Below are 115,343 nucleotides of genomic sequence, written 5' to 3'. Positions count from 1 at the left end.
GAACAAATTATTTACGCTTGCGAAAACCCCAATATATTTTCCTTTCTTCAGCCAAGATTTTCCTCCTACCAAATTCAATAAATAAAAATTATCCAACGGCTTTTGCGCTAGTAAATTATTGACGTTTTCAACCGTAGCATCAGGAAAATTTTCACCTGTTTCTGGATCGACATAAAAACTCGCCGTCCTCGTTATTGTTGAAATATTAGCGTAATTTTTAGCCAGGTAATTCGTTGTTAACGCAATCCACCAATATTTAGGGTCTCTATATTCCATGCCAAGCGCAAAGGCCTGTTGCGGCCCTTGCGCCAACTTATAGTCTTTTATTGCCGCAAATCCTAAGTTCTTGGAACCACTAACGTCAATAAGTTCTTCTTGCGCTGAAGCCGTGTCAAAATTAATCGTAACCAAAGGATCACTAGCATATACATATTTGCCAATTGAGGCAACGGCGGATAGCTTTACCGAAGCTGATAATTGATACTCCAGTCCAAGTTCAGTGCCAAGATGTAACTTATCCAAATCGGTTAAAACTTCTTGAACAAAATCAGAGCCTACACCAGAGTCCACGAAGAAAAAATTAATATCCGTCGTATTTTGAAACCTGGTATAAAAACCCCCGAAACGGCCAGTCAGTTTTGGCATGCGAATAAAGTAATTCATATCGATTGAACTTATACGCTCATCCTGCAGATTTGGGACTATTTCGTTAGATTCCCTTGGGTTGACAAACACATTTTGTAGTAATGGGGCATTGTTCAGCAGCGCACCGTTTACCGCAAGCCAATGCCTCCCCGTAATTTTATAGGTCGCTCCTCCTTTTACGCCAAAATTTGAGAAACTGATAGTACTGCTCTTTCCGAAAGAGTTCTCTAAAAATCGTTCGTTTTCATATAAACCGTTCCGTTCATAACTGTGATTTGCGTAATTGCCAGCAATAAAAGTCTTCAATTTTCCGAAATCGCCCTTTACCTGCGCATACATATTTAAACGATTTACGGCAAACTCATAATTATACCCAAATTTATCGCCCTCCTCCTTTTTTACGTCTTGGAGTATATTATTTCGGGTATCGGAAAAGGTATCGATATCTTCATGAAAAGAGGCGCCCAACAAATCAATGATTTTAGCATAGTTCTTAGACCTCAAATCTGTATTAGTAATACCAAAATCTAGCTTAATTTTATCCGTCAGCTTTAGATTAGCATTTAAACTACTTGTAAATTGTGTATCCGCTACGGTGTCATCATAGAATACGTAAGCGGCTTTTCCATCTAGAGACGTGTTTTCGTTAGCATCGTAAAGCCTTTCCCAATTCAATTGCGGATTTCTTAAGAAACTATTTCTTGCTATTTCTGCGCCTATAAAATTAGCGCCTATAGCACTATTGATATAAAGGCTCGGCAGATATCTATAGTAGGTAGGGTCGGGATTTGGAGCATTAAAATAACCTAATCTACTTCTGGCGTTTATACCGGTTTGATAGGCAAAACCAACGTTTAAATTCAAATTATTGGATTTATGTAGGTAATTAACTAAGACCATGGGTTCAGAAACCTTTCGTTCCCTAGAATTTCTAATATTCCCCTTTTGATTGCCCCAATATGGGTTGTACCTGTTTCCCACTAAATTAAAGACCTCCTCGGTAATGGCTGAAGAGCGTCCTCTTCTATTTACAGCTGAAAACGCTGTCAATGACAGACTGTTCTTTTTGTTTATCTGGTACTCCAGCGCTCCATAAAATGAATACGCATCGTATAAGGTTCCGTCTATATAACCTTCTTTTGCCCATCTCCTAGAGGCGCTGAACATATAGGCCAGCCCATTGCTTTGCATCCCTGAATTATAGGTCGCCATTAACCGACCGGTGTAGGTTCTATTTGAAGCGGAAGATGAAATCCTAAAACCTGGTCTAAGTCCAGAAGGGCGTAAATCAATATTGGTATTACCCAAAATACCTCCAAAAGTAAAATCTGAAGGATTCAAGCCATTAGAGAATTGCTGATTTCTTACCACATCATTTAAACCGCCCCAGTTATTCCACTGTGGTCTACCATTAAAAAGTTTATTCATGCGTATTCCGTTCAAAAGCACCTCACCATGCTCCGCATCGTATCCCCTTACCCTAAAGAAGGCCTGTCCAAAATCAAATGCCGCTCTTGTTAAAAAGACATCTCGTGTTGCCTGAAGCAAACCTAGAGCGTTACCGCTAGATTCATTATCTAGAAGCTCGGAATCTGTTATCGTAATAAGATTATCTTTCTTCTCAAAGGTGATGTCCTTATCCAAGTAAATAGACCCTAGGTCAAGGTTTTTCCCTTCTAAAAATATTGGGATGCGTTTTGTTGTATAACCAGCAAGAGCTATGTTGAGGATAAACTCCCCCTTTTCTGTAATAGTTAAGCTGAAAGCTCCTGTTTGATTAGATCGTACAGTAGTATTGTCTCCTTCAATTGAGACTAGAGCATTAGGCATTGGGGACTTTTCAATAACGTCAAGAACGATACCGACAATTGAAAAATCTTTTTGAGCCATAACCAAGGTATGGTACAGAAAAAGTAGTATAAATAGATAAAATCTATGCATACTTTTGGTTAGCGTTTAGTGTTAATGGTTTTGCAATATATTTATATAAAAGAATAGTAATGAGAAAATTCGTTATTATTTGTGTTATTTTCGTTATAGAATGAAGTTAATTAGACCGTTAGTATTGTATCTAGCCATATTTGCTACAAATTTTGGGTTCTGCCAGGCCGAAAAGAAATACGAACTAAGGACGATTGCCTTTTATAATCTTGAAAACCTTTTTGACACCAAAAATGACACTTTGATCTTTGATGACGACAGGACTCCTAATGGGAAAGACAAGTGGACAGCCCAGCGTTACGAACAAAAATTAGAGCATCTGTCCAAGGTTATTTCTGAGATTGGGTTCAAAATCAATCAAAGTACTCCAGATATAATTGGCGTATGTGAAGTAGAGAACAAACATGTTTTATCGGACTTGATCAATCAACCTTTGCTCAGGAACAGTAACTATGGTATCGTGCATTTTGATTCTCCCGATGAAAGAGGTATAGACGTGGCACTGCTATACAAAAAAGACGTTTTTCTTCCTATAAACACCAACAGCCACAGGTTACTTTTATTCAATGATCTTGAGGAAAGGGATTACACCCGGGACCAACTAGTGGTAGAAGGTCTTTTAGGCGAAGAAAAAATACACCTTATTGTTAATCATTGGCCTTCTAGAAGTGGTGGAGAACTTCGTAGTAGACCTTACCGATTGGCCGCAGCGCAACTAAACAAGAGAATTATTGATTCTCTGAGACGACAGACAGTTAATCCAAAAATTATTGGAATGGGCGATTTTAACGATGACCCTGTAGACCCAAGTTTTAAAAAAATACTCAAGGTAAAAGGAAAAAAGAAAAAACTGGATTCCCTTGATCTTTACGGCCCTATGGAAAAGATGTTCAGAAAAGGAATGGGCTCTCTGGCGTATAGGGATAATTGGAACATCTTTGATCAAATTTATATGACAGCCAATTTGACCACTACCACCAAGACTGGCTATAGTTTTTGGAAAGCAGCTATTTTTACTCCTTCCTATTTAATTGATGATAAAGGAAAATATAAGGGCTATCCTTTGCGCACCTACGCGGGAGGAAACTATATTGGCGGGTATAGTGACCATTTTCCGGTTTATATGCATCTCATTAAGGAAGTAGACTGAATTTGAGCCAAAAAAAGCTATCGCATGTAAAATCCTGTGGATTATAATTTTGAAGGCAGCATTAAGAAATAATGGGGTTTTTAAAAACGAATTATTCTAATTCCGTCAACCTAATATTGCGCCACTTTACCTTTATCCCGCCCCCATCATGTATCTGTAATGCAACCGATCCCTCTCCTGCACCTATTATTTCATCCGTTAGGGTAATCATTTCAGTTCCATTTAGCCAAGACGTTATGGTGTCTCCATCCATCTTTATTTTCATCTTGTTCCATGCTCCCATTTTCAAGACCTTATCCTTTTGCGGGTCAGGTTTTATAAGCCAATTTCTGCCGTATGATTCATAAACACCTCCGGTATCATGGCCTGGAGGGGCAACTTCTACTTGCCATCCACTGACCTTGGTGCCATCTACTGTAGATCTAATAAAAACGCCACTATTGCCGTCTGCTTCTTGCTTAAATTCTAGCTCAAGTATAAAATTCTTATAGTGTTCATTGGTGGCAAAATAGCCGTATTGCTTATCAGGACCACTCTCACAGACCAAAAGACCGTCTTCTACGTACCATAGTTCCGTACCGTAGACCGTCCATCCGTCTAAATTCTCACCATTGAACAGCGCTTTGGTCTGTGCATTCAAGCCAGACGCTAGAAAGAACAGAAGTAAAATATAACAACTCTTATTCACAGTTTATTTATTAAAACCATTGATTCCATGGTATTCTACTAAGGATGAGCAAAAGTCCTATTCCATAAAAAATAGCAATACTTTTAAACTTTTTATCTCCCTCTACAAACTTCTTGTGCCTAGACCAGCCTATCGTAATGGCCACAATGGCCAAAATATTTACTGTTGGATGTTCTACAGCTAAAAGCCGAGCTGCTGAGGTCAATCCTCCCATACCAAACTCCTGAATTGCACTAAAACCGTTTGGAGAAATAATGTATAGTATAAGCCCTATTAATAACTGAATATGACAAAGAATAAGAGCGAAAAGACTAAGTCTCAAATCTTTATTCATATTAAAAATTCTTTTCCCTACTAGGCCGGTAATAGCATTAGCCACTGCAAAAAGTAAAACGGCCAGTGCTATATAGGCCAAATAGGAATGGAGTATTTGAATGGTTTCGTACATCTTGTAATTATTTTGATTCTAAATGTACTGAATTTTGGGCATAAAAAAAGACCCTACATTGCTGTAAGGTCTCCCTTTTTATTTTATTAGTTCTAGTTAAAAATATATCTAAGACCTAATTGTGCTTGCCATCTTGAAGATTGAATACCTTCATCGTCGAATTCTATAAAATCAGGATTACCATTCTCATCCATAACTCCTTGGTTAATGCTAAAAACTGGAACATCACCACTAGAATTAATAGTAGTTAAAGGACTTACTTCACTACGAGCAAATTTCAACCTACCCCAGTCTTTATTTAAAAGATTAGTGAAATTGAAAACATCTGCAGTTAACTGAAGGGTATGTTTTTTACTTCCGACATTAAAGGAAATATCTTGAAGGAATTTCAAATCTACAATATGACTCCATGGTCCTCTTTCGGCATTACGCTCTGCATAACCTCCTCTATTTTCTCTTAAGTAATCAATGCTGTTAATAAAATTATCCAACTGGGCCCATTGTGCAGCTTGTTCAGCATCATCACCGGAAAATTGTATCTGATCAGCCGTTGCAGGAATAAAAATCAAAGCGTTATCCCTAGAGTCATCGTTCAATATGTCACGGCCTTCTCTATAACTAAAACTATAGGGGCTTCCTTGAAAACCTTGGTAGAGTAATGCAATCGTTGTTTTCACATTATCATTCCAAGAAATTTGATATGACGCATCTGCAACTATACGATTACCTAATGCAAAGTCAGAACGAGTAACTGGAAGATTAGGTGAGTTTTTACCGTTAACAGTTAAGATATTTCTCCATTGAGAACTGTTCTGAGATGAAGTACCATCAAATATTTTGTTTGATTCTCCATAGGTATAAGAAACAGATCCTGCAAATCCATTTTCAAACGGCTTTCTCAATGTAAAAGTAGCATTCGTAGCGTTACCACCACCTGTATTGGAAGCAAGGATTATTCTACCATACGTATCATCTATTTCATCACCTCTATCATAAAAAGGTCTGGAGTCAGCTCCTTGATAATTGCCTACTGGTCCTCTTAAGTTCAAATTCTCATAATAGATATCTGTAATTACATCAGTATACAAGAAATCAGCAGAGGCAATTAAATTCCAAAAAGGTAATTTTTGGTCAATAGCAACATTATACTTTATTACTTGTGGTAATTTAAAATCTTCCGCTATAAGATCAATGTTACCTCCTAAGCCGCCTGATCCAGGAGCAACATTTTTGAATTGATTGTTAACATCCGCAACAAAAGGCTGTCCGGCTCCAGGACCAAAGAATGTAGCATCAAAAGCAAATCCACCCGTGACACCATTATTGTTATAAGTTCCACCAGGCCATACCAAAGGTAATCTTGAAGTAAATACTCCTATACCACCTCTTACCTGAGTTGTTCCTTTACCTTCTACATCCCAGTTAAATCCTAATCTAGGTGCAAACATCGCCGTACCTACACCTTGACCAACTCTCGCGCCTTGTAAATTCTTGCCGGCTGCTTCCAATAACGGGATTGTATTCTCATTAAAAGACTCATTAGCTGTTCCATCTTCCCAGCTTGGAATATCAATACGAGCACCTATACTCATCTTAAAATCATCCGTCATCTGAATATCGTCCTGTACATAAAACCCTGCTTGGAAAGTATTAAAGTCAGCAGAACCGTTAGATTCATCTCCTACAGTGCCGTCTCCAACCAAGGAATAACCATGTTGGTATTCGTTTGCAATTTGATTAGTTAAAAACTGATTTAAACCACTGGAGATTAAGTCCCCATTATCATTGAATTGATCTTCAAAAAGATATGAGCCAAAGTTAAAAGCAAAAAATAAGTTTTTAACAGCGGCAAATTCTAGGTTAGCACCCAGAGTTACAGTGTGTTTTCCTGCATAAATTTCGAAGTTATTCGTAATCGTCGTATAATCTGTATTCAATAAGTTTGCTGTTGAAAATGGCTCAGAACCAAAATCAATGGTACCGTCACCATCCTGTATCTCTACAGTAGGAAATGGAGTACCCGAAGGATCACGATCATCCCTTACAGAAGTATGCCCAATAATTAAGTTGTTGCTAAATTTATTTCCAAAACGAGAACTTAGTTCTAAAGCTGTAGAATTAGTATTGGAAACAAAGAATTCGGAACCATTTATAAAGCCTATAGCACGATTTCCTGAACCTCTAGCTTCAAGATTTTCTGCACCTACGTAGCTATGCCTTAAGGATAGATTGTGGTTTTCATTAATATTCCAATCTAATTTAGCAACAAAGGTGTTACTTTCTAGAGTACGTGTATTATTATCAAAAATTCCTGGATTGTAATCAAAATTATTTTGCAAGAAGGAACTTAAACCTGCGAGATCAGCTTCCGAAGAACGACCGGTATAATTACTAAAAATAAAAGGTTGAGGGATTTCGGTTTCATTACGCTCATAATTCATAAAGAAAAACAGTTTATCCTTAATTAATGGACCACCTACTCTTACTCCATACGTGTTGGCCGAAAAGTCGCTTACTTTTTCTGCTTCGTCTCCTTCGTTCAATAATGCTGTTGGTGTTTTTCCAACTAAACCTTCATTTCTCGTAAAAAAATAAGCGGAACCCTCTAAATTATTAGAACCAGAACGAGTAATAGCATTTATTGATCCTCCAGAAAAACCAGATTGTCTTACATCAAACGGAGCTATATTTATTTGAAAAGTTTCAATAGCATCCACAGATAGTGGATTGGCACCTGTCTGTCCCCCATTGGTTCCAGAACCGGCTAAACCAAAAACATCATTGTTCACGGCACCATCAATATAAATTGCGTTATACCTATTATTCTGACCAGCCAGTGATATGGAAAAACCATCATCTCCTTCTGTTAATTGCGCTTGAGGTGTTAGTCTAACAAAATCCGCAATAGACCTAGATGCTGCGGGCGTCGTAGCCACTTGACGCTGAGATATATTAGTGTTTGTTCCTGTTTTGTTCGAACCAAATACACCGTTAGAGACTCCGGTAACCACTACTTCGTCTAAGGCAGTTGCAGATTCCGTGAGGCTTGCACTTATCCTTTCCGTTTGACCCAAATTTAGATAAACATTGTCGCGAACAAAATCGTTAAATCCTACATAGGATATAGTAACTTTATAAGGCCCACCTACACGCATGTTGGCAATCCTATAGTAACCATCAAAATCAGAAATTGCGCCATAAGTAGTTCCTGAGGGAACGTGAACGGCAACTACATTTGCTCCTAATAGTGGTTCTTCGGAAGCGTCTGTAATCTTACCACCCATTGATGATGTGGTAACTCCTTGTGAGAATGCAGATGCCGCAATCAACAGCGCAACAAATGCCAAATACATTTTTTTCATTTCTAGTGTGTGTTAGTTTTTAACTTGCTGCAAAAGTCCTGTATTTTTGAACTTCTAACGTTAAGGGAACGTTAAATCAGCCTCCTTAAATTTAAGTTAAAAATGTTACAACGAATACTGTAAATGAATAAGTTATGAAGTGTTATTAAAAAAATAACGAACAGGCAGTTTAACTCTTAAAATATTGAAGAAGTCGTAACGTAGAGCTATCGTGTTTTGATATTTGCGAACCTTCTATATCTTTAAGTATCGTTCCTGCCAACTGCTTGCCCAGTTCTACTCCCCATTGATCATAACTAAATATATTCCATAGTACCCCTTGTACGAAAATCTTATGTTCGTACAGGGCAATTAAACTACCTAGACTCTTTGGGGTAAGTTTATCTATTAATAGGGTATTGGTGGGATTGTTACCCTTGAATACTTTAAAGGGCGCTAGTTTTTCTATCTCCGTTGCGGACATGTTCTTCTCCTCTAACTCCTGCACTACCTCCTCTTTTGTCTTACCGTTCATGAGTGCTTCTGTCTGGGCAAAAAAATTGGCCATGAGCTTATTGTGATGATCCTCGTTTCCGTGAAGTGAATGCTTATACCCGATAAAATCCGTTGGGATTAATTTGGTCCCTTGATGGATAAGCTGAAAAAATGCGTGTTGTGAATTGGTCCCAGGCTCACCCCATATAATCGTACCCGTCTCATAGGATACCGATTCCCCGTTTCTGTCCACACTCTTACCGTTACTCTCCATAATGCCCTGCTGTAAATAAGCAGAAAATCTGCTCAAGTACTGGGTATAAGGGATGATAGCTTCAGTCTCCGCGCTATAGAAATTGTTATACCATATACTTATTAGCGCCATGACCAAGGGTATATTTTCAGAAAACTCGGCTTCCTTAAAGTGTGTATCCATTTCATTGGCTCCCTGTAACATTTTATCAAACGATTCGAATCCTACAGCTAGTGAAATAGAAAGCCCCACGGCGCTCCATAGCGAAAATCTACCTCCGACCCAATCCCACATAGGGAAGACGTTCTCGCTAGAAATTCCAAAATCGGCTATTTTCTCCGTGTTCGTTGATACCGCCGCGAAATGCTTGGCAATATCTTTTTGTTCGGCATATTGCAAAAACCACTTTTTAATCGTCGTGGCGTTACTCAGGGTTTCTTGGGTGGTAAAAGTCTTGGAAACAACAACGAATAAAGTAGTCTCCGGATTCAGTTTCTTTAAAACTTCTTGCGCGTGATCACCATCAACATTGCTTACAAAATGAAGGTCTAAATGGTTTTTATAGAATTTTAAAGCTTCTACGACCATCGCCGGCCCTAAGTCAGAACCACCGATACCAATGTTCACTACATCGGTAAAGGCTTTTCCGGTATATCCTTTTTGCTCGCCATTGATAATTGCATCACTAAAAGTCTTCATTTGCTCTTTTACCGCATAGACCTCTTGTACTACATTTTTCCCATCCAATATAACCTCATCATTTGCTCTTGCCCTTAATGCGGTATGTAGCACGGCCCTACCTTCGGTCTCATTAATTGTATCTCCCGAGAAGTACTTCTGAATGGACTCTTTCAAATCTATTTCTTTGGCCAATTCCAAGAGCAGTTTTAAGGTCTGCTGATCAATTCTATTCTTTGAAAAGTCCAGCAAAAAATCATTCCATTTGATGCTCAAGTTATCCGCTCTGCCATCTTCTAAAGCAAAGAGTTCTTTTAGATGTGTGTTTTTTATAGCGGAATGATGTTCTTTTAATTTTTTCCAGCTATTGGTCGTGGTAGGGTTTATGCTATTTAGTGACATTTTCTTCGTTAAGTGTTAGTAAATCTTCCTCTTCAGGTTCAGGTTCTGGATATACAATACAATCCAACTGATCCTTAATTGGCGCTATATAAGCAAAGTAATCAGGTCTCAAAGGTTCGGCCAAGGGTTCGGCCAAGGGTAATTTTTCTCTTAGGGGATCTACTTGTCTCCCATTTTTCCAAAAACGATAACATACATGGGGACCACCAGTATTACCGGTCATTCCGATCCACCCTATGACATCTCCCTGACGTACAAACTCTCCTTTTTTTACTTTTTGAGCCTTCATATGCAAGTATTGTGTGGAGTAGGTGCCGTTATGCCTAATTTTGACATACTTCCCGTTTCCACCCCTGCGGGTAGACTCTGTAACCGTGCCATCTGCAGTGGCCAAAATAGGGGTTCCTATAGGTGCGGCATAGTCGGTACCCTTATGTGGACGCAATTTATACCCATAATACCGTATTCGCCTTTTTAGGTTATACCTAGATGATATTCTGCTGAATTTAACCGGAGCCCTTAAAAATGTTCTTCTTAAATTGTTAGCCTCCTCATCAAAATAATCTACAATACTTTTTAAGGAATCATTCTCATAGGCAAAGGCATAAATTGGTCGGCCGTTATGTTCAAAATAGGCAGACTCTATTGGTTCCACTCCTGCGTAAATGGAATCATTAATATATTTCTCCTTGTAAATGACCTTAAACTTATCTCCCTTCTGTAGCCTGAAGAAATCAATGGTCCAAGCATATATTTCCGATAAATTATTGGTTACGTTGTAATCTATACCTTGGTCCAATATAGCTTCGGATAAAGAGGTCTCTATGATTCCGGAAGCTTCACGTTCTACATATTTTACCTTCTTCTTATTTCTATAGGCCAGCACACTGTCCCTTAAGTCAACAACGGTATAGTTTATGGGATCGTTCTCATAGATAAAGACTTGAGCTTTTTCCACGGTATCCTTGGATTTCAGAATTAGATAGGGTTTCCCCACTCTAATTTTACGCACGTCAAAAGTATCCCTGTACTCTTCGGTTATCTTTACAATTTTAGGATAGTCCACCTTGTTTTTAAGCATTAACTCTCCAAAACTATCGCCATACTTAATAGTGTCTTGCTGAACGGTAAAGTCTTCTAAATTAAACCCAAAATGGGTTATTACAGGGTCTTCTACAGGACTGATTTTTAAGGCCTCATAATCAACTTTCACCTCTTTATCTTCCTTACACGAAAACACCACTGTTAATGCCAATATTATGCCCCAATATTTTTGCATTCCTAATTACTTATTTTATCAGGGTTAAAAATATGGTCTACCCATTGCTTACCCCATTCATTCAACTCTTGTTCTGTATAAATCTTCGGAAAAAAAACTATTTTCTGAAAACTAGGGGGAAGATAATTTTTCCAGTTAGTACCCCCCGTAGCATCTAGATTTCCCGATTCTTTCCCTAAATACCGATGTGCAGAACCCATATGCATCAAAGGCCAGTTCACATTTGCATTTACATCCAGACTCTTTAAAGCTTCTACCAATTCCGTATTTTCCCGATGCTCTTTTGAAAGCGACAGGTATTTGTGGTAAATGGTGCTATCCTTAACTTGTTTGGAAATTCGGATAAGACGTGGCGTGTATCTATATTCAAACTGTTTTAACGTAAGCGTCTTTTCACCCGTTGCAATATCTGTAGCTCCCTTTTTCCAATAGATATTCTCATAAAGTTCCTCAATAGAATTTTTAGACGAGAAATCTCCTCTTTTTGTATGATGGACCAAATTCTCCAAAGGCGTTGCATAGAGCTCTATCATCCTATACTGAGCGGATTGGAAACCACTGGCCGGGAGCAAAGCCATTCTGTATTGTAGAAATTGTTCGCGCTCCATTCCCTTTATCATAATACCAAAGGAGGAGATCAAAGCGGTATAATAGCTGTTTATCCGTCTTACCTTTTCAAGAAAAAAATCTATCCGCTGGGATTTATCGTCAACAAGTTGTTTTTGCTCGTGTAAGATGAGCTTAAAGTAAAGCTCCGTAATCTGATGGTACATGATGAAGATTTCCTCATCGGGAAAGTGCGTTCTGGGAACCTGGAGACTAAGTAGCGTATCTAAGTGAATATAGTCCCAATACGTAAGATAGCGTTGGTATAATAAGCCGTCTAGATAGGAGCTGAGATCTTGGCCTGAATCTTTATATTTTTCTTCAAGTTTTAAGATTTGAGATTGAATCTTCTCCTTTTCCTCCATTATTAAACTAATCCATTACTATCTTAAATTGATGTTTTAGACCATTATATCCATCTAAATCGGCTTTTATGGCTCCAACGGCCAAATCTGCCTTTATCCTAATTGGTATCCTATTGTCATCATTGGAAACCCAAAGCGATAAACTTTCCTGTTCCTTAAAGACTCTCCCGGATTGCACTAATGGTCTAAACTTAAGACATTCTACTTTACCATACTTGGTGCGGACAATTTCTTTTCCTAAATACTTTAGCTTAAAATTGAAAATACCGTCATCATCGTAGAGCATTTTTAAATCTATGGTTTCCCCTTTGGTCAAATCCTTAGGAGAATAATTGTTCCTAAGAAAATAGAAAGCAGAAATTAAATCTTGAATGCTGTCCTGTAAAGCAAAATTAAACTTTTTCTTGTTCTTCTTATCATTTAGAACAGCTTTGTCCTTCTCATGGTCAAAATTTATCTCTACATCTTTAGTATAACCCCCTTCATTAATTTTTCTGATGAATCTGTAGGGTTTACCATCGTGCTTATCAAAATAGCTTTCGTAGGTATCGTCTACCTTAAAAAACCAGCTGGCAACGCCGGTAGTTTCGCCATGACCCACAACATGATACACCGGTATGGAATCTATTTTGGCGTTCTTCACCTGTAATGTTGCGTAACTAGCATTCAAGAATCCATAATGCATTCTAAATTTTAGCCATTCACCGGAATCAAAAGCCGACTGCGTGTTCTGAGCGCTTAAACCATAAAAAGCTACCAAACAAATTATTAGAAAAGTTCTTTTCATAACAAGGGGTTTACAGGTTAAAATTACAAATTGAAATAGTACCTATACTATACTTAACAGTATCTTAAACAAATTTTATTCCAAAGTATTGTACAAAAAAAGCCCAGTTTTAAAACTGGGCTTTTCCTAAATAACCAACCAAACTTTAAATTATGAAAAACCAATACTTAAAGTTGTAAGGGAACCACCCCTTACAAGAGTAAAAATAATACAACAAACCGGTAGCCACGTAGGTTTTAACGTACTTTAACGCTCACCTTAACAGTAATTCACACTTGGCAGCTTTTATTGGGAAATTGTTAAGATGTTTTTGAGGGCATCTGCAGCTCTTAACCCTAGAACCAATATCCAAGACTGAAGAAGATATTGGAATTATCTCCTTCTGGCGACCAAGAATAAATCACCTGAACCGGGCCTAGGAAAGATTCCCAACCATAACCAACACCATAGCCCGAAAAGTCCGGGCTAGTAAACCATTCACCTGTTCTGAATATATCATCTTCTACGTTCGCAAAATTTGCAGCGAACAAAAAATGATTTTTCTTGGCAAATTCATAGTCTAACCTTGCATACGCCTTTACAAAACTATTTCCTGGCAAACTTAAAAAGTCGTACCCATAAAAAGGAATAAAATTGTTAATTAAATTAGTGCCAAAACCACCAAGGACAAAGTCGAACGAAGTAACACTAGAAGTCCCCAGCTTAAAGCCGCCTTCTGACTCTACATTAAGGGACAGGTTTTTAGCCAAGGGAAAAGCCATTCCCATTCTTGCCTTTGAAACAGAAAAATCTTTAAAATTTTCATTAAAATCCGACGATAACAGATAATAATGAAAGTCACCGTCAAAAAACAATCCTTTAGTAGGGAAGTATTTATCGTCATAGGTGTCTAATCTCAAATTACCGTAGGTGCTGAAATAGTTGCTTTTTTCAAACATGGCCCGCTCTGAAGAACCTAGAGTAAGTGCGTTCTCTGCAGGTGCGTTAGAGAAGTCCGCTAAAGTTCTAGAACTGTATTTTAAAAATTTATGCTCAACCCCCAATTCGAAAGCAAACTCTTCTTTTAGCACAGTTTGCACATATATCTGATTGGTAAAATCCGTGACATCCAGATTTATAGTGTTAACATTGGTACCTATGGGAACATCAAAATTATTCCTTATGATATTGAAGTCTATTTCTTCTTCAAAATCATTGAATCTAGAATTTATCCCAAAACTCCAATAGCTCCCTTTGTCTATATAATATTCAAAATTATACCTCACATTGTCCCCCAAAATTAAATCAAATGAGACCACATCATTTTTAAAGGCCAAATCTTTCTTGGTAAAATTAAGAATGGCAGCACTTTTGTATAAATCGTCATAATGCGCGCCGATTCTCAGAAAAGTTTTGTTAGGAGATTCTTCAAGTCTTAAAATTAAATCTTCCCCAAGACCATTTGAAACCAATTTGTATCGGTTAGTGCTAAAATTACCTGTGGCGGAAAGATTGCTTATTCCTTGCTGTAATTTCTTAAATGTAACCTTCTCACCTAATTTAAACCTAAGTTTTCCCTTAACATATCCTCTGGTATGATTATCATCTCCGGTAATCATCAATCTATTTATCATGATAGAATCATTTAATCCTATAGCAGTGAACGGTTCTTTATCCTTTATCGAGTTTGAAGCGATTTTCTGCAATTGACTAAACTTTTGAACCGCAGCTGCCTCTCCGCTCTTTATTATTTCATTCGCCTTATTGAACTCTATGACCGAATAATTTTCAATTTGAGGTTTGATGTAAATATCCGTTTTGGCCTTTTTCTCGACCATATCCTCCACAGTTCTGTAATTATTGATCTGTAATAGGATTTCCGTGGCCGAAAGTAGCTCCTCTCTATTGGACAGTCCGTGCTGAACGTCAACACCGATAATTACATCAGCGCCCATTTCTTTTACTTTGTCTATAGGATAGTTATTGACAACACCGCCATCTATTAGAACCTTATCATCTATCGTGGAAGGCTCAAAAAGAGAAGGTAGTGTTCCGCTAGCCATAATTGCCTCTGGCAAATAACCCGAATTCAGCACCACTTCTTTGCCGGTTTCAATATCAGTTGCCACACACACAAACGGAATAGGCAACTGCGAAAAATCATCTGTATCCTTTACATGGTACAGAAGACGTATAAGCTCGTTATAAATATTTTGACCACCAGAATAAGCGGGAGGTACTGCAACTTTAAAACCATCAAAAGGCAATGTTAATGCGTAACGTTCGGAGTCTTCCTTCTCATAGAACGTTTTCGCATTTCTAGGTAGGTTATCCTGTATAAGACCATAGAAATCGGTATTTCTAAATAAGGAATCTAGTTCTGATGCAGAATATCCCGAGGCATATAAAGCCCCTACTATGGCACCCATGCTAGTACCTCCTATATAATCTATCTGCACGCCAGCTTCTTCAATTACCTTTAAAGCACCAATATGCGCTAGTCCCTTGGCCCCGCCTCCACTTAAAACTAAACCAACCTTAATATCTTTTGAGTCATTGGATACCTGGGCGCTTAATGTTGAACCTAAGCAGAACATGGCCAACAGATAGACCATCCTTATCTCTAAGATGCCAGTGACTATTTCCTTAATGAAAGGTCTCATAAACAATTTTGGCTTTGGCCGCTCCAATGACTTCCGTTATACTTGGCAATGATGCTTCTTTTATCCTTTTTACGGACTTAAAATTCTTCAGTAACTCTTTTGCCGTTTTTTCTCCTATTCCCTTAATGCCCTCAAGTTCGGAATTTATTGCGGCTTTACTTCTTTTATTTCTGTGAAAAGTAATCCCGAATCTGTGTGCCTCGTTACGCAATTGTTGAATTATTTTTAGGCTTTCAGATTTCTTATCCAAATAAAGCGGTATTGGGTCTTCGGGAAAGTAAATTTCTTCAAGCCTTTTGGCTATTCCAATGATCGCGATTTTACCCCTTAACCCTAAAATATCCAAGCTTTTCAAAGCCGAGGACAACTGCCCCTTTCCACCATCGATAACAATGAGCTGTGGCAAAGGCACTTCTTCCTCTAACAATCTTTTATACCTTCTGTAAACCACCTCTTCCATTGAAGCAAAATCATCCGGTCCTGTTACGGTTTTTATATTATAATGTCTATATTCTTTTTTAGATGGTTTCCCGTTTCTAAATACCACGCAGGCCGCTACAGGATTACTCCCCTGTATATTACTATTATCAAAACATTCTATATGCCTAGGTTCCGAAGATAACCTTAAGTCTTTCTGCATTTGAGCCATAATTCTATTGGCATGCCGGTCCGGGTCTATAATCTTTATTTGATTAAATCGCTCTTGCCTAAAAAACTTCGCGTTTCGCTCGGAAAGCTCCAATATCCTTTTCTTATCACCCAACTTTGGAAGCGTAATTTTCAAATCCGTATCTAGTGTTACCTTAAAAGGAAGGTAAAGCTCCTTGGACTTGGAATTAAAACGCTGTCTAATCTCAACAATGGCCAATTGTAAAAGTTCTTCGTCTTTCTCGTCCAATTTTTTCTTTATTTCCATCGTATGTGATCGGACGATGGATCCGTGCGAGAGTTGAAGGAAATTCACATAGGCAAACGCATTGTCCGAAATAATGGAGAATACATCCACATTACTGATCTTAGGATTTACAATGGTAGATTTTACTTGATAATTTTCTAAGATATCTATCTTTTCCTTTATCTGCTGGGCCTCCTCAAAACGCATTTCCGCAGCCAAAGTTTTCATTTGACCCTTGAAGTATTGTAAGGAAGATTTAAAGTTCCCCTTTACAATCTCCCTGATATCAGAAATTTGCCTGTTGTACTCCTCCTCTGTCTGGAGGTCTTCGCACGGGCCCTTACAATTTCCTAAATGGTATTCTAGACAGACTTTGTACTTCCCCGCCTCTATTTTTTCTCGGGAAAGATCATACTTACAGGTTCGTAACGGATAGACACTCTTTATAAGATCTAACAGTGTGCGAACGGTTTTCATGCTTGTATATGGGCCAAAATATTCAGAACCGTCCTTTATCAATTTCCGGGTTGGAAACAGCCTCGGAAATCTTTCGTTCTTTAAACAGATCCAGGGATAGGACTTGTCATCCTTAAGCAGTACATTATAGCGTGGTCTATACTTCTTTATAAAATTATTTTCCAGTAATAATGCATCCGATTCTGTAGGAACTACGATATGCTTAATGGTCTCTATTTTCTTGACCAATACCCTAGTCTTCCCATATTCATGATTTTTGGTAAAATAGGACGATACTCTTTTTTTTAAATTCTTAGCCTTGCCTACATACAATATGGTACCCTCCAAATCATAAAATTGGTATACTCCCGGACTTGTAGGGAGCGAAGTTAATTGAACATCAATAGGGATTTTAGACATAAATAAAGAGGTAGAATCTTGCTATTATAAAATATAGTTCAAATTACTCTGTTTTGGCAAACTGGAAACAAATTTTCTGGCTTTTAACGAAATACATCGATAATTTTCAACCTGACTTTGTAAAAAAAGGTGCCAGCCCTACATTTTAAAAGATTTTTATTTTGTCTGTCTTTGTAACCAAAAATTGTATTACGCCTTAGCAATAATTACACTTATTATAAATTATTGAAAATCAATATATTATGTTTTAACTTATTTCCGCTCATTGATAGTAAAGTTAATTTTTTCAAAAAAAACTGCTTTTAATCGATAAAAACGAACACTTCAAGGAAGATTGACAATTATTTTACCTACATTTAACACAGAACAAAACCCCGGTTATATGGAAAGTTATATTATCACTTTAGGAACTTATTTGATTTTAATGTTGTTCTTCAAAGTATTTTTTGCTGTTGCAGGAAAAGAATAAATAAATAGAGCATGAACATAATCGTTTTTCAACCATGTTGAAGAAAGATTTACGCATAAAATATTCTGAGCTCAGAAAATCGCTTACCCCTGCGCAATTAGCTTCACAAAGCTTAAGCATTTCCAATAACGCACTTCAACTTCCTATTTGGTCATTTGACTACTACCATATCTTTCTCCCCATACAAGAGAAAATGGAAATTGATACAGTGAACATTATATCCATCTTACAAGGCAAGGACAAGAACATCGTCGTACCTAAAATTAAAGCTAAAACTTCCTTAGAACATTATTTATTAACCGACAGTACGCTCTTTGTAACGAATAGTTGGGGAGTGCCCGAACCAGTGGACGGTATCCTTATAGAGCCAAAAAAAATAGATGTCGTCTTCTTACCATTACTTGCTTTTGACAAAATGGGCAACAGATTAGGTTACGGCAAGGGGTTTTACGATCAGTTTTTAAAGGAATGCAGGCCCGACGTGCTTAAAATTGGGCTTTCCGTTTTTGAGGCAGAAATTGGTATTGACGATGTGAATAATGATGACGTTCCTTTAGATTTTTGTATTACACCAGAAAAGAATTATACTTTTAAAGCATCCTGATCATCACTTGTTTCGGAAGACTCCAAAACAGTCTCATTTTCTTCATCTTCTTTCTTAAAAGCCCTCTTATTAAAAACGAGCAGTATTCCAACTCCCGTACTTATGGCCGTATCCGCTATATTAAAAACGGGCTCAAAGAATCTAAAATTCTCTCCCCCAAAGAACGGCACCCATTGAGGCCAAGTAGCATCGACCATTGGGAAATATAACATATCTACCACCTTGCCATAAAAGAGTTGTCCATAGGGTTCACTAGAAAATAAACTGGCCACCTCATTGTAACTATCATTAAAAACAACACCGTAGAAAACCGAATCCAGAATGTTGCCCAAAGCACCGGCAAAAATCAAGGAAACCGCCACAATCAAAGTTCTAGAAGACTCCTTTTTAATAACATCGTAAAGCCAATAACCTATTCCGAAAATAGCGAACAGCCTAAAAATAGTGAGAATCAATTTTCCTATACTATCCGATATGGGAAGTATATCACTCAACTTAGCGCCCCATGCGGCACCTTCATTTTCAATAAAGAGTATCTTGAACCAATTAAATACATCTACCGATTCCCCTAGAACAAAATGTGTCTTGATATAGATTTTACTCCATTGGTCTATGATAAGAATCAATATTATGAGTAAAACCGATTTTTTAATGTTCATGGCGCATTTTTCAAAGGGCAAAAATAGAAATATTATTCGGTTTTATATAGTTTGATATTTCCCGTAACCGTATTCAACTCATATTGGTGTGGACCAAAAGGAATAGGGTTATCGCTCACCTTACCATATTTGCTTTCCGCCTTTATCCTTGCCGCTCTTTCATGGATTACAATATTACCACTTTGTGTTTTAACCTTAGTATGCTCGCCAATATTCCTAAGTTCACAAGATCCGTCTGAAAGTGTTATGACCAACTCTTTATAATTTCCATCAGCGATTACTCTTGCATGGGTTCCAAAAAGCCTTACGTTCTTAAATTCAGGTATAGAAATATTCAAGGATATTGAGACTACTTTATGAGCACTAAGTTTATCGTTGGGATTCTTAAAGCCTGGTGGGAAACCGGCATTTACTGTTAAGGTATTGCCCTTCTCCACGAGTGTTAATTCTAAATCCTTGCTATACTCCCCATCCATTTGGGCTTCAACACTAATTTTCTCAGAGGCTACGGTGCTTAGGCTAACTTTAAAACAAGCGTTAGCCGCTATCTGTATATGAGAAATAGTAGGATCTAGTATACTCTTTTCCACGCGCTTTTGAGCAAAACCTGAAAAACAATATGTAACTAAAAAAAATAATTGGAGAACTTTCAAAAGGAACTAAATTAAAAACGCCCTTTAAAAAGGGCGCTCCGTTTATTTTTGCATGTTCTTGGCTTCGATGCTCAGCGTAGCATGCGGAACCAATTTTAGGCGTTCTTTATTTATTAGTTTTCCGGTTACCCTACATATGCCGTAAGTCTTATTCTCTATGCGCAGGATTGCATTCTTTAAATCCCTTATAAACTTCTCCTGTCTTATCGCTAATTGGGTATTTGCCTCCTTACTCATCGTCTCGGAGCCCTCTTCAAAAGCTTTAAATGTAGGCGATGTATCGTCCGTGCCATTATTACCATCGTTCATATAGGCGCTTTTTAGGAGCTCTAAATGACTTTTCGCTTTCTCTATCTTTTCTTCAATAAGCGATTTGAATTCCGCTAAATCCTTATCGGAGTATCTTACTTTTAAATCTTGTGCCATTTTTTAATGTTTTTCTATAAACAATTTAGTGTTCACCTCATCAAAGGCAATATCAGTGCCCACCTCTAATTTTTCTTCTAAATCGAGTTCTGCCGTCAGCGTTTCTGTCTTAATGTATTCCATATTGCTGGAAACCGCCTGTTCTACAAAACCGTCCTTTAAAATCTTCACCGCTATTTTATCGGTAACTTCAAAACCAGATTCCTTCCTCAAGTTTTGAATTCTGTTCACTAATTCCCTAGCGATGCCTTCTTTTCTAAGATTATCGGTAATGGTAATGTCCAGGGCAACTGTAATCTTGCCTGAATTTGCCACTAACCAACCTTCAATATCCTGAGAGCTAATCTCTACATCCTGTAACTGTAAAATACTATTTTTATTTTCTAGTTGAATGGTTAATTCGCCCTGCTGTTCAATTTTTTGGATATCCTCCTGTGTAAAGTTGCTTACCAACTGGGCAACTTGCTTCATATCCTTCCCGTATTTTGGACCTAAGGTCTTAAAATTAGGTTTTATGCGCTTGACCAAAATCCCCGAAGCATCGTCTAAAAGTTCTATTTCCTTCACGTTTACTTCTGATTTTATCAAATCTGAAACGGCAAGAATATCTTTTTTATCGTTTTCATCAAGGACGGGAATCATTATTTTTTGTAGCGGCTGTCTTACCTTTATCTTTTCCTTTTGACGTATAGATAGTACAAGGGACGAAATAGTCTGGGCCTTGCTCATCTTGGTTTCCAATCCTTTATCGATTAAACGGCTATCCGCCACCGGAAAATCTGCCAAATGAACGCTCTCCGAATTTTCAGAATTGGTTGCGCCCACTAAATCCCTATACAATTGGTCCATAAAAAATGGAGCCACAGGGGCAGATAGCTTAGAAATTGTCACCAAACAGGTATAGAGCGTCTGGTAAGCGGCAATTTTGTCTTTCTGGTAGTCTCCTTTCCAAAAACGTCTTCTACAGAGGCGAACATACCAATTACTTAGATGCTCTTGAACGAAATCCGATATGGCCCTTGTTGCCTTGGTAGGCTCATAATCGGCATAAGAGGCATCCACTAACTGTATCAACGAGTTCAGTTCCGATAAAATCCAACGATCTATTTCAGGTCTTTCCGAAACCGGTATGTGCTCCTCGGCATAAGAAAATGCGTCTATATTCGCGTACAATGCAAAGAAGGAATACGTATTGTATAAAGTTCCAAAGAACTTACGCTTTACCTCAACGATACCATCCGAATCGAATTTTAAATTATCCCATGGGTTGGCATTACTGATCATATACCAACGGGTAGCGTCCGCACCATGCTCGTCCATAGTCTCAAAAGGGTCTACGGCATTACCTAGACGCTTAGACATCTTTTTGCCCTCTTTATCCAATACCAAACCATTGGAAACTACATTTTTATAGGCTACCGAATCAAAAACCATGGTCCCGATAGCGTGAAGCGTATAAAACCAGCCACGAGTTTGGTCTACTCCTTCTGCAATGAAATCTGCCGGAAAGGTTTCACCTTTATCAATCAAATCCTTATTCTCAAAAGGGTAGTGCCATTGCGCATAGGGCATGGAGCCACTATCGAACCACACATCTATCAAATCACTCTCTCGTCGCATAGGTTTTCCCGTGGCCGAGACCAATGTAATCTGATCTACAATATTCTTATGTAAATCTATTTTCTCATAGTTGTCCTCGGACATATCACCAATGACAAAATCCTCAAAAATATCTTTTTCCAATACTCCTGCAGAAATGGCTTTCTCCATTTCTGCCTTTAACTCTGCCACAGAGCCTATCATTAATTGCTCAGAACCATCTTCCGTACGCCATATCGGTAAAGGAATTCCCCAATAACGGGAGCGCGACAGGTTCCAGTCATTTGCATTGGCCAGCCAGTTTCCAAATCTGCCCTCTCCAGTGGCTTTTGGCTTCCAATTTATAGTCTGATTAAGAGTGAACATACGGTCTTTTATATCCGTCACCTTAATAAACCAAGAATCTAAAGGATAGTATAGAATCGGTTTATCGGTTCTCCAACAATTGGGATAACTATGCACGTATTTCTCTACCTTAAAAGCCTTGTTCTCTTCCTTAAGCTTAATCGCTATTTCAACATCAATAGAACGTTCCGGGGCCTTACCATCTTCGTAGTATTCGTTCTTGACATATTTTCCGCCAAATTCTTTTAATTCGGGTCTAAATTTACCTTGCAAATCCACTAATGGCACGGTGTTCCCATTCTCATCCAATACCAATAATGGCGGAATTTCCGGAACGGCCTGTTTAGCGACCAAAGCATCATCGGCTCCAAATGTGGGTGCTGTATGCACTATACCCGTACCATCTTCAGTGGTCACGAAATCCCCAGCAATGACACGAAAAGCGTTTTCGGCATTTTCATAAGGCAAGACATAGTCGATAAGCTGTTCATATCTGATTTCCAGTAAATCTTTTCCTGTAAATTCCTTGACTATATAAAACGGAATTTTTTTGTCTCCTGACTTGTATTCCAAGAGTTGCGGCTTTTCTTTAACCTCGTAGAACTTACCCGAAAACTGCTTGTTCACCAAATTTTTGGCCAGTATCACATTTATAGGCTCAAAAGTATACTGATTGTACGTTTCAACTAAAACGTAATCAATTTTTGCACCTACGGTCAAAGCCGTATTAGAGGGAAGCGTCCACGGTGTGGTCGTCCATGCTAAGAAATAAATATCCCCTTCGTTCTGTAAAAAATCCGGTAGCGTCTCCTCAACGGCTTTGAACTGGGCTGTTACCGTAGTATCGGTTACATCTTGATAGGTGCCTGGCTGATTAAGCTCATGAGAACTAAGCCCGGTACCAGCCTTTGGTGAATAGGGTTGTATGGTGTACCCTTTATATATTAGACCTTTATCGTAAATCTGTTTTAACAACCACCATACCGATTCCATGTATTTGGACTTGTAGGTAATATAGGGGTCTTCCATATCAACCCAATAGCCTACTTTTTCGGTCATGCTATTCCAAACATCGGTATAGCGCATCACGGCTTTTTTACAGGCAGCATTGTATTCTTCTACGGATATTTTAGTGCCTATATCTTCTTTGGTAATGCCCAATTCCTTTTCAACACCCAACTCAATGGGCAATCCATGGGTATCCCAACCAGCCTTTCGCTTTACCTGAAATCCTTTCATGGTCTTATATCTAGGAAAGATATCCTTGATCGTACGTGCCATAACGTGGTGTATTCCGGGCATTCCGTTGGCAGAAGGTGGTCCTTCAAAAAAAACATAGCGTTCTTTTCCTTCTCTAGAGGAAATACTTTTTTCAAAAATATCCTTCTCTTTCCAGTAGCTTAGAACTTCTTCTGCAACCTTTGGTAAATTTAATCCCTTATATTCTTCGAACTTCATACGAAATACTTATGGTACTGGGTTTTAAGGCTGCAAAATTATAAAATTTTGATTTAATGAGACCCCTATTATCCCAATGAAATCGGCCACATCATGACGATAGCGGAAATAAAAAACATTAAAACGTCCAGAAAGCGATTTTAACCGTATATGTTTGCATAAATAAACACTAAAAATTAACACAATGAAAAAAGCAATTTTAGGTTCAGTATTAATGTTGGCTTTAAGTATCTCTTTCGTTTCTTGTAGAGAAACTGCGGATAAAGCCAAAGAGGCTGCCGAGCAGGCAGGTGAAGCTGTTGAAGAAGCAGGTGAAGATTTAAAAGAGGTCGGTGAAGATGCTATGGATGCTGCTGGTGAAGCAGTAGATAATGCAGTTGATGCAACTGGCGAAGCTTTAGATGGCGCTACAGAAGCTGCTGGTGACGCTATGGACTCTGCAAAAGAGGCAGGTTCAGAAGCAATGGACAAGGCTAAGGAAGTTGGCAATGACGCCATGGACAAAGCCAAAGAAGTTGGAACAGACGTTGAGAACGCCGCCAAAGATGCTGCGGATAAAACTGCTGCAAAGGCTAAAGAAGTTAAAGACGCGGTTAAAAACTAACTAGCGTTTTAAATAATCAAAAAAAGGCCCGATAGTATCGGGCCTTTTTTCGTTTAGAAATGATACCCTATCCCAAGAATTAAGTTAGTTCCGGGTGCTGCAATCCCCGAAGAGTAGGTTCTATACCTTTGGTTCGTAATATTTTCCAAGTTCAGTGACGCTTTAAATCGACCGCTAAAGTCATATTGCGACCTAAAATTTAAAGTGTACCATGATGGGGAATACGGGTCACCATCTTCATCAAGCTTGTAAATAAACTCCTTGGAACGTTCGGACACCGCTAAATCGTCAAAGGGAATTTCCCCGTTATAGTTCAGGAAAAAATCGGCCTTCAACTTTTGATTTTTCCAGATGACATGAAAATCTCCAAATGTGGGTGCTGCATGTCTCGCCGGACTATCCGTGCCGTCCGCTTCTTCTTCAATGCCTTCTGTGATGGTAAGATTGGAAGACAAAGACCATTGTTCCGTTAAGAAGGCATCTAACCCAAACTCAAATCCATATACATACGCTTTAGCCGCATTCTGTATGGCCTGTACATTGCTCAGTTCTCCCGCATATTGTATTTCCGATAGCCCGTTAAAACTAAAATCCCTCCGGACTAAAGCATCTACCAGATAGGTGTAAAAGGTAGCCCCTTTGAAAACAATCTTATCCTTAAAGTTCTTTCGGATTCCTAGCTCCACATTATAGGCATATTCCGGTTCCAATTCTGGATTGGGGACCACCACGGAACCTGGCTCGGAGTCAAAAATTTTACCTACATCATCTATATTAGGAGCCCTAAAACCCGTAGACCCATTAAATGTCACCTGCAAATCCGCCTTTGGAAACCAGCTAAACCCTAAGCTTCCCGTTAAGGCACCTGTGCTTAGATTTGCGTCCTCAAAAGGAAATTGATAAAAGGTCTGGTCAAAAGCTGCATTTATCCATACGTGACTATATCGCAATCCGGATAGTAAGGTGAAATTGGGCTTTGTTTTATACTCTCCATTCGCGTAGCCCGCCAAACTTTTCCAAGTAGCACCATTTGGATATCTTGAGGGTGCGTTACTGGTTGCATTGGTTTCTATATTTACATCCGTACCGTTGGAATAGACTTTATTGAAAATGAATTCGCTGCCATAATACAGACGAAAATTTCCCATTTTTCGATTTTCAAAATCAATGTTCATGTTAAGGGCATCTACTTTTTCCCTAGTCTTGTTTAAAATGATATCTTGAAAATTTCTGTTGTTCCGGCTTTCTTCAAAATGTTGGTAAGCTGTAGTTATTTTAAGTCCGTCGTAAAACTTACCGTTCCCCTTTCTATTGATTTGAAGATTACCCATAAACCATTTTTGAGGACCGTAGAACCACTCCGCCGAGCGCAACCCATCTCCATCACTAGAAGGACGTATTAAGCGATCATACCTGGAATAGCTCGAAGTTTCAGAAAAATACGCCCCTAAATTCAAATCCCAATTCGCATTGGGCTTAAACAAAATCTTCTGCATCAGATTTATTTGATCGTACCCTGTAGAGACTTGTTTTCTAGGATTTGGATTATCTACCAAAGTATCTTCCCCGTTTACCGTTCTTACAAATTGATTTCTTAGATAAGAATCCGGACCGTGGGCCCCCATGACCAAATCCTGAAAGTTGTTATAGGTAATACTCGTAAGGGCTGCCCATTTTTTCTTTCCCAAGCTCACATCGGCATGCATCGTATTTTCATTACTCGCCGATGCAAATCGATAATTAACGTTCCCAGTAACGAGCAAACTATCCTTTTGGTGCAACAAGGGCTTTTTGGTATAAAAATTCATAACCCCTCCTATGGCATCACTACCATAAATTACAGAGCCAGGCCCAAAAATAATCTCCGTATTTTTCACGGAAAAAGGATCTATGGATATGACGTTCTGCAGATTTCCTCCCCTAAAGATGGCATTGTTCATCCGAACGCCATCTACAGAAAGTACAAGTCTATTGGTAGAAAAACCTCTGATCATTGGGCTGCCTCCACCCAACTGACTCTTTTGAACAAATACTTTTCCGCTATTTTGCAGGAGATCGGCAGCCGTTTGCGGAGCCCCAAAAGCAATAGACCTAGCGTCTATGGAAACAATTTTATTGGGGATATCCTTTTTTTGTTGTTCCCATTTGGATACGGAAAGTACAACTTCATCTAGCTGCTCCGGTTTCATGATAAGAAAAACCTTGTTTCCCTGGTTTTTTATTAGGGATTTTGAAGTTTTACGGAGTTCATAGCTCATATGTTTTAAGCTAATACGGTCTCTTACAGAAAACAATGAAAGGTCAAAATAACCATCAAAACCGGTCAAAGCTATTTTAGATTTATCAGAGTTAAAGACCGCTACGTTAGAAATTGGTTCCTTGGTATCCGCATCTAAAACAATAACCTGTTGGGCCCGTAATGAACATACAAAAAGCAGCAGACCAACGAGAACTATTCTATGCATACTAATTGAAGACTTCATTTAATATCGCAAGAGATTTAGGCTTTCTAAAACCTTGCAAATGTAATTCAAAATAGAGGACAAGGGATTTTAGCAATTCTTGCCGATTTGCCTTTCTCATCTTAACCGAATGTATTGCATCAAAATTTATGCCTAAGAACTCCTTGAAGTAGATTAAATTTTCCCCTTGAATTATTGGATTCAAAGACGGACTGACTATAAACTCCCCTTCTAGTAAATCAAAATAGGATGCCTCTATATTATTCGTGTCGGGGTAGAATCCTAAATACTTCGTTAATACGATTAAAAAGTACAGATGAAAGTTGGCGATTTCTTCATGTATATCCAACCATTGTAGCGATGCCTCTAAAAAATGGAAAAGCGGGGCGTTTTGTTCTTCCTCATGTATGCTGTTACTCAACATTTCGGCCAGAAATAAGGTCAATGCATTTTTAGCGATATGGGTATGTAGTGTCTGGTAATGGTAGCTTACCTTGGCTTCCCGTATACTTTCCAAAGTGCCCTTGTTGCGGTGGTTAGCTACTAATTCCAATTGCGTCAATGGCTGAAATAGCGCTGCCCGCATTTTTCCTTTTTTAGCTGATAGAATTCCCTTTAGCAGATATGTCTTTAAACCATCGGAAAGGGTAAAGGCCTTTATGATAAGGCTTGTATCCCCATATTTCAAGGAAGTAAGTATTACGGCCTTGGTGGTCACTTGCATCTGCGCTGGTTGGTTTATACAAAGATAACCTGAAAAACTGCGAAATACGAGTCTATCAATGACCAGTTTACCCATAAAAAAACTGTAAGTACCATGTGGCACTTACAGTTCTTTATGCTTCTAATTATAAGTCTTTTATATCACTCCCTGCGCCAACATGGCATCCGCCACTTTAACAAAACCGGCAATGTTAGCTCCTTTTACGTAATTACAGTAGCCATCATCGTCTTTTCCATATTTTACACAAGAATCGTGAATATCTTCCATAATATCCTTCAACCTTTGGTCTACTTCCTCTCTAGACCAACTGATACGAAGTGAGTTTTGCGACATTTCTAAACCCGAAGTGGCCACACCACCAGCATTGGAAGCCTTACCTGGTGCAAATAGAATTTTACCTTCATGAAATTCGTGAATAGCCTCAGGAGTAGAAGGCATATTCGCACCTTCCGCTACACAAACACAGCCATTCTTCACCAATGCTTTCGCGTCTTCGCCATCCAATTCATTTTGGGTGGCACATGGTAAAGCAATATCGCATTTTACGGTCCAAGGGGTCTCTCCCTTATAAAATGTCGCAGAGCTATACTTGTCCGCATATTCAGAGATACGTCCTCTTTTGTTGTTCTTTAAATCCATCACATAGGCCAACTTCTCCTCATCTATACCGTCCGTATCATGAATATACCCTTGGGAATCTGATAGGGTCAATATCTTCGCTCCTAAATGCAATGCTTTTTCCGCAGCATACTGTGCTACGTTACCTGAACCGGAAATCACAACATCCTTTCCTTTAAAGTCCATTCCGTTGGTCTGCATCATACTCTGTGCAAAATAGACCGTTCCGTAACCGGTTGCTTCCGGGCGTATTAAGGAACCACCCCATGAGCGACCTTTACCGGTAAGTACACCGGTAAATTCATTGCGTATTTTCTTATACATTCCAAAAAGGAACCCTATTTCCCTTGCACCCACTCCTATGTCACCCGCAGGAACATCGGTGTTAGGTCCTATATGCCTGTTGAGCTCTAACATAAAGGCATGGCAAAAACGCATCACCTCATCATCGGATTTTCCTTTTGGGTCAAAATCAGAGCCCCCCTTGCCACCTCCCATGGGAAGCGTGGTTAAACTATTCTTGAAAACCTGTTCAAAAGCCAAAAACTTCAGTATACTGGCATTTACCGTTGGATGAAAGCGAAGACCTCCTTTATAAGGGCCTATAGCGGAGTTCATCTGAATACGGTATCCTCGGTTTACGTGAATGTCACCATCATCGTCTACCCAGGCTACCCTGAAAGAAATTAACCTTTCTGGCTCTACCATCCGCAGTAAGATATTCTTACCGTTGTATATTTTGTGTTTTGCGATGTAAGGAATTACCGTTTCCGCTACTTCCTGTACCGCCTGGATAAACTCGGGCTCATGACCATTTCTGGTCTTTACCTCATCCATAAAGGCTTTTATTTTTGCTTCCATAGAATTAAATGATATCAGTTTATATTAGTGAATTCTAAATATATCGACAAAATTATGCTATTATTATAATTTGAAGTCCTAATTTTTTACAATTCACTAAAAATTATTGTTTTAATGGCATTAATTTAATTTCTCTGCATAAAAGCTAAACTTTCCATAGGATTGGTGCGGAAAGTGCTTTATTATCCTATTGCCTGTTCTAAATCTGCAATTAGATCATCTACGTCCTCAATCCCTACACTTAAACGTATCAAAGCATCTACGACGCCACTCTTTTCTCGCTCCTCCTTCGGTATACTGGCATGAGTCATACTCGCAGGGTGACCTGCCAAACTTTCCACACCGCCCAAGGATTCCGCCAATGTAAATACTTTAAGACTCTCTACAATTTTTACGGCGTCTTCGTAACTACTCCCCTTGGGTACAAAAGAAATCATACCCCCAAAATCGGTCATTTGGCTTTTTGCCACATCATGGTTGGGATGGTCCTCAAATCCGGGCCAATATACTTTTTCAATCTTAGGATTATTGGTCAAGTATTCCGCAATAGCTTTCCCGTTTTCGCAATGCCTTTGCATGCGAACATGCAATGTCTTTATACCACGTAATACTAAAAAGCTATCCATAGGGCCGCATACGGCACCACTCGCATTCTGTATGAAATAGAGTTTGTCTGCGAGGTTCTTGTCTTTTACGACCAAAGCTCCTACCACCACGTCACTGTGTCCTCCTAGGTATTTGGTAGCGGAATGCATCACAATATCCGCACCCAAATCCAACGGGGTCTGTAAGTAGGGTGTGGCAAAGGTATTGTCAACCGCCAAAAGAAGGTCGTACTTTTTTGCCAACTGCGCTGCGGCCTTAATATCTATAACGTTCATCATGGGATTCGTAGGTGTTTCTACCCATATCAACCTCGTTTTATCGTTAATAGAATCCTCAATTTTCTCGGCGTTTTGCATCCCAATGAAATGGAACTTAATGCCGAATTTTTCAAAAATCTTTTTAAACAATCGGTAACTACCCCCATATATATCATTAGTGGACACCACCTCGTCTCCGGGACTCAATAGTTTGATAACGGCATCAATGGCCGCTAGACCGCTTCCGAACGCTAGGCCATAATTTCCATTTTCTATACTGGCCAAGGAATTCTCTAATGCCGTACGTGTTGGGTTGGCACTTCTAGAATACGCATAGCCCCTATGACCTCCCGGAGTGGATTGGGCGTAGGTGGAAGTTTGATAGATAGGCGGCATAACCGACCCATAGGCTTTATCGGGCTGTTGCCCACCATGAATGGTTTTACTGTTGAATTTTAATCTTTTTTCACCCATCGTCCTATATTATCCTTACAAATGTATCGTTATCTTTTGGAGAATACAATGAAGCTGTACTTTTGTCCTAAATGAGCTATGCCCCATGAAAACCCGAATCATTTGCCTTTCTGTACTATTACTTTCCTTTGGTTGTAAAAAAGACCACAGACTTACCTTAGAACCTACTTCCATTACGGGGAACGAATGCTCGGATTGTCCCGTAATCCAGGTTTCCATTCCTACAGCTTTGGGCAAAACCAAAATTGATAATAGTGTTAATACCGCTTTGCGGGAAGAAGTGATCGCTATCTTAAATTTTGACGAGGAGACAGCGGCCTCAACCATAGAAAATGCAATAAGCTCCTTTAGTGCGGCTTATTATGACTTGAAAGAAAAATATACCGACGAATCTACCACTTGGGAGGCCAAAATAGAAGGAAACCTTACCTATGAGGACGAAAATATCCTGACCATTAAGTTAGATTCCTATTTATTTACGGGTGGCGCCCATGGCTATAGCACCAGTCGCTTTTTGAATTTTGATAAGAAGAAAGGTCAAGAATTGGAGCGATCCGAACTCTTCAAAGACATGGATGCATTTCAAGATTTCGCCGAAGAAAAATTCAGATTACGGGAACAAATTCCGGAAACAGACCCCATAAACAGCACTGGATTCATGTTTGAAGGGGATTCCTTTTATTTACCTCAGAACATCGGGTATACCCAAAACGGATTACAACTCTTTTATGAACAGTATGAGGTGGCCTCCTATGCGGACGGACCCATAACCCTTACCATTCCCTACCTCGAAATAGAAAAATTTATGCAGGTACCGGTAAAACAAGTGCGTTAAGCTTAGAGCATTTTTCTGAGTGCGAAAATAGAACCAAGGTGAATACCTTCATGGAATAAATTAAAGTCGGCCGCATCCTGCACATTGCGTAAGGTTACTTTTGCACTGGTAGTGTATTCATTGAAATTTTTGAAAAGTCCCGCTTCGTAATCTTCTTTGGTCCAGGTTATCGTTGAAAGTAAGAAATCTGCCACCATCTTCATTTCGGCATCGGTTGCGGTACCATCTGGCACAGTACCTTTTTTAAATTTGTCTACCAATGCTTCTGGTACCCGCATCTGCAGTCCGCTTAACTTATACACTAAAATTTGCTGGGTCACCACCACGTGGGCTATGTTCCACCAGATATTATTACGAAATCCCTGGGGTATTTTCAGAAGGTCTTCCTTAGGGGTCTGTTCTAAAATAGCATGTAAATTTTTACGGTTTTGCAGGGTGATTTCCAATTGATTCTTCAAAGGGTTTGTTTTTTTAATGAGCCCTAAAAGTAGCACAAATCCTATTATTTGAGTTTCTTTGCAAGGTGAATTTTAAGCATCTCCCATGAAAAAAATATACCACTTAAGTTCTTGCAACACCTGCCAGCGCATTATAAAAGAGCTACAACCCCTGGACGGATTTACGCTTCAGGATATTAAAGCAGAACCTATAACAACGGCACAGCTTGAGGAAATGCGTGCATTAACGGATAGCTACGAATCTCTTTTTAGCAGACGGGCAGTGCTCTATAGGGAAAGAGGTCTGGGCAATAAAAATTTAAGTGAAGACGATTACAAAAATCTCATTTTGGAACAGTACACCTTTTTAAAGAGACCCGTACTAGTCAATGGTGAGGAAATTTTTATAGGAAATAGTAAAAAAGTCGTCTCTGCGGCCAAAGAAGCCATTTTCTCTTGAGTAAAAGGACACTAGCTTTTTTAGCAGCTATAGGAGCTACTACCATCTACGGCATTAACCACACTTTGGCCAAAGGCGTAATGCCCAATTATGTGACGCCTTTTGGTTTTATCTTTTTACGAGTAGTTGGCGCAGCGGTACTATTTTGGGGCATCTCCTTTTTTGCTCCTAAGGAAAAAATAGACAAAAAAGACTGGGGCAGAATATTGCTTGCGACCGTACTTGGGATGGCCATAAATATGTTATCCTTTTTTAAGGGCCTACAACTCTCCACCCCTATAAATAGTGCTGTTTTAGTTACCATTAGTCCTATCGCCGTAGTGGTGCTATCCGCATTTTTACTCAAAGAACGCATTACCATAAACAAAGGTTTGGGTATTTTCCTAGGCTTTATAGGAGCCGTTTCCCTAATTCTTTTTGGAGCAGAAATACGGCAAGATGCACCCAATATACCGCTGGGCAATATGCTGTTCATCTTAAATGCCGTGGCGTACGGCGCGTATCTGGTGGTTGCCAAAAAATTGGTCGCCAAATACCACCCCTTTACACTCATGAAATGGCTGTTCACGATTGCGGTTATCATTAATTTTCCCATCACTTTTGCTGATTTCTTAAAAATAGATTGGGTTACCATGCCCCTTTGGGCCTACGGTGTGGTCGCCTTTGTTATCATCGGTACAACATTTTGCACTTATCTATTCAACATCTTTGCAATGACGGAGCTTAAAGCCAGTACCATCGGAGCTTTTATTTATGTGCAACCTATTGTGGGTATCATCTTTGCCTTGGTTACCGGAAAAGACTCGCTCACCCTTATCAAAGTTGGGGCTGCCGCCTTGGTCCTAATAGGGGTCTATTTGGCCAGCAAAAGAGTGAAATCCTAGTGCATTTCCCAAAAATCCTTTTTCTTTAGATTACCGTTCATCGTGTTTACACACTAAATCGGCTGTATTCTCCGTTTACCATTCAAAGAAATATTTTATCGGTGCAATAGTCTGATGAAGTTTCTAAAATTAGCCCACTCTAATTTAACCTACGCCCTGATGTTATATTACTTTAGGATTACACTCCTAGTTGCCATTTCCCTATTTACGCTTACCAATGCAGCCGCCCAAAATCAAGATCCTATTTTAGTGAACAACGACGTATCGTCCTTGTTATCCTCGTTAAAGAATGTGGCTACGTCCAAGAACTTAGAAGACGCACCCGTCTTTAAACTATCGGATAAGAAAACATTTGTCTTAAATCTCAATGTGGAGAAGGTGGTTCAAAAGGAGCGTATTTTTATCGGTGCCATAGGAACAACAAAAAACTCCTCCTTTACCCTATCTTTTGACGGTAAGGTCTTAAAAGGTCATATCCTGGAGAAGGCCGCCAATCGTGCTTATAACGTTTTCTCACTACCCAATAAGAAAGTCTATCTAGAGGAAACGAACATCAACACGATTCTATGTGTGGACTATGTTAAGAGTACCACTACAACGCAAAAATCACCAAGTAGCCTAGTTGCTAAAATGGCGCCAACAACCTTAGAAAGTAGACCTGGCGCCACTGCCGTCGTCTATTTAGATTTTGATGGGGAAACGGTTTCCGGTACGAGTTGGAGAAACGGGAACACGATCAATGCCGAACCTGCCGGTTTTTCAGATGCGGAAATTATTAGGACCTGGGAAATAATGGCAGAAGATTTTAGTCCATTTAACATTAACATTACCACCAATAGAACGGTCTACGAACAAGCGCCCAACAACCAGAAAATGTTGTGCATTTTTACTCCTACGGATACTGCTGCGCCTGGTTCCGGTGGTGTAGCCTTTATAAATTCTTTCTCCAGTAATGCCAATAATCCTTGTTGGGTCTATAACATAAGAAACGCCAAAGAGGCTGGTGATACAGGCTCCCATGAGGTGGGGCATACCCTTGGCCTAAACCATGACGGCAAAGGAACCACGGAATACTATCGAGGCCATAACGACTGGGCCCCGATTATGGGTTTTAGCCCGGGAAAACCTATTGCACAGTGGAGTTTTGGAGAATACAGCAATGCATCGAATACAGAAGACGATATTGCCATCATTACCAACTCCCGCAATAATTTTGGCTTTATCCCGGATGATCACGGCGATGACATTGATAATGCCACGGAGTTGATCGCCAATGGTGCAGGGATTGTGGACGAAACGGAGAATCGCGGCATCTTGCACAATAGGCAGGATACCGATGTTTACAGCTTTCTGGCTCAATCCGGAGATGTATCCTTTCAAATTTCACCGGCCGAGAACGATCCTAATTTGGATATCAGCGCAAGAATTCTAGATGCTTCGGGTGCAGAGGTCGCTGTGAGCAATCCAAATAATACTTTAGTGGCAAGTTTTAGTACAGCACTGCCGGCCGGTCTTTACTACTTGGAAATTGATGGTGTAGGCAATAGAACCGTAGAAGACGGTTACTCCGATTATGCCTCTATAGGGCAATATGTTATCTCTGGCCAATATACCGTTCAATCTCCGGAAATTGACCTTCGAATTATAGCTGTTAGCCCTGATGGGGACGATTTTATATGTGGTGATGTTAGCCCTGTTGTAACCGTTAGAAACAGCGGCTCCAATACCATTAGCGGTTTTGATGTCAACTATGCGCTTAATGGCGATACCCCAAACACTTTTAGCACAAATACCGTACTTGCACAGGATGAAGAAGTAACACTTACCCTACCCGTGCTGCTCCTAGAAAATGCCGGTAATACCGAATTGAACATCAATGTTATCATTGAAAATGATGATATTCCCTCCAATAACGCTGCGAGCACTGAATTCTTTGGTAACAAGGCCGCTGTGGCAGCCCAGGCAAATACTTTTGAAAATGACAGTGATGCACTCATCGCTTTTAGTACGGATGGTAATGATCCCGTGTGGGAAAGAGGTGTTGCTTCCGGCAGTGTTTTAAACCAAACCGCAACCAACAATACGTCTTACATTACTAATTTGAATGGGGACTATCCCGATGGTAGAACGGCTTATCTCATTACCAATTGCTACGATTTGTCTACTATTGAAACTCCTATTTTAAAATTCGATATGGCGTTCGACCTAGAATCAAATTTCGATATTCTCTACGTAGACTATTCTATAGATGGAGGCACTACTTGGAACATTTTGGGTACTAGCGATAGTCGACCCGCATGGTATAATAGCAATAGGACCAATGCCTCTTCTGGAAATGATAATGATTGCCAAAACTGCCCTGGAGCACAGTGGACCGGCACCAACGTACCCTTAGCAAATTACGGTTATGATTTTACCGCAAATGCCGCCCTAGGAGAAACGGATCTTACACAGGAAAGCAATGTTCTTTTTCGGTTTGTATTTCAATCGGATAATTTTATTACCAACGAAGGTGTGCTTATCGATAATCTTATTATGGAAGGTTCGGAGCGCGACGATGACGATGATGATAACGATGGTATTTTAGATGTAGACGACAACTGCCCCTTGACTCCCAACCCCAATCAACTGGATAGTGACGGAGATGGTATTGGTGATCTATGTGACGATGATGACGATAATGATGGTATTCCTGATGTAGATGACAATTGTATATTGACCGCTAATGCTGATCAAGAAGATACGGATGGCGATGGTATAGGTAATGTTTGTGAGGACTTCAACGACGACGATGGTGATGGTGTAGCGAACGATGTAGATAACTGCCCGTCGGTGCCTAATGCGAATCAGGCCGATGGTGATAACGATGGTATTGGGGATAGTTGTGATCCTGACTTGGATAACGACTCCATCCCTAATGAGGACGATAATTGTCCGCTAATCTCCAATCCCGACCAATTAGATTCGGACGGAGATGGTATCGGGGATATCTGTGACCGTGACAATGACAATGATGGTATAGATGATGAGAACGATAACTGCCCGTTTATTGCGAACCCTAATCAGGAGGATTCGGATAATGATGGTATCGGTGATGTTTGTGACAATGCCAACGATGATGAAGACGGCGATGGCATCAATAACGATGTAGATAATTGCCCCTTGACCGCCAACCCGGACCAATTAGATTCCGATGGGGACGGCACAGGCGATGTTTGCGATAATGATGACGACAACGATACGGTATTGGATGTTGTAGACAACTGTCCCCTTACCGCAAATGCGGACCAGGCAGATTATGACAATGATGGTATTGGCGATGTATGTGATGCCGATTTGGATAATGATATGGTCCAAAATACCACGGATCTCTGTAACCGAACACCGTTGGGCGCTAGGGTAGATGCCTCGGGCTGCCAAGTATTCTTTATTGCAAGGGAAAATTATAGCGTTACTAGTACAGGTGAGCGTTGTAGAGACCTCAATGATGGTACTATTTCCATAGCCACCAGCGAATCTTATACCTACACGGCGGTAATTACCGACGGTACTACTTCACAAACACAAGATTTTACAACAAATGCACTGTTTGAAGGCTTAGAGACGGGCAACTATAGTGTCTGTATCACCGTAGCTGAGGATGCCAATTACCAAGAATGTTTTGAACTTACTATTGACGAGCCGGAAGTCTTTGAAGTAGTTCCTGTAATAAACCCAGTGGAGAATACCCTATCCTTGGAAATTTCTGGAGGTGGAAGCTATACCGTTGTTTACGGTGAGGAGACCATCACGGACAATGTAGGCTTTTTAAGTTTCCCCATTACCGATAGCAGAACGCAGCTCACGGTAACATCCGAGAGGGATTGCGAGGCGGTCTTTGAAGAATTGATTCTCCTACAAACGGATTATCTCGTATACCCCAACCCAGTAGCCAACGGCGAACTATTTATAACAAGTTCAGGTGTTTTAGAACCTAATATTTCGCTTCGTTTGTATAACATGGGTGGTGTACTTCTAAGGCAAGCATTTATTGAAGACGCTACCAACGATCCGTTACGATTGGATGTCCTTGGTCTAGCTAGTGGTAATTACATTCTTAACATAGAAACAGCCTCTGAAAACAAGGCCTACAAGGTCATCATTAGGTAACGCTTAGTACGCTTTATTTGTCAAAATATGTTGCGGCTAAAATACTTGTAACCCCCTACCCGCAGTAAAAGGCGTCCTTTGATCGCTCAATATGTGCTGCCATAAGCTGTGCCGCTTTCTTCGCATCTCTTTGGTGAACGGCAGAAACAATGTTAAGGTGGTCTTGAATCACTTCTTGCTGGGGAATATCTATTAGCCCTATAAGTTCCATGGAGGACAAGAAGTTACCTTGCTGATAGAGCTCGTAAAGTTTTTGGTTACCACAGTTTTTCATGATCAAATAATGAAAGTACACATCTATCTTATGGAAAACCGTATGACTGCGTATCCCTTTTTCAAAGGGCACCAACAGATTTCTTAAATCATCTATTCGTGCCTGTGGGGCCAAATGGGTAAATAACTCCGTGGCTTTTGTTTCCAGTACAATCCTGCAATCAAAAGTTTCCAGGATTTCTTGGGTACTTAATTCTCTGACCCGCATACGTCCAAAGGGAGAATGAACCAGAATGGACTCCGTAGCCAATTGCTCTAAGGCCTTGTTCAGAGGGTCTAAACGTATCCCTAACATTTCAGACAAGCGTTCTTGAAAAATAGTTTCCCCAGGAGACAATTTCTTGGTCACTATCATTTTCTTAACCTGTGTGTAGGCCACCTCTGCGTGTTCTTCGCTAAATTGATGCATGTAAGAATAAAATTACAAGCCTAATATACAATGACACGACCTTTATATCCAAATACAGGGCTAATTATCCGTTTAAATCCTTCGGAGTTTTGGCAAATTTACGGGTATCCTCCTTCGTGAGCACCCGGAATCCGTCCGCTTTTTCGGCGGCACTGAAACGTTTTAGAAAATCATTGGTAAGCCCTGTCAGTTTTCTGGTCTTTAAATCCATCCAAGCCCCCATCATTTCACAATGGGCAAAATTTTCACCCTTATGATTGTAGAAATTATGGTGAAATTCAAAAAATTGGGCATCCTCGCTCATTCCCATGATTTCCATGGAAACCTTTACAGGCCTTCCGGGGAAGGCTTCCTTAAAATAGTACATGTGCTCATAGAACACCACGGGACCTATTTCATGCTGCGCCAAAGTTTTTTGGTCAAACCCCAGTTCCATTAAATAGGCCATACGGGTATGGCTCATATAGTTTAAATAAGCGGAGTTGGCCAGATGCCTATTAGCGTCCACATCGCTCCATCTAATTTCAAATTCCTTTAGGTACATTGTTATATTTTTTGCTATGCGTGCATAATACCTGATAAAAATACCATAGTTTTGGAAGACAACGGAAAAATCCGTGTGATTTTTTTATTTAATTTTCTATCATTAATACGCTAAACGATGTCTACAAAACCCGCTTTTATCAAAGAACTTTCGCTACCGGCCATTGCCGCCCCAATGTTTTTGATCTCTGGTCCAAAACTGGTCATAGAATGTTGCAAGAACGGAATCGTAGGCACCTTCCCAGCGCTGAACCAGCGCACAAGTGAAGGCTTTGAAGAATGGTTGATAGAGATAAAAACGGCGCTTCAGGAGTTTGAAGAGGAAACCGGCAAGAAGGCAGCACCATTTGGTGTAAACCTTATTGTGCACCCAACGAACCCTCGTTTGGAGGCAGATGTAAAACTTTGTGTAAAACATCAAGTTCCTGTCATTATAACCTCGCTTGGTGCGGTTTCTATGGTCGTGGATGCCATACACAGTTATGGCGGGGTAGTTTTTCATGATATCATTAAAAAGAGACATGCCGAAAAGGCTGCCGAAGCGGGAGTGGATGGTTTAATCCTTGTTGCCGCTGGCGCAGGGGGCCATGCAGGTACCATTAACCCAATGACCCTGGTTGCGGAAATCAAAAAATTCTTTCATAAAACGATTATCCTCTCAGGTTGTATCAGTACTGGTAGGGACATTGCTTCGGCCCTTCAGATGGGAGCGGATTTGGCCTACATGGGCACGCGTTTCATCAATACCACAGAAAGTAAAGCTACGCCAGAATACCGTAAGATGATTATTGATGCTGGTGCAAGTGATGTGGTATACACCGCAGCGATTTCAGGCGTACACGCCAACTTCTTGGGCGCTAGTTTAAAAGCTGCAGGCATTACCGAGGAAGACCTTAAAAAGGATGTGAAAATAGATTTTGGCAAGGAACTGGATACCGAGGCCAAAGCTTGGAAAACCATTTGGTCCGCCGGTCAAGGTTCTGCACTCATCGAGGACAATCCTTCCGTATCCGAACTTGTGGAGCACCTAAAAACCGAATTCACGGAGGCTATTCAGGAACAACTTAAGGTGCTGGAAACCTACCCGAAGTAATCATACCGTGTTTTAACTACTCTTCGCATTCAGCTCACCCAAGAACTGGTGTACTTGACTAATGGCCATAGAACCTTCTCCCACGGCCGAAGCAACTCTTTTTACGGAACCTTTTCGTACATCGCCCACGGCAAAGAACCCAGGAATGCTTGTTTCTAGGGACTGCGGTTTTCGATTCCCATAAATCTCACAGGTATAAAGGTCTTCCTCCGCTATTCCCGGCCCGGTACAAATAAATCCTTTTTCATCGGTGGCCACCAAATCCTCTAACCATTCCGTACAGGGTTTCGCCCCTATGAACGTAAAGAGATTGGTTATCGCCTTTTCTGACTTGCCTTCACCCCTTTTAGTTAGGATGACCGATTCCAAATGGTGGTCTCCCCTAAGTTCAGTGACCTCGGTATATAATTGCACGTAAACATTCTCCGATGCTTCAATACGCTGCACCAGATAATCGCTCATTTTGGCACCCAGATCACCTCCGCGCAGAATAACGTGTACCTCCTTGGCATGGGCCGCCAGAAACAGTGCAGCTTGCCCGGCCGAGTTTCCACCACCTACCACACCAACTATCTCATCTTTACAGGAACTGGCGTTCATTCCCGTTGCGGAATAGTAAACACCACTGCCTTCGTACTGCTCAATATCCGTTAAGGGTAACTGGGAATAATTGGCCCCTGTCGCAGCCATTAAGGCTTTTGATTTTATGACCTTACCATTGGTGGCACATAGCATAAAATGGTCCCCGGTGTGCTGAATCTTTTCCGCCTTATGGGGAATGGAAATATTACAGCCAAACTTCTGTGCCTGTACATAGGCCCTATTGGCAAGGTCGTTACCTGATATTCCCGTAGGGAAACCTAGGTAATTCTCAATTTTAGAACTCTTCCCCGCTTGTCCGCCCGGGGCATTGCTATCTATGGTCACCACACTAAGTCCTTCTGAAGCAGCATACACACTCGCCGCCAACCCGGACGGACCCGCACCTATGATCAGCAGATCAAATACCTTATCCTCAAAATCCATCAGTACGCCCGTATACCGTGCTAGTTGTTCTAAAGTGGGCTGCTTACAGACACTGGCCTCACCATTCATTAAAATGGGCAGTGCCTCCTCTTTTAGACTAAAATGGGCCAGCAGTTCTTTTGCTTCTTGGGAAGTATCAATATCCAAAAAGGTATACCAGATGTGGTTTTTATCCATAAAATCCCTTATAGTATAGGTAGCTTTGGAATTTCCTGAGCCGACCAGTTTTATACCGCCGGTGTAATTGGAAAGCACGGCCTCCTGTCTCAGTAAAAAGGCATTTAATAAGACATCACTGATATCGCTATGTTTGGTGATGGCCTCCTTTAGGCGTGCCGGAGAAATACGTAACAATGTCGTTCCCGCTTTCGCTTTGGCTACAAATTGCGAGGCCCTATGACTTAACATACTGCTGTCACCGGAAAATTGATTCTTATGGTGTTTCACGATCACATCATCGGAATTTGCTCCCGCAATGGTCAAGGTTCCTCTCAGTACTACGAAAAAATCGTACTGGGTATCCCCTAGGGCGATGGTAACGGTTTCCGTATCAAAGGATTCCGTACTTCCGTATGCTTTTAAGGTATTTATTTGTCTTTGGGTAAGCTCTGGAAAACGAGGGTCTTTCATATTTATAAGTGGTATTTGGCAAGGATTTCATGTTCGTAACACCAGGCCCATCTTTCCTTAGGCTCGGCAGAAATAATAATAGGATGACTACTTTGAGCAGCGTGTTTGCTAGCATGTTTATTGGGCGAGCTATCGCAGCAAAGCGTTACTCCACAAGACTGGCAAGTACGCAAATGTACCCACGAAGCTCCTATTTTAATACATTCCTCACAGGTATAGGATTCCGGTTTTCTTAGTTCCGTAATCGCTTCGAGATGTTCACAAACCTTTCCCCTGAATTTCATATTTAAAGTTACGACAAAGTTTATATTTTTTTGTTCGATGATGAAATGGTTTCTTCTTTTGGCTGTTCTATAAAGCCCCGCTCATCTAAAAAAAAGTGGAGCTTACAAATAATCAGTATATTTAGAAAGATCGAATACCCCTAAAACCGACCTGCAATGCCCCTTGTCAGCTCTAACTATGACCCGCCTCTTTTTTTTAAGAACGGCCACCTCGCTACCGTCTATTCCGGACTCCTAAGAAAAGTGACCGGTATACCGCAAGAACGGCAACGCATTAGCCTGCCCGATGGGGATTTTCTGGATTTGGACTGGAGCCTTCCTACCGCTCCTACAACAAAAGTAGTGGTGGTGCTCCACGGTCTGGAAGGCAATGCACAACGGGCCTACATCCAAGGTAGTGCAAAGGCATTGGTCACTGCAGGTTATGCGGTCTGTGCAGTTAATTTTAGGGGATGCAGCGGTGAACCCAACACCTTGTACCGGTCCTATCACTCCGGAGCTACGGAAGATTTAATAGCGGTGGTGGACCACATTCTCCACACCAAAAAATATACACAAATCTATTTAAAAGGCTTTAGCTTGGGCGGCAACCTCCTCCTAAAATATTTGGGCGAGGGCACTAGCGTTCCGGCGGAAATCAAAGGCGCGGTTGCGGTCTCCGTTCCCTGTCAGTTAGCGGATTCGCTTTCGCAGCTCTTGTCCTTCAAGAACTTGGCTTATGCAGCACGTTTTAAAAAGAACCTGGTGGAAAAACTAAAGGCCAAGCAACAGCTATTTCCGGAAAAAATATCGGATGCGGATATTAAAAACGTAGTGACGCTCAAGGATTTTGACGATATCTATACCAGCAAGGCCCACGGGTTTACCGATGCCATGGATTACTACACCCAATGTAGTTGCCTGCAGTTCCTAAAAAATGTTCAAGTGCCATCGCTTCTTATCAATGCGCAGAACGATTCCTTTCTCGGGGAGGAATGCTACCCCATTGAAGAGGCCAAATATAGTAGCGCCGTTTTTCTAGAAATTCCCAAATATGGCGGACACGTAGGATTTCACGGTACTTCAAATTTTACCTATACGGAACGGAGGGCGGTGGAATTCTTTTCTAAACTGGGTTAAAGGCAACACAGCATGAAAAATTCACAAGAAAAAATCATTTTGTATCGTATCGCAAGCCGCTGCTACGGATAAAAATTCCTATCTTAGACCTTCTAATAACAACAACGCTTAAAAGACAAAGAAATGCGAAAACTACTCACCTTATTAGTGCTAAGCGCCTTAGTGATAAGCTGTGGCGAAAAGAAGGAAGAAAAGAAGGATGGTTTTGAAATGAACCGTGCCAAGAAAGAAGTGAAAGCTGCGGATACCTCCGAAGGTGTTCCCGTGGATATGGACAATAAAGGAGTAGGACCCATAAAATCGGTGAGTTTTGCGGATGATATCGATGCGGAAATGGCCGCTGCCGGTGAAGCTAAGTATCAAGCCATCTGTACGGCTTGTCATATGGCGGAACAACGAATGATAGGTCCAGCCTTAAAAGGTGTTTACGAGCGTAGAAGTCCGGAATGGGTGATGAACATGATTTTAAATCCTGATGGAATGCTCAAGGAAGACCCTATTGCAAAAGCACTTTTAAAAGAATACAACAACGCTATTATGCTGAACCAAAACCTTACCGAGGAAGAAGCACGAAACGTTGCAGAATACTTAAGAACCTTATAGTTCTAAAATACAAGGTATTAAATGCCCTTATCCTTTACCGGATAAGGGCATTTTTTTATGCACTTCCAGGGCCTGTACCGTTTGCGATTGCACTGAAAAAGTAGTACTTTATTGGCTCTTAAATTCTTGCTATTATGAAAAAATTTGCCGGTTATTTTCTTGTATTGTTCACCTGTAGTTTGGGCTATACCCAGTCCTTAGTTGGCGCCTGGGAAGCCACTATGGAAAAGGACGGTCGCACGCTAAGAAACGTGGTCATCTTTTCGGCATCGCACCAAGTAGCTACTTCCTATGATGCCAAGACGGGTGACTTTGTAGGCACCAATGGTGGTTCGTGGTCCTTGGCGGATAATTCCCTTACCGAAACGGTGGAGTTCCATTTTGAAAAACCCGAACGTGTAGGTACGACGAGTAGCTTTGAAATTGAGCTAACGGCGGACGAACTAAAACTAAAAGACTCGAATACCGTATGGAAACGAATTGATAACGGCACTCCCGGTGCCTTAGCCGGTGCCTGGTTGATTTCCGGGCGTATGCGCGACGGAGAAATCCAAAAACGAAATACGGACCGTCCCAGAAAAACCATGAAAATACTATCCGGAACCCGCTTTCAATGGATTGCCTACAATACCGAAACCAAGGAATTTATGGGCACCGGTGGCGGCACGTACACCACAGTAGATGGCAAGTATACCGAGCACATAGAATTTTTCTCCCGAGACAATGCACGCGTAGGCGCCAGCCTAGAATTTAACTACGAGCTTAAAGATGGGGACTGGCACCATTCCGGTCTTAGCAGCAAAGGAAAACCCATTTACGAGATTTGGAGTCTGCGGTAGGATTGCTTTGCATTCGGTTCCGCTCAGGTATCGGACACATAATATATATGTCACTTCGAGTGTTTTCAACGAAGCGATAGCGAAGTTGAAAATGTATCGAGAAGCATTCGTGTTCCATTGCGTTCTCGATACTATTTGCTGTCCTCGACTACGCTCAGCCATCAAATCACTCGAACTGACAGAAGAGAAAAACGAGATGTCACTTCGAGTGGTTTTTTCACCACAGGGAGCGATCCCGAAGCTTCGGGAGTAAAGAAAAGCTTATTTGTCACTGAACTCTCTTCTAAAACCTATTGTCACTTCGAGTGAATTTTCGAGGCACGAGGAAATTAGTATCGAGAAACTCATGTGCACTAAAGGGTTCTCCCCCGAAGTCTCGGGAACAATGCCTCTTACAGGGCGCCACTCGAACTGACAAAAAGAAAAACAAGATGTCACTTCGAGTGAATTTTGTGAGCGGTCACTGAGCGGAGTCGAAGGGTATCGAGAAGCTTACATATTACAATTTCCTCAATAGCTCTATTGTCACTGAACTCTCTTCTAAAACCTATTGTCACTTCGAGTGTTTTCAACGAAGCGATAGCGAAGTTCAAAATGCCTGTCCTGAGCGGAGTCGAAGGGTATCGAGAAGCTTTTGTGTTCCATTGCGTTCTCGATACTATTTGATGTCTTCGACTCCGCTCAGCCAACAAATCACTCGAACTGACAACGCATATCCATTCAATACAATTTTGCTATTTTAACATCATGAAAATATTTTACGTTTACCTTTTAAAATGTTCGGATGATAGCTATTACACTGGAATAACATCAGATTTAAGCGAACGAGTGGAATCACATCAAAACGGAAAGTATAAGGACAGTTACACCTCTTCTAGAAGACCAGTTCAATTGGTTTTCTATTGCGAATTTACCGAACCTCAACAAGCTATTGAGACCGAGAAACAAATCAAAAAATGGTCAAGAGCGAAAAAAGAAGCATTAATTCAAGGTGAGTTTGAACGTCTTCCCAATCTTGCAAAGAAAAAATTTAACCGATAAGTATTTTAGTAAACCTGATTGTCACTTCGAGTGGTTTTTTCACCTCAGGGAGCAATCCCGAAGCTTCGGGAGTAAAGAAAAGCTTATTTGTAACTGAACTCTCTTCTAAAACCTATTGTCACTTCGAGTGAATTTAAGAGGTACGAGGAAATTGGTATCGAGAAGCTTAAATGTTCCAAAGAGCGATGCCCTGAGCGGAGTCGAAGGGTTCTCTCCCGAAGTCTCGGGAACAACGCCGCTTCCAGGGCGCCACTCGAACTGACAGAAGAGAAAAACGAGATGTCACTTCGAGTGAATTTTGTGAGTGGTCACTGAGCGGAGTCGAAGGGTATCGAGAAGCTTACATATTACAATGTCCTCAATAGCTCTATTTTCACTGAACTCTCTTCTAAAACCTATTGTCACTTCGAGTGAATTTACGAGGCACGAGGAAATTAGTATCGAGAAGCTCATGTGCACTAAAGGGTTCTCTCCCGAAGTCTCGGGAACAACGCCTCTTACAAGGCGCCACTCGAACAGACAGAAAGAAAAGCGAGATGTCACTTCGAGTGAATTTTGTGAGTGGTCACTGAGCGGAAGTGAAAATGTATCGAGAAGCTTACATATTACAATGTCCTCAATAGCTCTATTGTCACTGAACTCTCTTCTAAAACCTATTGTCACTTCGAGTGAATTTTCGAGGCACGAGGAAATTAGTATCGAGAAGCTCATGTGAACTAAAGGGTTCTCTCCCGAAGTCTCGATACAACGTCTCTTTCAGGGCGTCACTCGAACTGAAATAACGCAAACTTTAAACTAAAACCTCTTTTTGTAAGGAAATCCTTAAAAATTACGTAAATGCCCTTTTTAATGCGAAGTTGAAGCCTTATTTTGGTGGTACCATTAACTCCTCCACAAAAGATTTTACAAGTTGAACCAAAATCCAGAACAAATAGCACGTGATAAAATTGACGAAATGCTACGTGAAGCTGGATGGTTAGTTCAGTCGAAAAGGAAAGTTGACTTATCTACTGGAAAGGGAATTGCTGTTCGTGAATACCAAACAGATGTTGGACCTGCCGATTATGTTCTGTTCGTAGACCGAAAACCTGTCGGAATTATAGAAGCAAAACGTGAGGACGAAGGTCACAGACTTACAGTTGTTGAGGAACAATCTTCAAATTATGCCAACGCAAAACTAAAATATTTAAATAATGACCCTTTGCCTTTTGTTTATGAAAGCACAGGAACAATAACACGTTTTACAGATTATCGAGACCCAAAACCAAGAGGTAGAAATGTTTTTAGTTTTCATAAACCAGAAACAATTGCAGAATGGTTAAAAAAAGAAAAAAGTCTTCGAGAAAGATTGTTGTCAATTCCTGCATTAGATGAAACTGGACTTCGTCCTGCTCAAATTGTTGCGATTAATAATTTGGAACATTCTTTCAAAAAAAACAGACCAAAAGCCTTAATTCAAATGGCAACTGGTGCTGGAAAAACATTTACAGCAGCAACTTTTGTGTATCGTTTGCTAAAACACGCTGATGCAAAACGTATTTTGTTTTTGGTTGACACCAAAAACCTTGGCGAACAAGCAGAGCAAGAGTTTATGACCTTTCAGCCAAATGATGACAATAGAAAATTCACAGAACTTTACAATGTTCAGCGTTTATCATCAAGTTATATTGCTTCAGATAGTCAAGTGTGTATTTCAACAATACAACGCCTCTACGCTATTCTAAAAGGAGAAGAACTGGACGAAAGTGCAGAACTTGAAAACCCTAATGAAAACTCATGGCTTCAAAATAAAATGTCCAAAAACAAAGCTGTTCCTGTTGAGTACACACCAAAAGTACCCATTGAGCAATTTGATTTTATCGTAATTGACGAAGCGCACCGTTCCATTTATAATTTATGGAAACAAGTACTAGATTATTTTGATGCTTTTTTAATTGGTTTAACGGCAACACCAGATAAAAGAACCTTCGGTTTTTTTAATGAAAACGTTGTTAGTCAATACACATACGAAGAATCGGTAACAGATGGTGTAAATGTGCCTTATGATGTGTATACGATTGAAACGGAGATTTCTCAAAAAGGTGAAATCATAAAAGCAGGTTGGTTTGTTGACAGACGAGATAAACTAACTCGTAAAAAACGTTGGCAACAAGAAGATGAAGACACCGAGTACAAACGCAACGATTTAGATAAAAAAGTAGTCAATCCAAGTCAAATTAGAAATATAATTCGCGAATATAAAAAAGCATTAAAAACGACTATTTATCCAAATCGTATTGACGAAAATGGAGATTACGAAGTACCAAAAACGTTAGTGTTTGCAAAAACAGATAGTCACGCAGACGATATTATAAAAATCATTAGAGAAGAATTTGATGAAGGAAATGACTTCTGTAAAAAAGTAACTTACAAAATTGAGGAAGACCCAAAATCGGTATTGAATCGTTTTAGAAATTCGTATTATCCAAGAATTGCAGTTACAGTTGATATGATTGCAACAGGAACAGACGTAAAACCTTTAGAGGTTTTATTGTTTATGCGAGATGTAAAAAGTATTAACTATTTTGAACAAATGAAAGGTCGTGGAACACGAACTATCAATAGTGATTCTTTACAATTAGTAACAAAAACAGCCAAAACCAAAACACATTTCGTTATTGTAGATGCTGTTGGTGCCACCAAATCTAAAAAAACGGACAGCAGACCTTTAGAACGTAAACCTTCTGTTCCTATGAAAGATTTATTAGGAGCTGTAACAATGGGTGTTGCAGACGAAGATTTGTTTTTGTCTTTAGCAAACCGATTAATTCGTTTAGAGAAACAAATTACAGAAAAGGAAAAAGATAGATTATTGGAATTTTCTGGTGGTAAGAATTTGAAACAAATGACGGCAGCATTAATTACTGCTTTCGACCAAGATGTAATTGAAACGAAAGCACAAATTGAGATTGACAAAATTCCTGTTCAAGACCAAACACCTGCTTTAATTGAAGACGCAAAAAAGAATGCACAAGAACAATTAATTTTAGAAGCAAGTAAAACGTTTAATGGAGAATTAAATAGTTATTTGGATAATGTTCGTAAACAACACGAACAAATTATTGACAGCGTAAACATAGATACGGTTACAAAAAGCGAATGGGAAACCACCTCTGTAGATAAAGCAAACGAAATTGTAAAAGACTTTACCGAATATTTAGAAGCCAACAAAGACGAAATTAAAGCCTTGAGCATTTTTTACAACCAACCTTATAACCGCAGAGACATTACGTTCAAAATGATAAAAGAGGTGATGGAGAAATTGCGAATGGATAAACCTTTATTGACTCCACATCTCGTTTGGGATGCTTATACTCAGGTCGAAAATGTCACCCTGAGCGGAGTCGAAGGGAGCAAACAGCCTAAAGACGAATTAACTGCATTGGTATCTTTAATTAGAAGAGCTTGTGGTATTGATAGTGAATTAAAAGCCTACGATAAAACCATTGAAAACAATTTTAAAACGTGGATTTTTAAGCAAAACGCAGGACAACACAACCGCTTTACAAAAGAACAATTAGATTGGTTACGAATGATAAAAGACCATGTAGTGAGCAGTTACCATATCGCTTGGGACGATTTGGATTATACACCTTTTGATGCCAAAGGCGGAAAAGGAAAAATGCATCAATTATTTGGCAACCAAATGAATGACATTATTAACGAACTCAATGAAGTACTAGCAGCATAATGAGAGAAGATTGGGTTGAAATTGAATTAGGAAAATTATGTAAATTTTCACAAGGAGTTCAAGTGCCGAAAGGAAAACAATATACCGAGGACATTGAAAATAGAGTTCGTTTTTTAAGAATTATTGATTTTACTCAAGGTAAAGATGAACCTCGTTACATCGATAAACCAAATGACATAAATATTGTTGCTAAGGGTGATATTTCAATGGTACGATATGGTGCTACAACTGGATTTGTATGTTCTGGTATTTCAGGAGCTATAGCAAACAACATATTTAGAATCATACCAGAAATAAACATTTCTAAACGCTATTTATATTTTTTTTTAAAGTCACCAATTTTTTATCAAATGATAATTTCAAGAATTAAAGGTGCAGCAATGCCAGCTATAAGTTTCGGTTTAATAAAACCAATAATATTTCCACTACCACCTCTAGTTGAACAAAAAGCAATCGTCAAAAAAATAGAAGAATTATTTAGCAGTTTAGATAGTGGTATTGCAGACCTAAAAAAAGCACAAGACCAATTGATTGTTTATAGACAAGCGGTTTTAAAAAAGGCTTTTGAGGGAGAATTGACCAAAGAATGGCGAGAAAAACAAACCAGCTTACCTTCTGCTGATGAATTGTTGGAGCAAATAAAAGAAGAGCGACAAAAATATCAAGAACAGGAATTATCTAAATGGAAAGATGCAGTTAAACTTTGGAAAAACGAAGGAGCAAATGATAAAAAACCTGCAAAACCAAAATTCATAAAAGAATTAATCAGTCTAACTGATGACGAATTGGAGAAATTACCAACTTTAAATAAATATTGGCATTGGGTTAAAGCAGATAAAATTGCAAGTCACGAAGCTAGTTCATTGAAAGCTGGCCCTTTTGGTTCATCTTTAAAAAAAGAATTTTACAAAGAATCTGGTTATAAGATTTATGGACAGGAACAAGTAATCGCAAACAACCATAAGATTGGTTATTATTATGTAAATCAAGAAAAATATGATTCTTTAATAAACTGTGCTGTAAAACCTTATGACATTCTAATTTCTTTAGTTGGTACTGTTGGTAAAGTATTGGTTTTACCAAAAGATTGTGAAGACGGAATTATTAATCCTCGCTTGGTTAAAATCTCTCTTAACAAATTTTATGATTCAATCTTTTTCAAATACTATTTTGAAAGCGCTTTCTTAAAAAGTTTATATAGTTTAAAAGCTCACGGAGCAACAATGGATATTCTAAATTTGGGTATAATAAAAGAGCTTCCTTATCCTTTATGTTCAAAGCAAGAACAACATCAAATTGTTCAAGAAATTGAAAGTCGTCTATCGGTTTGTGACAACATAGAAGAAAGCATAAAAGAAAGTTTAGAAAAAGCCCAAGCCTTACGCCAAAGCATTCTTAAAAAAGCATTTGAAGGCAAACTGTTAAGCGAAGAAGAAATAACCGCTTGTAAAAAACATAAAGATTATCAACCTGCTTCTGTTTTATTAGAAAAAATTAAAGCAGAGAATAAACAAAAGTAAAAATGACAGACTCAAGTATAATATCAAAAATATGGAACCTTGCTAACCGTACTACGTGATGATGGTGTTGGTTATGGAGATTATTTAGAACAAATTACCTATTTGCTATTCTTAAAAATGAATAAGGTGCACTAATAGTTTAAATCTTCATATTATTTTCTGTCTCACCGATGAAACATAAAATCCTTTATATCTCATATTTTCATATATTTGAGACACAAAATTAGTAGTAGTGCATGCGTAAGACACAAATATGAATCCGTACCAACCCAAAGAATTACCGCTTAGAAACATTGAGTGGGAACAACTCATAGACCTTATGGGTAAGGCAAACCGTTATGTAGCCCGTTACGATGGTTTGTTGCAATCCGTTATTAATCCAGATGTACTACTAGCTCCTTTACGAACGCAGGAGGCAGTACTTTCTTCAAAAATAGAAGGGACACAAGCAACCTTAGAAGAAGTTTTAGAATTTGAAGCAGATGAAGTCGGAGACGACCATTTAAAGGGAGATATTTGGGAAGTGTTAAACTACCGTATTGCATTAAAAGAAGGTCGTGATACCATGAAAACGCGCCCTTTATCATTGAACACGATAAAAGAAATGCATGCTATTTTGATGCGCGGCGTACGAGGTGATAGCAAAGACCCCGGTAATTTTAGACGCATTCAGAATTTTATAGGTTCGCCTGGTTCTACGATTGAAAATGCACGATTTGTTCCTCCGAACGTCCCAACAATGTTAGAAGCACTTGGTGATTGGGAAAAATATATTCATATAGACGATAAGGATGTGTTGGTGCAACTAGCAGTAATTCATGCGCAATTTGAGATTATCCACCCATTTTTAGATGGTAATGGTAGAATGGGACGTATTTTAATTCCTTTGTTTTTATATCACAAAGAAATCATTCAGGAACCTGTTTTTTATCTAAGTGATTATCTAGAAAGTCATCGTTCAGAATACTATGATGCCTTAAAGGAAATTACAGATACTGGCAATTGGACCAATTGGATTCGTTTTTTTCTAAATGCCATCATTGTACAAGCTGAAAAAAATATTGCAAAAACCAGAGAGATCATTAATCTGTATGAGACGGTTAAGTTAGAAATAGCGAATAGTACACATTCTCAATTCTCTATACATTGTTTAGATTCTTTGTTTGTACAGCCTATTTTTTCATCGCGAAATTTTGAAAAACATTCTGGTATTCCAAGAAGTAGTGTAGCTAGACTACTAAATACAATGGTAGAAAATAATATTATAGACCTTGCTCAAAAAGGGTCTGGTCGGCGGCCAACTATATACGCCTTCCGAAGGCTACTTAAAATTGTAAACCAATAACATGACAGACTCAACTATAATTTCTAAAATATGGAACCTTGCTAACGTACTTCGTGATGATGGTGTTGGTTATGGCGATTACTTAGAACAAATTACCTACTTGCTATTTTTAAAAATGGCAGACGAGTTAAATAAACCGCCGTATAATAAAGGTTTAAAATTTCCGAAGTTAAAAGATGTTGAAGGTAATGAGGTTGCAGATGCAGAAATAGCAAATTGGGAGACCTTATCTAGCAAACGTGGTGCAGAATTAGAATCGTTTTACAGCCAATTATTACGAACTCTTTCTACAGAAAAAGGAACGCTTGGACAAATTTTCACCAAGAGTCAAAATAAAATACAGGACCCCGCCAAACTACTTAAAGTCATTAATCTAATTGACAAAGAAGATTGGTCGCTTATGGGTGCCGATATTAAGGGTAAAATCTATGAGGGTCTGCTAGAGAAAAATGCAGAAGACACCAAAAGTGGTGCTGGCCAATACTTCACCCCAAGAGCATTAATTAAAACAATGGTAGCCTGCGTACAGCCAAAGCCCATGAAAACTATTGTTGACCCAGCTTGTGGTACCGGTGGTTTTTACCTGGCAGCTTACGATTGGATTGTAGCAAACAATAAATTAGATCGAGAAGAAAAGGAGTTTTTAAAGAATAAGACCTTTTACGGAAATGAGATTGTAGCTAACACACGTCGAATGTGTTTAATGAATATGTATTTGCACAATATCGGAGAAATAGATGGTGAATCATTCATAAATCCAAACGACGCATTAATTGCAGATGATGGTGAACGCTATGATTATGTGCTAGCAAACCCACCTTTTGGGAAGAAAAGCAGTATGACGTTCACAAACGAACAAGGTGATATTGTTAAAGAAGACCTAAGCTATAATCGTCAAGATTTTTGGGAAACCACATCAAACAAGCAATTAAATTTTTTACAACATATAAAGACGCAGTTAAAAATAGACGGTGAGGCAGCAGTCGTGCTTCCTGACAATATTTTGTTTGAAGGTGAAGCTGGCGAGGAGGTTCGAAAGCAATTGATGAAAACCGCAGAATTACACACTATTCTGAGATTACCTACAGGTATATTTTACGCCCAAGGAGTTAAAGCAAATGTTTTATTTTTCACAAATAAAAAAGGTGGAAAAGAAGCTTGTACCAAAGATATTTGGTTTTACGATTACAGAACGAATGTTCATCATACGCCAAAGAAAAGTCCCATGCGTCAAGAGCACTTAAATGAATTTATCGAGTTGTATAATGGCAAGAACATTAACAAACGTAAAGAGACTTGGAGCGAAGAAAACGAAGAAGGACGATGGCGCAAATACAGTTACGTAGAAATAATTAAGAGAGACAAGACCAGCTTAGATATTTTTTGGCTGAAAGACAAAAGTTTAACAGATTTAGACAATCTACCGGACCCCGACATTCTAGCGAATGAAATCATTGAAAATATAGAATCTGGACTGAATAGTTTTAAGGAGATTATGGAGACTTTAAATGAAAATTAACTACCCTATAGGGTTGAACAAATAAACTAAAACAAACACGGCTATTGCCCCAGATGCGGTAATCGCCGGTTCTTTTTCCAATAAATTAGAAGGTTCAGGTTCACCGTCAGCGTTTTGCAGCATTTGCATGCCATTGTTATCCTTAACATATTTAATTTCGAGCATTCCTGGTATAGAAATGCTGATTGATGCAGCGGCCAATGCAATTAATACCCTAAATACCCAAAACGCAAAGTCTCCATCTTCAAATTTTGCTCGATGTACAATTAAAGTTACTAGAATAAAAGCGACTATCCCAAAGATGAACATATTTCTTGCTGTGTTTTTCATTAGTTTTTATTTAATTGGTTACTGATTTAACTTTTCCTAAATTATAAGTAATACCGAAAAAGAAGCTAGAATGAAATTCTTCTTCAGTTGGTATACTTCCCTCTGTTTCAAAAGCGTATAGTGTTTCGCCATCGGCTATAATTCCTGATTGTAAGCGCGTAACTCTACCTAAGGCAAGACCCCCATGAAGAATAATTCGTTCTTTTTTACCAAAAATACCTCCTCCTCCTATTAAAAATTGAAATTTTGTATCATCAGTCAGCATCGCTCCAAAACTAAATGTAGGTTTAACCCAAGTTCCCGTTCGGTAAGAGAGATTCAATAGCGTGCCGAATCCATATTCCCATCCACCTAAATTCTTTGGTAAAATGGCTTTACCTTCGGCGTCTGTTGTAGTTTGGTCTTGAGAATCATCTGGCATATCTGGTTGAGCCGTGTCCACAGATTCTGGTATTGGATTAGAAGCAAATGTGAATTCCCTATTTTCAAGACTAGAAAAGAAAATGCCCGCACTAACATCAAATTTAAATCCGCCATAAATCCAAACCTTATAATCAAACTTTTCAGTTTTCAAAGCAGCACCAACTCTAGGTGTTCGGGTAATTTCTACTTGAATTACATCAATGTTTTCTCCATCAATTTCTATTGGCTCTAGGTAATTTTCAAGCTGCATTCCAAATAAAACAGTTATTTCATCATTGACAATCTTTAAAAGTGGGTTATAACTTTCTTTTATTATGGTATTTACTTTCTCTGCACTTTCTTTCGATAATTCACCTTCGTATTCAATTAAGATAGTTCTTAGTTCAGAACTAATGGAATCAGCACTTTTTTTATATTTTTTTCTATCGGCATCGAAGTTTTTAGGGCTAAGAAAATCTTCATTCTTAATCTTTATTAAAAAAGTGTCCAACTCAGTATTTAGTTTCTGGATAGCTATTATTTTTTCATTAAGCTTTCTTTTGATTTCGCTAAACTTTTTCTTTTTTTCTAATTCTTTTATTAAACTGTCACGTTCCGAGACTAAATCTTTCAATTCTTTGTTTCGTTTTTCTATTGTATCTAAAAGTTTTTTTTCATTGGTTCTTAATTTTCTGATAATAATCTCTTGTTCTTTAATCAATGCATTTTGTATTGTAATTTTCTTACTAAGCTCAATTTCTAAATCTGTAGAACTATTATCATCAGTTTCATTTAAGGGTAAGTTCTTATCCGAATTGTTATTTGTCCTTTCATTTAAATTACTTAGAAGTTTGTTCACTTCTTTTTCTTCTTCATTCGTGTTTGCTGGACCAACAGAATCAGTTGGAGGTTTTGTCGTGCTTGAGTTAGTTTTGTTTTCAATTATTCCTTGAATTTTATCAAACTGAGCTAGAAATTTCTCTTGAGAATTATTAAAAAAATCTATTAAATTTCCATCAATGCTATAATTGTATTTGTAAGGATTGGCATTTAATATTTTTACTGCCAACAGTTCATTTGACTTAATTCTAAGTTTTTTAGTTTTTTTCCAACACATATTTTCTGTATCCTCCAGGACTATTCTTTGCTCTTCATTAATTGTGCTACAGTTAACTTCAATATAGAGTGATTTTTCTGAAGGCACCTTGGCGTCCCAAACCAACACATTTGTTTTTTGGGCTTTAAGAAATGTGCATGTTAGTATTACTATAAGGCTGAGTCTAATTTTCATTTAGTACGAATTAATATTTGCAAAATAGATTAGGATATGAGGTGAAAAAATCCCCACTAATAGGTATTTTCAGGTAAAAGACTGCAAACAAGATTCTTGCAAATAAAAATTAAAAAAAGCTCCAAACGCTTCGGAAGAGAAGTATTCGTGTTTCAGTGCGTTCTCGATACAACGTCTCTTCCAGGACGCCACTCGAACTGACATTATAGAAATAAAAACCTTATAGTACTCGAAGCTCACTTGTCACTTCGAGTGTTTTCAATGAGCGATAGCAGAAGTGAAAATGTATCGAGAAGCATAGGTGTTCCAAAGCGCGATGCCCTGAGCGGAGTCGAAGGATTCTCGATACAACGCCACTTGCAGGACGCCACTCGAACTGACATTATAGAAATAAAAACCTTATAGTACTCGAAGCTCACTTGTCACTTCGAGTGTTTTCAATGAGCGATAGCAGAAGTGAAAATGTATCGAGATGCTTTCGTGTTCCTGTGCGTTCTCGATACAACGTCACTCTCAGGGCGCCACTCGAACTGACACATTAGGAATAAAAATGTAATAGCACACAAAAACCCGTTGTCACTTCGGGTGTATTCAATGAGGCCATAGCAGAAGTGAAAATGTATCAAGAAGCTTTCGCGTTCCTGTGCGTTCTCGATACAACGTCTCTTCCAGGACGCCACTCGAACTGACAAAAAAGAAAAACGAGATGTCACTTCGAGTGGGTTTGATGAACGGTCACTGAGCGGAGTCGAAGTGAACGAACCAAATTAGTTCCAAAGGGCGATGCCCTGAGTGGAGTCGAAGGATTCTCGATACAACGCCACTTGCAGGACGCCACTCGAACTGACTAAACGTATATATTGATAAAATCCAAATGTCACTTCGAGTGAATTTCCGAGGTACGAAGGAAATTAGTATCGAGAAGTATTCGTGTTCCAGTGCGTTCTCGATACAACGTCTCTTCCAGGACGCCACTCGAACTGACATAATAGAAATAAAAACGTTATAGTACTCGAAGCTCACTTGTCACTTCGAGTGTTTTCAATGAAGCGATAGCAGAAGTGAAAATGTATCGAGAAGCATAGGTGTTCCAAAGCGCGATGCCCTGAGCATAGTCGAAGGGTTCTCGATACAACGTCTCTTCCAGGACGCCACTAGAACTGACAAAAAGAAAAACGAGATGTCACTTCGAGTGAATTTTGTGAGTGGTCACTGAGCGGAGTCGAAGGGTTCTCGATACAACGTCTCTTCCAGGACGCCACTCGAACTGAAAAAAAGAAAAAACGAGATGTCACTTCGAGTGAATTTCCGAGGTACGAAGGAAATTAGTATCGAGAAGTATTCGTGTTCCAGTGCGTTCTCGATACAACGTCTCTTCCAGGACGCCACTAGAACTGACAATGGGGGTACTAAAACTCATACTTCCGCTCCACAGCATAGCGCAGTAGCTCACCAGCACCGCTTAGGCCCAGTTTACGTATCATATTTTTACGATGGGTATCCACGGTGCTTTTACCAATAAAAAGTTGGTCCGCAATTTGGTGACTGGTTTTGCCCTTGGCAATGAGTTGTAGTATCTGTCGTTCCCTAGAGGAGAGCACACTTTTAGAGCTATTCTTTTCGGTCGCCGGTAGGTGTATTTTTTTATCGTAATAGGTTTTGCCACTAGCAACAGAGCGTATGGCTTCCAACACCACGTCCAAGCTGCTATTCTTGAGTAAATAGCCTTGCGCCCCAGCGGCCAACATTTGTTGTACAGCTTCTTCTTGGTCGAACATGGTAAAAGCTACGACCTTTGTTTCGGGTTGTTCTTTTAGGATGATTTTCGTGGCTTCTATACCATCTAAAATAGGCATACGAATATCGCAAAGCACTATTTTGGGTCGCCTTGCGCGTACGAGCGCGAGCAATTCCTCTCCATTGTTCGCATGACCAATGACGGTAATGTCATCCTCATACTTTACATAGGATTTTATGCCGTCTATAAGGGCTTGGTGGTCTTCGGCTATGGCTACGGTAATCATACGGGAATATCTATTAAAATGGAAGTGCCTTTGCCCAAGATGCTATCTACGGTAAAGTTGCCTTCTAAATGTTCTACACGTTTTTCTATAGTGGTGAGGCCCATGCCTGTTTTGCCCGTATCTATTTTAGAACGGTCAAAGCCCTTGCCATTATCTTCTATGATGATATTAAGGTTATCCTCGTGCTGGGTTAGCTGTATGCTTACGGTACTGGCATCGGCATGTTTAATGACATTGGCCACCAGTTCTTGTACCATACGAAACAGGTTGAGCTCCAAGGAATTTTCCAAACGTTCACCCATTCCAAAATCTTCTACTGTTACTTGAAGCGCATTGGTTTCTGTAATCACCTGAGCCATTTTTTTAATGGTGGGCAAAAGCCCTTGACTGCTCATAACACCGGAATTTTTACTATGGGCCATGCCCCGAACTTTTTGGTAGGCTTCTTCCAAAAGCTTTTCGGCATTTTGTAAACTGGGGTCTTTTTTGCTCGTTTTGGAATTGTCAAAATGGAGCTTTATTGTGGCCATGAGGCTGCCCAAATCGTCATGGAGTTCGTTCGCTACCCGTTGGCGTTCCTTTTCTTGCCCTTCAATCATCGCATCAATACTGACCAACTCCTGTTCTTTCAACAGGTTGTCTACTCGTTCCTGCTTCAACAGGGCTTCCTGCTCTGCCAATTGGCGTTTTTTGGTGGTATTCTTTTGAAGGAGGATGGCAATACCAGCCCCAAAGAGTAAAGCTAAGCTCGCCGCGATAAGCCAGTTGCGATTTTGAATTCTTTTCTTTTCAATAACTAGATTATCAGCCCGTAATTTTTCATTATCGTACTTTTCTTGAATATCGGAGATTGTAGTATTTTGATTTACAAGGTTGATGACGTCTTTAATAGAATCATATTTGTACAAATAATCATAAGCTTTCTCAAAATCGCCTAGGTGGTAATATGTGGCATCCATATTACTAAACAAGATTTTTTTTGTCTTAGCATGATATTTTTTTACCTGAAGAGTTTCGGCCTGTTTATAAAATTCAAGTGCTTTGGAATAGTTTTTATCTCTGCGATAACTATTGCCAATATTATTTAATAAATCATGAAATTGATTCGTGTTTTGTAAATGTTGCCCATCCTTTTTTAATAACTCTATAGCTTTGAAATAATAGACCCGAGCACTATCGTTTTTCTTTAGGCGATTAGAATAAACGACTCCGATATTCATAAGATTATTGATAGCCATCTTTGAATTACCATTATTCTTAAACAACTCGAAAGCCTTTTCAAAATAATTCTTTGGTACAAAAGCGTCTTCATTAAGAAAAGAAACCCGACCCTTATAGTTATACCCTTGTGCTAATAAATTAGTGTCATTTGTCTCAATTGCATAATCCCAAAATTCATCGAAATACTGCGTGTTTTCTTTTAAATTATTTTGACTTTCTAAAACGCTCGCAATTTCTAGATTTAAAAGGGCTACTTCTCTGAATTTATTATTTTTCTGAAAATTATTCTTGGCTAATTTATAATAATGAAATGCTGAATCTTCTTGGTTTAAACCTTCAAAAGCTTTTCCAATCAAAATATAATAATCAGCATTTTGTGTATTTCTATTCAGATGTAGTCGTAACGTTTGCCTATACTGCCCAGATTCATTTAAAAGCTTAATATCCATTAAAAGAGAATCCTCTTCTTGAGCGAATATTGACAATCCGCTCAAAAAAAGGATTCCGTATAGAAAAATCAATTGATTACGCATTTCCCCCTATAACATCACCGTCATTTTCTTTCGGTTTTTTAATTTTGACTTCAAATTTTTGTCTCAACCTACTTACTGCTTCGATATAATCTGATTCCGAATCTATTATTATTTGCTTGAAAATTTCAATGGTTTCCGTATCTAGTTGATTGGAATCGTTATAAATGGCTACAACCAAGAACCCATCCCTTTTTAGGTTTTTAGGAATCAATTTTATATCCTCTGATTTAAATTTGATACTAATTTCTTTCACGACCGGTTGTGGAAGTGTTGGACTCTCATCACCAATAAGCTTAACTAAAACTGCATTCATTAAAGAAGTTGAAATATTAACCACTGGTTCTTCAAATTTTAAGGTTTCAGAGGTGACCGGTATTTTCAAAAAAATTGTTTTTGCCGAACCACTGAAGTAATTACCGTCTTTTTTTCTTAGCCTGTACCTTTTTTTCATAATTACATAGTTTTTGGTTTGGTTCAAATATTGGTTTTAAAAGTGCTTTAGAATATCCCCATTTCTAGGTATTTTCTAAATAAGTTGTGCTGCTTTACTTTGTGTGAGCAATTAAGCCAGCCCATTAGCACTAGCTTTTCATCATATTCGGGGGAACTGTGATACTGCGACCCTAATGGGCTTTTACAATTTAAGCTATTCATGGGACATTTGCCAATGGGTTCTATTTAGCACTTGAAACTCAAGTATCACTTCGAGTGTTTTCAATGAGCGATAGCAGAAGTGAAAATGTTCCCGACGCCTCGGGAGAGAAGCTTTCGTGTTCCTGTGCGTTCTCGATACAACGCCACTTACAGGGCGCCACTCGAACTGATAAAATGAAAAAACGAGATGTCACTTCGAGTGTTTTGAAGCGTACGACAGAAAGCTGCAAAATGTATCGAGAAGCTTTCATGTACCGATGCGTTCTCGATACTATTTGTTGGCTTCGACTACGCTCAGCCATCAAATCACTCGAACTGACAAAAAGAAAAATGAGATGTCACTTCGAGTGTTTTGAAGCGTACGACAGAAAGCTGCAAAATGTTCCCGACGCTTCGGGAGAGAAGCTTTCATGTACCGATGCGTTCTCGATACTATTTGTTGGCTTCGACTACGCTCAGCCATCAAATCACTCGAACTGACAAAAAGAAAAATGAGATGTCACTTCGAGTGGGTTTTGTGAACGGTCACTGAGCGGAGTCGAAGGGTTCTCGATACAACGCCACTTCCAGGGCGCCACTCGAACTGACAACAAGGCCAATCAAATAATCTCAAATAAAGTATCTTGCCTATCAGAAAAATAACCTCCGCTATGACTAAAAACAGCAGCTCCAAATCTTGGATTACCATTTTAATAGAACTGGTAGACGTATTTTTTAAGAGCTCGCGAGAGGGCAATAGGAAAAGAACTTGGCACCAACATGTAGTGCCTTATGAGGACGACTGGGCGGTACGGCGTGAGGGCAACAAAAGAATCACCTCCAAACACCGCAAACAAAGCACGGCCATTAACAAAGCCAAAACCATTGCCAGAAAACACGAGGCCGATGTTATTATCCACAGGGCAGACGGGACCATTCGTGACCGTATTCCCTACGATTAAAATGGGCTGGGTATGTGCCGAAGTGCCGAAAAGTAATTATTGGAGGCTACACTCTACTTTGCTGGATGATCATAAAACTACGAAGCTAGCGGTATATCCATCACTTCTTCGATTCTATTATAAAGGTCTTCCGGGTCAAAAGGTTTAAAGATAAAGCCGTTCATACCACTCTTCTCTATCTTACTCTTTACCTCAATAAACACCGATGCGGACAAGGCCAAAATTGGTAATTCCGTATTGAATTTTCTTATTTCCATCGAAGAGGTATACCCATCCATTACCGGCATTTGAATATCCATAAGTACGGCGCAGTAGTCGTTCTTTTTGACCATGTTTACCGCCATTAGGCCATCATAGGCCACATCTACCACCAAGTTGGCCTTTTCCAATATCTGCTTGCCGACCATGATGTTTATTTTGTTGTCTTCCACAAGCAGTATTCTTCTGCCGTTTAGATTGCGCTCTTTTTTTCCGCTACTGTGGTTTTGCGATTCTTTAGCGATTGCTTTTAGTTCTAAATCAAAGTAAAACCGACTGCCTTTATCTAATTCACTTTCAATTTGTACGGTAGATCCCATAGCTTCTACTACGGCTTTTACTATAGGAAGACCAAGTCCGGTGCCGCCGTATAAACGATTTGTACTCACTGAGGCCTGGGTGAATGGCTGCCATATGTTCTCCTGTTGTTCTTTAGTAATCCCAATACCTGTATCTATAATTTCGGTACGCATACAAACATGTCCGTCACGGTCTTCTTGTTTTGAAATTCTTAGGGTGACACTTCCTGTCTTCGTGAACTTTATAGCATTGGTGACCAAGTTATTGATCACCTGATTCAAACGTACAATATCTAAATGCACCGTGGGAAGTTCTTCGTCTACCTCTAAGTTAAACGTGATTCCTTTACTTAAACAACCCGGCTCATGAATCTTTTTTATCTGTTTTACCGCCGTCATAACATTCGTGGGAATAGCGTCCAGTTCCACACCCCTAGTTTCCATCTTACTGTAATCCAGCACATTGTTCAGTAAATTCAAAAGTATTTTTCCAGAGTAATTTAATGCTTCTATATTTTCTACTTGGTCTGGTCTAGGATTGGTATCACCCAGAATGTGGGAGAGTCCTATAATGGCATTCATGGGCGTTCGGATTTCATGACTCATCATACTCAAAAATTGGGACTTGGCATTGGAAGCTTCAATGGCATCTTCCCGTTGCTCTTGTATGTTGGAATAAAAACGGGCGTTAATCAAACAGAAAAATATCAATTGATAGGTGACTAGAACCGCAGTAGTGAAAAGGGATACGGGATAAATATACTTGTCCGCAAGTGAGGTATCCATCTTTGTGACGGTAAACAAATTAAAATCCGTAAGATAAAGCAGGAACCAAAGTGTCATGGATAAGGCCGGGAAAATGACGATATAGCTTTTTTCACGTCTGAACGAGAAGAAGACAAAAGGCAAGGCCATGGCAAACATCAATATAAATTCAACACTACCCGCCTTTCCAATAAAAGAAGAAGTAATGGCAACGCTGATATTGAAAGCTATGAGATAAATAAAACGCGCGAGGGTGAGGTTACCGACCTTAGAGATGATTGCAGCAGTTATAAAAAATGGTACGGTTGCCCCAATATAAAGGCTCAACTCGTGTAAATCCAAGCTTTTAGCTAAAAAGAACCATAGCGCCGAAATGACCGTGGTTAAAAGAGAAAGTATAAATACGAGTCTTACCCGACGTTTAGAGAATTCCTTCATAGCATAATTTTTTTAGATGAAACGGTACTTTTTAGACTATTTCAAAAATGCATCATTTATAAGTAAATTCCTACAATATGTTGTCAATGGCAATTAATCGAGTGCAAAAACATCAATAAGTGAAGTGAGCGCTTTATAGTGAGCGCTATTTTTGTAACAGACCTTCAAGGAGCTGCCGTACCCGTTTGCTGTTCCAGTCGGCCGCACCAGTTTCCTTGATGATGATTTTACCTTTTTGGTCCAACACATAACTCGTAGGAATACTAGTTTCATTTAAGGCTTCTGGGGTCTTCATTTGAGGGATAAAAACAGGTAGGTCCAAAGCCTTCTTTTCCAAAAATCGTTGTACGGTCCCGGGCTTTTCATTGGTGAGTAATAAAAACGTGACCTCTTCCCCGTAATCGGCGTATAACTTCTGTATACTTGGCAATTCGGCTATGCAGGGTGGACACCACGTGGCCCAATAGCTGATAAAAGTGATTTTTCCATTGCCTACCGGAACGGATTGCCGCTTGCCGTTCAGCGTTAACACTTCATATTTAAACGGTTGTAGTTGGGTGCGTTCTTCTCCATCCATCACACTAGGGGAAAATATGGCTACACGCACTTTGTTCAAAGCTACCTGAATGGGCGTTCGGGTTTGTGGAAAAAGCAACAGCCCTATAAAGATTACAAATAGTGCGTCACTAAAAGTAAATTTCCGTTTTTTCATCAATAACAAAGGTAGTTATTGTAGCATGAACGTCTAGTGTAGGTTGTGTTTCATGTTCTAAAGGGCGATGCCCTAAGCGGAGTCGAAGGGTTCTCGATACAACGTCTCTTCCAGGACGCCACTCGAACTGACAAAAAAGAAAAACGGGATGTCACTTCGAGTGTTTTGGAGCGTACGACAGAAAGCTGCAAAATGTATCGAGAAGCTTTCGTGTACCGATGCGTTCTCGATACTATTTGCTTTTCAGCAAATCACGCGAATTGACAAAAAAGAAAAAACGTAATAGCACTCGAAACCTAAGTATCACTTCGAGTGAATTTTCCGAGCGGTCACTGAGCGGAGTCGAAGTGAACGAACAAAATTAGTTCCCGAGGCTTCCAGGACGCCACACGAACTAACAAAATGAAAAAACGAGATGTCACTTGGAGTGAATTTTGTGAACGGTCACTGAGCGGAGTCGAAGGGTTCTCGATACAACGCCACTTCCAGGGAGCCACTCGAACTGACAAAAAGAAAACGAGATGTCACTTCGAGTGAATTTCCCAGAAACGAAGCAAATTTGTTCCCGAGGCTTCGGGAGAGCAGCTAGTCCAAGACAAAGGGCTTACCTTGCATTTGTTCCATACCACCTCTTAAGTGCAAGGCCTTTAAAATAGTAGGTGCCACTTGGTGGCTATACCACTGTTCGTCCACAGAAACTTCGCCTTTGGCAGCTACCCCTTTACCAAAGGCAATGAGCCAAACTTCGCCAGCACCGGTAACGGAAGCACCATGCCCTTTCCAAGTTTCTAACGGTTGCGTGCCCCGCCCATGGTCCGTGGTAATCAAAAAGAGCGTATTATCCTTGTAAAATGGGTCGGCCTGTGTGCCTTCCCATAATTCCGCCAACAAGCTATCGGTATTATGAGCCGCGTTCAGGTAGGCGGCATAATCACCGTCATGTGCAAAATCATCGGTTTCACCATAGGCGATATACACCAATTCCGGATGGTTCTTTTTCATATATTCCATGGCATAATAATGCGTAAAAGCATCTAACCGAACGGTTGCCCATGGACTAGGCACTTTTGGTTGTAACTGATTCAGGAATTTTTCCCGTTCCGTAAGGTCATTATCCTCCGCCAAATCAAACCCCGCATTAACCGGCACCCCGGAACGCACCTCGTTTACGATATACGGAAACACGTCCCAACTGGCAAAAGCAGCAACTTTATCACGATACTTTGTAGTGCTGTTCGCAATTTCCAATACCGTCTTGTTGGGATTGGGCATTTTGTCATTACTGGTAATGCGCACATCATCCGCAGCTCCAGATAGGATTTCGTTATATCCCGGATAACTGAACCACAGTGTATTGCTCAGGTTCATTTTACTCCCTAATGTTCTATTGCCGTGTAGCTGTCCGGTTTTAACAGCATAAGACCATAAAAAAGGGAAAAGAGCTTCCCTACGTTCCTCCGCATCCTCTCGCCAAAATTGTTCTTTTAAATTTGTAGTATCGCTTACATAATCCGTATTTGTAAGCAGAAGTGAATCGGCACCCCTAAAAAGCTCCTGCCAACGCAGTCCGTCTAAGGTGATTAACACCACTTTGGTATTTTCATCTTGTGCCATGAGCCCATGGGTCATTACAAGGAGTACGGTGAGCATGGTGAACACTTTTTTCATAACGCAATGCTTTTTAGACGATTTCCCTGAAAGTTAGGCATCCCTTCGGCCAAAACAAAACCCTATACATGAGAACGGGTTAGCATGGTTTTCCCGCAGCATACTTGGCCTTCCCAAGCTAAGAAGCACTAAAAATTATCCTAACCGTATTTTTCTTGCTATTTTAAGACTATAGAAAATTGAAAATCGATTGGTCATGCAAATGCTTCAGAATATTAAGGTAAAAACTGAAAAAATATATCACGTCATAGAACCTAAAGTGAAGGCGGAGCGCATTATTGCCTGTATTTTGGTGCTTACCCCGTTCGTCCTTTGGCTCGCTGATGACGGCCCTAACCTTAGGGACAGTATTAGCAACTATGTGTATATGCGACATAGTTACTGGTACGGAAGTCTTCTGGCGCTAGCTGGTGCCATGTTCATCTTTAACGGAGCAATTCATTTACAGCCACAACATGCAACGCAACAAACAATTAAAAAAGTAGGAAAAGGTTATAATATTATCTTAGGCATTTCCTTGTTCGGGGTGATTTATTTTCCACATCTGGACCATCCCATCTGGCACTATACCTTTGCTATCCTATTCTTTTTGGGCTCGGCAATAATTACTGCATTTGTATCCAATGATAAGAAGGAGTGGACACGTTATGTTCTGGCAGTAGCAGTGGTATTACCTCTAGTTCTAGCGCTAGATTTCATTGGGCTTTTTAGCCTGTTCTGGGGAGAGGCTATCTCCCTGTTCTTCATTGCGACCCATTATTTATTGGAATCTAAATAAGTAGGTTTGTATTTTGTAGTGCGAATACCCTAAATTAAACCTTAAAAAATTACTTACCATGACAACAAGCTCAAGAATATTTTTATTCGCACTCCTTTTTATAGGACTGTGTTCCTGTAAAGACAATGCTACATCACAAAACAATGTAGCTGTAAAAGATAGTGTAGCAACAGCGAAAACAGCTATTACAAAGGACTTTAAGGATCAAAAGAGATATGTTATAGCACCGAACGGATTAAGTCTGCGTAAGGAGGCTTCCTTGGAAAGTGAAAAACTGACGACCATGCCCTTAGGTAGTGAAGTAGTGCTCTTAGAAAAAGGTGGACCCAAAATTCTAGAAGTAGAACACATAAAAGGTAAGATGTTGAAACTTGGTTATGACGGGCTGGTAGGTTATGCCTTTAGTGGTTACCTCTCCCCTATACGGTTGCGTTCAGCTGACGAAAGTACCGAGGCATACATCCTAAACCTGAAAGAAACGTTCCCCGACATACACTTTGAAAGTAGACCTACGGACCCTGATTTTCATGAGGGTGCTATTGATACGTATACCCTGCCTGTTACTAATTGGCATGAAGCCTTTTACTTGGTAGCGGGTATCTATGAGTTACCCAAATCACTTGGCTTTCCCAATCCCAAAGGACCGGATAAAGAATTATTGGAAGAACCGAACAAACCAGAGGAGGTATGGTCCAGTGATATGGGCATCACCCGAACGAACAATACCCTGACCAAAATAGTATACAGCTATAGGGCAGAAGGTTTTGGGTATTCTGTGGAAATCACAAGACCGGACAATACGGATTTTCGAATAGAATATTTGGTATTCGTAGATTAGGGCTATGTTGCCCGACAATAAGTGGTGGTGCGGATACCCATGCCCGTAAGTTCTTATAACAAGAACCGACCAATACAACTTCATATAAAGACCCTATTGCTATGCAAGAAGAAAAGATAAAAATAGATATCGTATCCGATGTGGCCTGTCCTTGGTGTTATGTGGGTAAACGACGATTAGAAGCCGCGCTAAAGGAATGGAAAGGTGTTCCTGTTGAGATAGCATGGCATCCTTTCCAGTTAGACCCTACCATACCTGCCGAAGGTCTGGACAGAGTTACCTACCTTACCAATAAATTCGGAGATTTGGAACGGGTACAAGGGATGACGGACCGCCTAACCGAGGTTGGTGCCGAAGAAGGCATTACCTTTAATTTTGGGGATAAATGGCTTGCGGTAAATACCTTGCCTTTGCATCAATTATTACATGTAGCGGGAGAAGAAGGATTTAAGGATGCCCTTAAAGAGCGATTCTTAAAAGCTTATTTTGATGAAAACCTTCACCTTAACCAAGCTGAGATTTTAATAGAAATCATGAGCGAATTTGGTTGGGAAGCTGAAAAAACTACAAGTATTCTTTCCGATGATACTATTGCTTACGCTGTAAAACAGGAAATTGCACATTACCAGCAACGTGGTGTAACTGGAGTGCCTTTCTTTATCATTAACGATAAATACGGTATCAGCGGTGCCCAGCCCAAAAGTGTGTTCCTAGATGCTTTTGCCCAAGTTGCTCCGCTTCAAATATTAAACGAGGGAGAAAGTTGCGACCCTAGCACTGGAGCATGTTAAAGCGTAATCAACGTCCTAAACTGTAACATTTCTGTTGATTTATCTACCCATATATAAAGACAGGGATTATGGGAGGAGGAGGTTTTGCAACGCATGCAATGAAAACGGTGAAGGCCAATAGGACTTTATTACATAAGCGCCGTAGTTTTAAAGAAATAAGGGAGTCGTACGCAGGTTATACGGGAGACACCCAACTTCACTTTAAGGAGTTGACCCCTTTTCAACAAAAGGTTATTAGAGATAAGATTATTGCAGCGGCCAAAAAAGAACGGCTTCATGAATTAGGCCGTTATGCTTTGGCTTTAGTGGGCGCTATAGGAATCCTTTGGTTATTGGTCCAGTTCTGGACGAGTTAAAGGATAATCTACAATCCCCAAATTTTAAAGGGGTTATCCCCTTCATTGTCTTTTTTCTTGGCCACCTTATCTACCGCTACCTTATAAGTGGGGTCTTCCATGACGTTCACATCAATGATATCCTCTGCATCTGCCAAAAGCTGTATACAGTCCTTGCTCAAATGTCTTAGATGTACTTTTTTGCCGGCCTTTGCGTAACGCTCCGTAATCTTGTTCAAGGCCTCGATGCCCGACATGTCCGCAACACGACTTTCTTGAAAATCGATAATTACCTCATCAGGATCATTTTGCACATCGAACTTCTCCGCAAATAAGGTCGTAGACCCAAAGAACAAAGGGCCATAAATTTCATAATGTTTAACGCCATTTTCATCCACACGCTTTCTAGCTCTAATGCGCTTGGCATTCTCCCAAGAATAGGCAAGGGCAGAAATAATTACTCCCAATAATACCGCTACCGCTAAATTGTGAGTAATTGCCGTAATCAAGGTTACCAAGACCATTACTACCACATCGGAGTTGGGCATTTTACGAAAGGTCTTAAAACTTGCCCATTCAAAAGTACCGATGGCCACCATGAACATAAGACCTACTAACGCTGCCATGGGCAAACGCTCTATGAGACTAGAACCGAACATAATGAATACCAATAGCATTACAGCGGCCGTAATTCCTGAGAGTCTTGCCCGCGCGCCAGATGAAGTGTTGATCAAACTTTGTCCGATCATGGCGCAGCCACCCATTCCCGATAGAAATCCAGAAAGGATATTCGCGGTTCCCTGCGCTACACACTCTTTATTGCCACTACCACGGGTCTCCGTAATTTCGTCGATAATATTAAGGGTCAACAAACTTTCTATTAGACCTACACCTGCTACAATGGCTGCATAAGGGATAATAATCTTAAATGTCTCTAGTGTAAATGGTAATTGTGGAATGGACAGTGGTGGAAAACCACCTTTAATACTCTCTCCTTCGCGCATGGTATCGGCCACGGTTAAGGTATCTACGCCAAAACCGATTACGATTGCAGATACTACGACGATAGCCACTAAGGAGGAGGGTACCGCTTTGGTCAGTTTTGGAAGACCCCAAATAATCAACATGGTTACCAAGGTTAAGCCGAGCATAATGTACAGTGAACTACCGCTTAAAAGGGTTTCCGTCCCTTTTACATAAAAATTAGGGAACTGCGCCATAAAGATGATGATGGCCAGACCGTTTACAAAGCCGAACATAACCGGATGCGGTACCAAACGAATAAATTTCCCTAGTCGTAAAACTCCCGCCAAAATCTGCAGGATTCCCGCAATAATTACGGTTGCAAATACATAGTTTAGAATGGTGTCCGGTTCAATTCCCGGAAAATTACGTTTTAGTTCCAGTATTAATCCTACAAAGATTACCGCCACCGCTCCTGTTGCACCGGATATCATTCCGGGGCGGCCACCCAAAATAGAGGTGACCAAAGCCAATATAAATGCGGCATAAAGTCCCGTTAATGGAGAAAATCCAGGAATCAATGCAAAAGCGATAGCCTCTGGTACCAATGCCAAAGCAACGGTTAATCCGGAAAGAATTTCAGTCTTGTAATCTACTTTTTGCTTGAAATCGAATAAATTAAGATACTTACGCACGCTGCTTATTTTAAGGGCGCAAAAATAAGACTTATTGTTCTGCAAAAGAATGAATTACCGGAAAAAGCCTGCCGAAATCCCGTCCGGACCGATTGAAAACTTATTTCGCCCAATAATCTACTACAAATACCTTTTCTAGATGAGGTTGCAGGCTGGCTACAAATTCTTGGTGTTTGGGGTGCGGTGTATACACACTGTCCCTGTCCTTTTCTGAATGAAAAGTTATCATATAACAGTGTGTAAAATCTTGGTGAAAATTCTCCGGGCTATCGTTTAAGCCCCACTCAAAATCTTTGATGACCGGTATGTGGTTCGGCAAATCATTGAAACTATCGTTGAGCCTGGCAACAGCTTCCTCGCTAGCATCATCCTTAAATTTAAAAATGACCATATGTCTTAATAGTTCTTTTTCTTCTTTTTTCATTTCTTCAGATGTTACTTCAGGTTCAACAACCGTGGTTTCATTTTTTTTGTCTTTTGCCTCGTTACAGGATGTCAATAAAAAACAGCTCATTAAAATAATAGCGAATACTTGTCGTGTTCTTGTCATAAATAATAGATTATATACTTGTTCAATTAATAATTTTGAATCATAAAATTCCGCCCATACTACCGCCATCTACCTTAATAGCGGCACCGTTCGTTGCGGAAGAAAGGGGACTTGCCAAATAGGCAATGGTATTGGCCACCTCATCAAGCCCTGCAAAGCGCTGTAATAAAGAAGATGTTCTTACCTCCGAGAAAAAAGCAGACGCTATTTCATCTTTTGTTTTACCTTCCTTACGTGCCGTATTTTCTAAGAATTGTTCCGCTCCCTCGGATAAAGTGGACCCCGGTAAAACACTATTCACCGTTACCCCGGTACCTTTAGTGAGCTGTGCCAATCCCCGTGAAACGGCTAAAAGCGCAGTTTTGGTCATGCTATACGGAATTAAATCCTCGGGTACCAAAGTGGCACATTCGCTGGAAATGAATAAAATACGCCCCCAATTATTGGTCATCATTCTTGGTAATATGGTTCTGGATAAACGTACACCGCTCATCACATTAATTTCAAATTGTTGTTGCCAATCGTCATCCGTGGCTTCAAAAAATGAAGCTGCTCTATAAATCCCAACATTATTCACCAAAATATCAATATCCGGTAGTTTTTTCAGCAATCGCTCTACCTCTGACACCTTGCTGAAATCTGCAGGTAGTCCAAGTATGGTTTCCTTAGGGAACTCATCCTGTAGTTGCTGTACCGCCAACCCTAGTTTTTCTTGTGTTCTACCGTTTAAGATTACCGTTGCTCCTTCCCCTACCAATATTCTGGCCACAGCGTAACCTATACCGGCAGTTGACCCGGAAATAAAGGCCGTTCTATTCCTTAATTGTAAATCCATTCTATTCCTTTTTCAAGCTAATTTGCAATTCCCCAAGCACTGAACAACCACCATAAAACAAGTACGAGCGCTATTAATATCACCGTTAAAGTAACATCCGTGGACCATTTAAAACTTGCCCGTTGTGAACGCCTTTGAAAAGTTACCAGCTCTAGCACCGCAGCATCCTGTGGCGTACCTAGTTTACTTACGACCATCAATATCACGGCACAGAAAATAAATAAGAACAGGGCAAAATGTAAAAAGTTGATTCCTAGAAAAACACCTAATAGAGACCCTTCCGTAACCTGAATAGTGCCTTCATTGCTCAAAAATTCCGCCACCAGTCTAAAAACCCCTATTACAAAGCCTACCCATAAGGATACAATGGCCCCTTTGGCGTTGATCCATTTATAGAACAGACCAAAGAGGAAAACCGCAGCAATTGGAGGAGAGATATAGGCTTGCACACTCTGTAGGTAATGAAAAATACCCCCACCCATTAAAGCTTTCATAAATGGAATCCAGCCTAGGCTTACGATTACTAAAACAATAGTAGCTACACGGCCAAAACGCACCAAGTCTTTTTGCGTTGCACTTGGTCTATACTTCTGATAAAAATCGATAGTCAATAAGGTAGAACTAGAGTTGAATGCGGAAGAGAGCGAGCTCATCAGCGCGGCTAAAAGTCCGGCGATGGCCAAGCCTTTTAAGCCCGAGGGTAAAAACCCATTGATCATGGCGGGTAGTGCCTGGTCTGCATTCTCCATTGAAAAATCAATAGCACCTTCTTGCAACAGAGCATAGGCGATCACGCCTGGAATAAAAAATATAAATACCGGGAGTAGTTTTAAATATCCAGCGAACAAAGCCCCTTTTCTGGCATTGCTGACGTCTTTAGCAGAAAGTGTACGCTGCACGATGTATTGATCGGTACACCAGTACCAGACCCCCAGAATGGGTGCGCCAAAAAGCATTCCCGTCCAAGGATATTCCGTATCTGCCATGGGACGCCATAGGTTGAAAAAATCTTCCTTTGGAGGATTCCCTTCCTGACCGGACGCAGTAACGAGAACATCTATCATATGATCCCATCCGCCTAAGGCGTAAAGTCCAAAAGCGGTAACCGCTATAGTGCCAATCAAAAGGATAAAAGCCTGTACCATATCGGTATAGATCACAGCTTTGAGTCCGCCTAAAACCGTATAAAAACCTGTTGCTATGACGGTAATTATAGCTCCTGTCCAGAAGGGAATACCAATCGTTTCGAAGACCAGCGCACCTGCAAAGATGATTAAGGAAATTTTGGTGATGACATAGGCCAAAATAGAAATGACAGAGAGGTAACTTCTACATGCTTTAGAATATCTTTTTTCTAGAAACTCTGGCATGGTATACACCCCGGTCCTCAAGTAAAAGGGTACAAATACCCAACCTAAAAGTATTAAGACCAGAGCGGCAATTATCTCAAAGTTGGCCATGGGCATGTTTCCACGTGCACCTGCTCCCGAAACGCCTAAAATGATTTCGGAACCAATATTCGATGCAAAGAGCGATGCTCCTATCACCAGCCACCCTGAGCTCTTCCCCGCCAAAAAATAATCAATAGCACTCCCGGAAGCTGATTTACTTTTTGAGGCCCATTGGGCAATCCATAAAATAATACCAAAATAGGCAAGGATAATGATAATATCCAGATAACTTAAACTTGATAGCATAAATACTCCGTGTTGTTGAATACAATTTCTACCATTGGTTTAACCCCAGTAGTTTCTTTCCTAAATCCGTAAGTGTTGCGGTATCGTATTTTGTTTGCTCCCAATTACGAGGATCTCCTGGGAAAGCATAGCCTTCTGGTGCAGTTCTATTCTTCCAAGAATTAACGCGCCAATCCTTTAGTGCTTGATTATCTTCCTCTGCCGGCATCATGGAAATATATTGCGCAATACGCACCTTTTCCGCTGACTTGTTAGGTCTAATACCGTGTGGTTCGGTACTATTAAAAATGAGTAAGTCGCCCGCCTGCATTTTCACTTTAACGATTTTATCTTCCAAATCCGAGATATCTGGCTGAAAGTGGTCCCTATCCTCTGGTTGGGTCAATTTCCATGTATCATAATTTCTGTACAACCAAGGTATGCACTGGAAGCCTCCCATATTTTCATCTTCTTGGTCAGCTAGTGCCAAAACACCTTGAACGTTCTGCGGTCTTGTTTCCGGATCATAATCCCAATGAATGAAGCCTTTTTTGTCCACTCCCGGAGGTAAGGGAAAATTTAAGTTGGCTCGGTCAATGGTGACCCACAATTTCTCCGTTCCCCAGACATCTACAAAAGCATCATATACCCGTTGGGTCTGTCTGTTGTTCCATAACAGTTGATGGTTATAAACCTCTACCATCCCCGTTCCTGTCAATTCTTTCATCTGCATTTCTGCCCTAGGTGGGGCATACCAAGTGGTTTTATCATTGGGGTCCTTTTCATCAAATTCCCAGAGAAAATCTGCCGTTTCCTTAGCCTGTTCCGCAGGTACGGCATTTTTTATTACGATGTAGCCGTTATGCTTCCAAAACTTCCAATCTTCCTCACTCAACACCCGTAACGGTTTTCCATTGGAACGGTCATTTAAGTGTTGCTTACTACTTGTTGCGGTAGACGGATTCCCCGGAATTTCTTTATGCGCCTTATTGGCCATTTCTACTTTAGTTTTTGTTCGTTCCATAACATTACTGATTTAAATACTTCAAATTGATGATGTAAAACTATACCTATTCCTAACGGTAAACCACCTTGATATTGATACGAATTTGAACTATATTGATATATAATATCCAATATTCGTATTTTTTAGTCATTTTTGTTATACTTTATAGTATTCCTAGAAATTTAGCCATACCCCGAACACCCCATGAAAATTCAATTAGAAACTATAGCGCCGGATTCTAAAAGTCCTTTTAAGTTGCTTCATGACCCCAAACTGAACCATCTTTTTTACTGGCATTTTCATCCGGAATTGGAGTTGGTCTATATTGAGGGTGCCTCCGCAAAACGACATGTAGGGAATCATATCTCAGAATTTCAGGGTTCTGATCTGGTGCTCATCGGTGCAAATATTCCCCACCTTAATTTTGATCATGGCGTTACTACCAGTTATAGAAAAGAAGTATTGCACATAAAACCAGCTTTTAAGGATAGTACGCTTGATGCCCTACCCGAACTAAAGCAAATAGATCGTTTGTTGGAACTCTCCAAATACGGCATTGCGTTTTACGGAGAAACTAAAAAGGAAATCGGAGCACTTCTAAAAACACTACACCTTTTGGAACCCTTCGCCTTCTTCATGAAAGTTATTACCATTCTTAAAAAACTTTCTGAGAGTGCAGAGTTTGAACTACTGCACACCAAACCCTTCGTAAATAAATACAATAAGAAAGAGCAAAAAAGATTGCGTAAAATTTATGCCCTAATAGATGAACGATATCACGAAAAGATTGGGCTAACCGAAGTAGCGGCAACTTGTAATTTAACAAAAGAGGCATTCTGTAGGTATTTTAAGAAAACCACCGGAAGTACTTTTATCTCCTTCTTAAACCAATACCGTATTAGCCAGGCAAAACGATTATTGCTCTCTGGAAAGAACGTGAGCGAAACTTGTTATGAGTGTGGTTTTGAGAGTCTGTCTTATTTTAATCGAAGCTTTAAAAAAGTAACGGGACAAAACCCGTCCGAATTTAAAAAAGTGTTCAAGAATGAGTAGCTGGTTTTTAATTTTAGTGGATACGTTACGAATTAATTGAAATGGGCTAATATCTATTCCCTAATATGATAGTTTAAAGTGAATTAAACTATACACCCAATTATTGATACGAAAAACATGAAAATCTTTGAAACGATTTCCCTTACGACCATACTACAAATGCTATTGGCCGGAGTGCTTATTTACCTTTACTTACTTCTGGTTACCCGATTGGCCGGGAAGCGGACCTTTGCAAAAATGACCAGTCTGGATTTTGCCATCACCATTGCCATGGGCTCCATTCTGGCCGATGCTGTTAATAAACCCGAAAGCAACTTCATCCCCGCTCTGGTTTCCGTTGCCATACTAGCCATTTTGCAAATAGTGTTCGCTAAACTTTTAAGTAGTTCCAAAAAGGCCGAAAAAGTAGTAACCAATACACCAATATTATTAATGGACGGAGAACACATACTCGAAGCAAATATGCAAAAGGCCTTAGTAAGCAAATCTGATTTAATGGGAAAATTAAGGGAAGCCAATGTACTAAACCTTAAACAGGTAAAGGCCGTTGTATTTGAAACCACTGGGGATATTTCTGTACTTCACACAAACGAAAATACACCTCTGGACACCATAATTATGGAAGGGGTACAGAAGTGACACCATAAAAACCGTTTCGGAACTTCTTCCAAAACGGTTATTACCATTGTTCTTACTATTATTTTCGTTTTCGCTTTACGTTCATCGTAGGATTGTCAGTTTTTATTCTTTTCTTGTCTACCTTACCTTTTCCCGATTTTAAATACTGCTGATAACCCCTACCCCTAAATTCATATACCGTTTCGCTATCCGGATGGTACAATTCTATAGTCGTATCATTGATAACATAAAGCTCAAAATAATCATCGCCCATAAAATCATAATCCAAGGTCAAAGCTTTTAGCGAATTGTCGTTAGCAATATCATAAACTTGGTAGTCTCCTTCAAAATCCCACTGTAGCTGACTTATGGGTGTTCCTGAACCATCTACCGAAGACCTAAAGAAGGTAGGTAAAAATTGCAGGAAGTTTTCGTCGTCAAAGTCATTGATAGCTCCTTCTTCGCTCGTATAAACTTTCTCCCATACATCGTACTCCTGAATAAAGTAATTGATGTTGTCATAGAATACTTGATCATAGTCAAAATTATTGCGTTGAAATCCACGTAGAAAATAAGAAGTGTCCGATCTTGGGTCATACAGTTCTATAGTGTTACCGTTGGCGGCGTATACTTCTAAAAACCAAGTGCCATCCACATCGTGCTCAATCTCTACCACCCCTCTTAGTGTGCTGTAAAAACCGACATCAATCCCTATTCCGTTTCCTGTTTTACCAATACCAACAATATTGTTGTTGGCATATACCGCACCGCCATTAAAACTTATGGTGAAGGCCCGCTGTAAGAAAGGAACTTCCCCATTTCCCTGGGTTTCATTGATATCTACATACCACAAGTCATAGGACTGTAGTACCTGATCCGTATTAAACGCCGATTCTTCAATAAAATCATCGGCTACGATAACATCTGCATAACAGGAAACCAATAGTGTGGCCATCAACACATATCCAAATAGTAGTTTTATCTTTTTCATCTCCTCTGGTTTTTTGATTCTGTTATTAGAAAACAATCACCGTGCCAATTTGTATAATCGTTTGATTATCAGTACATAATCTGAAGTTTTTAATTTGGTAATTTTGAGTAGATATTTATACGGATGATGAAAACGAAGAAATTTGCCGTACTTGGTGGCGGTAGTTGGGCAACTGCAATTGTAAAGATGTTAACGGAAAACCAACATCATGTGGGTTGGTATATGCGTAATGCTGATGCGGTAGAACATATTAAAACGCATCAACATAATCCCAACTACCTTAGTTCGGTAGAGTTCCGTACAGACCTGCTCAATGTTACCACGGATATAAACCATACCATTACCAATGCGGATATCCTTATTTTCGCGATACCCTCAGCGTTTCTAGATAGCGAGTTGCAAAAGCTAGAGGTTCCTTTAACCGATAAAATCATTTTCTCCGCAATCAAGGGCATAGTGCCAGAGACCGGTTTAATCGTTGGCGAACATTTTCACGAACAATATAAAATTCCTTTTGAAAATATTGGGGTAATCACGGGACCGTGCCATGCGGAGGAGGTGGCCTTAGAACGACTTTCCTATTTAACCTTAGCCTGCGCAGATGCGGACAAAGCAAAAACGGTAGCCAATGCGTTAGCCAGCGACTATATTAAAACTAAAATATCCGATGATATCATAGGTACGGAATACGCTGCCATGCTCAAAAACATTTATGCCATTGCCGCAGGGATTGCCCACGGCTTGGGATATGGGGATAACTTTCAGAGTGTTTTAATGAGTAACGCCATACGGGAGATGAAACGCTTTATTAAACGCGTGCACAAGATGAAACGGAACATTAACAATTCTGCCTATCTTGGCGATCTTTTGGTCACTGGATATTCTACCTTTAGCCGCAACCGAATGTTCGGGAATATGATCGGTAAGGGATACACCGTAAAAAGCGCCCAAATGGAAATGAGTATGGTGGCAGAAGGATATTATGCTACCAAAAGTGCCTATCAATTAAACCAAAAGCATAAGAAAAAATCAAAGACCCCGATTATAGATACGGTCTACGAAATTCTATATAAGAATGGCAATGCTAAAAAGCTCTTTAAAAAATTGACGGATAAATTGGATTGAAGGTTAGCAGAATAAAAACCCAGATTATATTGTAATAATTCGATTCAAGTCCTTCACATAATATCTTTTTTCAGGAAAATAGATCTTATATTGTGTTCAAGGTTTATCAATTTCATACGATAATTCTGAATATCCCAAATGTCCACTTGAGGTAAATCCCTCAACGATAAGCATCATCTTCCCTGAAATATCACCATTGAAAAAAGTTGTCTTCGCTTCACCATTACTATTGGTAAGAATATCCGGCTTCCAGTATAGTAATGTACGTCTGTCAGGAACACTCCAATCTATCTTTGAGGGTTCATGATATTCGGGACTATAATATTCTCGTGTTACAGAGTACTGAGGCGCCGTATCATTTATAAGGTTGGTTCTTTTAATTTTTGGGAAGGCACCATTTAATCCCTGTCCAGAATACGTGTAAATGGCAAGTATAGCAGGAAACGGTGGTGGTGGACATATAGGGTAGCAATTAAAGACTTGACTGTGATATCTATTAGCAGTTGCCGTATTTCTAATAATTTCAGCACTTTTAACCGTCCTGACTGGAATAGTTCCTATGAGCCTATAATCTTCCTCGTGTACGGGTATACCATCAATGACAACGTAGGTCCAGTCTGCACTATGAACATAAGCTAATTCAAATCCTTGCCCATTACCAAACCGTTTAACACGTATATCCTCCGGATAATTAAAAAGCAGCCATCTGTATAGTTTATTTGTCCATTTCTCTTGCTTACTTACTAACTCATCATTTTCGATGACCACGTCAGGTATTCCATGCAATTCAACCATGTTTGCGCGTTCAGGCGTAATTTTGTAATCACTCACTACTACTTCATTTAGAGCTATGGTATTTGACGATAGTATAGGATCTAGCCTAATATCTTCCCTTATTTTTTTAGTCATTATCGTCTCTGCAATACTATCTATAGGAACAATAAGTTTTTCGATTTCATAGGATATTTCAGGGGATTTATATTTATTAATATTGATTTTTAAATCATCTATTTTATTGCTCACTTCAGTAGGCTGTATCACAAAATTTCTACCAAGTCCATAGCTCTCGCCCAATGTAAATTTGAAACGGCCCAAACTATCGGTTTCTTGAACATAAGCCTTCATAGGTTCTCCCATTACGAGCATATTTAACTCGTATCTGTTTTTATTTGATTCGTCTCTTTTGCTTACCTTCTGGAAATTAGTGACAGTCCCTGTGACCTCCAAACCTTTTTGGGCATTAAACAATCTTGGCTTTTTGTTCTCCCGGTATTTATAATTAGTCCAGCCTTGGGTTAACATCAGGTAATCCAGTTCAGACAAATTCTTGTTGCTTTCAAAATAGTATGAGGGGTTTTCAACTTCTCCCTTAATATCAGACTGTAACAAAAAGTAGGAGATAATATTTTTTCTTTCCAAATTGGTAGTGCAAAAGAAACTAGAGTCAACAGCCATAACAGATACTGACGCAGATACAGGGTGATTTTTAAACTTAGTTATTATAGCTACCTGAGCACTATCTCGTCTAGAATACCAATCTCTATCCATCTCAACGCTTATGCTCAAATTTTCTTCGTTCTTTTCATTGAAAAAGTGACGCTCCGCAATAGGTCTATAAAATTTATCGAAAACAGTAAGCCCAATGACGCCTTGTGGTAAATTTTTTGGTGTAATCTTATATGAAAACATACCATTACCAAATCTCGCTTTAATTAGAAAAAGATTCTTACCTCTACTAAAAAACTTTACAAATAGACTATCCTGATTCTTTTCTTTATTCCAAATTCTTAACTCTTTAATTGAATCTTTTTGAATTAAGCTCAAAACCTGACCCTTTTCTCTAACCGCAGGAAGTTTGTACTTGAAAGTAGTTCCACTTTTGGTTCTCAAAATACCGTAATAAGTCTGTTCCGATTCCGGGATAAAGGTTACTTTACCCATTCCGAGAATATTACTTTTAAAATCAGCTACATGAACGCCATTACCATCTACAATAGTTCCTTCAATTTCTGTCCCTTTTCCCTTATAATCTAAAAACTTGAAGCCCATTACACTCTGAAGACCCCCAATCAAAGAACCTCCTTCAGGAAAAAACTGCAACGATCCGTATTCATCGTTAAGCACTACGGATTTTGTGAACACTTCGTTTTTAGTATGCAAGCGATAACTTACTATAGGTGTCTCTATCGGAACACTATGTTTAATATTAATCTTGGATTTTAGGCTTTTTGATTTTAACAGAATAGAATCTCTACCACCTTTCCAGTTCATATATAGCATGGCGTCACCCGTGTGTAATGTGTCCAACTCCTTGATGGCAATATTAGATGACAAAGAAAACGTGCTGGAATTTAAATCTTTTGCAAAAACTATATCTTGAATGGGGTCGGATTCGCCATCAACTTTTTGAAGTTGGTATATTTGAATAGGTACAGAACTAATAAAGTCAGAACCAAAGTTTTTGTTCCATTCCGTGTATGCCCTAATAATGTATTTTCCTTCTGTGTAGCTTGAATACAATTGAAAAAAACCACTCGAGAGACCGCCACTAATCTTTAAAAGATTTTTATCAACTATCCGATTATCCAATGGGTCAATTAATTCTACGTGAAGTACGCTACTTTTTGTTGTAGGCTTGTGGTCAAAAACATCTGTAACAATGGCTTTGAACCAAATCGTTTCAGAATTGTTAAAAGTAGTTCCAGAAAGCTGCAGGTATATTTTTTCAGCATCGGCAGCATTGGAAAATATCTCAGTTTCATTTTCAAAAGGATTTTGTGCGCTAGTCAAGGTTACAACTAAAAATATATTAGCGATAATGAACGCAAAAAAGAACTTCTTAGCCATTAAAACAGTAAGTTTTCGTTTTAAATCGAAATAAAACAAATACATCTCTAAATTCCGTACAACCTTATTTTACAGTATTCTAAGTAATGCAGAAATATGATTTGACAAAAAATATCCTGTGTATTAAAGATAGTAAATGAATTTTCGAAGAAATAGTTTCATACAAGCTTTTCTAATAAAAACATAATGATTTAGAGGATAGTTATCTTCTCCAAATAATTCAATGCGATAGGATGTTCTCCTAAATTTAGTAACCTCACCACTTAATCAGAAATGATGCCTCGTTTAATCTATTAATTTAAATTCTGCTATGACGTAAGAAATATTAAGAACTAAACCCTCTCCATAGAAAAATCCGAATGTTCTTTTAGTTCTTCCATTAAAGTTTGTTTCCATTTCAATACTTGGGTATCGTCTACTTTATACACCGTTTGTAGTTCTTGAAGCACTGGTTCCATAAATTGCCTTACGCTATCAATATCAAAATAGAGCCTACCTGTTCTTCTAATAAAGAAATCCATTGGATCTTGAACCATTTCATAAGCAATACCAAATTGGAGTTCGGCAAGGACCATTCTTGTAACATTATCCTTTTCCGTTCTTTTCTCGTAATACCCTAAAATGGTCTCCGTCTGCTTCCCATAGTTAGTGACCAAGAACCAAGCATCGTGTTCCGTAAAGCCATCTGCCTTAATGCGGTCAAAAATGGTGGCAATATACTTCTTTACGTGCTTAAACTTTTTGAATTCATTTCCACATAGGGGGATGGTGTCCGTGGTACATGGTTTAAGCTCTTTTTGATGGTCTTCCTCTAGCATTTTGGCGATACGATCAACTACACGTTCTGCCATCTTGCGATAGCCGGTAAGTTTGCCGCCTGCAATACTGATAAGACCCGTATCCGAAGTAAAAATTTCATCTTTCCGTGAGAGTTCCGAGGCAGACTTGCCCTCTTCATGAATTAAAGGTCTAAGGCCCGCCCATGAGGAAACGATATCTTCCATCTCCAAATTAATTTTTGGAAACATATTGTTTACCGCGGAGAGCAAATAAATGGCATCTGCCAAATCTGTTCGTACCCTGTCTTTGTCCAAGTTAAAATTAGTGTCCGTAGTGCCTACGTAGGTTACCTTTCCCCTGGGAATGGCAAACATCATTCTACCATCCGGGATATCAAAGTACACGGATTGCTTTACGGGGAGCTTTTCCTTAGGGAACACCAGATGAACGCCTTTGGTTAAATGCAAACGTTTTCCTTTTTTGGAATTATTGACACTTCTTAACTCATCTACCCATGGTCCGGCGGCACTAATGACATACTTTGAGTTGATTGTAAAGGTCTCATCGGAAAGTTCATCCTTGACCGTAACTCCAGCAATCCTTTTATCTTTATAGATAAAGTCGGTCACAGAACCGTAGTTCAAAGCGGTAGCGCCATACTGTAAACTTGTTTTAATGTTCTCAATGGTGAGACGGGCATCATCCGTTCTGTATTCTGCGTAATACCCTGCCCCCTTAAGTATTTTTTTGGGAAGCAAAGGTTCTAACTTAAGGGCTTCTTTCTTCTCCAACATTTTTCTTTTGTCGTCCCCGGTCACTTGCGCTAAAATATCGTATACCTTTAAACCGATGGAAGTGAGCCATTTACCGTACGAGCCATTTTCTATTAAGGGCAAAAGCATTTTTTCTGGTAGCACCAAGTGCGGTGCTAATTTGTGAACTATGGCCCTTTCCGAACCTACTTCCTTTACCAACCAAAAATCGAATTGCTTTAAATAGCGCAGTCCTCCATGGATGAGTTTGGTGGATTTACTGCTAGTTCCTGAGGCAAAATCATTTTTCTCCACTAGCGCTACTTTTAAGCCCCTTGAAGCGGCGTCCAAGGCAATACCACCGCCTGTTATTCCGCCACCAATGACTACAAGGTCAAAATTATCCTTCTTAAGTTTGGCAATGGTTTCATTCCTTTTCAGGTTAGAAAATTCAACACTTTTCATAGCTTGTTATATTTTTTGAAATAGGAAATTTTGTGATTATTTAATCGTAGGAGAATCTTCCTTAGCTTTCTTCCCAACCTTTGGTGCGCTCCACAGCTTTCTGCCAGTTCTTATAGAGTCTTTTGCGTTTAACCCGATCAAAAGTGGGTTTAAAAATCCTGTTCATGGGTCTGCTCTGATCTATATCCGATTGGGTCCAAAGACCAACCTGAATACCCGCTAAAAATGCGGCACCCATGGCCGTAGATTCTATTACCTCCGGGCGGTGAACTTCGGTATCCAGAATATCGGCTTGAAACTGCATTAAATGATTATTTGCGCATGCACCGCCATCTACCCGTAAATTTTCTAATTGAATGCCGGAATCGTCCTCCATCGCTTTGAGGATATCCTTCGTTTGATACGCCAGTGACTCTAACGTGGCTTTGGCAATATGTGCTTTTCCGGTGTCCCTAGTTAATCCAAAAATGGCTCCGCGGGCGTACATATCCCAATAGGGAGCTCCTAATCCGGCAAAGGCAGGAACCACATACACCGAGCTTTCTCCGGTCACCGAGTCTGCCAATGCTTCCGTTTCCTTAGCGTCCTTAATTAGTTCTAAACCGTCTCGTAACCACTGTATTGCGGCGCCTGCAATGAAAATACTTCCTTCTAGAGCGTAGGTTATCTTTCCATCTAATCCATAACCTATAGTTGTTAAAAGTCCATTTTTTGAGAACTGTGGCTTATCACCGGTGTTCATTAACATAAAACATCCTGTGCCGTAAGTGTTCTTAGCCGTTCCTTTTGTAAAACATCCCTGACCAAAGAGTGCTGCCTGTTGATCACCGGCAATACCGGCTATTGGAATCTTTATCCCATCAATCTCATAATCACCAAAATGATAGGCAGAAGGTTTTACTTCCGGGAGCATGCTCTTAGGAATGCCTAAAGCCTCTAAAAGTTTATGGTCCCATTTTAAATTTACGATATCATAAATAAGGGTTCTAGATGCGTTGGTATAATCCGTTACATGGTTTTTGTCGGTAGACATGTTCCAGACCAACCAGGAATCTATGGTTCCCATTAATAAATCTCCTTTTTCGGCCTTACTTCTTGCCCCTTCTACGTGATCTAAGATCCACTTTACCTTAGTGCCGGAAAAATAAGAGTCTATCACCAGACCCGTTGTTTTCCTTACATACTCCGTAAGTCCTTCTTTTTTTAGACCCTCACAAATATCAGCTGTTCGTTTGTCTTGCCAAACAATGGCGTTATAAATCGGTTTCCCCGTATTTTTATCCCAGACTACAGTGGTTTCCCTTTGATTGGTAATTCCTATGCCCTTGATGTTCTTCAGCTGAACCTTACTTTCTGCAATTAATTCTTGAAGAACCCCCAATTGGGTTTCCAAAATTTCCATGGCGTCATGTTCTACCCACCCGGATTTTGGAAACAACTGTCTAAATTCCTTTTGAACCATCCCCTGAATCTTACCTTCTTGGTCAACAAGCAAGGCCCTAGAACTTGTTGTTCCCTGATCTAACGAAATAATGTATTTACTCATCTGTGATTTGATTTTAGTACGTTCGGGGCAGTGATTTTATAAACCTGAACGACTAAATATACAGGGAATTAGCGAGTTGCACAAAGCCAAAATTAACGCAAACGTTGGCGTAGCATATAATGTTTTGTTAAAGTGATTTTTTAGTCAAAAACACGACCGTCAATGGAGGTTTCAAGGGTGTTATTTCTTAACTGGTCTTTGAATAGAAGAATACGGCTTTTGGTATTCTATTGAATGAACTCTTTTTCCAAGAAGTACTCTACAATGGCTTGTTTCATTAGTACAGCCTGTTCACCAGCCTTTAATGTTGGAAGTTCCTCCTTGACCTTGTAGTGAGGCCAACCTTCCTCGTCAAAAAAATCGAATTCGTAATACCCATAGGGTTCTAACAACCTGCATATTGCAATATGCATTAGGTCCAATTTATCGTCTTTCTTATACTTTCGATGGTATTGACCAAGTTCTTGAACACCTACCAAATAAATTATGGCATCTAACTCTAGGACATCGCCGTCAGCGAATTGACTTGAAAGCTTAACGACTAAGGATTTCCACCGATTCTTTAATTCCTCATCTCTGGCCATGGTCTCTACTTATTTGAATTTTCTGTAGCCGAGCAAAGGTACTAATCAAAGCGCTATATTTGTTAAAACACTTTTTGAAATGAATTTTTTAGATATCGTCCTTGGTCTACTGCTTCTTTGGGGACTCTGGAAGGGATTAAAAAATGGTCTTTTCGTGGAGATAGCCTCTTTAATAGCATTGATTGCCGGAATTTATGGAGCCATCCATTTTTCCTATATCACTGGAGATTATCTTTATGAGCGTATGGATTGGAATGAGCGTTACATCAGTATTACCGCATTTGTAATCACTTTTATTTTAATAGTCATACTCGTTCATACCGCCGGTAAATTTTTAACCAAAATTGCCAATTTTGCCATGCTCGGCCTTTTAAACAAAATTGCCGGAGCTCTTTTTGGAGCCCTAAAAGTGGCCGTAATTCTTGGGGCGCTCCTAATTTTCTTTGACCGTATCAATGAAAACATAGGCTTGGTAGATGATGAGCTCAAAAAGGAATCTGCCTTGTACCAACCTGTGAAGGACCTCGGAGCCTTTGTCTTTGATTACGTGTTGCAAGCTAAATCCGATTTGGAACACAACGTATAATTTTGAAAACTCAAAGAAAGTAGTTGTTCTTGGTTTTGATACCCTTCGTCGAAAAATAAATAGATACAACGGTAATTCAAGTGATTTTATCTAATATTATACTGTTGATATCCCCTATCAACACGAGAACAAATAGGATTACCCCATCTTACATACCTACTTCGCTAAGCTGAACGGCCTGCTTACAAATAAATCTATATATGAAAATGAGATTGCTTTATGTAGTCCCGGTTTTATTTGTATTGTTTTTATCTTCCTGCACTACGGACACATTGGAAGAGGGGCCTATTGTTGAGGCCGACAATATAGTTCTACTGGAAAGTGAAATATTGGAAATTGTGAATGACCACAGAACGAGTTTGGACATGAATAAGCTCCTGTTCAGCGCTGTAGCGTATAAATATGCCAACATCCATACGGATTATATGATAAGTAAGGGTAGTTTAAGTCATGATAACTTCAGCTCAAGAGCTTCGAGCATTGCCTCCGAAGAGGCCGTGGAGCTAGTTGCAGAAAACGTAGCTAAGAACTATGATACCGCTGAGGGTGCCTTTGAAGGTTGGTATAACAGTGTCAATCACAAGAAAACTATGGAGGGTGATTTTACCCATACCGCTGTGAGCGTTAAAAAGGACCAAAACGGCAATTTCTATTTTACGCAACTGTTCTACAGAAAATAGGACAATTTTGGCATTAAAACTCTTTAAACGAGACTTTCATACAAGCTGTCGGTTAGTCAATTTTTCAATCATCGACGACCGGAGTTTTTTGGTGGTCAAAACGGTACAATCTCCTTAAAATACACAATTTTAGCGATGAAAAATACCTAGCCGTTCACCGATTAGGCCCTATATACACTTATTTTACAGCACGTCGATTTTTTCCTTACCAATATAGATAATTTTCTCAAGAACCTTGTCTTCCACGTTACTTTTACTGTATAACTTATTAATGTACCCCCAAGTCATGAAATTTAAATTTATCTTTTTACTTGTAATTACCTTAAGTGTTTTTAGCTCTTGTTCCAAAGAAGAATTAGAACCTCTATCAGAAGAAAACAATGCCGGCTTAAACGCTGAGAATTTAGAAATTTCTTCAGGTAGCCACACGGCATTGGAAGCAGAACTTTTTGACCTAGTCAACAACTACAGAGTTAGCATTGGTTTAAATGAATTGACTTTTGAGAGCACTACTTACTATTATGCAGGACAACACAATGACCATATGATAGCCCAAAACAATGTTAGTCATGCTAAATTTGGCGAACGTGCAAAGGGTATCGCTGAAAGAACAGGAGCTTCTCATGTTGCTGAGAATGTAGCCAGAAATTATGACGATATGCAAGAGGTCTTAGAAGCTTGGGTAGATAGTCCTTCGCATAGGATGAGTTTAGAAGGTAACTATACACATTCAGCCATAAGTATAAAAGAAAATAATAGTGGCAATTTGTACTTTACTCAGATGTTCTTCAGGTAATATATACGACATAAATAATTAAAGAGCCTTTGGTAAACAAGGGCTTTTTTTATGCCTGCGTTTTAGGTTAGCCCCTAAGGTTTTTTTAACTTTCGTTAAAATTAACCCATGAGTATAAGAGCCCCTTTTAATTTAGATAAATGGATTGAGGAGAATCGTGATTCTCTAAAACCCCCGGTTGGCAATAAAAACTTATATAAAGATGCCGGTGATTATATCGTTATGATCGTGGCGGGTCCTAATGCAAGAAAAGACTATCACTATAACGAAACGGAAGAACTTTTTTATCAGTTAGAAGGACAAATAGAGGTACACATTCAAGAAGACCGTCAAAAGAAAACGTTTCAACTAGGACCAGGAGATATGTATTTGCACCCTGCAAAAGTGCCGCACTCTCCCGTACGCCATGAAGGTTCTATTGGTCTGGTTATTGAGCGCAAAAGGGCGCACATGAATGTAGACGATGGACTGCTTTGGTTCTGCGATAACTGTAACCATAAATTATATGAAGCCTATTTTACACTGAACGATATAGAAAAAGACTTTCTAAGTCATTTTAAACATTTCTATGGTTCCAAAGAATTAAGGACTTGCGACAATTGCGCAACGGTAATGCCTGTAGACGAACGTTTTATAAAAGAAGTTTAAATGAAATTAGTTAGTGGTCTCTTAATAGCGGTTGTTGCCCTTTTACATTTCTATTTTCTTTGGTTCGAAATGTTTGCTTGGACGACCAAAGGGCCCAAGATATTTCGGAATTTTCCAAAGGAATTGTTTGAACCTACGAAGTCTATGGCTGCCAATCAGGGACTGTATAACGGATTTCTTGCCGCAGGACTGGTATGGTCTTTTTTTATTGAAGACCTCATTTGGAAGGATAATATATCCTTGTTCTTTTTATGCTGTGTAGTAGTAGCAGGTATCTACGGTGCGTTCAGTGTTTCAAAGAAAATTTTCTATATACAAGCACTGCCAGCGCTAGTTGCCATAGCATTAATTATCCTGTCATGATGCTACAACGAAGTGTCTCAATTCTAATACTGATCATAGTCGGTGCAACATCAAAATTAATGAGCCAAAAAATGACACCGGAACAGGTAGTTCAAAACCAATTAGAAGCCTATAACCAAAGGGATATCAACGCATTTATGTCGGTTATTGACCCTAAAGTTACCTTCCACAATTTTTCAGAAGGTGTGGAGACCATGAAAGGTAGGCAAGCGTGTAAGGAATTTTACGCTGCGCTTTTTGAAGCATCGCCCAATTTACATTCCAAAATCATAACACGTACCGTATTCGGAAATAAGATAATTGACCATGAAAGTATTACAGGACGTAACGGAAATGATAAGCCTCTAGAACTGGTTCTCATTTACGAGGTACAAAATGAAAAAATCTCAAAAGTTACGGTGCTCAAAAAGCAAAAATAAAGATAATATTATTCGTAGCTTTGTAAAAATTTAACAATACACCTTCAAAAAGTTATAAAATGTCAAAAGTAGCTGTAGAATTTGGAATAGATGAGGCTTTAAAAGCTTTGGGAATTACTGACTTAAATGATGGAACTTCAACAGGTTCCGATAATTTTTCTTCAGGAAGCATTATCGAATCCTACTCACCGGTCGATGGTTCACTCATCGGAAAAGTAAGAACAACCTCCAAAGAAGATTATGCAAAGGTCATGAATACCGCTACCAATGCTTTTAAAACTTGGCGTAAGAAACCCGCCCCGTTACGCGGTGAAATAGTAAGACAATTTGGCGAGAAGCTCAGAGCCTTAAAAGAACCTTTGGGAAAATTGGTCTCTTATGAGATGGGCAAGAGTTACCAAGAAGGTCTTGGAGAAGTCCAAGAAATGATAGATATCTGTGATTTTGCGGTCGGGCTTTCCCGACAACTTCATGGCTTGACCATGCACTCGGAAAGACCTGGGCATAGAATGTACGAACAATATCATGCGCTAGGGGTAGTGGGTATTATATCAGCATTTAATTTTCCTGTTGCCGTGTGGGCATGGAACACAGCACTGGCGTGGATTTGCGGAGATGTTTGTGTTTGGAAACCTTCAGAAAAAACACCATTATGCGGAGTAGCCTGTCAAAATATCGCGGCTCAAGTTTTTAAGGAAAATAATTTGCCAGAAGGCATCTCCTGTTTGATCAATGGAGATTATAAAGTAGGAGAATACATGACTCAAGATGGTAGAATTCCTTTGGTTTCGGCCACCGGTTCTATTCGAATGGGTAAAATAGTTGCCCAGGCCGTGGCAGCAAGATTAGGAAAATCGCTATTGGAATTAGGAGGTAACAATGCTATAATCGTTACGCCGGACGCGGATATTAAAATGACCGTTATCGGTGCTGTTTTTGGGGCTGTCGGAACTGCCGGCCAACGTTGTACCTCAACAAGAAGATTAATTATCCATGAGGACATATACGACAAGGTAAAGGATGCTGTGGTTGCAGCCTATGGTCAGCTACGCATTGGAAACCCGCTAGATGAAAACAATCATGTAGGGCCTCTAATTGATACCGATGCAGTAAACCATTATAGCAAAGCATTGGAAAAAGTAGTGGCTGAAGGAGGAAAAATTATTGTCGAAGGCGGAGTCTTAGAAGGAAAAGGCTACGAAAGTGGTTGCTATGTTAAACCGGCTATTGCAGAAGCCAAAAATGACTACGAAATTGTGCAACACGAGACTTTTGCACCGGTGTTATATTTACTAAAATATTCCGGAGAATTAGAAAATGCTATCGCAATTCAAAATGGGGTTGTTCAGGGGCTTTCATCTGCCATAATGACCAATAATCTGCGTGAAGCCGAACGTTTCTTGTCCGTTGCTGGAAGTGATTGTGGTATCGCTAACGTTAATATAGGAACATCGGGTGCAGAAATTGGTGGCGCCTTCGGTGGGGAAAAAGAAACTGGTGGTGGCCGTGAAAGTGGTTCGGATGCTTGGAAAATATATATGAGAAGGCAAACGAATACCATCAACTATACGACCGAGCTGCCGCTGGCACAAGGAATTAAATTTGACTTGTAGAAGTTTTAAATTTAATTCCCAATTTTTGTTTTTGGCCGCTAATCGAGATTTATAATGCTCCGGCGCTTGCCTTAAATAAATATTGGTTTCGCTTCTAATGTCTCATAGGCCTGCCCCGAGGTCATTTATTATATGGTTTTTCGGTTGGTATCGTCTACCGTCCAACTACCATGCAACAAGCTTTGGGTGCCCAAAACCAAAATCATACATACAAACTTCAGAAAATTAAATATACGTTTCTTTATATTTTTCATATCGTAATCATCCTACTATCAAGATATATTTTATGATCTTAGGGTGATACCGTTTCTGTATGTTCCGTACTTCTAATTGTATAAACGGTTTTAAGTAATCTGGGAATAGACACTATCGTATAGGATATTAACTACGCCCAATTTTGAACTAAACAGTACCCACAAAATAACCCTATCGTTAAGGATACGATAGGGTTTACTTAATTAACCAACTAACTCAAATATGTCATAAAACCCTATCCCAGTGCCGGAACTTTGTCGGGAGCGATAGGGTGTATTTTATTTGCATCAGAAAGTTCCGAAATATCTTCTTTTAAAAAAATATGAATTATGCCTCCTTGCCGTTTGAATGTGCAAATGGTATCATTTTAGTTATAGTTGGAAAATCACTCCTCCTTGATTACTAGCAATTAAGCTATCGAATATTCAAAAATTTTAAGATTTTTTTAATACATTGTGGATGAAACACTAAACACTATTTAAAAATGACAAAAACAACAACGAATCTACTGCTGATGTTGATCACTATTTTGGCAGGGACTTATTTTTACATTACCTGCTGCAGTGAATGCGGAGTTAGTGTAGAACAAGAGCCTCCAAAAGAGGTAGCAGCACCCATTGTGCCAGAAGCAACTTCATATCCTTTTGCCTTTAAGGATGGAGATTACGCTTATAACAACAATGACAATTACAACTTTAATAGTTCTTCTTCGTCTATACTAATGCCACTAGCCGCTAGTATGGAAGAAGGTATTACAAGCCTTAAAGGTTTCTTAGAGACCAATGCAGGAAAAGTAATTAATATTACGGGGTACTATAAAAGTGACGAAAACAACGATAGCGCCTATCCTAATCTAGGGCTTGCCAGAGCCAATGCGGTCAAAAACCATTTGGTATCCAACGGAATTTCCTCTTCTAGAATAAATACGATGGGAGCGCTAATGGAAAGTATGGTGGCCAGGGAGAACGTATATCTTGGACCTGTAAGCTACAGCTTAGGTGGAGAATCTGAGGATGCGGCCGAAGAGATGAAAGCACTGTTCGATAAAATAAATGCTGATCCGCTTACGCTATATTTCAATACGGCAGAAGCATCTATAAGTTTAAATGCAGAACAGCGCCAAAAGGTAGCCGATATTTCTAGGTATTTGGATAAAATGGAGGGTGCCACCGCAAACGTGGTGGGCCACACTGATAATACCGGGGTAGCTGCCACTAACATGAGACTTGGTTTGGACAGAGCAAATTTTGCCAAAGCCTATCTCATGCGAAACGGAATTGCCGAATCAAAAATAAAAACCTCATCTAAAGGGCAGACGTCTCCTATAGAGAGCAACGCCACTGAAGAAGGTAGGTCTAAAAATAGAAGAACTGTAGTAACACTAAACAATTAAATCACTAACAAATTAAAATAGTATAAAATGAATTTTGAAAATATGAATATCTGGTGTTGGTTGATCCCAGCTTTAGTCGGGATAATTAGTGGAATTCTTGGCTACCTCATTGGCCGAAGCGGAAATACCACCATTGACAATTCTGCAGATTTAAAACTGCTACAAGATAAAAATGCAAAGTTAAAAGCCGATTTAGATGCTTGTAATAAGAGAGTGAGCAGTGCCAAGGCCAATGTAACAAGTACAGTATCTTCTTTTGCAGCGGGTGCGGCGGTAGCATCTATTCCTTTTGATGCCGCAGGAGCAAAGGCGGCCTTCGGTAAAGCCATTAAGCAAGATGACCTTAAAGTTGTTGAGGGCATAGGGCCTAAAATAGAAGGTATGTTCAAAGATTCCGGAATTAAAACCTGGAAAGCACTATCAGAAGCTTCCGTAGCGGAATGCCAAAAAGTACTGGACGGCGGTGGAAAGCGCTATCAGGTTCATAATCCTGCGTCATGGCCTATGCAAGCCAAAATGGCCTATGAAGGCAAATGGAGTGAACTTGTGAAATGGCAAGATGAACATGATCACGGTAAATTATAATCAATAACCAACCAAAAATAAAAGCCCAATCTCACTTTGAGATTGGGCTTTTTATTTTCTTGAAACTTAGCGCTACAACATTCCGTTGGCTTCTACCCATTTAAAGTGGTACTGATCTTCTGGAAACTTCATTCTAGAGGCAATACGCTCCAATCTTTCAGGAAGTTTCATCAAATAGTCCCTTGCTTTTTGTGCTTCGTCATTAAGTCCCCTTACTGCATCAATCTCCCAAAAAGCATTCAACTTTGCAAGAATATCTATGTAATCCTGAGCGGTATAAACACCAAGTCTTTGTGCACAATTTGAGAAGTTCTCAAAGGCAGTACCAATGGTACCTCCGGATTCTCTTAAAAAGTGAGCCGGCATTACTATTTTCTGTTTCATCATATCGGCAAAGGCCAACATCATTCCATTAGGGTCGTGACCCATAATCGTTTTTACGAATTCTCTATAGGCCAAATGATGCCTCATTTCGTCCCCTGCAATTATCGTACACATCTTACCTAATAAGGCGTTCCCCTTTTTCTTAGCCATTTGCCCCACACGTTTGTGAGAGATGTTCGTGGCCAATTCTTGAAAGGAAGTGTACACAAAATTCTTATATGGGTCCCTATCGGTACCAATATCAAAACCGTCCGAAATAAGGTGCTGCGTAGTTATTTCTATTTCCTTCATATTCACCCTTCCGGATAGATATAAGTATTTGTTCAGCACATCCCCATGTCTATTCTCTTCTGCGGTCCATGCCCTAACCCATTTGGCCCAGCCATTGGTCTTATATTCTCCATGCTGGTCTATCCCAACAACATCCATTAACCACGATTCGTATGTAGGCAAGGCTTCTTCGGTAATGGTATCCGCCACCATGGTTACCCAAAAATCATAGCCCAACTCTTTCGATTCTTCCCGTAATTGTTCTACATGGTCCAAAAACCCATCACTTTCGGAATCAGGGAGAAAATCCGTAGGCTGCCATATATCTTCAGGTTTTATCAGAAAATTCTCCATAAACCCTTCCACTTCGGGCTCAATGGCCTGCATTACTTCTAGTCGTATATTCTTCTCGGACATATATCAATTTTTATCAAAGTTCGTTAATTCTGCGCTGTTTTAGCCTTTAAAATTAAATTGATTTACTAATTTCTGCCTGTTTCATTGGGATAGAACGTGTGCACAGGCTCACTTTGCCAATATTTTTTGGTCTGAATATCAAAAGCGGTGAGAGGTCCTTTAAATGCTGCTCCGGTATCAATATTCCAAACATTTACAGCATTTTGAGGCGTGGTTTTCCCCATTCGCGTTACAGGGGTATGGCCAATGTAAATCTCTTTGTAATGCGTAAGTCTTTTAGGAAAATACATATCACCTTCTTTCAAATTTGGGTCTATTGACAAGACCAGTTCCCAAAGCGTTCGGTCCCAATAGAAGGTCTTGGACGTATATTCATAGGCTACGCCCTTTAGGTTTGTAAAGCCCGCGTGCAAGAACAGTCTATTCGCGTCATCCAAATAATAATCCTTAAGGTTTTCATAGAACATAATATGCTCCCTTTTTGTGCTATCATCTACCTTCCCGTACGATTTTACCGTGGCTTCGCCGCCATGCATAAACCACATTGGGTTATCGTCGCCACCGGTAAGCCATTGATGGCATAAGGCATCGTGATTACCTCTAAGAAAAATGCACCGGTGCGTTTCGTTCAATTGCAAAAGGAAATCTATCGTTTCAACAGCCTCACTCCAACCATCGACATAATCGCCTAGAAATATAAGTTTATCGTTGACCGTTACGGCTGCTTTCTCCAATACTTGCCGTAACGCCTTTAATCCTGAATGTATATCTCCAATAACTAATGTTCTTTGCGTCATCATTTAGCAAAAATCGCAATTCCCGCAATGACCACAAGGACGAAAACCACTAAAAAGAAAATTTTCCAGAAGGAGTACGGCCTACTACCACTTAAATTACCCGTTTGTCCATTGATATAAAAATGGTACTCTTTTCCGTTATACCGATAGGAACTTATGTATACAGGGAGCAAAATATGTTTAAAAGTTTCATCAGAAAGTTTCATGTCCGCATTGGCAATGCGTTGCGTATCTCCGCCGATATCCCTTCGAATCCAGTTATAAGCGATATTTTTTGCCTCTTGAAAGGATTGATGGTGACCCTCCTTAAGAGATACTGTATACTTTTCCGTTACAAAACCCGACAGGTATTTTGAGTTAAAGACCACTAAATCCTTAAGATTCCAAAATGCAATGGAGGGCGGGATATCCCTTCTTTTTTTCTCCGAGGCATTTATTAAAATATCATCTACAAAACCATTGACCTTCCCAGAGGCATAGGTCCATTTGGTCTTTCGTACCTGCCTTGTGCGCCTCCCCTTGTCGCTATTATATGTCTGGGTTTCATAATAGTAATCTCCGCGCTGCCCTTGATAGGAAGCAAACAGATTGGCATCAAAAGTCCAATAAGGAATATATAGGCCATGAAGTCCCTCAGGGTCTAATGCCGCCCTTTTGAGTTTGTTGGGTGCAAACCAAAGACCGTTGACCCAAGTTTTGAAAATTTTTCTTGCTTTTTTTACATCCAACTGAAAAGGAACCAACGCCCCCGGCAAAATCCAACCTTCAATTTCGGTATCCTCACGTATCAGCGGTTCACTACAGTACACACAATTCAATGATTTGTAATTCTCCTCTACATGCTGGTTGGCGCCACAATTTTTACAATGCAAAAGCTCAATGGTTTCCGTATAGGCATTCTCGCCAACAATCTTTAAGTAATGGGCCAACTCTAGCTCCTCAAAACTGCTTTTAGATTGCTCTATAAATTCCTCATACCCGCAATATTCACAATTAAGTTGATGTGAGCCTGGTTTAAACTTTAACTCTGCACCACAATTGGCGCAAGCTTTTTTATGTTCCGATTCTTGGATTTTTTCCATGTACATTGTTTTCGCGCTAACGAAAATCACTACGTTATTCCTGAACTTTTAACTACACTATGCGTTTGGTAGTGGCGGAGGTGTATTTCCTCCCAAGAACGATTTTAGTTCTTCTACCTCTTTTAAACTTGCCCAATTGGCCATTCCCTGTTTCCAGACCAGTGAATCTCTATTAATGGTCCTATTGGCAAAAAGCTCCTTTAATTTGTCAAAAGAGACCGGACCCAATTGTTGCCCGTTTACCGCATAGAAGTAAGTAACCTGCAACGGAACGGGCGGTGGCGCAGTTTGTTGTCCTTGTGGTGCTTGCACAGCAAAAGGCTGACCAGTGGGCTGACCCATCATTCCGCCCATTTGTTGCGCCAATACAAAGCCCATGCCCATGCCCATACCGGCACCAGCAGTACCTCCTTCGTTTGCAGCTGCCAATTCCATAGCTTTCGCAGCCTTGAACTGCGCCAACTTGGTCATGTCCAATTTATCCAAACGACTATATTCAAAGATTTCTTTCTTTAGCTCTTCTGGCATGGAAACATTTTCGATATAGAACCTTTCTAATTCTATACCTACACGCCCAAATTCCGGTTGCATTACCTCTTGGCAAGTTTCGGACAGCTCGCTCGTATTTGCCGCATATAGTTCTATTGGCAGGTTGGCCTCTCCGACAGTATCCGTAAATCGGGTAACAATTAAACTTTTAAGGTGTTCGTTAACTTCGTAATTCGTGAAATTACCATCCGTTCCCACGACATCGACAACAAATTTTCCCGGATCGTTAATTCGAAAACTATAGGTTCCGAAAGCCCTGATCTCTACAAGTCCAAAACGATCATCACTTAGCATGAACGGATTTTTAGTGCCCCATTTTTCATCCGTGAACAATCTGGTGTTCACAAAATAGACCTCCGCTTTAAACGGACTGTTAAATCCATATTTCCAACCTTTGAGCGTGGTTAAAATCGGCAGGTTCTGGGTATTCAAGGTATAGGTTCCGGGTTTGAAGACATCGGCTAGCTGACCCTCGTTCACGAAAACGGCCGTCTGCCCTTCGCGAACTATTAATTTAGCATTGTTCTTTATTTCATTTTGATACCTTTCAAATCGATGTACAATTGTATCGTTCGAAGTATCTAGCCATTCTATAATATCTATAAACTCATGGCTTAATTTCTTCTTTATTTCGTCAAATATGCTCATTTTCGATTATTTTTTATTTATCCCAAAAAGGTAGCAAATTCCTAATAACAGGACAAGAAATAAGGTTCCTTAAAGCTGCATAGTCCACATTACGGGGCGTAATCTCCCCATTTAATGACTAACTACCGATTATTCACAACAAAATTTAGAGAAAGCTACTTTTTCTATTTACCTTAGATTTTAAACTTTGAAGCAAGTCTATGAAAAAGGTATTTTGCATTGGTGAGCTACTCATTGATTTTGTTGCTGAAAATCAGGGTAAGGACTTATCTAAAGCTAAAGAGTTTACGAAAAAAGCAGGTGGTGCACCTGCAAACGTGGCCTGCGCCATAAGTAAGTTAAGTGGCCAAAGTGCTTTTGTAGGTTGCGTTGGCAACGATCCTTTTGGGAGTTTTCTACTGAACATTCTGGATAAGGAAAGTGTTGATCTTTCACTGGTACAAAAATCGGACGTTTTTACCACCTTAGCTTTTGTATCCATTGATGAAGACGGAGAGCGAGATTTCGTTTTTAGCCGCGGGGCAGATAGAGAACTAAAGTACGATTCTAATCTAAAAAACGAATTCAAGGAAAACATGGTGCACTTTGGAGCAGCCACCGCCTTATTGGGTGGGAATCTAGAAGATGCCTACAGTAGATATTTCTTTGACGCACTTACACAAAACGCGTTCATAAGCTTTGATCCCAATTACAGAATAGATCTTTGGAAAAACAAAGAGGATATTTTTATAAAGAAATGCATCCCCTTCATACAGAAATCCCACCTATGCAAATTTAGTCTAGAGGAAGCTCAGCTGCTTTCCGGAAAGACAGATTTAAAAGAGGCATGCACCTATTTGCATGAAATGGGAACAGATATTATAGTAATTACCTTAGGTGGAGAAGGTACTTTGCTCAGCACAAAAACATACTCCAAAACCATACCTAGTATTTCGGTTAAGCCAGTAGATACGACCGGGGCCGGTGATGCTTTCATAGGTTGTCTTTTAAAACAGATCGCAACGCACCATAACTTGGAACACACTTTAGAAAACGAAGATTTACTTACTGCTATGGTAGCTATGGCCAATAAGGCAGGAGCAATAACTACGACTAATTTTGGGGCTATAGAATCGCTTCCAAATCAAAAACAACTCGTTTCCTAGAATGAATCAGGCCACTTTGCATCAATTAATGACCAAAAGGTCAAAAAAATATGTAGACGCCAGTCATGAAGCTTTTGGGCTAAGATTGGCTACGAACATTTCGCTTATCAGCTCCTTGTATTTCTCCCTTTACCCCGAAAAAGAGAAGGCATCCTATTTTCCTAAGTTACTGGATAAAATGGAACAACTTTTCTTTAAAAGACCCGAGGAACTAAAGGAACTTGACCTTAAACGGGCGAAAGTCGGTAATTGGTACCAAAGCGAACAATTGGCCGGAATGCAATTGTACGTGGACCGTTTTAATAAAGACATTAAAGGACTGGATGAAAAACTTCCTTACTTTGAGGAACTAGGTATTAATTTTCTTCACTTAATGCCCATAACCACTAGACCTGCCGGTGAAAACGACGGTGGGTATGCCGTAAACAGTTATCATAAAATAGATGCACGTTACGGAACCCGAAAGGAATTTTTGGCTTTCACTAAAAAAGCAAGATCAAAAAATATGATCTTAATGCTGGATTTTGTGGTGAACCATACTTCGGATGAATTTGAGTGGGCCAAAAAAGCAATAGCGGGTGAAGAAAAGTATCAGAATTATTACTACACCTATCCCGGTAGACAAATCCCAGACGCTTTTGAAAAAACATTGCCGGAAATTTTTCCAGCTACGGCACCTGGCAGTTTTACTTATAATAAATCGATGGAGCGTTGGGTAATGACCTGCTTCAACAGTTACCAATGGGACCTAAACTATACTAATCCCGAGGTATTTATCGCCATGTTGGAGAACCTCTTGAACTTGGCGAATATGGGTGTTGATGTAGTGCGTTTCGATGCGCTTGCCTTTCTATGGAAGAAAATAGGCACCATTTCTCAAAACCTGCCCGAGGCACATCAACTGGTTTCCCTCTTTCGTATGTGCTTACAGGTAATAGCTCCTGGGGTAATTCTTTTGGCCGAAGCCATTGTAGCACCAAGGAATATCATTAAATACTTTGGAGAAGGGCTTTTGGAAGGTAATGAGTGTGAAGTAGCCTATAATGCATCGCTGATGGCGCTGTTGTGGAATTCCATTGCGACCAAAAAGACGTCTTTATTATATAAAAGTTTACTGGAAACCCCTTCCAAACCACAAGATGGAACTTGGATCAATTATATAAGATGCCATGATGATATCGGGTTGGGTTACGACGACGATTTTATCCGTGACCTAGGTCTTTCTCCCAGAGAACATCGTAAATTCTTGCTAGACTATTATTGCGGTGGCTTAGACTGGTCTCCCGCAAAGGGCTTGCTGTTTATGTACAACCCCAAAAACGGCGATGGCAGAATTACCGGAAGCGCAGCATCCTTACTTGGCTTAGAAAAAGCACTGGAACAAAAGGATAAAAACAGCATCACGGAAGCTGTAGCCAAAATTCTAATGCTACATGGTATTATCCTCTCCTATGGAGGAATACCGTTGATTTACGCAGGGGATGAAATAGGAATGTTGAACGATTATACTTTCCTTGAAAACGAAGACCACAAGGACGACAGCCGCTGGGTAAATAGACCGAAGCAAGATTGGGAGGCGGTTAACAAATTGGCTTCAAAAAAAAATCACGCCAGTTCAATTTTTAATGGACTGAAAAAAATGATACAATTGCGAAAGAAACTCCCCGTTTTTGCAGATGTTTCTCCGCCTATAATTCACCCAAGCTCCAATCCGCATATTTTTGTTTTTGAACGCACTAATGGAAAAGATAGGGTGTGGGTAATTTCCAATTTCGATGAAAATACCCAATTTCTTCATGTCTCATGGTTGTTTACCATTGGCATACATCCAGAAAACAACCTTAAAGATGGTATCACCGGTAAAAAACTGAAGCTAGAACGTAATCTACTGCAATTAAGCGCCTATGAGCATTTATGGATAATGGCTGGTTAATTGTAAGCTACTTTTCGTAAGATCCGTAAAGCTGCCTTTAACGAGTCATATATTTTTGGAAACTGTTCTTTAACGATACCCCTTGCTATTTCCATTTGATGTCTGGCCTCTTCAAAACCGTTTAAATAACAAATTAAATACGTGTCAGGAAGGTGCAAAACATCTTCTACCTCTGTTGATTTCAAGGCTATACCCTGTTTTATTTTAGCCAGTAGACTGTTGTTGGTATTGTAAATATGATGCAAAATCTTCTTGTCGTAACGAGGCGGTTCAAAAACCAGTTCGGTCTGTATTTGATAGGTTCCGTTTTCTTTAAAAGTAATAACCAGTTCCTCTAAGGGATAATATCGTTGTTTGCCTTCTAATCCTAATTGAACATACTCCATTGTTGTAAAAGAATGATCATCATAGGTGATGGTTACCTCATCTAGATCGGAATAGAACAGTTTTACTTGCTCGTTAATTAATTCGATGTCCACCCTGTTGTAATAGGTTTGCCCTTTGACTTCTTTTTTGTTGCCGGCCCAACATACGACAAACTGTTCCTTAAAGACTTTATAGTCGCTTTGCAAGTCTTTATGGCGATGGTTTATGAAATCTATTACACCGTCCAAGGTGAGCTCTATATTATTCCGGGCATGCTGTTCTATGGTGGCGACAGCTTTTGAATTTATATCCTTCAACTCAATATCAAAGGCTTTTGGAAGACTTATGCTACCCTCTCTAAAAAAGACGGAACCACCATAATATTTCCAGATATTTTTGCGTAGGGAACAAATCTCCCCATTGGATTTAATGGTGACCAGACCTACCACCTTGCCCTCTGCCAAATGTGGAAAAGGAATATTCTCGTATGAAATCAGGGGTGGGTTATCCAAATAGGCATTCACCAAATTTTGGATCTTGCTATCATCAAAAAAATCGACACCAACAATCTGATTATCCTCATCCTCAACCCCGATGACGATAAATGAGTTGTTCATGGGATTACTATTGGCCAGAGCACAAACGTGTTTTAGAAATTTTGCCTTACCCTCTTTTTCCCCGATGGCAATAAAACGCTTTTTGTCGTAGAAACTATTCTCGTCGTTATGAGCAAGTAAGTTTTTGACCAATAAGCGTTTATTGATCATAAGGTTTTATTCACAATGGTTGATGAGGCTTGTGCCGTTGGCATAACCACCAAATCTGCAATATTTACATGATATGGTCTAGTCACCGTAAAAAGAATAATATCGGCAATATCCTCAGGTTTTAGCGCCTGAAAGCCTTTGTATACATTTTCTGCGCGCTCGTCGTCTCCTTTAAAACGCACCTGACTAAATTCAGTTTCCACCAAACCAGGGTTTACGGCCCCTACGCGGATACCGTGTTGGTTTAAATCTATACGCATGCCTTGATTAATGGCGTCTACGGCATGCTTACTAGCACAATATACATTGCCCCTGGGGTACACTTCCTTACCCGCAGTGGAGCCTATATTGATAATATGTCCCTTGTTTTGAGTAATCATTTTAGGAATAATTGCCTTGGAAACGTATAATAACCCTTTGACATTAATATCTAACATTGCGTCCCAATCTGTTATGCTACCTTCTTGTATGGTATCTAAACCATGGGCGTTTCCTGCATTATTAATTAAGATGGATATTTTTGAAAATTCCTCAGGTAAGGAATCGATGGCTTTCTTTACCGCATCTTTGTCCCGTACATCAAAATTTAACGTGTGCACAGTTGTCAACGCTCCCAATTGCTCTTTTAGATGAACTAAGCGTTCTTGTCTCCTACCACAGAGAATTAACTTAAATTGATGCTTCGCAAAAAGTTCGGCCGTAGCCTTTCCTATGCCGCTGGTGGCTCCGGTAATAAATACTGTTTCGTTCATATGCTTCTTTTTAAGCTACTTCATGTCCGTTACTCGCTTCTAAAAGTAGGAACCAATCTTCCGATTCTAAATCAATTTCTACGGCTTTCATAGCAAGTGCCAATCTTTCTGGTGTAGCCGTCCCCACAACGGGATGAATATTGGATGGATGTTTCAAAATCCAACTGAGCAATAATTGGTCTTCACTTGCCCCGTACTTTTTGCATAGATCCTTTAATACTGATCCAATACGTTTTGTTTGTTCCGTTTCCTCCCTAAAGAAAGCTCCCAGCGGGCTCCAGGACATGGCTAACCGGTTATGGGCAAGACAATCGTCCAAAATACCATTGTTCATCACCTCATTTGCCGTGAGTGAATATTCTATCTGATTTCCCTCAACGGGCACAACGGTCTCTAACAAAGCTATTTGAGAAGGAGTAAAATTAGAAACTCCAAATTGCCTTATTTTACCCTCTTTTTTAAGGTGCATTATTGCTTCGGCAATCTCACTTGGTTGCATCAGTGGGCTTGGCCTGTGCAAGAGCAGTACATCTAAATATTCGGTCTCCAGCAACTTCAGGGAGCGCTCCGCGGACCAAATTATATAATCCTTATCGTAGTTGTAATGCTTCACCTTGTTCGTTCTGGTCTTGGCATCAAATTGAATCCCACACTTGCTGATCAGTTGTATACTTTCACGCGAAATTGAGCTCTTCTTAAAAGCGGCACCAAACTGTTCTTCCGTAGTATAGTCACCATAAATATCCGCATGGTCAAAGGTGGTGATGTTCAACTCCAGACAGCTGTTCATTAAAGCTATCATTTCATTTGTTGCCAATTGTTTCCCCCAGTTGCCCCAAGTCATGGTACCGGCAATAATTCTGGAATAGGTAGTCATATGCTTCATAGGTGGGTGAAATTAAAAAGAATCCCTTAAATACTTCATAAAAACAAGGGGTTTTCGCATTTTTTAACCAATCGTTAACAGCTACTCAATGAATAAATTTTCAATTTGCACAACTGTTAAAATTATAAGCGTAAATTACCCTAAATATAACCGGATAAATGGAAGAAAATACTACTGTTGACATTAGCGCAGTGAATGAGAAAATAGCTCAGGAAAGTGCTTTTATAGATTTACTTGTTATTGAAATGAACAAGGTCATCGTTGGTCAAAAACACATGATCGAGAGACTGCTCATAGGACTGTTAGGGCAAGGCCATATCTTATTGGAAGGTGTTCCCGGTCTAGCAAAGACCTTGGCCATTAATACGCTTTCAAAAGCAGTAAAAGGTAGTTTTAGTAGAATTCAGTTTACTCCGGACCTTTTACCGGCAGATGTCGTAGGAACCATGATCTACAACATGAAAGAGAATGATTTCTCGATTAAGAAAGGACCCATATTCGCCAACTTTGTTTTAGCGGATGAAATTAACCGTGCCCCTGCAAAGGTGCAATCCGCATTACTGGAAGCCATGCAAGAAAAGCAGGTAACCATAGGGGACGAAACCTTTATCTTGGACAAGCCTTTTCTAGTGATGGCTACCCAAAACCCCGTAGAACAAGAGGGGACTTATCCGTTGCCAGAGGCTCAGGTAGATCGTTTTATGTTGAAAACAGTGATAGACTATCCTAAAATGAACGAGGAGCAAATGGTCATGCGACAAAACCTCTTAGGCAATTATGAAACTGTAAAACCTGTTGTTTCCTTAAAACAGATACTTAGTGCCCAAAAAGCGGTCCGTGAAGTTTACATGGACGAGAAAATTGAAAAATATATACTGGATATTGTATTTGCTACCAGGTATCCAGAAAAATACAATCTTGAAAATCTAAAACCACTTATTAGTTTTGGTGCATCACCAAGGGGAAGTATTAACCTTGGTAACGCATCTAAATGTTATGCCTTTATTAAGCGACGAGGGTATGTGGTCCCCGAAGATGTCCGGGCCGTCGTTCATGATGTTTTAAGACATAGAATAGGTATTACCTACGAAGCCGAAGCAGAAAACATAACTTCAGAAGAAATCATAAATAAAATCGTAAACGAGATTGAGGTACCATAGCGCTTAGCTTTTGACCAGTGGTGATATGTGTGGTAATACTACAACGTACAACTGCCCACTAGCTATGAACGTTCCCAAATACCAGGATGGATACTAAAGAATTACTCAAAAAAGTTCGTAAAATAGAGATAAAGACCAGGCGTCTTTCCGACCATATTTTTGGTGGGGAATATCATTCTACGTTCAAAGGAAGGGGTATGACTTTTAGTGAAGTACGCCAATATCAATTTGGAGATGATGTACGGAGTATAGATTGGAACGTTACGGCCAGATATAACGAGCCCTACGTTAAAATTTTTGAAGAGGAACGCGAGCTCACAATGATGCTAGTAGTGGATATTAGTGGTTCGGAACTATTTGGAACCACCAATCAATTTAAAAATGAAATCATAACCGAAATTTCTGCAACCTTAGCGTTCAGTGCTTTGCAGAACAATGACAAAGTGGGCCTTATCTTGTTCTCTGACCAAGTAGAGCTCTTTATACCGCCTAAAAAGGGAAAGACCCATGTGTTGAGGATTATCCGAGAATTACTGGAATTTAAGCCCAAAAGCAATAAAACGGATATCGCAGAGGCCTTAAAGTACCTCACCAATGTTATGAAGAAAAAAGCTATAGTTTTTGTGCTTTCGGATTTTATAGCATCGGACTATGAACGCACCTTAAAAATTACAGGCAACAAACATGATGTTACAGGTATCCGGGTTTACGATGAACGAGAAGAACACATTCCTAATTTGGGAATGGTGCAAATGCAAGACGCGGAGACGGGAGCGTTAAAGCTGGTAAATACCCAGTCTAAAAAAGTGCGTAATACCTATGCTCAGTTCCATAAAGAGCGGGTCAATTATTTCAAGGAAACCTTTACCAAATCTGGCTGTGGTGTTCTTGATTGCAGAGTGGACGAGAGTTATGTAAAGAAACTATTAGGATATTTTAAACGAAGAGGTTGATGATGTATAGCGTTTTTACACCTAGAATTCAGCACGGTTCGTTTTTACTAAAACGAATTGTCTTTTTGTGCTTTGTTCTGGTTACATCACTAATCGCTGCCCAAGAAAACCCTAAAATTACCTCAGCGGTAGACACCACCTTCATTAAAATCGGAGATCAAGTACAATGGACGGTTTCAGTTGAGGTAGATTCCGTTGATCAAGTTATATTTCCAGAAGGCCAAACCTTTTCGCCTTTGGAAACCGTGGAGGCTTACGCAACGGATACCACTAGAAAAAAGGATAGGCTTACATTACAGAAAATATACGCCCTCACACAATTTGACTCTGGCCGTTACAAACTACCTACCCAACGTATAGAGATTAATGGTACTGGCTATTTTACGGATTCCTTATTTATTGATGTTGCTACGGTTCCCGTTGATACTATCGCCCAAAATTTATATGATATCAAACCGCTGATTTCGGTCGAAAAAAATAATGCGGATCTATGGAAATATCTATTGATAGGACTCTTTATACTTCTAGTTCTAGCTGGGTTGTTCTATTGGTTCGTACTTCGTAAAAAGCCGCTGAGCGAAGAAGAAAAAGAAGCCTTGTTGCCCCCTTACGACCGTGCATTGTTAGAATTAAAACGTTTAGAAAACTCAAAATACCTCATTCAGGACGAGTTCAAGGAATACTATTCCGAGTTAACCACCATAGTCCGTTCTTATTTAGAAGAAGACGCGCATGTATCAGCCTTGGAAAGTACCACCGGACAGTTGATAGATAAGTTGGAATTACTACGAGACTCTGGTGAGCTAGATTTAGAGATAGACACTATTAACCAGTTCAAGAACATTCTACAAACGGCGGATTTGGTGAAATTCGCCAAATCAAAACCTTCTACCGCAGCCGCGGAACGCGACAGAAAACTAGTGGAGCAAATTGTAGTACAGACGCATGATGCTTTACCAGAGCCAACGGAAGAAGAATTGATGCAATTAGCAGAATACCAAGAAGAGCAGGAACGGAAAAAACAAAAGAAAAAGCTAATCATAGGAATAGCTTCCTTAGCGGCATTACTCCTCATCGGAACATCCATAGCAGGATTTAAATTTGGGTTTACCTACCTGAAGGATACCGTTCTTGGACATCCAACAAAAGAATTACTGGAAAGCGATTGGATTTCTAGCTCGTACGGCTACCCACCTATTGTTCTAGAAACGCCAAAAGTACTGGTTCGGCAAGAGGTAAAGTTACCGCCAGAAGCAAAGGCCACAATTACGGATATACAGGCTTTTGGGTATAGAAGTGCCGTAGGCTTATTTACTATAGGAACCACCTCGGTAACCATGAACCCTGAGGCGGAACCCGATTTTGGCAAAACATTGGAACAAATCATCAAAGGTTTTGAAAGTCAAGGCGCTAAGAATATCATTACCAAGCAAGAAGAGTTTACTACTATTAGTGGTGTAAAAGGCCAGAAAATATTTGGTAGTGGAAAATTCGCCGTGCCAGAATCTGAAGAATTAATCAAAGGAAAATATACCGTGCTATTGTTCGGAGGCAAGGGTTTTCAGCAATACATAATTATCACTTGGCTGGATGATGACACTTATGCACAAGAAATTGTAGACAGAATATTAACTACGGTAGAGGTTAAAACGGAAGTTTAAATGTTAGAGAATATATCCTTTGCAAATCCTGATTTCTTTTGGCTATTTCTATTACTGCCAGTAGCCATACTTTGGTATATCTTTAAACAAAAAGAACAGAACGCCTCGTTACGCATAGCCACTATTAACGCATTTGGTTACAGCAGTTTTTTGCCCAAACTGAAACATGTACTTTTCCTATTAAGGCTTTTGGCTCTGGCGGCCATCATAGTTGCCATGGCAAGACCACAGACAGAAGATATTTCAACACGAACCAAAACAACGAAGGGTATAGATATCGTTATCGCTATCGATGTCTCTTCGAGTATGTTGGCCAAGGATTTGAAACCTAACCGATTGGCCGCCCTAAAAAAAGTAGCTGCAAGTTTTATAAAAAAGAGACCTAACGACCGTATTGGACTTGTAGCTTATGCTGGTGAGAGCTTTACTAAAACCCCAATTACTACGGACAAGTCTATAGTTTTGGGTGCTCTTAGAGAGATAACCTATGGACAATTAGAGGACGGAACGGCCATTGGTATGGGACTGGCCACCTCTGTAAACCGACTAAAGGAAAGCAAAGCAAAAAGTAAAATTATTATTCTCTTAACGGATGGTGTCAATAATTCTGGCTTTATTGAACCCCAAACGGCAGCAGACCTGGCTATCGAGTTTGACATTAAAACGTACACTATTGGTCTAGGCACTAATGGCAACGCCTTAACACCAATTGCTTATAACGCCGATAAATCGTTTAGATATGGTATGCGGCAAGTAGAAATAGATGAAGAACTGCTGCAGGATATTGCGCAAGTTACAGGCGGAAAATACTTTAGAGCTACTGATAACGAAACGTTAGAGGAGATATACGACGAGATCAACAAACTAGAAAAAACGGAAATAGAAGAGTTCAAATATTATAGATACGAAGAAAAATTTAGACCATGGATACTAATAGCAGGAGCGCTATTGCTTTTAGAATGGATTTTAAGAAATACGGTATTTAGGAGCTTTGTGTAAATGACCCCAGGCCAAATCCAAGAGGCATTAGAAGAAAAGCCATTATTTATTTCGACGCAAGCGTCGGAGCATTATAAATCTCGATTATCGAGTACATTATGATTCAGTTAGACGAAAAAATATATTTCTATTTGCTTTTCATCCTTCCGGTGATAGTAACTCTATTCCTGCTTTTACTGCTATGGAAAAAAAGAACACAAAAGAAATTTGCGGATAGCCTGTTACTCAAAAGACTGACCCCTAATAAATCTCAATACAAAGGCACTTTAAAACTACTTTTTTTTCTGTTAGGTCTTTCTGGGCTCATTATAGGTCTCGTAAACCCCAAAATCGGGACCAAGTTGGAAACGGTGAAAAGAGAGGGTGTGGATATCGTTTTTGCTGTCGATGTTTCTAAGAGTATGTTAGCCGAGGATATTGCGCCCAACAGAATGGAAAAGGCCAAACGATTGGTTTCGGAAATCATTAATCAGTTGGCCAGCGATAGGGTTGGTATCATTGCGTACGCAGGACAAGCTTTTCCACAATTACCTATAACGACCGATTATGGTGCGGCTAAAATGTTTCTGCAAAGCATGAATACGGACATGCTAAGCTCTCAGGGAACGGCAATTAATGAAGCTATTGAATTGGCAACAACCTTTTATGATGATGATGAACAAACCAATAGGGTACTTTTCATTATTTCCGATGGTGAAGACCATTCTGGTGGGCAGACCTTAAACGCTGTTGAAGAAGCCATTGACGCCGGCATCAAAATATATACTATAGGTGTTGGTAAGCCTAAAGGTGCTCCAATACCTTTAAAAAGAAATGGCGTCCTGGAAAGTTTAAAAAAAGATTTGCAGGGTGAGGTGGTCATCACAAAACTAAATCAAGAAGTACTAATAGATATCGCCGAAGAAGGCGATGGAACCTATATAGATGGTTCAAATACGGAGGATGCCGTAGCCTTTATTAAGGAAGAATTGCTTCAAATGGATAAAAAAGAGTTTGAAGCCAAACAATTTGCGGAGTACAAAGACCAATTTCAATGGTTCCTCGGAGCAGGTCTTTTGTTCCTTTTTTTAGATATTTTTGTCTTGGACCGTAAAACCAAGTGGCTTAAGAAATTAAATCTTTTCAACGAAAAACATATCGAATAAAATGAAGAAGTTTATACCCCTACTATTCTTGTTCTTTATGTCGGCATTGATCTTTGCCCAAGATGAAGAATTAAAAGAAAAGCAGCAGAATCTCAACAACTCAATTAATCATACATGGGATGCTAATAAGAAATTGTCCGAGAACAATTTTATTGAAGCCGAGGTAGATTACAGAAAAGCTATCGCAAAAAGTCCCGATAACGCCGCAGCACCCTACAATTTAGGAAACGCCTACTACAACAATGCCACCTTTAGCGAGGCCTTTGGTAGATTTAAAGAGGCGGGGGAGACTGCGACGAACAAAAAGGATAAGCACAAGGCCTATCACAATATGGGTAATGTTTTTATGAAGCGTAAAGACTACGCCAAAGCCGTGGAGGCCTACAAAGAGGCTTTGAGGAATAATCCAAAAGATGAGGAAACAAGATATAATTTAGCCCTAGCGAAAGAGCTCTTGAAGAAGGACGAGGATAAAAAAGATAAAAACGACGAAAACAAGGACGACAAAAAAGATAAGGACGAAAATAAGGAAGGGGATAATAAGGATAAGAAAGACCAAGATAAAAAAGACGAGGGAGACGAAGGAGATAAGGGTGATAAAGGCGACGAGCAGAAAGATGAAAACAAAGAAGGAGACGGCGATAAGAAAGAGGAACAGAAGAAAAAGCCAGAGCAAGGAGACCAACCTAAAGAACAGCAGCAACCACGGCCCAATCAGCTATCTAAACAACAAATAGAGAATTTGTTGCGAGCAATGCAGAATGCAGAGAAAAAAGTACAGGATAAAATTGACGCCAAAAAAGTGAAGGGCGCTAAAATTAAAAATGAAAAGGATTGGTAATACGCTATGAATTATAAGAAGCTCATTGTTTGCATACCCTTATTCTTGTTCGCCATTTTTCTGGGCGCTCAGGATAAGAATGCGGTGACTTTTGAAATGAAACTGAGCAAATCTAAACTTGGTATCAACGAGCGTCTTAGGGTAGATTTTACCATGAACAAGGACGGAGATAACTTTAATCCTCCTGACTTTGCCGGCTTCAGGGTACTCATGGGCCCTTCGCAATCCATAAGTTCTTCCTGGATTAATGGAGTGCGTAGTTATTCTAAAACCTATTCGTATACCCTTGCTCCTACAGCAAGAGGTAAGTTCACCATTAAGCAGGCAACCATAGTCATTGATGGGCAAACTTTTAAATCTCTTGCAAAAGATATTGAGGTAACTGCGGCAGTAGACAAGCCTAGTGACCAAATGACCGCCGATGACGTTGCCGATGAAAATTTACATTTAGTGGCCGAGGTTTCCAAAACAAACCCCTATTTGAACGAAGCCATAAGTGTTGTTTATAAATTATACGTAAGTCCTACCATCAGTGTGTCCAACTATCAGCCCTTGGATAACCCCAAATACAACAACTTTTGGAGTCAGGATATTAAGGTGTCTAGCTTAAACGCTCAAAACGGGACTTACAAAGGGAAACCTTATCGATACGTAATACTTAAAAGAGTGGTCCTGTATCCTCAAAAATCAGGGGAGTTGGAAATTGAGCCGTTATCCCTAGATGTTACTGTTGATGTTCCTACAAACAAAAGAGATTTTTTTGGCGGTAGGGTCTATTCGCAAACCAATAAAACTGTCTCTGCCGGTAAACGTACCATCAACGTAAAAAGCCTTCCTATTAAAAACCAGCCTGAGGGTTTCAATGGAGCTGTGGGCGATTTTGATTTTTCCGTTTCTACGAGTAAGACCAGCCTTAACGCGTCTGAATCTTTACAGGCCATAGTTGAGGTCAGTGGCAGGGGAAACCTAAAACTGTTTAAGCTTCCAGAGCCTGTTTTACCGAGTTCGCTAGAGGTTTACGAACCTGAATTTACAGAAGGCGTACGCACAACCTTAGGCGGAATGCAAGGAAAAGTCAGTAACAACTTTACAATCGTTCCTTCCTTTAGAGGTAAGTATCCGATTCCTCCTATAAAATTCAGCTATTTCAACCCAAAAACAGAAAAATACACTACATTAAGTTCTGATGAAATTATAGTGAATGTCTTAGAGGGGCCATCAAATGGTGTTTCTAACACCACCGGCACGGCAGGCTCTAACAAACAAAATGTAATCGCTGCCAATAATCAATTTAATTTTATAAAACTCGCCCCTAACTTAAAGCCCGTTGGGTCTAATTATTTTTTTGGTTCTAACTTGTTCTATGCACTGTTGTTAGGACCTTTATTGTTAATTCCATTAGCTATTTTATTCAGAAAAAAAAGAGATGAAATTGCAAGTGATGTAGTAGGGAACAAGGTTAAAAAGGCAAATAGGCTCGCTAGAAAATATCTTTCAAAAGCCAAAAAAGAACTAGGTCAAAAAGAATCTTTTTACGTTGCGCTAGAAAAGGCGTTACACAATTATTTAAAGGCCAAATTAAAGATAGAGACCTCGGAATTCAGTAAGGATAAGATAGCTGAACTACTTTCAAAAAAACAAGTGGATGACAATACCATTAACAGCTTTGTTGAACTTCTTAAAAATTGCGAAGCGGCAAGGTATAGTCCTTTCTCCGATGTGCAAATGCAAAACGACTATGATAAGGCAAGTGAAACTATATCAGTAATGGACAAGCAACTATAGGCAAGTGAAAAGATTTTGTAACATATTGGTTCTACTATTTGGTTTTCTGGTTTTTGCACAGGAGGAAACCCTGTTTGATAATGCCACGGCAGCCTACAATGAAGGTGATTACGAGAAGGCGATCGGGTTTTATAATGCTATTTTGGAAGACGGACAGCACTCCGCATCACTCTACTTTAATCTTGGCAACTCCTATTATAAATTAAACGACATTGCTCAAAGTATCTATTACTATGAAAAAGCCTTGTTATTAGCTCCTGAGGATAAAGAAATAATGAATAATTTGGGGTATGCTCAACAAATGACCTTAGATGCTATAGACACCATGCCAGAAACAGGCCTTTCCAGGTTTTATAAAACCATTACCGCTCAACTGTCCTTTGATCAATGGGCCAAGCTAGGAGTGGGGTTGATGATTTTATTTGTAATACTCTATATCGTCTTTTATTATGCGCAATATGCTTCTAGAAAAAGATGGGCATTTATCGGTAGTCTGGTGTCCTTGTTTCTCACAATTTTGAGCATAGTTTTTGCCTTTGTACAGTACAGTGATTTTCAAAAGCAACAACCTGCAATCGTATTCGCAGATGAAATAGGGATACAATCAGAACCCAACACGGGCAGCGACGAAATATTTGTATTACATGCAGGCACCAAAGTAAACATTATTGAGAAGCTCAATGATTGGAAACGCATAAGGCTCGCCGACGGTAAAACTGGTTGGGTACCCTCACAGCATATTAAGGTCTTAAAAGATTTTTAGATTATTTTAACAAATAGCAGTAGCAATACTATTATATTTACATTACATGTTTTTATAGTATGAAATCATCATTTGTTTTATTTTTCTCTATTTTGGTTTCTATCGCTATCGTTGCGCCCTCGGTAGTGACGCTATTTGAATTGGATAACGATATCACTCTACTCGCAGATTTTAACGAAGATGAAAGTAAAAATGAAGAGAAGAACGAACTGGATGAAAACCTTATATGGTTCGATGCACGTATTATTGTTGTCTCTTCTTTGGAGAAAAAATCATCCAACCATAGCAACAACTTTTCAAAAACTTATTATGCCAATTCCGTGGAGATTTTACTGCCTCCTCCCAAATTAAAAGTATAATTTTTCACATCCTTTTTTCTAAGTAAATAATCTATCCTGACTTCTTTTTAGGACTAAAAATCATCTTCTATGTTCAAGTATTTAAAACATGACCTCCCTGCCAGTATTGTGGTATTTTTCGTAGCACTACCGCTATGTCTAGGTATAGCATTGGCAAGTGGCGCACCGCTCTTTTCAGGGTTAATAGCCGGTATCGTGGGGGGAATAGTAGTAGGGTCCTTAAGCGGTTCTAAAATAGGCGTAAGTGGTCCGGCCGCCGGTTTAGCCGCTATTGTGTTGACCGCTATTGGCGCTTTAGGAGGGTATCAAAACTTTCTATTGGCAGTTGTCCTTGGTGGTATAATTCAAATAGTCTTTGGTATTCTTAAAGCAGGAATTATTGGATATTATTTTCCTTCTTCCGTAATAAAGGGAATGCTTACTGGAATCGGTATCATAATTATTTTAAAACAGATTCCTCACTTCTTCGGTTATGATCCTGACCCAGAAGGAGACTTTGCTTTCTTTCAGGTCGATGGGCAAAATACCTTTTCGGAAATTCTGGAGACCGTTAACAATATTAGTCCGGGAGCTACATTAATAGCCATAATAGGGTTAAGTATTTTACTATTGTGGGACAAAGTCCTTTCTAAAAAAGGTAAATTCTTCCAACTTGTGCAGGGCCCGTTAGTAGCTGTTGCTGTAGGCATTCTATTTTATATCCTTACCAAAGACAGTGAAACTTTAGCTATATCCGCAGAACACTTGGTAAGTGTTCCCATTCCTGAGGATGCTGCTTCATTTTTAGGGCAATTCAGTTTTCCAAATTTCGGAGCAATTACAAATCCTCAAATCTGGGTAACCGCATTTACTATTGCACTTGTGGCCAGTTTAGAAACGCTACTCTGTGTGGAGGCAACGGACAAACTTGATCCCGAAAAAAATGTAACCCCTACGAATAGGGAGTTATTAGCGCAGGGAACAGGAAATATTATTTCGGGCTTAATCGGTGGGTTACCTATAACACAAGTTATCGTTCGTAGTTCAGCGAACATTCAGTCTGGAGGAAAAACTAAAATGTCCGCAATAATTCATGGCTTTTTTCTTTTGATATCGGTTATTTTAATACCCAGATTACTCAATATGATTCCGCTTTCGGTTTTGGCGGCTGTTCTATTTATCGTAGGTTTTAAACTTGCTAAGCCCTCATTGTTCAAACAAATGTATGCCTTGGGCTGGAAACAATCCGTTCCCTTCTTTGTAACGGTGATCGGTATCATTTTTACCGACCTTTTAATAGGTATAGGACTTGGACTTGCCGTAGGTATCATCGTAATTATGATAAAGAGTTACCAGAATTCACATTTCCTACATATTGAGGATAAAAGTGATGGTAGGCACAAAATTAAAATGACCCTGGCAGAGGAGGTTACCTTTTTTAATAAGGGTGCCATTCTCAAGGAACTGGATAGTTTACCAAGAGAAACCTATCTGGAGCTAGATGTGAGGAAAACGAGGTATCTCGACAACGATATCATTGAAATATTGGATGATTTTACCTTTAAGGCGAAAGAAAGGAATATTGATATTAAATTGGTGTCTGAAAGGGGTATCGAGGAGAATCCGGATAGTTTTATCGAGTTCTTTAAATTGAGACCAAAAATAGCTCAACCCGAAAAAGGATAAAGAACAAAATTGTCCAAATGAAAATACTGTACATTTAAGACGTTAAAAGTCCTAACAGGCACAGTTTTCAGAAAAAACATAGCGTATATTCAAAGACCTAAACTATCATAAATTACCTTAAAATTCCTATTTTATCAAGGCAAAGGATAGTAAAGTCCTAATTAAAACTAAAAATTAATGAAAGCACATACCAAAGAAACCCAAGCAGCGATAACACCAGATGCCGCCATACAATTGTTAAAGGAGGGGAATGATAGATTTGTTGCCAACGATATGGTACCCCGTAATCTATTGGATCAAGTAAACGATACGGCTCAAGGACAATACCCATTTGCCACGGTGCTAAGTTGTATTGACTCTAGAGTATCCGCAGAACTTATATTTGATCAAGGTGTCGGTGACATCTTTAGTGCACGAGTAGCAGGGAACATTGTTAATGAAGACCTACTTGGAAGTATGGAATTCGCGTGTAAATTAGCAGGAACCAAGGTTGTTGTAATATTAGGGCATACCGCTTGTGGTGCGGTAAAAGGAGCTTGTGACAATGCTAAAATGGGTAATCTTACTATTCTTTTGCATAAAATTAAACATGCCGTAAGAGCTGTAAAAGAGCCAGCGGATAAAAGTCAGCGAAATTCAAAGAACATCGATTTTGTGAACGAAGTGGTCCTCAAGAATATTGAATTAACCATAGAAGATACGCGTAGTCTCAGTCCTATCCTTCAAGAAATGGAGGACAATGGAGAAATTAAGATTATTGGCGCTATGTACGATATAAAGACCGGTAAAGTAAGCTTTCTAGACTAGCCGTTTAAAGTTTAAAAAAGCCAATGCAACCGTATTGGCTTTTTTAGTTGACCAAGGCATTAAACACTCCTATCAAAAATTTGGTCAACATCATTTGTTATCCAAGCTAACACTTGGATGATTTTCAGCACCAAGCATAGAAACTTCTAATCTGAATAATATCGTTCATACCTATTAAAGACCAATCAACCCTGTTATCGTCAACTTACCCTACTCCAAAACAGGCATAATCATATAAAAGTTTTAAATTTGCCGCTTTATAAGACCATTATGATCGAGACGATTAGGGAACATATTTTACAGGTAGAAAATTTCACCGCCGAGGACAAAGCGGCCGTGGAAGCTTTTCGCATTAAATATTTGGGAAAGAAAGGATTATTGAACGACTTTTTTGCAGAATTTAAAAATGTTCCTAACGAACAAAAAAAGGAATTTGGTCAAAGTATCAATCAATTAAAACAAGCAGCGTTACATAAAGTTGACAGTCTTACTAAGACCTTAGAGCATAATTCAGAACAAGAAGGTGTCTTTGGAGATTTAACTCGCCCGGGCGAACCAATCGAACTTGGTGCAAGACATCCCATTTCTATTGTAAAAAATAGAATTATTGAAATATTTTCCCGTATAGGTTTCAATGTTTCCGAAGGACCGGAAATAGAAGACGACTGGCATAATTTTACGGCATTGAACCTTCCGGAGTATCACCCGGCAAGAGATATGCAGGATACCTTCTTCGTGCAGACCGATCCAGATGTATTGTTGCGCACCCATACCTCCTCGGTACAAGTACGTTATATGGAAAACAATCAGCCTCCAATACGTACCATATCTCCGGGAAGGGTATATCGAAACGAGGCCATTTCCGCAAGGTCTCATTGTTTTTTCCATCAGGTGGAAGGACTTTATATTGATAAGGATGTATCTTTTGCCGATTTAAAACAAACCTTGCAGTATTTTACAACGGAGCTTTTTGGAAAATCTAAAATACGTCTAAGACCATCGTATTTCCCTTTTACCGAACCAAGTGCAGAAGTCGATGTGTACTGGGGTTTAGAGACCGAGACGGATTACAAAATGACGAAAGGGACAGGTTGGTTAGAAATTATGGGCTGCGGTATGGTAGACCCCAATGTTCTTAAAAATTGTGGTATCGATTCTGATGAATACTCGGGATTTGCATTTGGAATGGGAATTGACCGTATTGCCCTTCTTCTTCATCAGATTTCAGATATTCGCCTATTAAGTGAAAACGATCTTCGTTTCCTAGAGCAGTTTAGAAGTGTATTGTAAAAACATTGATTCTGAGCGGTGAAAAAAGATATTGAAATTCCCTTAGTTAAAGATGTTTACGTCGCCATTGCCCATGAATGGAACAAGGAGTTTCTTTCCAAAGATTGGAATGCCTACATCCTTAATGGCGGTAGTACTCCCATAGAAATGGTTCTTATCGTATCCAAGGGTTTTGACGGAGCAACAAAAACCTCGGTAATGCGACACGCCATTGCCGTTGTCGCGGCAAATTCTTTTGAAAAGATTGAAGTGGTACAAGAAGAGGTTTTGGCCTTGACTAACGAATTTTTCGTCACCTACTATATAGGGAGCACACTGTTCGAAAAAAGATTTACCTTCAAAAAAGGAAGTGTTTCGGAGTCTGCCTTAACTCCATTACCTATACTTGGTCAGGAAGGTATTATGGCCCAGTAAGAGAGTTATTCAATATAAAACTGTACTCAGTTCTAGAGATTTTCAGTTTTTAGCCAAAATATATCCGTTCTTATAGAAATCATAATCATTTATTATACTTTAAATTTTCAACTTAGCCTTTACAAGCTTATTTTTAATGGTGCTTAAGCATTAAAAGTAAAACAGTTTCACTTAATTGCCCAAGATGGGGTCAGGGGTTGCCTTTTAGACTGAAAAAGAAATGCGAATAGTGCTAGCCGTCAAAACAAAATTATAACCAACCTTAAACTACGTCAATGCTGAAAGATATTTTTGATTTTAGTAATATCAAAGGAGATTTAACTGGTGGCCTCGTTGCCGGAGTGGTAGCGTTAC

98 protein-coding genes (2 of these 98 only partly in view) are annotated in these 115,343 nt (G+C 39.7%); 50 read left to right on the top strand and 48 right to left on the bottom strand.

Going from position 1 to position 115,343, the window contains the following annotated elements; translation table 11 throughout:
• Positions 1-2,586 carry the 5' portion of a carboxypeptidase-like regulatory domain-containing protein gene (locus tag EJ994_RS14930; protein WP_126593213.1) on the bottom strand. It extends 156 nt beyond the left edge of the window, so only the first 2,586 of its 2,742 coding nucleotides appear in the window; its start codon is at positions 2,584-2,586; its stop codon lies beyond the left edge, outside the window.
• A 100-nt stretch (positions 2,587-2,686) separates the two neighbouring features.
• On the opposite strand from EJ994_RS14930, the gene EJ994_RS14925 reads away from it, so the two are divergent.
• Positions 2,687-3,736: an endonuclease/exonuclease/phosphatase family protein gene (locus tag EJ994_RS14925; protein WP_241240800.1), complete on the top strand. Its 1,050-nt coding sequence runs from the start codon at positions 2,687-2,689 to the stop codon at positions 3,734-3,736.
• A gap of 91 nt (positions 3,737-3,827) precedes the next feature.
• Here the strand turns inward: EJ994_RS14925 and EJ994_RS14920 are convergent, their stop codons facing one another.
• The 9 genes from EJ994_RS14920 to uvrC all read right to left on the bottom strand — a co-directional run bounded on the left by EJ994_RS14920 (position 3,828) and on the right by uvrC (position 17,491).
• The gene (locus EJ994_RS14920; RefSeq protein ID WP_126593212.1) at positions 3,828-4,424 is read right to left on the bottom strand and encodes a DUF1080 domain-containing protein; all 597 of its coding nucleotides are present in this window, start codon (positions 4,422-4,424) and stop codon (positions 3,828-3,830) included.
• A 10-nt stretch (positions 4,425-4,434) separates the two neighbouring features.
• On the bottom strand, positions 4,435-4,872 hold the full coding sequence (locus EJ994_RS14915) for a hypothetical protein (protein WP_126593211.1): 438 nt from the start codon (positions 4,870-4,872) through the stop codon (positions 4,435-4,437).
• 92 nt (positions 4,873-4,964) lie between these two features.
• Positions 4,965-8,234, bottom strand: coding sequence for a TonB-dependent receptor (locus EJ994_RS14910; protein ID WP_126593210.1), 3,270 nt, complete (start codon positions 8,232-8,234; stop codon positions 4,965-4,967).
• Between the two features lie 169 nt (positions 8,235-8,403).
• Positions 8,404-10,041 (bottom strand): glucose-6-phosphate isomerase, encoded by a 1,638-nt coding sequence (gene pgi, locus EJ994_RS14905; protein ID WP_126593209.1) that lies wholly within the window; start codon positions 10,039-10,041, stop codon positions 8,404-8,406.
• The gene (locus EJ994_RS14900; protein WP_126593208.1) at positions 10,028-11,320 is read right to left on the bottom strand and encodes a peptidoglycan DD-metalloendopeptidase family protein; all 1,293 of its coding nucleotides are present in this window, start codon (positions 11,318-11,320) and stop codon (positions 10,028-10,030) included. Before EJ994_RS14900 ends, pgi begins: the two co-directional genes overlap by 14 nt.
• A 2-nt stretch (positions 11,321-11,322) precedes the next feature.
• Entirely contained in the window at positions 11,323-12,291 is a 969-nt protein-coding gene (locus tag EJ994_RS14895; RefSeq protein WP_126593207.1) for a tryptophan 2,3-dioxygenase family protein, read from the bottom strand.
• 7 nt (positions 12,292-12,298) lie between these two features.
• Positions 12,299-13,078, bottom strand: coding sequence for a DUF3108 domain-containing protein (locus tag EJ994_RS14890; protein ID WP_099574272.1), 780 nt, complete (start codon positions 13,076-13,078; stop codon positions 12,299-12,301).
• 335 nt (positions 13,079-13,413) lie between these two features.
• Positions 13,414-15,654 carry a patatin-like phospholipase family protein gene (locus EJ994_RS14885; protein ID WP_241240904.1) on the bottom strand — a complete coding sequence of 747 codons (2,241 nt, stop codon included), beginning with the start codon at positions 15,652-15,654 and terminating at the stop codon, positions 13,414-13,416.
• Between the two features lie 49 nt (positions 15,655-15,703).
• Positions 15,704-17,491 carry an excinuclease ABC subunit UvrC gene (gene uvrC, locus EJ994_RS14880; protein WP_126593206.1) on the bottom strand — a complete coding sequence of 596 codons (1,788 nt, stop codon included), beginning with the start codon at positions 17,489-17,491 and terminating at the stop codon, positions 15,704-15,706.
• A 503-nt stretch (positions 17,492-17,994) separates the two neighbouring features.
• Between uvrC and EJ994_RS14870 the strand changes: the two genes are divergently transcribed.
• Positions 17,995-18,564, top strand: a complete 570-nt coding sequence (locus EJ994_RS14870) for a 5-formyltetrahydrofolate cyclo-ligase (RefSeq protein WP_126593205.1) — start codon at positions 17,995-17,997, stop codon at positions 18,562-18,564.
• On the opposite strand, the gene EJ994_RS14865 is transcribed toward EJ994_RS14870, so the two are convergent.
• The 4 genes from EJ994_RS14865 to ileS form a co-directional block, all read right to left on the bottom strand.
• Positions 18,543-19,223 (bottom strand): lipoprotein signal peptidase, encoded by a 681-nt coding sequence (locus EJ994_RS14865; RefSeq protein ID WP_126593204.1) that lies wholly within the window; start codon positions 19,221-19,223, stop codon positions 18,543-18,545. The two genes, EJ994_RS14870 and EJ994_RS14865, sit on opposite strands and share 22 nt — an antisense overlap.
• 32 nt (positions 19,224-19,255) lie before the next feature.
• Positions 19,256-19,813, bottom strand: coding sequence for a hypothetical protein (locus EJ994_RS14860; RefSeq protein WP_126593203.1), 558 nt, complete (start codon positions 19,811-19,813; stop codon positions 19,256-19,258).
• A gap of 105 nt (positions 19,814-19,918) precedes the next feature.
• Positions 19,919-20,302 carry a TraR/DksA family transcriptional regulator gene (locus tag EJ994_RS14855; protein ID WP_099574267.1) on the bottom strand — a complete coding sequence of 128 codons (384 nt, stop codon included), beginning with the start codon at positions 20,300-20,302 and terminating at the stop codon, positions 19,919-19,921.
• A gap of 3 nt (positions 20,303-20,305) precedes the next feature.
• A complete protein-coding gene (gene ileS / locus EJ994_RS14850; protein ID WP_126593202.1) occupies positions 20,306-23,704 on the bottom strand; it encodes an isoleucine--tRNA ligase in 3,399 nt (1,132 codons plus the stop codon).
• Positions 23,705-23,918: 214 nt separating this feature from the next.
• Here ileS and EJ994_RS14845 point away from each other — a divergent pair, with 214 nt between their 5' ends.
• A complete protein-coding gene (locus tag EJ994_RS14845; RefSeq protein ID WP_126593201.1) occupies positions 23,919-24,308 on the top strand; it encodes a hypothetical protein in 390 nt (129 codons plus the stop codon).
• A gap of 53 nt (positions 24,309-24,361) precedes the next feature.
• Here the strand turns inward: EJ994_RS14845 and EJ994_RS14840 are convergent, their stop codons facing one another.
• From EJ994_RS14840 to EJ994_RS14825, 4 genes are all read right to left on the bottom strand, one after another.
• Complete coding sequence (locus tag EJ994_RS14840; RefSeq protein ID WP_241240799.1) at positions 24,362-26,773, bottom strand: TonB-dependent receptor; 2,412 nt, start codon at positions 26,771-26,773, stop codon at positions 24,362-24,364.
• Between the two features lies 1 nt (position 26,774).
• Positions 26,775-27,494, bottom strand: a complete 720-nt coding sequence (gene recO / locus EJ994_RS14835; protein ID WP_126593744.1) for a DNA repair protein RecO — start codon at positions 27,492-27,494, stop codon at positions 26,775-26,777.
• A 135-nt stretch (positions 27,495-27,629) separates the two neighbouring features.
• On the bottom strand, positions 27,630-28,973 hold the full coding sequence (gdhA, locus tag EJ994_RS14830) for an NADP-specific glutamate dehydrogenase (RefSeq protein ID WP_126593199.1): 1,344 nt from the start codon (positions 28,971-28,973) through the stop codon (positions 27,630-27,632).
• A gap of 182 nt (positions 28,974-29,155) precedes the next feature.
• A complete protein-coding gene (locus EJ994_RS14825; RefSeq protein WP_126593198.1) occupies positions 29,156-30,310 on the bottom strand; it encodes a cystathionine gamma-synthase in 1,155 nt (384 codons plus the stop codon).
• Positions 30,311-30,395: 85 nt separating this feature from the next.
• On the opposite strand from EJ994_RS14825, the gene EJ994_RS14820 reads away from it, so the two are divergent.
• The gene (locus EJ994_RS14820; RefSeq protein WP_126593197.1) at positions 30,396-31,145 is read left to right on the top strand and encodes a DUF3298 and DUF4163 domain-containing protein; all 750 of its coding nucleotides are present in this window, start codon (positions 30,396-30,398) and stop codon (positions 31,143-31,145) included.
• 2 nt (positions 31,146-31,147) lie between these two features.
• On the opposite strand, the gene EJ994_RS14815 is transcribed toward EJ994_RS14820, so the two are convergent.
• Positions 31,148-31,603: a DinB family protein gene (locus tag EJ994_RS14815; protein WP_126593196.1), complete on the bottom strand. Its 456-nt coding sequence runs from the start codon at positions 31,601-31,603 to the stop codon at positions 31,148-31,150.
• An 85-nt stretch (positions 31,604-31,688) separates the two neighbouring features.
• Here EJ994_RS14815 and EJ994_RS14810 point away from each other — a divergent pair, with 85 nt between their 5' ends.
• The 3 genes from EJ994_RS14810 to EJ994_RS14800 all read left to right on the top strand — a co-directional run bounded on the left by EJ994_RS14810 (position 31,689) and on the right by EJ994_RS14800 (position 37,075).
• Positions 31,689-32,042, top strand: a complete 354-nt coding sequence (locus tag EJ994_RS14810; RefSeq protein ID WP_126593195.1) for an arsenate reductase family protein — start codon at positions 31,689-31,691, stop codon at positions 32,040-32,042.
• Entirely contained in the window at positions 32,039-32,926 is an 888-nt protein-coding gene (locus tag EJ994_RS14805; protein WP_126593194.1) for a DMT family transporter, read from the top strand. The genes EJ994_RS14810 and EJ994_RS14805 overlap by 4 nt, the downstream gene beginning before the upstream one ends.
• 159 nt (positions 32,927-33,085) lie before the next feature.
• Entirely contained in the window at positions 33,086-37,075 is a 3,990-nt protein-coding gene (locus EJ994_RS14800) for a thrombospondin type 3 repeat-containing protein (RefSeq protein ID WP_164721481.1), read from the top strand.
• 55 nt (positions 37,076-37,130) lie between these two features.
• Here EJ994_RS14800 and EJ994_RS14795 read toward each other — a convergent pair whose 3' ends face one another.
• Together EJ994_RS14795 and EJ994_RS14790 are read right to left on the bottom strand one after the other, a co-directional pair.
• Positions 37,131-37,757 (bottom strand): GntR family transcriptional regulator, encoded by a 627-nt coding sequence (locus EJ994_RS14795; RefSeq protein ID WP_126593192.1) that lies wholly within the window; start codon positions 37,755-37,757, stop codon positions 37,131-37,133.
• Positions 37,758-37,821: 64 nt separating this feature from the next.
• Complete coding sequence (locus tag EJ994_RS14790) at positions 37,822-38,301, bottom strand: acyl-CoA thioesterase (protein WP_126593191.1); 480 nt, start codon at positions 38,299-38,301, stop codon at positions 37,822-37,824.
• A gap of 117 nt (positions 38,302-38,418) precedes the next feature.
• On the opposite strand from EJ994_RS14790, the gene EJ994_RS14785 reads away from it, so the two are divergent.
• Positions 38,419-39,393, top strand: coding sequence for an NAD(P)H-dependent flavin oxidoreductase (locus EJ994_RS14785; RefSeq protein WP_099574252.1), 975 nt, complete (start codon positions 38,419-38,421; stop codon positions 39,391-39,393).
• Positions 39,394-39,405: 12 nt separating this feature from the next.
• On the opposite strand, the gene EJ994_RS14780 is transcribed toward EJ994_RS14785, so the two are convergent.
• The gene (locus EJ994_RS14780) at positions 39,406-41,049 is read right to left on the bottom strand and encodes an FAD-dependent oxidoreductase (protein ID WP_126593190.1); all 1,644 of its coding nucleotides are present in this window, start codon (positions 41,047-41,049) and stop codon (positions 39,406-39,408) included.
• Between the two features lie 2 nt (positions 41,050-41,051).
• Complete coding sequence (locus EJ994_RS14775; RefSeq protein WP_126593189.1) at positions 41,052-41,333, bottom strand: UBP-type zinc finger domain-containing protein; 282 nt, start codon at positions 41,331-41,333, stop codon at positions 41,052-41,054.
• A gap of 156 nt (positions 41,334-41,489) precedes the next feature.
• Between EJ994_RS14775 and EJ994_RS14770 the strand changes: the two genes are divergently transcribed.
• From EJ994_RS14770 to EJ994_RS14730, 9 genes are all read left to right on the top strand, one after another.
• Complete coding sequence (locus EJ994_RS14770; protein WP_126593188.1) at positions 41,490-42,452, top strand: YheT family hydrolase; 963 nt, start codon at positions 41,490-41,492, stop codon at positions 42,450-42,452.
• Between the two features lie 123 nt (positions 42,453-42,575).
• Positions 42,576-43,055 carry a c-type cytochrome gene (locus EJ994_RS14765; protein WP_099574248.1) on the top strand — a complete coding sequence of 160 codons (480 nt, stop codon included), beginning with the start codon at positions 42,576-42,578 and terminating at the stop codon, positions 43,053-43,055.
• 134 nt (positions 43,056-43,189) lie between these two features.
• Entirely contained in the window at positions 43,190-43,894 is a 705-nt protein-coding gene (locus tag EJ994_RS14760) for a membrane or secreted protein (protein ID WP_126593187.1), read from the top strand.
• Positions 43,895-44,641: 747 nt separating this feature from the next.
• On the top strand, positions 44,642-44,935 hold the full coding sequence (locus EJ994_RS14755) for a GIY-YIG nuclease family protein (protein ID WP_126593186.1): 294 nt from the start codon (positions 44,642-44,644) through the stop codon (positions 44,933-44,935).
• 910 nt (positions 44,936-45,845) lie between these two features.
• Positions 45,846-48,665 carry a DEAD/DEAH box helicase family protein gene (locus EJ994_RS14750; RefSeq protein WP_126593185.1) on the top strand — a complete coding sequence of 940 codons (2,820 nt, stop codon included), beginning with the start codon at positions 45,846-45,848 and terminating at the stop codon, positions 48,663-48,665.
• On the top strand, positions 48,665-50,185 hold the full coding sequence (locus EJ994_RS14745) for a restriction endonuclease subunit S (RefSeq protein ID WP_126593184.1): 1,521 nt from the start codon (positions 48,665-48,667) through the stop codon (positions 50,183-50,185). Before EJ994_RS14750 ends, EJ994_RS14745 begins: the two co-directional genes overlap by 1 nt.
• A gap of 39 nt (positions 50,186-50,224) precedes the next feature.
• Entirely contained in the window at positions 50,225-50,320 is a 96-nt protein-coding gene (locus EJ994_RS17650) for a type I restriction-modification system subunit M N-terminal domain-containing protein (protein ID WP_241240798.1), read from the top strand.
• 118 nt (positions 50,321-50,438) lie between these two features.
• Positions 50,439-51,530, top strand: a complete 1,092-nt coding sequence (locus EJ994_RS14735; protein WP_126593183.1) for a Fic family protein — start codon at positions 50,439-50,441, stop codon at positions 51,528-51,530.
• A 1-nt stretch (position 51,531) separates the two neighbouring features.
• Positions 51,532-53,049, top strand: a complete 1,518-nt coding sequence (locus tag EJ994_RS14730) for a class I SAM-dependent DNA methyltransferase (protein ID WP_126593182.1) — start codon at positions 51,532-51,534, stop codon at positions 53,047-53,049.
• Here the strand turns inward: EJ994_RS14730 and EJ994_RS14725 are convergent, their stop codons facing one another.
• From EJ994_RS14725 to EJ994_RS14705, 5 genes are all read right to left on the bottom strand, one after another.
• Complete coding sequence (locus tag EJ994_RS14725) at positions 53,050-53,379, bottom strand: hypothetical protein (protein WP_126593181.1); 330 nt, start codon at positions 53,377-53,379, stop codon at positions 53,050-53,052.
• 10 nt (positions 53,380-53,389) lie between these two features.
• On the bottom strand, positions 53,390-55,072 hold the full coding sequence (locus EJ994_RS14720) for a hypothetical protein (protein WP_126593180.1): 1,683 nt from the start codon (positions 55,070-55,072) through the stop codon (positions 53,390-53,392).
• A gap of 1,409 nt (positions 55,073-56,481) precedes the next feature.
• Positions 56,482-57,096 (bottom strand): response regulator, encoded by a 615-nt coding sequence (locus EJ994_RS14715; protein WP_126593179.1) that lies wholly within the window; start codon positions 57,094-57,096, stop codon positions 56,482-56,484.
• Positions 57,093-58,850, bottom strand: coding sequence for an ATP-binding protein (locus EJ994_RS14710; RefSeq protein ID WP_126593178.1), 1,758 nt, complete (start codon positions 58,848-58,850; stop codon positions 57,093-57,095). Before EJ994_RS14710 ends, EJ994_RS14715 begins: the two co-directional genes overlap by 4 nt.
• Positions 58,843-59,301, bottom strand: coding sequence for a hypothetical protein (locus EJ994_RS14705; protein ID WP_126593177.1), 459 nt, complete (start codon positions 59,299-59,301; stop codon positions 58,843-58,845). Before EJ994_RS14705 ends, EJ994_RS14710 begins: the two co-directional genes overlap by 8 nt.
• Positions 59,302-60,154: 853 nt before the next feature.
• Between EJ994_RS14705 and EJ994_RS14700 the strand changes: the two genes are divergently transcribed.
• Complete coding sequence (locus EJ994_RS14700) at positions 60,155-60,445, top strand: DUF2188 domain-containing protein (protein WP_126593176.1); 291 nt, start codon at positions 60,155-60,157, stop codon at positions 60,443-60,445.
• Between the two features lie 77 nt (positions 60,446-60,522).
• Here EJ994_RS14700 and EJ994_RS14695 read toward each other — a convergent pair whose 3' ends face one another.
• From EJ994_RS14695 to EJ994_RS14685, 3 genes are all read right to left on the bottom strand, one after another.
• On the bottom strand, positions 60,523-62,205 hold the full coding sequence (locus tag EJ994_RS14695) for an ATP-binding protein (RefSeq protein ID WP_126593175.1): 1,683 nt from the start codon (positions 62,203-62,205) through the stop codon (positions 60,523-60,525).
• A gap of 145 nt (positions 62,206-62,350) precedes the next feature.
• A complete protein-coding gene (locus EJ994_RS14690) occupies positions 62,351-62,917 on the bottom strand; it encodes a TlpA family protein disulfide reductase (protein WP_126593174.1) in 567 nt (188 codons plus the stop codon).
• A 585-nt stretch (positions 62,918-63,502) separates the two neighbouring features.
• The gene (locus tag EJ994_RS14685; RefSeq protein WP_126593173.1) at positions 63,503-64,585 is read right to left on the bottom strand and encodes a phosphoglyceromutase; all 1,083 of its coding nucleotides are present in this window, start codon (positions 64,583-64,585) and stop codon (positions 63,503-63,505) included.
• Positions 64,586-64,781: 196 nt separating this feature from the next.
• On the opposite strand from EJ994_RS14685, the gene EJ994_RS14680 reads away from it, so the two are divergent.
• From EJ994_RS14680 to EJ994_RS14665, 4 genes are all read left to right on the top strand, one after another.
• Complete coding sequence (locus EJ994_RS14680; RefSeq protein WP_126593172.1) at positions 64,782-65,363, top strand: hypothetical protein; 582 nt, start codon at positions 64,782-64,784, stop codon at positions 65,361-65,363.
• A 58-nt stretch (positions 65,364-65,421) separates the two neighbouring features.
• Positions 65,422-66,201 (top strand): SH3 domain-containing protein, encoded by a 780-nt coding sequence (locus EJ994_RS14675; RefSeq protein ID WP_126593171.1) that lies wholly within the window; start codon positions 65,422-65,424, stop codon positions 66,199-66,201.
• Between the two features lie 101 nt (positions 66,202-66,302).
• A complete protein-coding gene (locus EJ994_RS14670; protein WP_126593170.1) occupies positions 66,303-66,992 on the top strand; it encodes a DsbA family protein in 690 nt (229 codons plus the stop codon).
• Positions 66,993-67,060: 68 nt separating this feature from the next.
• Positions 67,061-67,348 carry a hypothetical protein gene (locus EJ994_RS14665; RefSeq protein ID WP_126593169.1) on the top strand — a complete coding sequence of 96 codons (288 nt, stop codon included), beginning with the start codon at positions 67,061-67,063 and terminating at the stop codon, positions 67,346-67,348.
• Between the two features lie 8 nt (positions 67,349-67,356).
• Here the strand turns inward: EJ994_RS14665 and EJ994_RS14660 are convergent, their stop codons facing one another.
• The 5 genes from EJ994_RS14660 to EJ994_RS14640 all read right to left on the bottom strand — a co-directional run bounded on the left by EJ994_RS14660 (position 67,357) and on the right by EJ994_RS14640 (position 73,070).
• Complete coding sequence (locus tag EJ994_RS14660; RefSeq protein WP_126593168.1) at positions 67,357-68,985, bottom strand: SulP family inorganic anion transporter; 1,629 nt, start codon at positions 68,983-68,985, stop codon at positions 67,357-67,359.
• 100 nt (positions 68,986-69,085) lie between these two features.
• Positions 69,086-69,535, bottom strand: coding sequence for a Dabb family protein (locus tag EJ994_RS14655; protein ID WP_126593167.1), 450 nt, complete (start codon positions 69,533-69,535; stop codon positions 69,086-69,088).
• 40 nt (positions 69,536-69,575) lie between these two features.
• Entirely contained in the window at positions 69,576-70,370 is a 795-nt protein-coding gene (locus tag EJ994_RS14650; protein WP_126593166.1) for an SDR family NAD(P)-dependent oxidoreductase, read from the bottom strand.
• 17 nt (positions 70,371-70,387) lie between these two features.
• Positions 70,388-72,067 (bottom strand): sodium:solute symporter, encoded by a 1,680-nt coding sequence (locus tag EJ994_RS14645; protein WP_126593165.1) that lies wholly within the window; start codon positions 72,065-72,067, stop codon positions 70,388-70,390.
• Positions 72,068-72,095: 28 nt separating this feature from the next.
• Positions 72,096-73,070, bottom strand: coding sequence for a phytanoyl-CoA dioxygenase family protein (locus tag EJ994_RS14640; protein ID WP_126593164.1), 975 nt, complete (start codon positions 73,068-73,070; stop codon positions 72,096-72,098).
• A 186-nt stretch (positions 73,071-73,256) separates the two neighbouring features.
• On the opposite strand from EJ994_RS14640, the gene EJ994_RS14635 reads away from it, so the two are divergent.
• A complete protein-coding gene (locus tag EJ994_RS14635; protein WP_126593163.1) occupies positions 73,257-74,105 on the top strand; it encodes an AraC family transcriptional regulator in 849 nt (282 codons plus the stop codon).
• 117 nt (positions 74,106-74,222) lie between these two features.
• A complete protein-coding gene (locus EJ994_RS14630; RefSeq protein ID WP_126593162.1) occupies positions 74,223-74,744 on the top strand; it encodes a DUF421 domain-containing protein in 522 nt (173 codons plus the stop codon).
• Between the two features lie 58 nt (positions 74,745-74,802).
• Here the strand turns inward: EJ994_RS14630 and EJ994_RS14625 are convergent, their stop codons facing one another.
• Entirely contained in the window at positions 74,803-75,714 is a 912-nt protein-coding gene (locus EJ994_RS14625; protein WP_126593161.1) for a nicotinic acid mononucleotide adenyltransferase, read from the bottom strand.
• 123 nt (positions 75,715-75,837) lie between these two features.
• On the opposite strand from EJ994_RS14625, the gene EJ994_RS14620 reads away from it, so the two are divergent.
• The gene (locus tag EJ994_RS14620; RefSeq protein WP_164721480.1) at positions 75,838-76,839 is read left to right on the top strand and encodes an NAD(P)H-dependent glycerol-3-phosphate dehydrogenase; all 1,002 of its coding nucleotides are present in this window, start codon (positions 75,838-75,840) and stop codon (positions 76,837-76,839) included.
• A 96-nt stretch (positions 76,840-76,935) separates the two neighbouring features.
• On the opposite strand, the gene EJ994_RS14615 is transcribed toward EJ994_RS14620, so the two are convergent.
• From EJ994_RS14615 to EJ994_RS14600, 4 genes are all read right to left on the bottom strand, one after another.
• Complete coding sequence (locus EJ994_RS14615) at positions 76,936-79,686, bottom strand: hypothetical protein (protein ID WP_126593160.1); 2,751 nt, start codon at positions 79,684-79,686, stop codon at positions 76,936-76,938.
• 332 nt (positions 79,687-80,018) lie between these two features.
• Positions 80,019-81,683, bottom strand: a complete 1,665-nt coding sequence (locus EJ994_RS14610) for a glycerol-3-phosphate dehydrogenase/oxidase (RefSeq protein ID WP_126593159.1) — start codon at positions 81,681-81,683, stop codon at positions 80,019-80,021.
• A 61-nt stretch (positions 81,684-81,744) separates the two neighbouring features.
• Positions 81,745-83,229 carry a glycerol kinase GlpK gene (glpK, locus tag EJ994_RS14605; RefSeq protein WP_126593158.1) on the bottom strand — a complete coding sequence of 495 codons (1,485 nt, stop codon included), beginning with the start codon at positions 83,227-83,229 and terminating at the stop codon, positions 81,745-81,747.
• Between the two features lie 227 nt (positions 83,230-83,456).
• Positions 83,457-83,813: a hypothetical protein gene (locus tag EJ994_RS14600; RefSeq protein WP_126593157.1), complete on the bottom strand. Its 357-nt coding sequence runs from the start codon at positions 83,811-83,813 to the stop codon at positions 83,457-83,459.
• Positions 83,814-83,892: 79 nt separating this feature from the next.
• On the opposite strand from EJ994_RS14600, the gene EJ994_RS14595 reads away from it, so the two are divergent.
• The 9 genes from EJ994_RS14595 (at position 83,893) to EJ994_RS14555 (ending at position 91,151) form a co-directional block, all read left to right on the top strand.
• The gene (locus EJ994_RS14595) at positions 83,893-84,399 is read left to right on the top strand and encodes a CvpA family protein (protein ID WP_126593156.1); all 507 of its coding nucleotides are present in this window, start codon (positions 83,893-83,895) and stop codon (positions 84,397-84,399) included.
• 200 nt (positions 84,400-84,599) lie between these two features.
• The gene (locus EJ994_RS14590) at positions 84,600-85,079 is read left to right on the top strand and encodes a CAP domain-containing protein (RefSeq protein ID WP_126593155.1); all 480 of its coding nucleotides are present in this window, start codon (positions 84,600-84,602) and stop codon (positions 85,077-85,079) included.
• 271 nt (positions 85,080-85,350) lie between these two features.
• On the top strand, positions 85,351-85,875 hold the full coding sequence (locus tag EJ994_RS14585; RefSeq protein WP_126593154.1) for a CAP domain-containing protein: 525 nt from the start codon (positions 85,351-85,353) through the stop codon (positions 85,873-85,875).
• 108 nt (positions 85,876-85,983) lie between these two features.
• On the top strand, positions 85,984-86,523 hold the full coding sequence (locus EJ994_RS14580; RefSeq protein WP_126593153.1) for a 3-hydroxyanthranilate 3,4-dioxygenase: 540 nt from the start codon (positions 85,984-85,986) through the stop codon (positions 86,521-86,523).
• Positions 86,524-86,886, top strand: coding sequence for a DUF1304 domain-containing protein (locus EJ994_RS14575; RefSeq protein WP_126593152.1), 363 nt, complete (start codon positions 86,524-86,526; stop codon positions 86,884-86,886).
• Positions 86,883-87,305: a nuclear transport factor 2 family protein gene (locus tag EJ994_RS14570; RefSeq protein ID WP_241240797.1), complete on the top strand. Its 423-nt coding sequence runs from the start codon at positions 86,883-86,885 to the stop codon at positions 87,303-87,305. The genes EJ994_RS14575 and EJ994_RS14570 overlap by 4 nt, the downstream gene beginning before the upstream one ends.
• A 59-nt stretch (positions 87,306-87,364) precedes the next feature.
• Positions 87,365-88,918, top strand: a complete 1,554-nt coding sequence (locus EJ994_RS14565; RefSeq protein WP_126593151.1) for an aldehyde dehydrogenase family protein — start codon at positions 87,365-87,367, stop codon at positions 88,916-88,918.
• A 739-nt stretch (positions 88,919-89,657) separates the two neighbouring features.
• Positions 89,658-90,566 carry an OmpA family protein gene (locus tag EJ994_RS14560; RefSeq protein WP_126593150.1) on the top strand — a complete coding sequence of 303 codons (909 nt, stop codon included), beginning with the start codon at positions 89,658-89,660 and terminating at the stop codon, positions 90,564-90,566.
• A 27-nt stretch (positions 90,567-90,593) separates the two neighbouring features.
• On the top strand, positions 90,594-91,151 hold the full coding sequence (locus EJ994_RS14555) for a hypothetical protein (RefSeq protein WP_126593149.1): 558 nt from the start codon (positions 90,594-90,596) through the stop codon (positions 91,149-91,151).
• A 72-nt stretch (positions 91,152-91,223) separates the two neighbouring features.
• Here EJ994_RS14555 and EJ994_RS14550 read toward each other — a convergent pair whose 3' ends face one another.
• From EJ994_RS14550 to EJ994_RS14535, 4 genes are all read right to left on the bottom strand, one after another.
• Positions 91,224-92,222, bottom strand: coding sequence for an acyl-ACP desaturase (locus EJ994_RS14550; RefSeq protein ID WP_126593148.1), 999 nt, complete (start codon positions 92,220-92,222; stop codon positions 91,224-91,226).
• A gap of 65 nt (positions 92,223-92,287) precedes the next feature.
• A complete protein-coding gene (locus tag EJ994_RS14545) occupies positions 92,288-93,022 on the bottom strand; it encodes a metallophosphoesterase family protein (RefSeq protein WP_241240796.1) in 735 nt (244 codons plus the stop codon).
• Positions 93,019-94,101, bottom strand: coding sequence for a DNA helicase PriA (locus EJ994_RS14540; protein WP_126593147.1), 1,083 nt, complete (start codon positions 94,099-94,101; stop codon positions 93,019-93,021). The genes EJ994_RS14545 and EJ994_RS14540 overlap by 4 nt, the downstream gene beginning before the upstream one ends.
• Before the next feature lie 57 nt (positions 94,102-94,158).
• Positions 94,159-95,298 carry an SPFH domain-containing protein gene (locus tag EJ994_RS14535; RefSeq protein WP_126593146.1) on the bottom strand — a complete coding sequence of 380 codons (1,140 nt, stop codon included), beginning with the start codon at positions 95,296-95,298 and terminating at the stop codon, positions 94,159-94,161.
• A gap of 200 nt (positions 95,299-95,498) precedes the next feature.
• On the opposite strand from EJ994_RS14535, the gene EJ994_RS14530 reads away from it, so the two are divergent.
• Both EJ994_RS14530 and EJ994_RS14525 read left to right on the top strand, forming a co-directional pair.
• On the top strand, positions 95,499-96,443 hold the full coding sequence (locus EJ994_RS14530; protein WP_126593145.1) for a carbohydrate kinase family protein: 945 nt from the start codon (positions 95,499-95,501) through the stop codon (positions 96,441-96,443).
• 1 nt (position 96,444) lies between these two features.
• Positions 96,445-98,376 (top strand): alpha-amylase family protein, encoded by a 1,932-nt coding sequence (locus tag EJ994_RS14525; protein WP_126593144.1) that lies wholly within the window; start codon positions 96,445-96,447, stop codon positions 98,374-98,376.
• Here EJ994_RS14525 and EJ994_RS14520 read toward each other — a convergent pair.
• Genes EJ994_RS14520 through EJ994_RS14510 form a run of 3 tightly spaced genes read right to left on the bottom strand, consistent with a single transcriptional unit; the run spans position 98,373 to position 101,147 of the window.
• A complete protein-coding gene (locus EJ994_RS14520) occupies positions 98,373-99,509 on the bottom strand; it encodes an ATP-binding protein (RefSeq protein ID WP_126593143.1) in 1,137 nt (378 codons plus the stop codon). The genes EJ994_RS14525 and EJ994_RS14520 overlap by 4 nt on opposite strands.
• A complete protein-coding gene (locus EJ994_RS14515) occupies positions 99,506-100,261 on the bottom strand; it encodes an SDR family NAD(P)-dependent oxidoreductase (protein ID WP_126593142.1) in 756 nt (251 codons plus the stop codon). Before EJ994_RS14515 ends, EJ994_RS14520 begins: the two co-directional genes overlap by 4 nt.
• A 10-nt stretch (positions 100,262-100,271) precedes the next feature.
• Positions 100,272-101,147, bottom strand: a complete 876-nt coding sequence (locus tag EJ994_RS14510) for an aldo/keto reductase family oxidoreductase (RefSeq protein WP_126593141.1) — start codon at positions 101,145-101,147, stop codon at positions 100,272-100,274.
• Between the two features lie 158 nt (positions 101,148-101,305).
• On the opposite strand from EJ994_RS14510, the gene EJ994_RS14505 reads away from it, so the two are divergent.
• The 14 genes from EJ994_RS14505 to EJ994_RS14440 form a co-directional block, all read left to right on the top strand.
• Positions 101,306-102,307, top strand: a complete 1,002-nt coding sequence (locus tag EJ994_RS14505; RefSeq protein ID WP_099572139.1) for an AAA family ATPase — start codon at positions 101,306-101,308, stop codon at positions 102,305-102,307.
• An 86-nt stretch (positions 102,308-102,393) separates the two neighbouring features.
• Positions 102,394-103,260: a DUF58 domain-containing protein gene (locus EJ994_RS14500; protein WP_126593140.1), complete on the top strand. Its 867-nt coding sequence runs from the start codon at positions 102,394-102,396 to the stop codon at positions 103,258-103,260.
• Positions 103,261-103,262: 2 nt separating this feature from the next.
• Positions 103,263-104,921: a hypothetical protein gene (locus EJ994_RS14495; protein ID WP_410504182.1), complete on the top strand. Its 1,659-nt coding sequence runs from the start codon at positions 103,263-103,265 to the stop codon at positions 104,919-104,921.
• Positions 104,922-105,920: a vWA domain-containing protein gene (locus EJ994_RS14490; protein ID WP_126593139.1), complete on the top strand. Its 999-nt coding sequence runs from the start codon at positions 104,922-104,924 to the stop codon at positions 105,918-105,920.
• Positions 105,921-106,018: 98 nt separating this feature from the next.
• Complete coding sequence (locus tag EJ994_RS14485; RefSeq protein WP_126593138.1) at positions 106,019-107,065, top strand: VWA domain-containing protein; 1,047 nt, start codon at positions 106,019-106,021, stop codon at positions 107,063-107,065.
• A 1-nt stretch (position 107,066) separates the two neighbouring features.
• Positions 107,067-107,906, top strand: a complete 840-nt coding sequence (locus tag EJ994_RS14480; RefSeq protein WP_126593137.1) for a tetratricopeptide repeat protein — start codon at positions 107,067-107,069, stop codon at positions 107,904-107,906.
• Between the two features lie 6 nt (positions 107,907-107,912).
• Complete coding sequence (locus EJ994_RS14475; RefSeq protein WP_126593136.1) at positions 107,913-109,691, top strand: BatD family protein; 1,779 nt, start codon at positions 107,913-107,915, stop codon at positions 109,689-109,691.
• Positions 109,692-109,695: 4 nt separating this feature from the next.
• Positions 109,696-110,454, top strand: coding sequence for a tetratricopeptide repeat protein (locus tag EJ994_RS14470; RefSeq protein WP_126593135.1), 759 nt, complete (start codon positions 109,696-109,698; stop codon positions 110,452-110,454).
• Between the two features lie 59 nt (positions 110,455-110,513).
• A complete protein-coding gene (locus EJ994_RS14465) occupies positions 110,514-110,813 on the top strand; it encodes a hypothetical protein (RefSeq protein ID WP_126593134.1) in 300 nt (99 codons plus the stop codon).
• A 69-nt stretch (positions 110,814-110,882) separates the two neighbouring features.
• Positions 110,883-112,478 carry a SulP family inorganic anion transporter gene (locus EJ994_RS14460; RefSeq protein ID WP_126593133.1) on the top strand — a complete coding sequence of 532 codons (1,596 nt, stop codon included), beginning with the start codon at positions 110,883-110,885 and terminating at the stop codon, positions 112,476-112,478.
• 177 nt (positions 112,479-112,655) lie between these two features.
• A complete protein-coding gene (locus EJ994_RS14455; protein ID WP_126593132.1) occupies positions 112,656-113,285 on the top strand; it encodes a carbonic anhydrase family protein in 630 nt (209 codons plus the stop codon).
• 270 nt (positions 113,286-113,555) lie between these two features.
• A complete protein-coding gene (gene pheS / locus EJ994_RS14450) occupies positions 113,556-114,575 on the top strand; it encodes a phenylalanine--tRNA ligase subunit alpha (RefSeq protein WP_126593131.1) in 1,020 nt (339 codons plus the stop codon).
• Between the two features lie 18 nt (positions 114,576-114,593).
• A complete protein-coding gene (locus EJ994_RS14445) occupies positions 114,594-114,989 on the top strand; it encodes a hypothetical protein (protein ID WP_126593130.1) in 396 nt (131 codons plus the stop codon).
• Positions 114,990-115,264: 275 nt separating this feature from the next.
• Positions 115,265-115,343, top strand: the 5' portion of a protein-coding gene (locus EJ994_RS14440; RefSeq protein WP_126593129.1) for a SulP family inorganic anion transporter. The gene runs 1,580 nt beyond the window's last position; only the first 79 of its 1,659 coding nucleotides appear in the window; the start codon lies at positions 115,265-115,267; its stop codon lies off the right edge, out of view.

The sequence above is a fragment of the Maribacter sp. MJ134 genome (assembly GCF_003970695.1).
Classification (GTDB): Bacteria; Bacteroidota; Bacteroidia; order Flavobacteriales; family Flavobacteriaceae; genus Maribacter.
Note: the sequence above shows the minus strand (reverse complement) of the source record. Positions and strands in the feature narration are given on the sequence as shown.

Bases quoted from the DNA above. Each gene is read 5' to 3' on its own strand.
- EJ994_RS14870 (WP_126593205.1), top strand. From the start codon at position 17,995: ATGTTGAAGAAAGATTTACGCATAAAATATTCTGAGCTCAGAAAATCG.
- EJ994_RS14515 (WP_126593142.1), bottom strand. From the start codon at position 100,261: ATGAACGAAACAGTATTTATTACCGGAGCCACCAGCGGCATAGGAAAG.
- EJ994_RS14505 (WP_099572139.1), top strand. From the start codon at position 101,306: ATGGAAGAAAATACTACTGTTGACATTAGCGCAGTGAATGAGAAAATA.
- EJ994_RS14845 (WP_126593201.1), top strand. From the start codon at position 23,919: ATGTTGGCTTTAAGTATCTCTTTCGTTTCTTGTAGAGAAACTGCGGAT.
- EJ994_RS14620 (WP_164721480.1), top strand. From the start codon at position 75,838: ATGATGAAAACGAAGAAATTTGCCGTACTTGGTGGCGGTAGTTGGGCA.
- EJ994_RS14560 (WP_126593150.1), top strand. From the start codon at position 89,658: ATGACAAAAACAACAACGAATCTACTGCTGATGTTGATCACTATTTTG.
- EJ994_RS14455 (WP_126593132.1), top strand. From the start codon at position 112,656: ATGAAAGCACATACCAAAGAAACCCAAGCAGCGATAACACCAGATGCC.
- pgi (WP_126593209.1), bottom strand. From the start codon at position 10,041: ATGTCACTAAATAGCATAAACCCTACCACGACCAATAGCTGGAAAAAA.
- EJ994_RS14745 (WP_126593184.1), top strand. From the start codon at position 48,665: ATGAGAGAAGATTGGGTTGAAATTGAATTAGGAAAATTATGTAAATTT.
- EJ994_RS14695 (WP_126593175.1), bottom strand. From the start codon at position 62,205: ATGAAGGAATTCTCTAAACGTCGGGTAAGACTCGTATTTATACTTTCT.
- EJ994_RS14715 (WP_126593179.1), bottom strand. From the start codon at position 57,096: ATGATTACCGTAGCCATAGCCGAAGACCACCAAGCCCTTATAGACGGC.
- EJ994_RS14610 (WP_126593159.1), bottom strand. From the start codon at position 81,683: ATGAAAAGTGTTGAATTTTCTAACCTGAAAAGGAATGAAACCATTGCC.
- EJ994_RS14615 (WP_126593160.1), bottom strand. From the start codon at position 79,686: ATGGCTAAGAAGTTCTTTTTTGCGTTCATTATCGCTAATATATTTTTA.
- EJ994_RS14585 (WP_126593154.1), top strand. From the start codon at position 85,351: ATGTACCCCCAAGTCATGAAATTTAAATTTATCTTTTTACTTGTAATT.
- EJ994_RS14760 (WP_126593187.1), top strand. From the start codon at position 43,190: ATGAAAAAATTTGCCGGTTATTTTCTTGTATTGTTCACCTGTAGTTTG.
- EJ994_RS14820 (WP_126593197.1), top strand. From the start codon at position 30,396: ATGAAAACCCGAATCATTTGCCTTTCTGTACTATTACTTTCCTTTGGT.
- EJ994_RS14885 (WP_241240904.1), bottom strand. From the start codon at position 15,654: ATGTTCTGCTTAGGTTCAACATTAAGCGCCCAGGTATCCAATGACTCA.
- EJ994_RS14810 (WP_126593195.1), top strand. From the start codon at position 31,689: ATGAAAAAAATATACCACTTAAGTTCTTGCAACACCTGCCAGCGCATT.
- EJ994_RS14925 (WP_241240800.1), top strand. From the start codon at position 2,687: ATGAAGTTAATTAGACCGTTAGTATTGTATCTAGCCATATTTGCTACA.
- EJ994_RS14675 (WP_126593171.1), top strand. From the start codon at position 65,422: ATGACAACAAGCTCAAGAATATTTTTATTCGCACTCCTTTTTATAGGA.
- EJ994_RS14755 (WP_126593186.1), top strand. From the start codon at position 44,642: ATGAAAATATTTTACGTTTACCTTTTAAAATGTTCGGATGATAGCTAT.
- EJ994_RS14705 (WP_126593177.1), bottom strand. From the start codon at position 59,301: ATGAAAAAAAGGTACAGGCTAAGAAAAAAAGACGGTAATTACTTCAGT.
- EJ994_RS14775 (WP_126593189.1), bottom strand. From the start codon at position 41,333: ATGAAATTCAGGGGAAAGGTTTGTGAACATCTCGAAGCGATTACGGAA.
- EJ994_RS14480 (WP_126593137.1), top strand. From the start codon at position 107,067: ATGAAGAAGTTTATACCCCTACTATTCTTGTTCTTTATGTCGGCATTG.
- EJ994_RS14550 (WP_126593148.1), bottom strand. From the start codon at position 92,222: ATGTCCGAGAAGAATATACGACTAGAAGTAATGCAGGCCATTGAGCCC.
- EJ994_RS14625 (WP_126593161.1), bottom strand. From the start codon at position 75,714: ATGAAAAAGATAAAACTACTATTTGGATATGTGTTGATGGCCACACTA.
- EJ994_RS14795 (WP_126593192.1), bottom strand. From the start codon at position 37,757: ATGCATCAATTTAGCGAAGAACACGCAGAGGTGGCCTACACACAGGTT.
- recO (WP_126593744.1), bottom strand. From the start codon at position 27,494: ATGCAAGTGACCACCAAGGCCGTAATACTTACTTCCTTGAAATATGGG.
- EJ994_RS14720 (WP_126593180.1), bottom strand. From the start codon at position 55,072: ATGAAAATTAGACTCAGCCTTATAGTAATACTAACATGCACATTTCTT.
- EJ994_RS14790 (WP_126593191.1), bottom strand. From the start codon at position 38,301: ATGTACCTAAAGGAATTTGAAATTAGATGGAGCGATGTGGACGCTAAT.
- EJ994_RS14865 (WP_126593204.1), bottom strand. From the start codon at position 19,223: ATGAACATTAAAAAATCGGTTTTACTCATAATATTGATTCTTATCATA.
- EJ994_RS14650 (WP_126593166.1), bottom strand. From the start codon at position 70,370: ATGGATTTACAATTAAGGAATAGAACGGCCTTTATTTCCGGGTCAACT.
- EJ994_RS14490 (WP_126593139.1), top strand. From the start codon at position 104,922: ATGTTAGAGAATATATCCTTTGCAAATCCTGATTTCTTTTGGCTATTT.
- EJ994_RS14800 (WP_164721481.1), top strand. From the start codon at position 33,086: ATGTTATATTACTTTAGGATTACACTCCTAGTTGCCATTTCCCTATTT.
- EJ994_RS14475 (WP_126593136.1), top strand. From the start codon at position 107,913: ATGAATTATAAGAAGCTCATTGTTTGCATACCCTTATTCTTGTTCGCC.
- EJ994_RS14770 (WP_126593188.1), top strand. From the start codon at position 41,490: ATGCCCCTTGTCAGCTCTAACTATGACCCGCCTCTTTTTTTTAAGAAC.
- EJ994_RS14780 (WP_126593190.1), bottom strand. From the start codon at position 41,049: ATGAAAGACCCTCGTTTTCCAGAGCTTACCCAAAGACAAATAAATACC.
- EJ994_RS14645 (WP_126593165.1), bottom strand. From the start codon at position 72,067: ATGCTATCAAGTTTAAGTTATCTGGATATTATCATTATCCTTGCCTAT.
- gdhA (WP_126593199.1), bottom strand. From the start codon at position 28,973: ATGGAAGCAAAAATAAAAGCCTTTATGGATGAGGTAAAGACCAGAAAT.
- glpK (WP_126593158.1), bottom strand. From the start codon at position 83,229: ATGAGTAAATACATTATTTCGTTAGATCAGGGAACAACAAGTTCTAGG.
- EJ994_RS14590 (WP_126593155.1), top strand. From the start codon at position 84,600: ATGAAAATGAGATTGCTTTATGTAGTCCCGGTTTTATTTGTATTGTTT.
- EJ994_RS14595 (WP_126593156.1), top strand. From the start codon at position 83,893: ATGAATTTTTTAGATATCGTCCTTGGTCTACTGCTTCTTTGGGGACTC.
- EJ994_RS14825 (WP_126593198.1), bottom strand. From the start codon at position 30,310: ATGGGTGAAAAAAGATTAAAATTCAACAGTAAAACCATTCATGGTGGG.
- EJ994_RS14690 (WP_126593174.1), bottom strand. From the start codon at position 62,917: ATGAAAAAACGGAAATTTACTTTTAGTGACGCACTATTTGTAATCTTT.
- EJ994_RS14575 (WP_126593152.1), top strand. From the start codon at position 86,524: ATGAAATTAGTTAGTGGTCTCTTAATAGCGGTTGTTGCCCTTTTACAT.
- EJ994_RS14495 (WP_410504182.1), top strand. From the start codon at position 103,263: ATGTATAGCGTTTTTACACCTAGAATTCAGCACGGTTCGTTTTTACTA.
- EJ994_RS14500 (WP_126593140.1), top strand. From the start codon at position 102,394: ATGGATACTAAAGAATTACTCAAAAAAGTTCGTAAAATAGAGATAAAG.
- EJ994_RS14520 (WP_126593143.1), bottom strand. From the start codon at position 99,509: ATGATCAATAAACGCTTATTGGTCAAAAACTTACTTGCTCATAACGAC.
- EJ994_RS14890 (WP_099574272.1), bottom strand. From the start codon at position 13,078: ATGAAAAGAACTTTTCTAATAATTTGTTTGGTAGCTTTTTATGGTTTA.
- EJ994_RS14895 (WP_126593207.1), bottom strand. From the start codon at position 12,291: ATGGAGGAAAAGGAGAAGATTCAATCTCAAATCTTAAAACTTGAAGAA.
- EJ994_RS14700 (WP_126593176.1), top strand. From the start codon at position 60,155: ATGACTAAAAACAGCAGCTCCAAATCTTGGATTACCATTTTAATAGAA.
- EJ994_RS14855 (WP_099574267.1), bottom strand. From the start codon at position 20,302: ATGGCACAAGATTTAAAAGTAAGATACTCCGATAAGGATTTAGCGGAA.
- EJ994_RS14915 (WP_126593211.1), bottom strand. From the start codon at position 4,872: ATGTACGAAACCATTCAAATACTCCATTCCTATTTGGCCTATATAGCA.
- EJ994_RS14530 (WP_126593145.1), top strand. From the start codon at position 95,499: ATGAAAAAGGTATTTTGCATTGGTGAGCTACTCATTGATTTTGTTGCT.
- EJ994_RS14685 (WP_126593173.1), bottom strand. From the start codon at position 64,585: ATGAAAAAAGTGTTCACCATGCTCACCGTACTCCTTGTAATGACCCAT.
- EJ994_RS14725 (WP_126593181.1), bottom strand. From the start codon at position 53,379: ATGAAAAACACAGCAAGAAATATGTTCATCTTTGGGATAGTCGCTTTT.
- EJ994_RS14710 (WP_126593178.1), bottom strand. From the start codon at position 58,850: ATGCGTAATCAATTGATTTTTCTATACGGAATCCTTTTTTTGAGCGGA.
- EJ994_RS14485 (WP_126593138.1), top strand. From the start codon at position 106,019: ATGATTCAGTTAGACGAAAAAATATATTTCTATTTGCTTTTCATCCTT.
- EJ994_RS14765 (WP_099574248.1), top strand. From the start codon at position 42,576: ATGCGAAAACTACTCACCTTATTAGTGCTAAGCGCCTTAGTGATAAGC.
- EJ994_RS14540 (WP_126593147.1), bottom strand. From the start codon at position 94,101: ATGGAAAAAATCCAAGAATCGGAACATAAAAAAGCTTGCGCCAATTGT.
- EJ994_RS14525 (WP_126593144.1), top strand. From the start codon at position 96,445: ATGAATCAGGCCACTTTGCATCAATTAATGACCAAAAGGTCAAAAAAA.
- EJ994_RS14910 (WP_126593210.1), bottom strand. From the start codon at position 8,234: ATGAAAAAAATGTATTTGGCATTTGTTGCGCTGTTGATTGCGGCATCT.
- EJ994_RS14630 (WP_126593162.1), top strand. From the start codon at position 74,223: ATGAAAATCTTTGAAACGATTTCCCTTACGACCATACTACAAATGCTA.
- EJ994_RS14545 (WP_241240796.1), bottom strand. From the start codon at position 93,022: ATGATGACGCAAAGAACATTAGTTATTGGAGATATACATTCAGGATTA.
- EJ994_RS14460 (WP_126593133.1), top strand. From the start codon at position 110,883: ATGTTCAAGTATTTAAAACATGACCTCCCTGCCAGTATTGTGGTATTT.
- EJ994_RS14680 (WP_126593172.1), top strand. From the start codon at position 64,782: ATGCAAATGCTTCAGAATATTAAGGTAAAAACTGAAAAAATATATCAC.
- EJ994_RS14655 (WP_126593167.1), bottom strand. From the start codon at position 69,535: ATGACAAGAACACGACAAGTATTCGCTATTATTTTAATGAGCTGTTTT.
- EJ994_RS14570 (WP_241240797.1), top strand. From the start codon at position 86,883: ATGATGCTACAACGAAGTGTCTCAATTCTAATACTGATCATAGTCGGT.
- EJ994_RS14465 (WP_126593134.1), top strand. From the start codon at position 110,514: ATGAAATCATCATTTGTTTTATTTTTCTCTATTTTGGTTTCTATCGCT.
- EJ994_RS14555 (WP_126593149.1), top strand. From the start codon at position 90,594: ATGAATTTTGAAAATATGAATATCTGGTGTTGGTTGATCCCAGCTTTA.
- EJ994_RS14665 (WP_126593169.1), top strand. From the start codon at position 67,061: ATGGGAGGAGGAGGTTTTGCAACGCATGCAATGAAAACGGTGAAGGCC.
- EJ994_RS14510 (WP_126593141.1), bottom strand. From the start codon at position 101,147: ATGAAGCATATGACTACCTATTCCAGAATTATTGCCGGTACCATGACT.
- EJ994_RS14640 (WP_126593164.1), bottom strand. From the start codon at position 73,070: ATGGAACGAACAAAAACTAAAGTAGAAATGGCCAATAAGGCGCATAAA.
- EJ994_RS14580 (WP_126593153.1), top strand. From the start codon at position 85,984: ATGAGTATAAGAGCCCCTTTTAATTTAGATAAATGGATTGAGGAGAAT.
- EJ994_RS14785 (WP_099574252.1), top strand. From the start codon at position 38,419: ATGTCTACAAAACCCGCTTTTATCAAAGAACTTTCGCTACCGGCCATT.
- EJ994_RS14900 (WP_126593208.1), bottom strand. From the start codon at position 11,320: ATGCAAAAATATTGGGGCATAATATTGGCATTAACAGTGGTGTTTTCG.
- pheS (WP_126593131.1), top strand. From the start codon at position 113,556: ATGATCGAGACGATTAGGGAACATATTTTACAGGTAGAAAATTTCACC.
- EJ994_RS14840 (WP_241240799.1), bottom strand. From the start codon at position 26,773: ATGCATAGAATAGTTCTCGTTGGTCTGCTGCTTTTTGTATGTTCATTA.
- uvrC (WP_126593206.1), bottom strand. From the start codon at position 17,491: ATGTCTAAAATCCCTATTGATGTTCAATTAACTTCGCTCCCTACAAGT.
- EJ994_RS14735 (WP_126593183.1), top strand. From the start codon at position 50,439: ATGAATCCGTACCAACCCAAAGAATTACCGCTTAGAAACATTGAGTGG.
- EJ994_RS14600 (WP_126593157.1), bottom strand. From the start codon at position 83,813: ATGGCCAGAGATGAGGAATTAAAGAATCGGTGGAAATCCTTAGTCGTT.
- EJ994_RS14635 (WP_126593163.1), top strand. From the start codon at position 73,257: ATGAAAATTCAATTAGAAACTATAGCGCCGGATTCTAAAAGTCCTTTT.
- EJ994_RS14670 (WP_126593170.1), top strand. From the start codon at position 66,303: ATGCAAGAAGAAAAGATAAAAATAGATATCGTATCCGATGTGGCCTGT.
- EJ994_RS14730 (WP_126593182.1), top strand. From the start codon at position 51,532: ATGACAGACTCAACTATAATTTCTAAAATATGGAACCTTGCTAACGTA.
- ileS (WP_126593202.1), bottom strand. From the start codon at position 23,704: ATGAAGTTCGAAGAATATAAGGGATTAAATTTACCAAAGGTTGCAGAA.
- EJ994_RS14535 (WP_126593146.1), bottom strand. From the start codon at position 95,298: ATGAGCATATTTGACGAAATAAAGAAGAAATTAAGCCATGAGTTTATA.
- EJ994_RS14565 (WP_126593151.1), top strand. From the start codon at position 87,365: ATGTCAAAAGTAGCTGTAGAATTTGGAATAGATGAGGCTTTAAAAGCT.